Source organism: Vibrio porteresiae DSM 19223 (genome assembly GCF_024347055.1).
In the GTDB taxonomy this organism is placed as follows: Bacteria; Pseudomonadota; Gammaproteobacteria; order Enterobacterales; family Vibrionaceae; genus Vibrio; species Vibrio porteresiae.
In genome coordinates, this window is sequence record NZ_AP024895.1 from 807,400 (window position 1) to 922,742 (window position 115,343).

Below are 115,343 nucleotides of genomic sequence, written 5' to 3' on the forward strand. Positions count from 1 at the left end.
TCGCAAAAAAGCCACGATTTCATCGCGAGCCTGTTGTAGGGTTCTTTTATGCAAGTCTAGCCGAGCTTGAATCGGATATTTACCCAAACGCAGTTTGCGATACACGCCATCTTGAACACCATCACGTTTAAACTCAATCACATCTTCAGGTTTGAGCATTGGCGCGTTATCGATGGAGAGATAATCGGGATCCCCTTCACTCAAGTGGGTGGCTGCTTCGCGTCTGGCTAATTGCGCATCGGTCACCTGTACGGACTTTAGGTGTGCAGCTGTATCTTGCTTAATTGGCTTTACATCGCCCATCATTTGCTGGAACAGCTCGAAATCGTCGTCTTGAGACATAATAAAGTATCTCGAATCCATGAATAGGTAACGACGATTATAACAATGCAACAAGTAATGGGAATAAAAGACAATAAAAAACCGGAGCAGAAAAAGGTCTACTCCGGTGCGTAGCGTCACTCTATTTTTCAATAGGTGCTAAGCGATCTAGTGAGGAGATTTGTCGTTCAGGACTTTGTCACAATAAAAAGGATCGTTAAGCATAGCTTTGGTTCGTTCTTGGATGTCCACTACCACTGAATTAGCCCACAGTGTAACCATACTGGAGAGTCCTAGAGCCGCCCTTTTTATTGCAAAGTATCGAAGACAGAGCCTAAGTTAAATTCTCCCCATGTTATGCACCTTGATCTAAATCAAGATAGTTCGCGCGATTTGGGTTTGGGTGTTATTGATGGGAATTTAGTCACATTTTTAGCGCTTTGGCTGGTTTTTGAGCGAACGAAATTTATTTCAAAGAAAGTGCTTGCGCAGGAAAAAAGAATGAGTAATATACGCATCCGTTCCCGGTGATAAATACATCGGCTGAGCAACTCGGTGAATAGCGCAGTTTGGTAGCGCATCTGGTTTGGGACCAGAGGGTCGGGGGTTCGAATCCCTCTTCACCGACCACTTTCTAAGAAAGCCCCGACAGCAATGTCGGGGCTTTTTTGCATTTGGCGTTTAACTCCATAGCATTTGGGGTCGGGTGCTGGAAGCCCAGTCGCCACTAGCCGTGCGCATCGAATCCCTCTTCACCGACCACTTTCTAAGAAAGCCCTGACAGCAATGTCGGGGCTTTTTTGCATTTGGCGTTTAACTCCATAGCATCTGGGGTCGGGGGCTGGAAGCACAGTCGCCACTAGCCGTGCGCATCGAATCCCTCTTCACCGACCACTTTCCTAAGAAAGCCCTGATAGCAATATCAGGGCTTTTTTTGCATTTAGCATTTGGAGCCAAAGCTTATCCTGAGTTGGCGGGATTGTGCGCATTGACTGCCGCGATCTCGATCTGGCTCCCTCCTTCTTTAGAGGGAGGGGCGGGGAGCTAGCGTGCACTGAAGTTACTGTATTCGCGATATTTTCCGAGTTTTCTACTCGAAATCGCAGTTAGCCGCTTTAGCTTGGTTAAGCCTTGTCACCGAAAAGCCCTGTTTTTCCATTAGGTCTAACACGTTATTCGGACCAATTAAATGCAACACACCAACCACCATGACGTAATTGCCGTTCGGGTGGGGATAAAATTGGCTCGAGCTGAGCTTATTAGCCCAATCGAGGTTGCGTTTATCCACCACATCATCACGCATTTGTGCTGACATGCCATCCGCTTCAGCAAAGCGCATCAAATTATTTTCGTCACCCGCTTTCCAACTCTGAATCAAGCATTGCATGGTGGTTTTACTGCTTTTCCACTCTTTGAGCATGCCGAGTAGTAATTCTTTGCCGTTATCAGCTTGTTTGGTGAGCAGATCGATTTGAAACTGCAGCTTCTCAAGACCAAGCACTGGAATGTTGTGCTGTGTTGCTTGGCGCAGCATTCGTGTGTCAACGCCATCACCGGAATGGTAACCCAGTTGGCTTAAGTGATCATTTTGCAAAGCGATCGCCGTCGCCCAAGGGGCCATATCGGTATATCGGTCAGTGTCTAATCCAAGGCTTTTGGTCATGGACGTCAGTTGATTGAGCTGTTTTTGGTTGAGAATATCTTTGGTTTTGACCGTTTGTGGAGGATATTCCACCCCCTCGGTTTTGCGGGTATCGGTTTCCACAATTAACCCTGCACCTTGAGTTAAGGTGTCGGTGATCACTTTAGGTAAAGGGTACATCGATGGGGTTCCAACATGTACTGAGCCGATAACGTAAAGATTCAAATCTCCACGGCTCACTTGCCAGTACAAAGGTTCTGCTTTCGTGACTGTGGTAAACAGCGCTAGAACGCCGGCAAGTACACGTAAATTCAATGGCATAGACTTGAGTTCTCCAGTGTTGGCTTGGAATCACTGTAGAGGTTTTCGCCACAAATTTGAAGTTTTAACCGGTAAGCGCAGACAAAAAAGCGCAGAGTTGACCTCTGCGCTTGATGTTTTAGGTTGGAATGATTTAACGCTTAAACAAGCGCAGACGGTTCGCATTACTTACAACGGTAATGGAAGAGAGCGCCATCGCTGCTCCTGCAATGACAGGACTGAGCATAAAACCAAAAGCCGGGTAGAGAACACCTGCCGCAATAGGAATGCCTAAGGTATTGTAAATAAAGGCTCCCATTAGGTTTTGCTTGATATTTTTTACCGTGGCTTTCGATAACTCGATGGCATCTGCGATCGCTAATGGTGATGAATTAAGCAGAGTCATCTGGGCACTTTCAATCGCTACGTCACTACCAGAACCCATGGCAATACCAATATCGGCTTGAGCTAAAGCAGGAGCATCGTTAATGCCATCACCTGCCATTGCCACTTTACGACCCTCTTTCTGTAGCTTGGCTATGTGTTGTGCTTTTTGGTCGGGAAGCACTTGAGCTATCACCTGACTAATGCCTAACTCTTTCGCTATTGCATTGGCGACAGAGCTTTGATCCCCCGTTAGCATCACCGTATGAATGCCCATACGATTGAGCGTGTTGATTGCGCTAATCGCACTCTCTTTTAATGGATCGGCAATGGAGATAGCGCCAATGACCTTGCCATCGCTTGCGATCACAACCGGAGTCCAAGCTTGATCTTCGTAACGGTTCAGAACGTCGGCTAAGGGAGCTAAGTCCACGTTGCTGGTTTGCAAGTAGCCAATCGAACCTACCGTGATCGTATGCCCGTCAATGTTACCTTGAAGGCCTTTGCCGCGTTGGTTAGCAAAGTCGGTTACCGCTGGGGCATTAAGATTTTGCTCTTTGGCATGCAGGCAAACCGCTTTGGCTAGTGGATGCTCGGAGTGTTGTTCCAGGGCATACGCCAAAGTGAGCAGCTCAGCAGCACTCATCGCTAATGGATCAACCGATTGAATAGTGGGGCGTCCCTGAGTCAAGGTGCCTGTTTTATCAAACACGACAGTATCGATTTTGCTGGCACTTTGCAGTACATCGGCATCTTTAATCAAAATGCCCAGTTCAGCTGCTTTACCCACACCCACGGTGACCGACAGAGGAGTGGCTAAACCGAGAGCGCAGGGGCAGGCAATAATAAGCACTGTGGTTGCTGCCACTAACATGTAGCTGATTTTAGGTTCAGGCCCAACCAAATACCAAACTATCGCCGTGACGATGGCAATTGCGACAACCACGGGAACAAACACCGATGAGATCTTATCTGCCAATTTAGCCAAAGCAGGTTTGCTGCTTTGCGCTTGGCGTACCAACTGAATAATGCGCGACAACATGGTTTGCGCACCAATGCCGGTTGCCTCAATCACGAGTGTTCCGTCTTGGTTGATGGTGCCTGCAGAAACGGATTCACCCACGATCTTATGGTTAGGTATCGGCTCACCCGTTAGCATGGATTCATCTACAAAGGAGTCGCCACTGAGCACTTTGCCATCTACCGCTACTTTTTCGCCCGGTTTGATACGCAATTGCATACCTTGTTGGATCTGCTCGACCGCAATGGTTTGATCCCCTTGCTCGGTAATCAATGTTGCTTGTTGTGGCTGTAGATTGATTAACGCTTGCAGTGATTGAGTCGTGCGTGCTTTCGCTTTGGCTTCAATGTAATGACCAAGAGAAATCAAACCGATGATCATGGCACTTGCTTCGAAGTAAACATGACGAGCGGCATCGGGAAATGCACTTGGCATAAGCACAACAAAAATAGAATAGAGCCAAGCGACACCGGTACCGAGTGCAACAAGCGTATCCATGGTAGCGCGGCCGTGGGTCAATGATTTCCAAGCGCTGGTATAAAAGTGACGACCAGCCGTCGCTAATAGCGCCAAACAGATAACGCCCACAACTCCCCAGCTAAGCTGTTGCGTGGTGGTTTGAATGGCCATATCGCCTCCAAAAACACCCCACAGCATTAAAGGGATACCGACGACTAGGCCCATGATGGCACTATGTAAATGCTCCTTTTTGACCGCCTCCAACTGTTGCTGCTGCTTTTGTTGCTGCAACATAGGATCGTCAACCCATTCGGCTTGGTAGCCGGCGTCAGTTACCGCTTGGATTAGCTCTTGAGCAAGGCTTTTGTTAGCAATGACCAAGGCACTTTGTTCCGCTAAGTTAACTTGAGCGCGATGCACCCCCTCAACGGAGAGGAGGGCTTTTTCAACGGATGAGACACAGCTAGCACAGCTCATCCCCTTAACTAGGAGATGCGTTTGAACGTCTTTTTCAAGAAGTGTGCTAGCTTGCTGCTGTTTTGTTGAGGGGGTCTCCTCTGCAGCAACTTCGTTATTAGATGAGCTTGACGCCGCAACGTCATCATTAGCCGCTAGCGCTTTAAAACCGACTTCTGCCACTTTTTGCTCAATCTCTTGAGGAGAAAGAGAGGTGACTAAAGAGAGATGTTCTTTGCTTACGTCTAAGCGAGCAATCTGTTGTGATTCTTGTAAATGCGTAGTGAGTTTATTGACGCAGCCACCACAATGCAGACCTTCTAGGCCAAATTCATAACGGTGACCAGCACCAAAACCAACCGCCTCGACACTATCGAGAACTTGGTCTAAAGACGCATCTGCTTCGAAGTCGATAAAGGTTGGAGTCAACTCTTTGATGGTAACAGTGAAATCTTCATTAAGTTGGCGCTCTAAACTGCGCGCGCAGCCCATGCAATGAAGACCGGTGAGTGGTAAAGCAAAATGGCTCATGAATAATCCCTCCAAAGCCTCAATGTGACGAAGCATAAACCTTCCCCTAAAGGTAAGGTCAAGAGGAAACATCAGGCATTTTGCCTATATCGGATAGATTATCGGGAAGATATTGATATAAGGACAAATCGATAATTGTCGTTAATATCCCCAGAGTGATAGAATACGGCGCAAATTTCGCTTACGCTGTCGATTTAGCGCAAGCTTCTGACAAAGGTAATTCATAATGACGGTTAAAACTCGTTTTGCTCCTAGCCCAACAGGCTTTCTTCATGTCGGTGGTGCTCGTACTGCACTGTACTCTTGGTTGTATGCGAAAAACCAAGGCGGTGAATTTGTTCTACGTATCGAAGACACTGACCTAGAACGTTCTACTCAAGCTGCAGTAGATGCGATTCTGGAAGGCATGGAATGGCTTGGATTGGATTGGGACGAGGGTCCTTACTACCAAACTAAACGTTTTGACCGTTACAACGAAGTGATTGATGTACTTCTTGCTGAAGGTAAAGCGTACAAATGTTATGCATCTAAAGAGCTGCTTGATGAAGTTCGTGCAGAACAAGAAGCGAACAAAGAATTGGTTCGTTACGATGCAAACCATCCAAAAATCAAAGCAGTCAACGATGCTGCTAAAGATGGTGATCCTTGCTGTATCCGTTTCCGTAACCCAACGGAAGGTTCGGTAGCATTTGATGACCAAATTCGTGGCCGTATCGAATTCTCAAACAGCGTATTGGATGATTTGATCATTCGTCGTACTGACGGTACTCCAACTTACAACTTCTGTGTGGTAGTAGATGACTGGGATATGGGTATCACTCACGTTATCCGTGGTGAAGACCATATCAACAACACACCTCGTCAAATCAACATCTACAAAGCACTAGGCGCTGAAGTTCCTACTTTTGCTCACTGTGCAATGATTCTTGGTGATGACGGTGCGAAACTATCTAAACGTCACGGTGCAGTTTCTGTAATGCAATACCGTGATGACGGTTACCTACCAGAAGCACTACTGAACTACTTAGTACGTCTAGGTTGGGGCCATGGCGACCAAGAGATCTTCACTAAAGATGAAATGATTGAGTTCTTTAGCCTAAATGCGATCTCTAAATCAGCATCAGCATTCAACACTGACAAACTGCTTTGGTTGAACAACCACTACATCAAGACACTTGCTCCTGAATACGTAGCAAAACACCTTGAATGGCATTTTGACCACCAAGGTATTAACAAAGCTAACGGTCCAGCACTGACTGATCTTGTTGCACTAATGGGTGAACGTGTTCATACCCTAGTTGAGCTAACTGAACAGTCTCGTTACTTCTACGAAGATTTCTCTGAGTTTGAAGCGGGCGCGGCGAAGAAACACCTACGTGGTGTAGCGAAAGAGCCACTAGCTCTTGCGCTAAGCAAACTTGAAGCTGTGACAGAATGGACGGCTGAAAACCTTCACCACGTGATTGAAGCCGTGTGTGCTGAACTTGAAGTGGGTATGGGCAAAGTGGGTATGCCACTACGCGTTGCTGTGACTGGCGCAGGTCAATCACCTTCTGTAGACGCAACCATGCAGCTGATTGGTAAAGAGCGTGTGATTGCTCGTATCAAGATGGCACTTGAGTTTATCGAACAACGTGAAGCAAACGCGCAATAAGCGTTTGAGTTACGATTAATAAAAAAACGCAGCGATAGTATCGCTGCGTTTTTTTTGACAGAAGAAAAAGCATAAAGAGTCGGGAACCATGTCTTGCATGGTTGTGGCTATTTCAAATCGATACTGTTTAAGCGCCCCATGTAAATCAGAATATCTAAATACTCTTTATGCGCCTCCAGTAAGGCTTTTTTGGTTTTACTGTACGCGGCTAACTTGCCATGTTTGTTGATGGAACACACCACACTTTTAAAGGTACATCGACCTTTGTCGTCGTAGTGACGCCATGCGGCTATGTAGCAGGCATCTCGGCAATCGGGATTTTCTAGGGTCGGTCTAGGTTTATAGATGATTTTGGGTTCTAAGCTATGGGGTAGACGAGTCATGAGATAAGGATCTTTCAGAATACGTCGCCAGTGTTTGCCCCACATTTCAGACCCCAGCTCATTGCGCATGCGAATGGCTTTCTGTAATCCGCGCTTTTCACCAATACGAATGTAACCAACAGAACGGTGCAGAACGGTATCTTCTGGGGTATGAATGTGGATTTTATACGCGGTTTTGGCTTTCGAAATGAATCGATGACCGGTATTGGTTTCCAAATTACTCTTCTTCATTTTCTCTTCTATCGCTACTCGACGTTATCAGTACTGAGCTCGGTTTGTTGCATTCATATACCCCCAAGGCATGAGCTTTAGTACGGTTAATCTTGTGACGGTTTCTCTACGCAACGGGACATTTGGCACGTTACGAATAACTACCTATAGAGTGGGGATATGAGTCGATTTTCGATCATCAACCTAAGCAAGGTAGCGGAGTTAAATCAGAGTTAAGTCAGGACAATGCGAGAATAAACGAAGCCTGATAAATATGTTCAGGCTTCTGTGAAGTGGGTTCAATAACCTTTAGCGAGGAGTCATGGGTGTGTTTAAAGCTGATCAGTTAATTGCTCAAGAAGATGGTCAATGTTTCGCATCGCGCTTGGATCATTGATTACACCGCCGGCCATATAGCGATGACCACCGCCAAAGCCGATTTGTTGCTGATTAAGGAATTGCTTTAGCACTTGCCCCACATTAGTGTTGGCACACTCTGAACGCATTGAGAGATAGATTCTGCCATTTTCTTCACAGGCTAATAGCGTTATGTCGATTTCATCGATGGTCAGGAGAAAATCCCCCAGTACGCCCAACATGTTTTTCGGGCAATTAGGCAAAAAGCAACTGGCGATATTGCGTGTTTTGTTTAGTGAATCAATCAATGTATTGAAGTCTTTTAAATCGCGGTATTCCAATTGGTTGCGATAGATCTTATTGGCTAAGGAGAGATCAGCTTTGTTGCGTAGCGCTAACATAGCTCGCATATCTTCTAATACCATGCCGCGAGAGAACTGGTTGGTATCAAACATCATCCCCACCAGTAAGGCGGTAGCAATATTGCCGGTCATTTCGATATTCAACGCTTGAAAGTATTCCACCATGATGGTCGCTGTTGCGCCAACATGAGGGCGAACATCGGCAAACCAGACGTGATCTGGTGCACTGACTTGATGATGGTCGATCACCGCGACTTCTAATCCGGGCATATCGGTGACGTTCTTTTCGCCAATACAACCATCAATGACGATGATTTTATCGTTCGGAGTGAGCGGAAGATGAGTGATGTGCTGAGCATCGATCTCCAGCCAATCCATCATGTTACGCAGTGAGATTCGATCGATGTAGCCATTGAAGGTGATCTTGGCATCGTAACCTAATGTTTTTAAGAGATATTGCAAAGCAAATGCTGATGAAATGGCATCATGATCTGGGAAATCATGCGGTTGAATAATAACCCGTTGTTGTTTCGGTAATCGCTCTAAAAACGTAATAAATTGTTCTGCGGGGGACTTTTTTTCCATGACGACGTCTCTCTCTTTGGCGTTTAATAAAGACACGATAACGACACACCAAATCTCATGCAGCCGACACATAGAAAAGGGGAACTAAACGAACAGGTAGCGAATCTAGCAAGAGTAACTGGTTGAAGTATCGCAGGTAATATACCCAAATCCCCCGTCCTTGGGGAGAGTGCAAAGCGTGCTCATGTCACAGGTCTGTTGATGCAAGGCAGACTAAGGTTTAGGGCGCACGCTTTTGCGCCATTGAGCTCGCGCTGAGAAAGTGTAAGTTTCTGGCGGAGGAGTCTCTTCTGCTAGCCAAATTAAGCGCTTAACAATCGCTTGAGCCATCTCTTCTAAAGGCTGTTTGAAGGTGGTGAGCTGATAACTGTGCCAGCTGGCTTGTTCAATATCATCGAAGCCAATAACGCAAATGTCGTCAGGAATGGTTAAGGCAAATTCCTGCCTTGCCACATCCATAAAACCACAAGCAATCAAATCGGTCACACAAAAGACCCCATCAGGGCGTTTACGACCGGAGAGTAATTGGCGAGCGGCTTCCACGCCGGTTTGATACGCCGTTGGTCCCACTCTCAGTAAGGTGCAACTGTGTTGATGTTGTTCGGCTGCCTGAATAAAAAAACGTTCACGCGCGAGTAGACTCGGGGATTGATTGGTCGAGGAAATTACCGCCAATTGGCGGCATCCCGCTTCACTAAATAAGTAATGAGCATCTGCCATGATCGACTCGTAATCGATCACAAAGTGATCGGCACCAGCGAACTGATCACCACGGTTGATCAAAATGACATGCTGGCCGCTATCAATACAAGTTTGCACATACTCGTTATCGGGAGTGCCAGAGAGAACGATAGTAGCAAACGCACGATAGTTGAGGGTCTGACTTAATGATTCATTGGTGCTTTCACGTCCCCCTGCGGTGTTGATGACCATCACCGCTTTGCCTGCACGTTGCAGATTTTGGGTCAGAATATCTAAAAGACTCGCCTGAAAAGGTGCATTTAAGTTAGCACCTAAAATACACACTGGGCGACTTGAGTCTTTAGAGAGACTGCGGGCGAGATGGTTAACGTGATAATTAAGCGTCTTTGCCGCAGCGAGTACCTTTTCGCGAGTTTGTTCTGAGACACTTGCCCCAGGCGTAAAGGTACGTGAAACAGCAGAGCGCGACACGCCTGCAAGTTTGGCCACTTCGGCGGCGCTGGCCATAGCTTTCGTGGGCATGGTTTTCGCAGCCATAGTTTTCGCTAAAGACGCTTTCATCGGTTTATTCACCCAATCTGTTTATATCAGTTAAATCAATTGCTGTGCACGCAGTAAGTTGTGCATTTTAACGGCTTGTTCTGCCAGTGATTTTAACTCTGGTTTTGGTGTCTCGTACCACTCATCAGGGGGAAGCTCACGGGTATCACGAATATGAGCAATGGCTGCATCCAGTGTCGGGTATTTTTCGGGGATCTCGAGATGCAAAAATAGCGCGACAATCGTGACTGAGCGGCTTCGTCCCCCGCGGCAGTTAACCAAAATGTTGCCTAGTTCGCGGTTCTTGTACGATGGTTTATGCGGAATTTGTTGAGCTAAAGCAGAGCGCATTAAGTAATAGCCAGCCAGTAGCATTTCAGGGCTATTTCCAGGCCCATCAATCAGGCCAAGTTTGTAATAGCGAACCGGGCCAGAACCAAATGCATTGGCCGTGTCACTCCATTTTCCGTCTAGCTCGTTGACCCAATCGATATCGAGATTCACTGCGCAGTTGAGCACAATTTTAATATCCAGTTCTTTCAGCAACGTGACATTAGCAGTGCCTTCCGAGCCACCAATGTAGATATTGACGTGCCAATGAGGAATGTCACTTTCAATCAAACTGATCGGGGGACGAGGAAATTGTGGAGAAGGTTTATCGAGCATATCAGAATTCATAAATCTACCTGATTAGTTAAATTGAATCGGAATTTCAACGGCTTGAGAAAGTGCTAATGCAACTTCTGGGGTAGCAGCGAAGATAGGTCCGCCTTGGGCAATGGCGGTATAGTTTTCAGGATAGGTACCTGTGTAGCCACCCGCTTCACGTACTAAAAGCAAACCTGCAAGGCAGTCCCAAGCGTTCATGTGCAGTTCGGCGTAGCCATCTGTTCTGCCTTCTGCTACCCAAGCCAGAGCAAGCGCGCCTGAAGCACCGCGCCGGATATTGGTGCCTAAATCGAGGAGATTTTTAACCACATCCAGATAACGACTTTGTGGTACACGTTTTGACCAGCCCAATTCAAATGAGGTGCTATCGAGAGAATGGGTCTGGGACACATGGATCGGACGCTGATTTTTGCGGGCGTATTGACCTTTGCGGGCGATATAAAGCTCTTCTGTCGCTGGGTTATAAATAGCACCCAGCTCAGTTTCTCCCTCAGAGACAATCGCGATGGAAACACAAAAGTGGCCAATACCGCGAGCATAGTTTGCAGTACCGTCAATTGGGTCAATCACCCACAGGTATTCGCACTGGTCATCAAAACCGCCCGTCTCTTCACCAAAAATACCGTCGAGAGGAAATTGCTGGTGGATAACGTCGTTTAAGTAATGTTCGACCAAGCCATCGGCTTCGGTTAAAAAGTCTTGTTTGTCTTTCAGCGTAAACTCTTCAGGCGAGCGCTGATGAAAATGACTTAATGCCAGTAATCCGGCTTTAACAATGTGAGTTTTTAATGCGGCTTCACGCAGTTCTAACGCTTGATTCAATTCGGTTGTCCTAGTAGCGAAGCACACGAGGTGCTTTGCTAGTGTTATGCGATTTGATGGGGAATTGTCCCCATCATTAGTTAACTATGTCAGCGGGTTACTTGTGGTAACTCAAATTCCATAGGTCTTGCCAATCTTGACGAGTTTGCCAATCGCTCTGTGCGGTAGAGGTTTGGTACCCCATGATCTCTTTACGATAATTGGCAATACCAGAAGGTTCATTTTTAGGTAGATCCACCTGATTATTGGTCGACATCTTGCCGTCGACTGCTTGTGGAGCAATACCTTCTGAGGTCAGCATGTAGTGGATAAAGAGCTTGGCACTATTTGGACTATGGGTGCCTTTAGCAATCAAACCTAAACTTGGGTAGCTCCAGCCAGAGAAAGGCTTCACCCCATGACATAAGCCCAGTTTCATGCCATCTTTGTTATCACGAAACTTCGCCGTACTAATCAGCCCAACGAAACTCTCTTTGACATCGGGTGCGCCAATCGCTTGGGCAGCATCGCTATCAGAATGCGTCAAAAGGGGACCATTTTCTGCCAATGCTTGCACAAAAGCAGCGGTGGCCGAGCTTTCGTCAGTTTGCAGTGGCTTGCCAAATTCTTGTTGATAAGCAAGAGCGACTTCTTTGTCGTAGTGCGTTGCCATTTGATTAAACCAGTCGGTGTAAGACGGTTTGCTTAGCGGGTCTTGCATGGCTACTTTGCCGCGCCATTTAGGCTCGGTTAATTGCCAAATATTGGTGATAGGGCATTCGCTGTATTGTGCCGTGTTATAAGCCCACACGTTAGGTGCGAGCACCACGGTTAATGGGTCTTGGTAGCTGGCATCAATGCTGCTTTTTAGATCGGCAGGCGTCCAACTGTAAACATACCCTTTTGCCAGCAGCTGTTGTGTCCCCGCTGGCGCATCAGCAAGAAAAGCTACGTCGGCTTGTACATTGCCTGCCTGTGCTTCACGGGAGATGATTTCAAGAATCTGTGGTGCCTTAGCCTTGATTCCAACCGCTTTAACGCCATATTTTTCGCTAAATGCTTTGGCTTGCTTAAGAATTTTGCCAGTGGAATCGTAAACCGTAATGGGTGCTTCTTGCTGCGCTGCATGGATCAGCTGCTGCAAATCAAATGAATCTGCCGCCATCGCGGAGCTAACACCACCCAATAGCAGTGGCAAAGTAACCAAGTGGCGAGTAAGCGAATGTTTCATGGGAATAATCCTATAGTTGTAACGTCGAAAAGGACGAGCGTTCACTCGACAGACGATGAGACGTTTCAGCATTTGAATAAGAGCAAGCGGCAGTCGTTGGCTGATTGCTGGTTTGAATAGGGAGCAAATTTAAGCGCTTTCCTTGGTGATCAAAGCCATGCAAAGCATCAAGAGGAAGTTGGCAGTGAACCTCTTGGCGCAGTGCCCAGCGGGGTTTAATTTGTGTGGAGTGAGTTAAAGTGACATCACCAGATTGCAGCTCAATCACCCAGCTTCCTCCGGTTGGGATAATATTGGTCACCGTTGCAGGAAAGCCTGTTGGATCATCGTTGATGACAATAGACTCTGGTCGAACTCCCAGCTTAACCAAGTTGTCTTGGCGCACCATTAAAGGGGCTAGATAGTGACCTAATGCACTTTGGCAAAAGGTACGCGGCTCGAGCCAATTGATGCGTGGGTTGCCGATAAACTGAGCGACAAATGGATTGGCTGGCTGAGCGTAGATCTCATCTGGCGTACCAACTTGTTGAATCTCGCCTTCACTCATTACTGCTATACGTGTTGCGAGCGTCATGGCTTCCCATTGGTCGTGACTGACGAACACAATGGTTGTGCCGAAAGTTTCATGAATGCGGCGTAGTTCAGAGCGCATCTCTAGGCGTAAGGCTGCATCGAGATTCGACAAAGGCTCATCCAGGAGTAGAACCTTGGGGTTGACGGCGAGCATGCGAGCCAGAGCGACACGTTGCTGCTGACCACCAGAGAGTTGGGATGGATAGCGTTTGGCATATTGGGCAATTCGCAGTTTTTCCATCACTTCTTGGCAGCGCTGTTCTCGCTCTTGCGGCGGTACTTTTTGCAGACGTAAACCGAAATCCACATTACGCTCAACGGTCATATGTGGCCAAAGTGCATAGCTTTGGAACACCAAGCCAATACCACGTTGTTCTGGTGGAACAAATTGCGCATCACTTACGGAGTCAACCAGTTGGTCACCAATTTGGATTGAGCCACCTGAAGCGCTTTCAATTCCTGCGATCATGCGCAGCATGGTGGTTTTTCCACAGCCCGATGGGCCAAGTAAGCACATAAACTCACCGTCTTGCACAGTCAAATCAATGCCTTTGACTGCGGCACTTTGACTACCTGGGTAGTGCTTGACGAGTTTTGATAGGGTAATCGTTGGCATATTAGCTCTCCAATCCTTGTGCTAAACCGGTTCCGGAAATTTTCTGGATAAGCACAGTGCCAGACCAAGCCAAGAGTGCGATCATCAAGACCACAGCATTAGCAGCTTGCTCATAGTTGTAATCGATAAGACGTAATGAATAGGTTGTGAGTACGTCGGTGGCGGGAATGGCCAAGATGATAAATAAGCTCACTCCTTTAATGCCGGAAATGAACGGCAATACAATCCCAGTAATCAGTGGTCCCGCTTGAATGGGAATCACGATACGAGTTAAACGGGTAAACCATCCAGCTCCGGCAATGCGTGCCGCTTCTTCTGCTTCTTTACCCAGTTGGGTCATGGCAGCAATGCCAGAGCGGCTCGCAAAGGGCATTTTCTCGGCGACGAGCGCGATGATCAGTAACGCCGGTGTGCCATACAGGGCAGGAATAGGACCACGCGCGACAGCAAACAGTGAAAGAAACGCTGCCGCAAAGGCAATGCCAGGAACCAAATAAGGCATGAAGGTGATTTGACGTAAAAACTGGCTGACCCAACGAATATTGACGCGCAGCACGGCGTAGCCAACCAAGAGTCCCAAAATGCCAGAACAAATGGAGGCAGTGCCAACGATCACGACAGTGTTCCAAGCGGCTTGCCAAAATTCTGGAGCGAATAAAATGCCGCTTTTCATGGCGATGGTATCGAGGTTATGACCAATCCAGTAATCGAGGGTAAAGTTGCTCCACGTAAATCGTCCCGGCAGAATCATGACTGTGGATAAGAACAGCGTCAGCAAGGGAAGAACAACGCCAATCGCAACAAAGGCTGTGGCGATGGTGGCGGCAGAAAAGCGCCACTGGCCTAATGCTCGAATTCGGCTTTGACTACCTTTGCCGCCAACAGTCACGAACCGGCGTGCTTCTTTCATCATACGAGTATCGATTAATAGGGTAATGATACCAATCAGCATGATGACACCGGCGATGACTGCGGCAACGCCAGTCTGGCGAGAGTCGAGTGAGCGATATAGGCCTGTGGCTAATGTGTCGTAACGTACTGGCAAACCTAAAATATAAGGCACGGCAAACTCACCAATACAGTCGGCAAAAATCAACAAAGCCGAGGAGAGTAAGGCTGGACGTACGAGAGGAAAAACAATCGCTAAGGCAATTTTGTTGGGCTTGGCACCAAGGATGCGGGCGCAATCTTCGAGCTGACCATCAAGGCGACGCAGGGCGTTACCGACGATCAAAATAACCAGTGGCGTATAGTGAATCACCAAAATGACTACGATAGGAAAATAGCCATAAGCGAGCCAGTTTGGCGTATGGATACCCATGGCTTCCAGCCATCCCGGTTGACCACCGATAGTGCGGTTTTTAAAAATGGTGGTCCAAGCTAAAGCGAAGGTCCAAGTAGGTAGCATGAAAGGAACCACTAGGGCATTAGCGAACCATTTTCTTCCTACCATATCGGTACGGTTAACTAACCAAGCTAGGGTAACACCTAGTAGAACGGCAAGAACAACGGTGGTTAAGGCGATAGCAATGGTATGGGCAAGTGGTGTCCAAAGCAGTAACTCAGACATGCGCGACATCAGAGTGCGCACGAAGTAGTAGCTTGTGATGCTGCCTTCTGCGGAATGCACACGTGTGCTGTCACCGACTTGTACTATAAAAGAGTCGGTCAATATAGAAAGAACCGGTGCCAAAATAAGATAGGCAAAGAACAGCGCTAAAATCAGGCCGAGAATATTCGCAGGCTCATGGCGTGCGAGGGTCAGTTTGCGGTTCAATGAACGCCACAGCGAAGGTTGCTGTGCTAGTAAAGGTTCCAAAATCCATCCCTTATTATCAAAAGGTATGGCGTCAATATAGAAATGGACTGTGACAGTCTGGTTACGCTTTTGCACCTATGTGCAAAACTTCATCAAACTGTCATCTTGGATCTTTTTATTAACATTTGCAGCAGAGCGTAACGATTTTTAGGCAATAAAAAAGCAGCATCACTGCTGCTTTTTGAATCTGGCGTCCCCTGCGAGATTTGAACTCACGTCTAAGACTTAGGAGGTCCTTGTTCTATCCGGCTGAACTAAGGGGACAAATGGTGGAGAGGAATTGTATACCAATTCCTCTTAGGGGTGAACCTAGTTGCGCTTTAACTGATTGTAATTTGTGCAGAATGCCGCTGATTAATGATGGCTGTTATCCGCAGGTTGAATACTGACAGGTTTAGTTGGCAAAGTTATCGGCGATCACTTTATTCATCACATCACCGATTTGCACACTGGATGCTAAATCGGGTTGATCAATTTTAGCTTCAGCGTCTCGATCATAAACACGAGATACCGTTAGGGTAATGTCACTGCGGCTGACTTTCGCACGAGGAATACCGCGTTGATCGATAAATGATCCAGTATGCCACAGAATCAACTTGTCGCCTTCTTGCACGCCGTGCACCCGTCCTAAACTGATTGAAACGGTATTGTCAAAGCGAGCAACCACTTCCGGTAGCGTCATTTTACATGCCATTTCTGATTCCATATCCAGCATGATTTTACGGCTCACACGTTGCAACATTTCACCGTAACTGGATGTCCAGAAGCGCGAAGTGGTGGTGTCGACTTGGCTGGTTTTATCAAATGGCCATAGCGCCTCTTCACGGTAGGTTTTTTCCATCACACGATTGCCCGTTTTGCCGTCGAATACTTTCATATCGAGGGCAAATTGGCGATTGATACTGTATTGAGTCAAACTGGTTTGCAAAATGGTGGCACTAAGGTCAGTGATTTCACCTTGAATGATAAATTGCGCGCCAGTGTCTTGCGCGATCATCTCGACTCGTTGCGGTGTTTGGTCATTAATCGCGTAGGGAGTTTGTCCTAGGGAAACAAAGCTGTGGGAATCGAGTTCAAATTGGCGGCTGAGAACTTTTGAAAAATCGGTACCTAAGTCATAAATTTGTCCCATCACGGCTTGTTGTGGTGAGGCAATATCCATGTTGGAGAACAGCAAGGTCTTTTTATACTGGCTAGTGTGGCAACCTGTTGCCGAAGGGTAGATGTCGATGCGAATCTTGACGCGCATTTCCCCTTGAGAGGCACGAGTCTGTTCCACCTCGATATAGCGTATCTCGTTGTTGGTAAACTGGTATTCTTTACGTTCAGTGCTTAGCAGTGAGGTGATATTACTAATATTGCCGATGTCACCCCCGGCAAAATCGACCGCTTTATAGATAGCGTCTTCTAAAGCATGAAGGCGAGCGCTGTCTGTAGACGATACGATCGATGCCGTTCCGGTGACTTCATACCAAGCTGCATTTGCCGGTGTTGTAAACATCAAAGCAGAAGCTATTGATACTAATGGAAATATAATTTTTTTCATCGTAATTTACCAGTCAGGTATAAATTTTGCTTTTCATATCGTAGCTGATGTAGGCCAGGCTATTTTGAATGAGTTAACACATTTAGAAAAGCAAAGAGCGTTCCAGTTTTACGATTGAGAGAAAACGGTCCCTCCTACTTGAGTGATGAATGGAGATGAAGAGAATGAAAAAGTGGCTTCCTCTCGTACCTGCGATGTTTTTAACCGCATGTGCGTATGCGCCCATCTATAACGGCAAAGAGCCGTACAGTGGGTCGCAGTTTATGTTGATGACCAGTCCACAACATACTTTGAACTACTTTGTTGAAAGTATGACGGATGATTTAGTGAAATCGAACACCAGCGTGACCGCGAGAACCCCAATTGCTGTCACCTCGTTTGTCGATCTGCAAAACTTAGATTCAACCAACTGGTTAGGTAATACCGTATCAGAAGGGTTTATTAATCAATTGCAACAGCGTGGTTTTAAAGTGGTCGACTTTAAAACCACTGGTTCGATTCAAGTGACTAACCAAGGTGATTTTGCCTTTAGTCGTGATTGGAAAGAGCTATCGAAAGAGCAAGATATTCAGTACGTTTTGACTGGCACTATGTTGCGTCAAGAAGGTGGCGTATTGGTGAACGCGCGCGTGATTGGTTTGCAATCACGAGTTGTCGTTGCTACGGCGCAAGGTTTCTTACCTGCTGATCGTATTGGGCGTGATTTGGATACGCTGAATATTATGCGTAGCCAAGATGGCATTTTAATTCGCTCTGATCCTGCGATATCAGAGAAGCATACGATCATTTTGCGTCATTAAGAGAGGCCCACATGAAAACGCTAGTCTGTTTTATCCTAACGGTGGTCTTCTTATCCGGTTGCCAACCTTTGGTTGCGATGCGTGCTGATGACTTTCTTACTGCGGTGGGTTATGCCACCATTAGTGAGCAAAAAGGTCGCGATGATCATGAGCGGCAAATCCGCGCCATGCGCGCATCAAAAGTGGATGCTTACCGTGAATTAGCCGAGCAAGTTTACGGCATGCGCGTAAGTGGTCGTGCTGAATTGCAAGATCAACGCTTAGGTTTAGAGAGAACCTCTGGCGCTGTGGATGGGGTTATCCGTGGTGCTGAAGTTGTGCGTAGCTACAAAGTTGGGGATAGCTATGTCACTGAATTGCGACTGGATATCCGTAAAATGGAAAGGTTGCGCGATTACGGCGAAGTACAACAAGTGCCGGAAAGACGCCAGCAAACCTTATTCTAAATTCTCTCTTCATCACTCAGTAAAAAAGCGGCTCGAGAGCCGCTTTTTTGTGTTTGAGATTGATATGTTGGCGTTGCGAGGAGTTGCTTGTTTTGAACGCTACTCTCTATGCTTTGATATTGGTGCCAAGTGTTGAAACGCTGCGAGTTTGACCTGTTGCATTGTAGGTCATACCGGTTTTACCTAAGCTTTGCTGCATCAGGTTGTTGAGCTTATTAAAACTCAATTGAGCACGGTTTAACGCTTCACCATTGACCATGTTCGCTTGTTGGCAGTCTGCCACAATTGCTCGTATCTGTTCGACAAGATCGTTTAGGTATTGATCCTCAGTTAGGCTCGAAACATGAGGATGGGTAGCAATCCGTTTGTCGGTTTGTTGCAATTGAGACACCAAAGTGAGTTTCTGTTTCGCTAGGGCTTCAATATCTACGGAGACACGCGAAGTGATCGCGATTTTCTCGTGTTCAAGAAGTTCCGATAAGTCCTGAGCGTTTTTCAACTGAAACTCAACTAAGTCTTTAAGAGCCGCCATTGCTAGTTCTCGCTATATACGTGTGTGGCGTCTAGAACCCACCAAGTTCTTTTTCAAACTTGATGATGTTATCCGCCAGCTTATCCGCGTCCACTACATAAGAGCCATTAGCAATGGCTTCTTTAATTGCAGCAACTTTGGCGCTATCAAAGCTTGGTTTACTTGCCATGTCATTTTGCATCTCACCTAGCGCTCGGCTTTGTGAGCTAAGCGATACTGCATCTCTAGGTTGACTTGTTTGACGAGTCTCTTTAGAGCTGCTGGAAGATACATTGTTGTCTGAACGGTTCAGCGAACGATTCGTTGTTGATAACGATTGTCCTGAACGGATGTTATCAATGCCTGCCATAGATTGAGCCTTTAATCAATGTAAAACTGTTAATGTCAGTATCGACTGTTGTGACAAATACTTTAGCGCTTTTATTACTTGCCCTGTAAATAATTTGTCCAGTGATGAGATCTTAAGCTAGAACTGTACCATCACTTCGCCTATACCGCTTACTTTTGCATCAATTATACGGTTAGATTTATCATTTTTCACTTTTATCTGCTCTCCGAGTATCCCGTCAGACAAGGCAGTGCCTTTAGTTGTTATGCTCATGCCTGCTGATTGGGCGCGGATCATAACGGTTTCATTGCGGCAGACAAAACAGATGTCATTTGCGGTAATGACGTCTCCTAAGGAGACATTGCGTTTCAGTTTGGCACCTTCGACCATTTCGGTAGAGGAAAATCCTTGCCGCTTAAAAAGCAGCAGATTTACCATACTTATACTAATATTTTGGGAAGTGATGACCTGACCTCGAGTTAACGGTGAAGATGCGGTGACGAGTGGAACGGTCAATGTCAGCTTAACGGGAACGTAAATCTTCCAGTCATCTGGTTCGCACGTAACAAGGACCGTGATATAACTCGCGGAACCATTGTGTGATGATGACGAAGTTTTTAATGGTTCTGGACATTGGGTTGCATATACACGAGGATCAATATCCGAAGCTTGTGCTTCCACTTCGCTTCCGACCGGTTTGTCTGCTGTGTCGAGAACGTGATGCTCCGCAGCTTCTTGAATTAATTTTATTTGTTCAGGTGTCGCGCAGTGCACATTAACGCTAAAGAAAAGCAATAAAAAGCCGATAGGGTTGTAAAATTTCTTACAGAAAGCTCTACACTTAGAACGGACATGTGATTGATTACGCTTTTTTATGAGCATGTTTGTTTCTCTGGTTTCTTTATAGCCTTTAGTAGACTATCACTTTTTAGGACAAAAGTTAGAGATGGAGATTAGCTTATGACGGGTATCCTTGATTCTGTGAATCAGCGTACGCAACTCGTCGGTCAAAACCGATTAGAATTATTAACGTTCCGTTTAAATGGTCGGCAACGTTACGGGATCAACGTCTTTAAAGTTAAGGAAGTTCTCCAGTGCCCTAAATTGACAGCGATGCCTAACTTACACCGTCTAGTGAAAGGGGTTGCCCATATTCGTGGACAAACCGTATCGGTGATCGATTTAAGTCTTGCTATCGGTGGTCGTCCGACTGCTGATGTGGCAAAAAGTTTCGTGGTAATTGCCGAATTCAACCGCACTATCCAAGCCTTCTTGGTCAGTTCAGTAGAACGTATCATCAACATGCGTTGGGAAGCCATTTTGCCGCCACCGGATGGTGCTGGTAAATCTAACTACCTAACGGCAGTCACCAATATTGATAATGAACTTGTTGAAATCATTGACGTAGAAAAAATTCTTGCTGAAATCGCTCCAGTTAATGAAGCGATGGATCGTAGTATCGGTGAAGAAATTGCCTCTGCGGAAGCGGAAAAAGAGATTGTCCGTCGTATTTTGATTGCTGATGACTCGACAGTTGCACGAAAACAAGTGCAACGTGCTATTGAATCTATAGGTTTCGAGTGTATCCTAGCCAAAGATGGTAAGGATGCGTACGACAAACTTCGTGCAATGGTGAAAGAGGGCAGTGTTTACGACCAGATCTCTTTGGTGATATCTGATATCGAAATGCCTGAGATGGATGGTTATACCCTGACTGCTGAAATTCGCCGTAATAACGATCTCAAAGATCTCTACGTTATTCTGCACTCATCCTTGAGTGGGGTATTTAACCAGGCCATGGTTGAGCGAGTTGGTGCTAACTCCTTTATCGCCAAATTCAACCCAGATGAGCTCGGTAATGCGGTAAAATCCGCACTATTAAAATAAAAGAGAAATGAATGACTGCTATAACTATAAGCGATCAAGAATATCGTGAATTCTGTCGGTTCTTAGAATCCCAGTGTGGCATTGTCCTTGGTGACAGCAAGCAATATCTTGTTCGTAGCCGCCTAAGCCCACTGGTAACAAAGTATAAGTGTGGTTCTCTCTCTGATCTGCTGCGTGACGTTGTGTCTGGACGCAATCGCGATTTACGCGTCGCTGCAGTAGATGCGATGACAACCAACGAAACTTTGTGGTTCCGTGATACCTACCCGTTTCAGGTACTTGCTGATCGTCTTTTGCCGGAAATGGCAGCCAACAAACGTCCAATTAAAATCTGGTCTGCGGCCAGCTCTTCAGGTCAAGAGCCTTATTCAATGGCAATGACCATTCTTGAAGTGCAGCAAAAGCGCCCAGGTTTTTTGCCTAACATCGCGATTACAGCAACGGATATTTCATCGACCATGCTTGATATGTGTAAAGCGGGTGTCTACGACAATTTGGCATTGGGCAGAGGTCTTTCTCCTGAACGTCGTCGTACCTTCTTTGAAGATGCGGGGGATGGCAAGATGAAAGTAAAAGACAACGTGAAACGTTTGGTCAATTTCCGTCCACAAAACTTGATGGAGAGTTATAGCCTACTCGGTAAATTCGACATCATTTTCTGTCGTAACGTATTGATCTATTTCTCTGCTGACATGAAATCCAAAGTGCTTAATCAAATGGCCGGTTGCTTAAACCCTGGTGGTTATTTATTGCTAGGTGCATCGGAATCATTGACTGGATTGACCGACCGTTTTGAAATGGTTCGTTGTAACCCAGGTATTATCTACAAGTTGAAATAGTCATAGTTTGGCAAACAATCCCTAAGCCCGGCACCTTGCCGGGCTTTCTTTTGCCGCTGCATTTTCCTTTTGCACGCGGCAACTCTCTTCCTATCTGACATACCAATTCCTTGCTTTTTGTTATATACATAAAAGTGACATTCCAAACCTGATGGTGCACTTATTGCAGTGTTTTATTAAGTGTCACCATGAATCATGCAGTTAGTTAACAATCGAAAAGTTGGTACGCTAATTGCAAAACTTTCAGCAAGACGGTCAGTTCTGAATATAGAGGCAAACATGGCTATTTCTTTTGACAAAGCTCTAGGGATACACCAGTACACGGTGGGCGTGCGCGAGCGCAATGCGGAGTTGATTGCAACCAACATCGCTCAAGCCGATACCCCTGGATTTAAAGCAAAGGGAATGGACTTTAAAAAGGCATTGCAGGCGGCAACATCAGGGGCAAGCATTAGTCTTGATCTTACCGATGGTCGGCATATTCCTGCCTCTAAGACAGTTTCAGGTGAAGTGCTTTACCGCACTCCAACTCAGCCTGACACTGGCGACGGTAACACGGTTGATGTGGATTTGGAGCGTAACTTGTTTATGCAAAACCAATTGAGACATCAAGCTTCCCTCGATTTCTTGGGCGGCAAGTTTAAAGGCTTAACAAAAGCGATTAAAGGGGAGTAAGTAGATGGGCTTATTTAATGTATTCAATGTGACTGGTTCTGCTATGAGCGCTGAGTCAATTCGCCTAAATACGACCTCTAGTAACTTGGCAAACGCAGACAGTGTCAGTAGCTCAGCGAAAGACACTTATAAAGCGCGTCATGCTGTGTTCGGCGCTGAGTTAAGCAAAGCACGTTACCGTAACGATCCGAATGTGCCAGTCAAAGTCATGGGTATTGTGGAAAGCAATAAACCTTTAGTGGCTGAGTACAATCCTGATCACCCACTCGCGAATGCCGATGGTTATATCTACAAACCAAACGTCAACGTGATGGAAGAAATGGCTAACATGATCTCTGCTTCTCGCGCATATCAAACCAATGTGCAAGTTGCAGATGCAAGTAAACAGATGCTGCTGCGTACGCTGCAGATGGGTCAATAAGGATAAGGGGGTAGCGTATGGCCGGAGTCAACAACGTTGGTCAAAGCGGCTTGTCCTATGTTGATCAGCTGAAGAGTCTGCAAGAGAAGAAAAAACCGGATGAAGCAACGGGTAAGAAAGATCTTAAACAAGAAGATTTCTTGTCGCTGCTCACCAAGCAACTAGCTCAGCAAGACCCTTTCAAGCCGGTCAGCAATGATCAGATGATTGCCCAAATGGCTTCGTTTGCGACCGTTGATGGGATTGGCAAGATGAACAAACAGTTCGAAAGCCTTAACTCATCTATGACCTCAAATCAGGCATTGCAGGCATCGTCTCTGGTCGGTCGTGATGTTTTGGTACCGGGTGCTGCTGGTCTCAAAAAAGATGACGCAGGTATGGCGGCAATGGTTAAAGTACCAAGTTCCGTTGATAACCTGATGATTCGTATTGAAGATGAACATGGTCAACTTGTTCGTACCTTTGATGCGGGCGCCAAATCTACTGGTGACACTCGCATTGATTGGGACGGCAAAGACCAGAACGGTAATCCATTGCCGGGCGGAAAATACAAAGTTAAAGCGGCAGGCCTAATTGATGGCGCTAGCAAAGACTTTGATGTATCCACCTACGCCAACGTGAATAGCGTATTACTCGGCAAAGGTAATGGTAATGTACTGCTCAATCTGGCTGGTTTTTCTTCACCAGTTCGACTTGCTGAAGTACTGGAAGTTGGCAAAGCATAATTTGCTGCGAGCCAGATAGGAGAATTTGGAATGTCATATGTATCTTTAAGTGGTTTGTCCGCTGCTCAGTTAGATCTGAATACAACGAGTAACAACATTGCGAACGCTAACACGTATGGCTTTAAAGAGTCTCGTGCTGAGTTCGGTGATGTGTATTCAAACTCTTTGTTCACTAATGCGAAGACCACTCCTGGTGGCGGTGTTCAATCGCAAAAAGTGTCACAACAATTTCATGAGGGTTCCAGTATTTATACGAATAACCCTATGGACTTGCGTGTTTCTGGTACGGGTTTCTTTGCGGTAGCGAAAGACCGTTTGATTCCGCAACAGAACGAATTAACACGTAACGGTGCGTTCCATCTAGATAAAAATAACTACATGGTAACGGCAAATGATGAGTACCTACTTGGCTATCAAGTGAACCCAGATACGGGTGACGTTCTCTCCTTTGAACCTCAACCGATGAATATTCCTGCTGAATTTGGTAAGCCAAAACAGACAGCCAATATTACTGTTGGGGTTAACTTACCAGCGAACGGCAAGTTAAAAGATCCTGCATTGTTTGATTATACAGATCCAGAAACGTATAACCGTTCAACCTCATCAACTATTTATGACTCAATGGGTCAAGCGTATAAGCTAACCACTTATTACTTGAAAGACCAAACTCAGTCGAATACTTGGCAGGTGTACTACACCGCGACCGATAAAGACGGTGAGAAACCGATCAATATTGTCAACGGTGATGCCGTTGCTGGTTCTGGTCAAACAGGTCACACATTGAAGTTTAATAACGATGGTACGTTGGCAAGTTTGAACAATGGTCAGCCAATTGTCTCTCAAGCATTAGGCAGTGGTACTAACCCACTTAATCTGAATGGTGCCGATGGCTCTCAAGTGTTGTCATTTAGCCTTGATGCCGCCACTCAGTTTGCTGCACCTTTCGAACTGACTAAGTTTGATGAAGATGGCGCAACCACAGGTTTCTTAACCAAAATCGACTTTGATGAGAATGGTAGTATTTTGGGTACCTACTCTAACGGTGAAAACGTCACTTTGGGTCGTGTTGGCCTAGTGCGTGTACCAAACGAACAAGGTTTGGATAAGAAGAGTGGTACGCAATGGGATTCAACTCAGTTCTCTGGTGACAAGATTTGGGGTGAATCAAACAAAGGTTCATTTGGTTCGATTAAGAACGGCTCTCTGGAGCAGTCCAACATCGATATGACCCAAGAGCTGGTGGATTTGATCTCCGCGCAGCGTAACTTCCAAGCGAACTCTCGTGCGCTAGAAGTGCATAACCAACTGCAACAAAACATTCTGCAGATTCGATAACCATCGGATCGGCAAACTCGGTAAGCTGGCGGCAATCGCCAGCTTATTTTTGCCAGCCTCTTGCCGCTTTCCCGTTTTTCCCTTCCTGTTTTTACTCTGATCTTCTTGTTATCTACTTGAATAATAAAGCTAAATAAAACATGGCACAGCTATTGCTTTAATGACCAAGAACAACCGATTTTTGGGATGAAATTATGGATCGTGCTCTGTATCTGGCCATGAGTGGCGCAAAACAAAACATGCAAGCCATGCAATTGCGGGCGAACAACTTGGCGAACGTCAGTACGACAGGTTTTCGTGCCGACCTAGAGCAAGCGCGTTCTATGCAGGCATATGGTGCTGGACTACCAAGTCGAGTATTCAATATGACTGAACGTCCTGGAAACAATTTCCAACAAGGCAGCGTGATCACGACAGGTCGCGATCTCGACATCACAGTGCAAGGTGATGGCTGGATTTCTGTGATGGATAAAACCGGTAAAGAAGGGCTTACCCGCAACGGCAACTTACGTATCGATGAGACTGGCCTGCTACTGAACGGCAACGGATATCCGGTGCTGGGAGAAACAGGTGCTCCGATAACGCTACCCGTCCCGCTAAGTAAAATTGAGATCGGCAACGACGGTACTATTTCCGTTCGACCTCAAGGTGCTCCTGCGAACGCGATGGAAGTAGTTGACCGAATTAAGTTGGTAAGACCGAACGATCGTACTCTGTTTAAAGATGTCAACGGTCTGTTTCGCTCACAAGACCCCAATGCCACTTTCGATGCTGACGCGAACGTCAAAATCCTAACTGGAGCATTAGAGGGCAGTAACGTGAATGCGGTTGGTGAAATGACCAACCTTATCGACCTGCAACGTCGCTTTGAGATGCAGGTAAAAATGATGCGCACGGCAGAAGAAAACGACAAGTCGTCAGATTCGCTGCTTCGAATGAGTTAATGAGAGTCACAGGAGTTAAGTATGCAACCGGCACTATGGGTCAGTAAGACAGGCTTAGACGCTCAGCAAACCAATATTGCAACGATCTCGAACAACTTAGCCAACGCATCAACCGTTGGCTTTAAGAAAAGTCGTGCGGTATTTGAAGATTTGTTCTACCAAAACATCAACCAACCTGGTGGTCAGTCATCGCAGAATACTGAATTGCCAAGTGGTTTAATGCTCGGCGCAGGTTCTAAGGTTGTGGCAACCCAAAAGGTCCACACTAACGGTAACGCGCAAACCACATCCAACGCTTTGGACATGATGATTGAAGGGGATGGTTTCTTCCAGATCCTGATGCCAGATGGCAACATCGGTTATAGCCGTAATGGTCAGTTTACGTTAAACGATCAAGGGCAAATCGTGACTTCGGGTAGCGGTTATCTACTGCAACCACAGATCACAGTGCCGCAAAATGCTATCTCAATTACCGTTGGGACAGATGGCGAAGTCTCTGCTCGTGTGCGTGGTCAACAGAATAACCAAGTGCTAGGGCAAATTACCACTGTCGATTTCATTAACCCAGGTGGCTTAGAGCCTATCGGCCAGAACCTCTATTTGCCAACAGGTGCCAGTGGTGACCCTCAAGAGGGTGTCCCTGGACTGGATGGTATGGGTAATGTCCGTCAGAACATGCTTGAAAGTTCAAACGTGAACGTGACGGAAGAGTTGGTCAACATGATTGAAGCTCAACGTGTCTATGAAATGAACTCCAAAGTGATTTCAGCAGTAGACAAGATGATGAGCTATGTTAACCAGCAGCTATAGTGGCTTAGGAAGAGGATAAGGCGATGAAATCGTTAATCAGTCTGTCTTGTTTTGTTGTATTGCTTTCAGGTTGTAGCAACTTGATGCAGCAAAATGCACTTACTGAGCAGACACCGACGGTATTGGATGCGGTGGAAGGTAATAAAGCGCAAGACACCTCATCAACCGGTTTGGATGGGCTGGTGGATACATTACGCCAACGTAATGATCCGGTTGCCGATGACCCAGCGTGGGCGCCGATTCATCCTAAAAACAAGCCGGAACACTACGCAGCTGAGACAGGATCTCTATTTGATCCGGCTAGCGATCGTGGTTTGTATGATGACACTAAACCCCATGGCTTAGGCGATATCATCACCGTCAATCTTAATGAAAGTACCAAAGCGGCAAAAAGCGCTGATGCCGATCTGTCGAAAAATAATGATGCGTCAATGGATCCACTGAGTGTCGGTGGGCAAGAGCTGAAGATGGGAACTTACAACTTCTCTTATGCGCTTAAAAACGATAATAAGTTTTCGGGTAGCTCAGCGGCAAACCAAAGTAACAGCATTTCGGGTTCTATCTCTGTTCAAGTGATTGACGTATTAGCCAACGGCAATTTGGTGATTCGCGGTGAAAAATGGTTAACTCTAAATACCGGTGACGAATACGTTCGCTTAAGCGGCACAGTTCGTCCAGATGATATCGCTAACGACAATACTATTGATTCGACACGTATTTCTAACGCACGTATTCAATACTCAGGTACTGGCACCAATAAAGATATGCAAGAACCTGGATTTTTGGCACGATTTTTTAATGTCTCTCTATAGACAAGATCTCGACGTCGAAGATTTGACAGTTTAGTTTGATGAATGAGGTCTCTTGAGGCCTCATTTTTTTTGCAAGGGTTACCCGATGAAAAAGCTCACACTGATGTTATTGATGTTTGTTGCGACCAGCACCCAAGCTGCGCGCATCAAGGACCTAGCACAGGTCGCCGGTGTCCGTAGTAACCAACTTGTGGGCTATGGATTGGTCACTGGTTTGCCAGGTACAGGTGAATCTACGCCATTTACCAACCAAAGTTTTAATACCATGCTGAAAAAATTCGGCATCCAATTGCCGGAAGGCACTAACCCCAATGCGAAAAACATTGCCGCAGTTATGGTGACCGCCGATTTGCCGGCTTTTTCTAAGCCAGGACAAACCGTCGATATAACTGTCTCTTCCGTTGGCTCGGCAAAGAGCTTGCGTGGTGGCACCCTGATGCAAACCATGCTGAAAGGTTTGGATGGTCAAGTGTACGCAGTAGCTCAAGGTAACCTTGTGGTGAGTGGGTTTAGTGCGACTGGTGCGGATGGTTCAAAATTGGTGGGTAACACACCGACAGTGGGGATGATCTCTAGTGGAGCGACCGTAGAACGAGAAGTTCCGACCCCATTTAGCCGCGGTGACTACATCACCTTTAACTTGTTTGAATCGGATTTTACCACAGCTCAGCGTTTGTCTGATGCCGTGAATAGCTTCCTTGGTCCTAACATGGCATCGCCTATGGATGCGACCTCAGTACGAGTTCGTGCTCCTCGTGATATCAGTCAACGCGTCGGTTTCCTCTCCGCGATTGAAAACCTTGAAGTAGACCCTGCTGATGGAGCGGCGAAGATCATCGTTAACTCCCGTACCGGTACAATTGTGGTGGGGCAGCATGTTCGCCTAAAACCTGCAGCAGTGACCCATGGTGGTATGACGGTTGCAATTAAAGAGAACCTTAATGTGAGCCAGCCAAATGGTTTCTCGGGTGGTCAAACGACAGTTGTACCTGATTCAGACATTGAAGTGACTGAAAAGCAGGGCAAGATGTTTAAGTTTCAAACTGGCGTGACACTGGACGATCTTGTTCGTGCGGTGAATGAAGTGGGCGCGGCACCATCAGATTTGATGGCGATTTTGCAGGCACTGAAACAAGCTGGAGCCATTGAAGGCCAGCTGATCATTATCTAACCCATAGGAGTGGCAAAGATGGCAAGTAGTCCAAATGACATTGGCTTTATTCAAGACATCGCTGGGTTAGATTCATTACGTCAGAAAGCGGTCAAAGGTGACAAAGCGTCTGAGAAAGAGGCGTTAACGGCTGCCGCTCGTCAGTTTGAGGCGATCTTTACGACCATGATGCTCAAATCGATGCGTGATGCGAATAAAGAGTTTAAGTCGGATATGTTTAATAGCCAAAATGAAGACTTTTATCGCCAAATGCGTGATGAGCAGATGACCAGCGAACTGAGTGCTAATGGTTCACTGGGGTTAGCTGACATGATTGTAAAGCAATTGACCGCAGCTAACACAGTAAATGAACAAGGCGAGCGTACCTTCCAAGATGCGATGGAGCGGGTTAATCACTTCCATAGCGCAGCACAGCAGCCAGCTCAAACCAAACCGATCAGTGATGTTGCCGCTCCTGTTGCCACGGCAAAAGAGCCCGCGGCAACTAAGATGGATTTCAGTTCACCACAATCGTTTGTGCGTTCATTGAAACCTTACGCACAAAAAGCTGCGCAAGCGCTGGGGATTGATTCCACTCTGCTCTTAGCTCAAGCCGCCTTGGAAACAGGGTGGGGACAGAAGCTAGTGAAGAATTCTCAGCACAGTAGTAATAACCTATTTAATATCAAAGCTAATACGGGCTGGCAGGGGAATCGTATTGCCACCCAAACTCTGGAGTATCAAGACAATATTCCGGTGATGGAGAAGGCGGCATTTCGTGCTTATCCAAGTTATCAAGCCAGCTTTGATGATTACGTTAAGTTTTTGGAAACGAACCCACGTTACAGTGATGCACTTGCACAGCAAGGTGATGAAGCGTTCATTCGCAGTATTCACCGTGCAGGTTATGCTACCGACCCTCAGTACGCTGACAAAGTGTTGCAACTTAAATCTCAAATCGAATCGATGGGCAATATCTAACGCCTCTTCTTGCCGGGCCGATTCAGAATCGGCCCATTTTATTTCTCCGCAGTAACACCATTTTTCTATATATATCTATAAGTTAACTAGCAATTTTTAAATTGGCATACATGTTGCTTCATACCTGTAGGGGTCAGTGATAACTGGCATTTTAAATGGGTTTTTGGGGGCAATATGGCGTCTGATCTTCTGAACGTCGGTAGGCAAAGTGTCCTAACCGCTCAGAGACAACTCAATACCACTGGTCATAACATTTCCAATGTTAATACAGAGGGTTACAGTCGTCAGTCTGTGATCCAAGGGACCAATATGCCACGCCAATTTGGCGGGCAGACTTATGGTATGGGCGTGCATGTGGAAAATGTTCGCCGCTCTTGGGACCAGTTTGCCGTTAAAGAGTTAAATCTTGCCACTACTGACTATTCGAACAAGAAAGAGCATGAAGAGAACTTGGATATGTTGTCAAAGTTGCTCTCCTCTGTTGCATCGAAAAAAATCCCAGAAAACTTGAATGAATGGTTTGATGCGGTGAAAACCTCATCAGACACGCCGAATGATGTCGGTGCGCGTAAAGTGGTATTGGAAAAAGCCAATATCATTGCGCAAAACCTCAATGACTTTCATGAAACCGTACGCCGTGAATATGAAAATACTAACGAAGGTCTCAACGTTGGTATCAAACGTGTTAACCAGTTAGCGATAGAAATTCGTGACTTACAACGTTTGATGATGCGTACCCCAGGTCCTCATAACGATTTGATGGATAGACATGAAAAGCTAGTCAAAGAGCTTTCCCAATACACCAAAGTGACCGTGACGCCGCGTAAAAATGCGGAAGGTTTCAATATTCATATTGGTAACGGTCATACCTTGGTTTCCGGTACGGAAGCGAGTCAATTGAAAATGATTGATGGCTACCCTGACGTGAAACAACTGCGTTTAGCCATGGTTGAAGGTGATGGCGTTAAAGCGATTACCTCGAGTGACATCGGTGGTCAATTGGGCGCTCTCTTTGAGATGCGTGATAAAAATATTCCGAATTTATTAGATGAAATCGGCCGTATGTCGACCGCTTTCTCTTATCAAGTGAACAAACTGCAACATCAAGGTTTGGACTTGAACGGTGATGTGGGTCAAGACCTATTTACCGATGTGAACGCCGATCGTATCGCCAAAGCGCGTGTCGTGACATCCAGTAAGTCGCAAGCGGATATGGCGGTCTACATCGACAATGTGGCTGATTTAAAAGGTGGCGAATATTCACTGCAATATGACGGCAGCGAATATCACGTCACTAAGCCAGGTGGTGAGCAAGAAACCATGGTGCAAAGTGGCGGCAATCTTTATGTTCGCGACCGTCTTGGTAACTTAAAAATGCTCGATGGCATGCGTATTCAGGTCAACAATGACCCAGCAACCGGCGAGCGCGTTATTCTTCGGCCAACTCGTGCCGGTGCTGCCGATATTAAAGTACAGTTTGATGATCCATCTAAACTTGCCGCACAAAGTTACGAAGCGTCCACCACGTTTGCTCAAGGTAAAGCGAAGTTCACTATCAATGCTGCAGGCACACTGCGTGAATTCCAAGTGGTGATTAACGACTTAGGTAATGAATTCTCTATCCGTGACAAAAACGGCAAGGTGCTGCTCGACCAACAAAAGTATCCGCCAAGTGGTCCAGTGTCGTTTCAAGGTACGGAATTTGAATTGTCTGCTGGTGCATTACCGAAAGATAAATTTACGGCAAACCTTGTCCCTTCAGAAGGGGACAACGGCAACTTACGTAAAATGATCGACATCCAAAACGCCAAAAATATGGACGACAACGAATCGACCTTGGTGGATGTGTATCACAACCTAAATACTAACTTCGGCCTCAAACTGTCCACCGCATCACGGTTGACAGATGTTGCCCGATTAGAAAAACAGTCTGCTGAAGATCGCATCGCGTCTGTCTCAGGGGTCAACCTTGATGAAGAAGCGGCGAACATGATGAAGTTTCAACAGGCATATATGGCGTCATCCCGCATCATTCAAGCGGCCAATGACACCTTTAATACCATATTGCAGTTGAGATAGGGAGGAAGAGTAAATGCTAAATCGAATCGCAAGCTTCCATAACTATCAAGCTGTTCAAAACGATCTGCGTCGTCAAGAAGCTAAGGTACACCATAACCAAGCGCAATTGGCATCGGGTAAAAAGCTGCTTTCTGCGGCAGACAACCCATTGGCAACGCATTACATCCAGAACGTATCGCAACAAGAAGAGCAGATTCGTCAATATTTGGATGCAATCACCTTGGTACGTAACCGTTTAGAACACCAAGAAGTATTGGTGTCGAATGCGGAAGATTATGCCGATGATGCTACCCGAAATGTCATGGAAATGATTAACGGTTCGTTATCACCTCAAGACCGTGATGCACACGCACGCGTTTTAGAAGAGATGTCAGATAACTTCCTTAACTTAGCCAATTCACAAGACGAATCAGGCAACTATATTTTTGCTGGTACGAAACCAAAGAACCAACCGTTTTTCCGTGATAACGAAGGCAACGTGAGTTATGCCGGGGATGATTATCAACGCAAAATGCGTATTTCTAACAGTTTAGAGATGCCGTTTAACAGCCCTGGTAGCAAATTGTTCATGGAGATCGATAACCCATTTGGTGATTATGAACCGGATTACAAGTTGCAAGAAGGTTCGGAGTTACTGCTGGAAAGAGCAGTGAACACCAATGCCGACGATTATGCGAAATATAAAGTGACGTTCGTCGATATGAATAACGGCAAATTTGGGTATCAATTGGAAAGAAACGGCAGTGTGGTGCAGGCCAATGAGTTTGATCCTAAAGAAGGGATCAAATATCAATCAGGCAGTAACACGCTCACTATTCAAGTGAAAGGTCAGCTGACCGCTGGCGATGAGATTAGCTTAACGCCCCGTAAAACCTACAGCATTTTTGATAGCTTCCAAGATGCTATCAAGTACTCCAAAGGTTCGGTTTCGGATGCGTCATCTACTGCAAAATTGCAGCAGGCCTCCGAAGAGCTACATCACGCCTTTATTCACTTGAGTAAATCGAGAACAGATATCGGTGCTCGCCTGGATACATTAGATATCCAAGAGGAACAGCACCAAGATTTTAAACTCAGCTTAGCGAAATCTAAGAGTGAGTTTGAAGATTTGGATTATGCCGACGCGGTGATTGAATTTAACGAAAATTCACGTGCTCTAGAAGCGTCCCAAAAAGCGTTCGGCAAAACCAAGGATTTAACTTTATTTAATTACATCTAACCTTCAATGCCTTACGTGCAATGCCGTAAGAGCGAAGTGAGTTGTGGTGAAAAATTGGCCTAAAAGTTGCTGATAGTTAAATCAGGTAGCCAAAGCGGCAAGAGGGCGGCAACGCTTGTAGCCACGCGGCGGTAATCTTAGAGCTTATGCATAAGGTTACATTAAAGTTTCTGTATAACTTGCTGATTATATTGAGTTTGTAAATATTTTAATCAGGATTAACCAAGTTGGCACAGGAATTGAATTAAACAGTTAAAGGGTGGAAAACCCGATTAAACCGGCAGCAATGCAGGTTTAACCCAGTGATTCACGGTCATGCTTCCAAACAGAGTAAAGCTGACCGCTTCGCAAGGGCTTGCGAACTCGACAGGAGAGCAAACTATGACCATTAACGTAAATACTAACGTATCGGCGATGACGGCCCAGCGTTACTTGAACAAAGCGTCAAATGAGTTAAATACCTCAATGGAACGCTTGTCATCAGGTAACCGTATCAACAGTGCAAAAGATGATGCGGCAGGCCTGCAGATTTCTAACCGTTTGAGCGCTCAGTCTCGTGGTCTAGAAGTCGCTATGCGCAACGCTAACGATGGTATTTCTATCGCACAGACAGCTGAAGGTGCGATGAATGAATCAACCAATATTTTGCAGCGTATGCGCGATTTGGCTCTGCAATCTTCTAACGGTACTAACTCAGAATCAGAACGCAAGGCGTTGAATGAAGAGTCAGTAGCACTACAAGATGAGCTAAACCGTATTGCTGAAACCACCTCATTCGGTGGTCGTAAATTGCTAAACGGAACCTTCGGGGAATCCGCATTCCAGATTGGTTCAAGCTCTGGTGAAGCGATTATTGTCGGCCTAACGAGTGTGCGTGCTGATGACTATCGTATGGGCGGTGTGAGCTTTAAATCGGAACAAGGTAAAGATAAGAACTGGGGGGTGCCTCCTCAATCTCGCGACCTTAAATTCGAATACACCGACGGTGAGGGTAAACCAGTAACAGTCGATATCAACGCCAAACCTGGTGATGATATTGAGGAACTTGCAACCTACATCAATGGTCAAACAGAAGCAGTAAAAGCTTCTGTCGATGAAGACGGTAAGTTGCAATTGTTCATGCCAGAATCAGGTATCCGCGGAAACCTCAATATTTCTGGTAGCTTAGCTGGCGAGCTGGGACTCAATGGTGGTCCTGGTAAGAAAACAACGGTCAATGATATTGATATTACCACTGTGGGTGGTTCGCAAAACGCAGTAGGTGTTTTGGATGCTGCCTTGAAATATGTCGATTCGCAACGTGCTGATTTGGGTGCGAAGCAGAACCGTCTAGGTCACAGTATTAGTAACTTATCGAATATCCAAGAGAACGTGGAAGCGTCGAAGAGCCGCATCAAAGATACGGACTTTGCGAAAGAAACGACTCAATTGACCAAAGCACAGATTCTGCAACAGGCTGGGACGTCAATCCTTGCCCAAGCGAAACAGTTGCCAAGCGCTGCAATGCAACTATTGCAGTAGCTTGGGAGGCTTCACTAATAAGCTCAGACGTGGGTATGTAGTGAGGCGTCCTTGGCAACGTATGATAACGGACTGGTATGAGGCTCTCTCAATCAAACCTGCCTTTTATCTGATGTAATCATACGCATGGTTAGCCAATAATGTGTTCATTTCTCTTGATCTCCACATTGGCGATGGCTACACCACCAAATAGCCCCGGTTCTCTCAAAGGAAAAGGGGCTTTTCTTCTTTCTGTTGTTTCTCATCCTCTCTATTTGCTTGCTCGTTTTTCATACGAAATTAGTTGCACCGGCAGCGGTCGTCATTTCTTTAGCTAAATTTGTGACTAATGTCCAAATTTGTGGCTGTGTTCTCATTCCTATCTAAACTCTTCCCTTTTTTAACTATTTTCTCAGTTTTCATTAAAGGAAGTCTCCTGCGAGTCGTTAACAGTAATAACTTTGAGAGAACTACTGGTTTTCCGAGACGTCGGAAACCGCTCGGGAGTTCCGCTTAGCCGGAAAATCAATAGGAGGCACCACAATGGCGGTTAATGTTAATACCAACGTGTCAGCGATGACGGCACAACGTTACCTGAACAGCGCAAGTAATGCTCAACAAGCATCTATGGAACGTTTGTCTTCAGGTTACAAAATCAACAGCGCTAAAGATGATGCAGCTGGTCTTCAAATTTCTAACCGTTTGAATGTCCAGAGCCGTGGTCTTGATGTCGCTGTACGTAACGCAAATGATGGTATCTCTATTGCGCAGACTGCTGAAGGCGCGATGAAAGAAACTACCAACATTCTGCAACGTATGCGTGACTTGTCCCTACAATCATCTAACGGTTCAAACTCTAAGTCTGACCGTCAGGCGATTCAGGAAGAAGTAACAGCTTTGAATGATGAATTAAACCGTGTTGCAGAAACTACCTCATTTGGTGGTAATAAACTGCTTAACGGCACATTCCAAACTAAAGCATTCCAAATCGGCGCAGATAACGGCGAAGCTGTTAATCTAAGTCTGAAAAACATGCGTAGCGACAACAAAATGATGGGTGGTACCGGATATGTTGCAGCTGAAGCAAAAGGCAAAGATTGGGGCGTGAAAAAAGACGCTAACGATCTGAGCATTACGTTGAAAGATAAATCAACAGGCCAAGATCAAACGATTAATATCAAAGCAAAAGAAGGCGATGATATTGAAGAGTTGGCAACTTACATCAACGGTCAAACCGATATGGTGAAAGCGTCTGTTGACGAAGATGGCAAACTGCAAATGTATGCCGACAACAACAAAGTTACAGGTCCTGTCACATTCGGTGGTAGCCTAGCTGGTGAACTGAATATGGGTCCTGGTAAAGCTGAAACGGTAAACGACATCGACGTAACCACTGTTGGTGGTTCACAACAAGCTGTTGCTGTCGTTGACTCGGCATTGAAATTCGTAGATAGCCACCGTGCGGAACTTGGTGCATTCCAAAACCGTTTCGGTCATGCGATCAGTAACTTAGAAAACATCAACGAAAACGTGAATGCTTCTAAGAGCCGTATCAAAGATACCGACTTTGCGAAAGAGACTACCGCTCTTACTAAATCGCAAATTCTATCTCAAGCTTCAAGCTCTGTTTTGGCGCAAGCTAAACAAGCTCCTCAAGCTGCGTTGGCTCTACTGGGTTAATCCCTTTACGATGACCAAAGTGCAAAAATCCAGCTTCGGCTGGATTTTTTCTATCTTGAGAAAAGAGAACTGTATTGTCGGCCCAATCCTATCTTTTTCTTACTTACGCTTATCTTCCGACTTTAGCTAATACCAAGCACAGCTATTATCTGATCATTCTTGCTGCTAAAAGCGGTGATAACGTTGTTATAGATTTTTTAATTAGAATAACGACTTAGCTGCATTTCTTTATTTCCCAATAACCTGCGTTTTGGATAACCGAGTTGTCAGGTTCGAACTATGACGACTGGGATATTTTTTCTGGTCATTACGTTCAGTTTTAAAGCTCATCTAAGCGCCTATTTCGCACTGTTTTCTCTGATCCTACTACGTGCTCAGATTTTAGGTTGTAACGGTTAAAGACGCATATACAGCTCAATAGCAGCGCATGGTTTATTAGCTGGCGAAAGAGTCCATGTATGGATCTGTGATAGCAATGTATCAAAGAGAAATATTGGAGATTAAAAAGTATTGGCAGTCAAAAAGATCGGGAATAGGGGAGAATAGTGAAACGCTAGAAAAAACAAAACCCATCATTGCTGGGTTTGTTTATCATGGTGCGGAAAGAGAGACTTGAACTCTCACACCTTGCGGCGCCAGAACCTAAATCTGGTGCGTCTACCAATTTCGCCATTTCCGCAAATTTTATAGATAATCCGACTGGAAGATACCGAATCATCGTTGTAAGTGGCAGGTCTACCTGGATTCGAACCAGGGGATGGCGGCATCAAAAGCCGCTGCCTTACCGCTTGGCGATAGACCTACGTTGATAGCGTAAGCTATCTAAATCATGGTGCGGAAAGAGAGACTTGAACTCTCACACCTTGCGGCGCCAGAACCTAAATCTGGTGCGTCTACCAATTTCGCCATTTCCGCAAATTTTATAGATAACCCGACTGGAAGATATCGAATCATCGTTGTAAGTGGCAGGTCTACCTGGATTCGAACCAGGGAATGGCGGCATCAAAAGCCGCTGCCTTACCGCTTGGCGATAGACCTACAGCAGATAGTTTTCACTATCTAAATTATGGTGCGGAAAGAGAGACTTGAACTCTCACACCTTGCGGCGCCAGAACCTAAATCTGGTGCGTCTACCAATTTCGCCATTTCCGCAAACTTGTTGATAACCCGATGTTCATCGAATCATCTAAATAATGGCAGGTCTACTTGGATTCGAACCAAGGATGACGGAATCAGAATCCGTTGCCTTACCGCTTGGCGATAGACCTGCTAAACATTCACTTGAAGCACTTTGGTGCGGAGAGAGGGACTTGAACCCTCACGTCCGTTAGGACACTAGCACCTGAAGCTAGCGCGTCTACCAATTCCGCCATCACCGCGATGTTGGATCAAGTGATTGTAAATGTATGGTGGCTACAACGGGATTTGAACCTGTGACCCCATCATTATGAGTGATGTGCTCTAACCAGCTGAGCTATGTAGCCATCAATTATGGTGCGGAAGGAGAGACTTGAACTCTCACACCTTGCGGCGCCAGAACCTAAATCTGGTGCGTCTACCAATTTCGCCACTTCCGCAAATTTCATAGATAACCCGACTGAGTAGATATCGAATCATCGTTGTAAATGGCAGGTCTACCTGGATTCGAACCAGGGAATGGCGGCATCAAAAGCCGCTGCCTTACCGCTTGGCGATAGACCTACAGCAGATAGTTTTCACTATCTAAATCATGGTGCGGAAAGAGAGACTTGAACTCTCACACCTTGCGGCGCCAGAACCTAAATCTGGTGCGTCTACCAATTTCGCCATTTCCGCAAATTTCATAGATAACCCGACTGAGTAGATATCGAATCATCGTTGTAAGTGGCAGGTCTACCTGGATTCGAACCAGGGAATGGCGGCATCAAAAGCCGCTGCCTTACCGCTTGGCGATAGACCTACAGCAGATAGTTTTCACTATCTAAATTATGGTGCGGAAAGAGAGACTTGAACTCTCACACCTTGCGGCGCCAGAACCTAAATCTGGTGCGTCTACCAATTTCGCCATTTCCGCATTGTTTTCCTAAAAGCTCTCAAAAAAGCGCTTAGGAAATGGTGGCTACGACGGGATTTGAACCTGTGACCCCATCATTATGAGTGATGTGCTCTAACCAGCTGAGCTACGTAGCCATGTTTTTAGAGCGAGACACTATATTACAATCTTGCTCTGAGTTCCAATACTTTTTACATATTGAAATTTAACAATTAAGTGGCAGGTCTACCTGGATTCGAACCAGGGGATGGCGGCATCAAAAGCCGCTGCCTTACCGCTTGGCGATAGACCTACAGCTGATAGCTATCACTATCTAAATATGGTGCGGAAAGAGAGACTTGAACTCTCACACCTTGCGGCGCCAGAACCTAAATCTGGTGCGTCTACCAATTTCGCCATTTCCGCATTATTTCCTAAAAGCTCTTAAAAAAGCGCTTAGGAAATGGTGGCTACAACGGGATTTGAACCTGTGACCCCATCATTATGAGTGATGTGCTCTAACCAGCTGAGCTATGTAGCCATTCCTAATTTCGTTCTCGTCGTTAAGTTGCCTTGTCGCTGAGAACGGAGCGCATTATGCGGATATGACCGAGGAGCGTCAACAGTTTTTTTGAATAAATTCCGCAAAAATGACTGTTCGGGTTTTTTTTAAGCAAAGAGGCGTGTTTGTGATCAAAAACTGCTAATAAAACAACAGATTCATTCTGCTACTTTCTTTGGAATGGGGGGGCTTTCTAGCGACGCAAAATAAAAAAGCCAACCGGATGGTTGGCTTTTAAGCAATAAGAATCGGTGTGAATTACACGTTGAAGCGGAAATGCACTACATCGCCATCTTTTACGATGTATTCTTTCCCTTCTAGACGCCATTTACCTGCTTCTTTCGCGCCAGTTTCACCACGGAACTGGATGAAGTCGTCATAGGCGATCACTTCAGCACGGATAAAGCCACGTTCAAAGTCGGTGTGGATTTTACCTGCCGCTTGAGGTGCAGTGGCTCCAACAGGAACAGTCCATGCGCGAACTTCTTTTACGCCCGCAGTGAAGTAAGTCTGTAGGTTAAGAAGATCATAACCAGAACGAATTACACGGTTAAGGCCTGGTTCTTCGATACCAAGATCCGCTAGGAATTCGTCACGTTCGTCATCTTCTAGTTCTGCCATTTCAGCTTCAATTGCCGCGCAAACAGGAACTACAACCGCATTTTCTTTTTCCGCGTGTGCACGCACAGCATCAAGATATGGGTTGTTTTCAAAACCATCTTCATTCACGTTAGCGATGTACATGGTTGGTTTTAGCGTTAGGAAGTTTAGGTAACCGACTGCTGCAGCTTCGTCTTTAGAAAGTTCAACAGAACGAGCAGAACCGCCTTCAGTCAGTACTGGTAGCAGTTTTTCTAGTACAGTTAGCTCAAATTTTGCGTCTTTGTCGCCGCCTTTAGCGCGTTTAGCTTGGCGTTGAATCGCGCGTTCACAGCTGTCTAAGTCTGCTAAAGCAAGTTCCAAGTTGATGACTTCGATGTCTTCAATTGGCGATACTTTACCTGCAACGTGAACGATGTTTTCGTTCTCGAAACAGCGAACAACGTGACCGATCGCGTCAGTTTCACGGATGTTAGCTAGGAATTTGTTACCTAGGCCTTCACCTTTAGATGCACCAGCAACTAGGCCTGCGATGTCCACAAATTCCATTGTGGTTGGCAGAACACGCTCTGGATTAACAATTTCAGATAGTGCGTCTAGACGCAAATCTGGAACAGGTACAACACCTGTATTTGGCTCAATAGTACAAAACGGGAAGTTAGCCGCTTCGATACCTGCTTTGGTAAGTGCATTAAAAAGAGTCGATTTACCTACGTTTGGTAAACCCACAATGCCACATTTAAAACCCATGACTATAACCTTATTCAGCTTTGAACGTGTGTAAGCGGTTTTGTGCTTTCGTTAGACCATCTTTCAGCAAGATGTCGAGGCAGCGAACGGATTCATCTACCACGGCATTTAAACACTCCTGCTCATTGGCGGGAGCTTTGCCTAACACATAGCCTGCTACTTTGTCTTTATGTCCGGGATGACCAATGCCAATCCGCAGACGGTAAAATTCTTTGTTGTTACCCAGTTTGGCAATGGTGTCTTTTAAACCGTTATGGCCACCATGACCGCCCCCTTTCTTGAATTTAGCCACTCCCGGCGGAAGATCCAGTTCATCATGGGCGACCATGATTTCTTCAGGAGCGATCTGGTAAAACTTCGCTAACGCTGCAATCGCCTTACCAGATAGATTCATGTAGGTGGTTGGAATCAGTAAACGTAGATCTTCACCATTTTTCATGATGCGTGCTGTTAAGCCAAAGAATTTAGGCTCATTTTTTAGCATGACATTGTTCATGCGAGCCAATTCTTCCACGACCCAAGCGCCAGCATTATGGCGAGTTCGCTCATATTCCGCTCCCGGATTACCTAATCCGACGAGCAATTTTATTGGTTGACTCAAGGCGTTATCCCTTCGTAAACAGAAAAGCGCAGTATGATAGCACAGAAATAGTGCCAAGGGCGATAGAGTGCGGTGTTGAGCGCAATGCATAAAAAAACGCCCTATCCGAAGATAAGGCGTTTTTTAGCAATCTGGGCCAATAATTATTGGTTGAACATTGCTGAGATTGACTCTTCGTTGCTGATACGGCGAATTGCTTCAGCCAGCATAGTCGAAAGAGTTAATTGACTAACTTTGCCTGTTGCAGCCATCTCTTTGCTTAGCGTGATTGAGTCAGTGACGATCACTTGGTCTAGTACAGAGTTTTTGATGTTTTTCGCTGCATTGCCTGAGAAAACAGCATGGGTCGCGTAAGCAAACACACGTTTTGCGCCACGTTCTTTTAACGCTTCTGCTGCTTTACAAAGAGTACCACCCGTATCGATCATATCGTCAACGATGATGCAATCACGACCTTCAACGTCACCGATAAGGTTCATTACTTCTGACACGTTCGCGCGAGGACGACGTTTGTCAACAATCGCAATGTCTACATCGCCAAGGGCTTTAGCCGTTGCACGTGCACGTACAACACCGCCTAGGTCAGGAGATACAACCACTGGATCTTCTAGATCGCGTGCTTTCATATCTTCTAGTAGGACAGGAGTACCGAAAATGTTGTCTACTGGAACATCAAAGAAGCCTTGAATCTGTTCAGCATGAAGGTCGATGGTAAGAACGCGGTCAACACCAACGTTAGAAAGGAAGTCTGCAACAACTTTTGCAGTAATTGGCACACGGGCAGAACGTACGCGGCGGTCTTGACGAGCATAACCAAAGTAAGGGATGACAGCAGTAATACGGCCTGCTGAAGCTCGGCGCATTGCGTCAATCATCACCACCAATTCCATTAGGTTATCATTGGTTGGTGCGCAGGTTGATTGGATGATAAATACATCGCTACCGCGTACATTTTCATTAATTTGTACTGCAACTTCACCATCGGAGAAACGGGAAACAGTTGCATCACCAAGGGAAATGTAGAGACGTTCAGCAATACGTTGGGCTAGTTCAGGTGTGGCGTTACCAGCAAATAGCTTCATATCAGGCACGGTGGAAACCTCAGGGTTGCGTCCAGTTTTTAAATAGAAAGGGTCTGGGCTGCTTTGTAAACAGCCAATGTCTCTTTAAGCGGGGAAATATTGCGCCCTTGGGCAACAAACGCTGAGACATTATCAACAAGTTCGGCAAGGACAGCATTTGCTTCTTGCTTACTGGAAAACTCGGCAAAAACGCAAGATCCCGTCCCGGTCAATCTTGACGGCGCGTATTGTAGCAGCCATGAAAGTTTCTTATCAACCTCTGGGTACAGTAAACGGACAATTTTTTCGCAATCGTTTTCGTAATAAGTGTCAAGAAGTGTTGTCAAATCTCGCTTCGGCGTGTTTCGCGTTAAATCGGGATGCGTGAAAATATCCTTCGTTGCAATCGAAACATTTGGCCTGATCACTAAGTACCACTTCTCTTTTGGGGCAACAGGGGTTAATTGTTCACCAACACCTTCAGCAAAAGCGGCAAAGCCACGCACGAAAACGGGTACATCAGCGCCTAGAGATAAACCCAATTGCGCCAGTTCGTCATCGTTTAAATTGGTTTGCCATAGATGATTAAGGGCAACCAAAGTGGTTGCGGCATTTGACGAACCGCCACCAATACCGCCGCCCATCGGCAAAATTTTAGTGAGTTTGATGGCTGCGCCCAAACGACAACCGCTTTTTTCTTGCAGTAAACGCGCTGCCTTCCAAATCAGATTGTCTTCTAATGCCACACCTTCAATTGCTGGTGTGATGGTAATTTCACCGCTGTTATTGGCTTGAATGCTGAGCTCGTCACCGTAATCCAAAAATTGGAAAAGAGTTTGTAACTCATGATAGCCGTTCTCTTTACGGCCATTGATGTAGAGAAACAGGTTTAATTTTGCAGGTGAGGGCCAATGAGTTTCGGTGGTGATCATTGAGGCAGAGTCCATTTAGATATCACAATATTCAGTTTGGTGTTGGCTTGGGTTAGCTTAAGTTTGGTTGGCAACGCTAATGGTTTGGCATTGGTTAGTTCAACCAGATCATAAGCGTCATAAGTGACTAACCAACGTTGTGGGCCGATGGTTTTTACCAACGAAGCTAAGGTATTGTTGGTATTTAAAATGTAGTCGTCAGCATCGCTTGGTTGGCCGAGAATCCAATGCTCTAGCGGTGTGACGGGAATCAGTAATCCAGTCAGCTGTGCGATCAAAGTTTGCGCGTCTTTAGCGGTAAAAACTTGGTCATCGTAGGTTTCAACTTTGGCACCTTGTTCATTCACCGTCAGGTGTAGCACGGTTTGACCTAAGAAGTTGGTCAAGCGTAAATCCGATAAGGTTGGACTTTTCTGCCATTGAAAATTGAGTGATTGGCGCTGCTCTGGGGAAATATAGCCAAGTTTGCCGGCAAGTTTGAATTGGTCTATTTCATTGAGTCTTGCTTGATGCGCTTGCCAATCGACGTTCGCAATCGGGGTATTGGATACAGAGCTACACCCAGCTAGAACAAACAGCAAGGTAAATAGCAGTGAAAAACGTTTGGCAGCCAATCTCATTATCTTTTTCTCTTTTGTTATAGGTGGAAAGTTGAGTGTTCCGTCAGAAGAAATTAAGGTTTCAGATTAAACCGTTAAGCTTCTAAGCATGTTATTAAGCCGATTTGCTTAGGTTAACGACCACTTATTGATGGAAACTGACCAGCAGTAAACCTCTTCAATACAGAGCAGGACTCTGTTCTATTTTGGGTATAAACTATAACATTGATGTCAGAAAGTCGTGAAAACAAATTGGCTTCAGGCTTTCATTCAAACTGGGCATCAAGTAAAATTCTGCTCCTGATCAATTTTCTTACCAGAGAATCCTCTATCGATGTCTTTGCTTGCTATTGGTATTAACCACAATACAGCGTCGGTTGAATTGCGAGAAAAAGTCGCCTTCGGTCCAGAAAAACTGAAAGATGCTCTACAGCAATTATCAACCAGCTCCCACGTTAATGGTGGCGTTATTCTGTCTACTTGTAACCGTACGGAGATCTATTGTGATGTCAAATCTGCTAGCAAGAACAAGGTAATCGAGTGGCTGTCGCAATTTCATCAATTGAAGTTGGAAGATATTAAACCCAGTCTGTATGTGCATGAAGAGCAAGCTGCTATTCGTCATTTGATGCGCGTTTCTTGTGGTTTAGATTCTTTGGTATTGGGCGAGCCACAAATTCTTGGGCAAGTAAAACAAGCCTATTCAGACTCTAGAGAAAATCAGGCGGTCGATCCTGCGCTCGAAAAGCTTTTTCAAAAAGCGTTTTCGGTAGCCAAACGAGTTCGCACCGAAACGGATATCGGTGGTCATGCCGTTTCAGTTGCCTATGCTGCCTGTACGCTGGCGAAGCATATTTTTGAGTCACTCAACGATGCCACCGTATTATTGGTTGGCGCTGGCGAAACAATTGAATTGGTCGCCACACATTTAGCTGGGCATAATTGTAAACGCATGATCGTTGCTAACCGCACATTAGAGCGTGCGAAAAAGTTAGCGGATCAGTTTGGTGGAGAAGTGATTACGCTCAATGAAATCCCTGATCACTTAGCCGATGCGGACATCGTGATCAGTTCAACCGCCAGCCCATTACCGATCATTGGTAAAGGCATGGTCGAAACTGCGCTGAAAAAGCGTCGTTACCAACCTATGTTGTTGGTTGATATTGCCGTGCCGCGCGATATCGAAGCTCAAGTCGGTGATTTGAGCGATGTGTACCTCTATTCCGTTGACGATCTGCAATCGATAGTCGATAACAATCTGGAACAGCGCAGGGTGGAAGCGGTACAAGCAGAAGCGATTGTTAGTGAAGAGAGTGCCTCTTTCATGTCGTGGATGCGCTCGTTGCAAGCGGTTGATAGTATTCGCGAATATCGTCAAAGTGCTAACGATATCCGCGAAGAGCTATTACAAAAAAGTTTGCAAGCTTTGGCATCCGGTGGCGATCCAGAGAAATTGCTCATCGAACTGAGTAAAAAACTGACCAATAAACTGATTCACGCTCCAACTCGTGCTCTACAAAGTGCAGCAGAGCAGGGAGAACCCGCTAAACTAGCCGTAATCAGACAAAGTTTGGGTCTTGATGATCCTCAACAATAAAGTTAATCCGAGTTAAAGAAGAATCTATGAAAGCGTCGATTTTAGTAAAGCTTGAAACCTTAGTTGAACGTTACGAAGAAGTTCAACACCTTCTTGGTGATCCAGGAGTGATTGGCGATCAAGATAAATTCCGTGCTCTGTCCAAAGAGTATTCACAACTGGAAGAGATTACCAAGTGTTTCCAAGCTTACAAGCAAGCTCAAGAAGACTTGGCTGCCGCGCAAGAAATGGCTAATGAAGATGACGCAGAAATGCGTGAAATGGCCGAAGAAGAAGTTGCAGCAGCAAATGCATCGATTGAACAACTATCGGCTGAACTAGAAATTCTATTACTGCCAAAAGATCCTAACGATGATCGTAACTGTTTCCTTGAAATTCGTGCTGGTGCGGGTGGTGATGAAGCAGGTATTTTTGCTGGCGATTTATTCCGTATGTACAGCCGTTTTGCTGAGAAAAAAGGCTGGAATATTGAAGTGATGTCTTCAAGTGAAGCGGAACATGGCGGTTACAAAGAGATGATCGCGAAAGTCAACGGCGAAGGCGCTTACGGTGTCTTGAAGTTTGAATCAGGCGGTCACCGTGTACAACGTGTGCCTGAAACTGAATCGCAAGGTCGTGTACATACCTCTGCTTGTACTGTTGCTGTTATGCCAGAAATTCCAGAAGCGGAAATCCCAGAGATTCGCGCCGGGGATTTACGTATCGATACTTTCCGCTCATCAGGTGCGGGTGGTCAGCACGTTAACACCACTGACTCTGCTATTCGTATTACCCACTTACCAACCGGTATTGTGGTGGAATGTCAGGACGAACGTTCACAGCACAAAAACAAAGCGAAAGCGATGTCTGTACTGGCAGCGCGTATCGCTCAAGCAGAAGAAGCAAAACGTGCAGCGGCTATCTCTGATACACGTCGTAACCTTCTAGGTTCTGGCGATCGTAGCGATCGTATCCGTACTTATAACTACCCACAAGGTCGTGTTTCTGACCATCGTATCAACTTAACCGTTTACCGTTTAAGTGAAGTGATGGAAGGGGATATGCAATCTCTAATCCAACCAGTGATTCAAGAGCACCAAGCTGACCAATTGGCGGCATTGGCTGAGCAAAACTGATTTATGTCAGTGACGTTAGATGCCGCCTTAAAGGCGGCAATTTCACAGCTATCGGCAAGTGGCAGTGATTCGCCGTCTATTGATGCCGCGGTGCTGCTTTGCCATACCTTAGATAAGCCTCGTTCTTATCTGCTTACTTGGCCAGATAAAGTGCTTAGCGATGATGAACTCGCGGCTTTTGATCGTCTGATTGAGCGTCGTAAGCAGGGTGAGCCAGTCGCGTATATCGTCGGAGAACGTGAATTTTGGTCTTTACCGCTTAAGGTTTCCCCTTCAACGTTAATTCCTCGTCCGGACACCGAACGTTTGGTGGAAGTGGCGTTAGAGAAAGCAGGGGAGCAGGGCTCCATTCTTGATTTAGGTACGGGAACCGGCGCGATTGCGTTGGCACTCGCATCTGAATTACCTCATCGTGACATCGTCGGTATTGATTTACAGCCCGATGCTCAACAGCTCGCTATCAGCAATGCACAGCGATTAAACATTACCAACGTCACTTTTCTGCAAGGTAGCTGGTTTACTCCACTACAAAGCGGTACGAAGTTTGCTTTGATAGTGTCAAATCCACCGTATATTGAAAAAAATGATCCTCATTTGACGCAAGGGGATGTCCGGTTTGAACCGTTGACGGCGCTGGTGGCAGAAGAGAATGGCCTAGCTGATATCAAATACATCAGTCAAGAGGCGCGGCATTTTCTGGCAGATCAGGGCTGGCTAGCCTTTGAGCATGGTTACGATCAAGGTGATGCGGTACGCAATATCATGATGCAGCTCGGTTATCATCAAGTGACAACGGAACAAGATTACGCTGGGCAAGATCGTGTCACACTAGGGCAGTTTCAATTATAGCGAGGAACGCAATGTACGTTTTTCTTAAAAATTTACATCTACTTACCATTGGCATCAGTGTTTTTCTTTTGAGTATTCGCTACGTGTTAATGATGAGAGATTCGGCAAAGTTGCAGAACAAGTTTCTGAAAATTTTTCCGCATATTAACGATACGGTGTTATTACTGACAGGTATCGCACTGATTTACGTCACAGGTTTTGTACCATGGTCACCAGCGGCACCATGGATGATGAGTAAACTGACCTGTGTAATTGCGTATATTGCATTGGGCTTTTTTGCTCTTAAGCTGGGTCGCAATAAGATGTTACGCACGTTTGCGTTTTTTGGAGCGCTAGGTTGGTTAGCCATGGCAGGGAAAATTGCTGTGACTAAACTGCCGATGTTTTTTGGCTAAATACAGAGTATTTTGATGTTAAATTTATCCGACGATGACTTTGACGCAATGGAGCTAGTTGAGGGTGCTCTTGCACTAAACAAAGCCATTAATTCTGATACCAGAGTAGAGTGGGCGAATGGAGAATTGGCTCGTCTACTGGCTGAAGCACAACAGCGTCTTTCTGATGCTGATGGGCTGACAGAACCTCAACGTTTAGAAGCTTTCTTGCATCTGTTCTATGTTGAATGGGGTTTTGAAGGTGATCGTGAAGCTTATTTCGATTCTAATAATGCCTTTATTGATAAGGTGTTAGAACGACGTAAAGGAGTCCCTGTTAGTTTGGGCTCACTACTGCTTTATTTCGGTTCTAAACTCGGTTTTGCTTTAAAAGGCATTAATTTCCCGACTCAATTTTTGGTTCAAGTGGATTGGCCGGATGAAGCACCGAGATACATCAACCCATTTTCAGGTGAATACGTTTCGCATCATACCTTGCAGGCATGGTTGATTGGTCATAAAGGACCATTAAGCAAGCTAAAGCCAGAACATCTCCAAGAAGCGGATCATCCAACCATTATCGGACGCTGGTTAGCGTTGCTTAAAAGTGCGTTATTGCGCGAAGAGCGTTATACATTAGCACTGCGTTGTACCGATTTGGCGTTGACCTTTGTTCCTGATGACCCGTATGAAATTCGCGATCGCGGATTTATCTATCAGCAGTTAGACTGTCATCAGGTGGCTATTTCCGACTATCAATATTTTATTGAGCATTGTCCGGATGATCCCGCAGCAGAATTGTTAAAAACTCAAGTCAGTGCCTTAAGTCACTCCCATGTGACAGTGCACTAACCATTACAAGAGAGAAAAAAATGGAACAAAAAATTGTTCATGTAGGCGATATTCCTGTTGCTAACGACAAGCCGTTTACTCTGTTTGCTGGTATGAACGTATTGGAATCACGTGATCTTGCGATGCAAATCTGTGAACACTACGTGAAAGTGACCGACAAACTCGGCATCCCTTATGTATTTAAAGCATCGTTTGATAAAGCCAACCGCAGTTCTGTTCACTCTTATCGTGGTCCGGGCCTAGAAGAAGGCATGAAGATTTTCCAAGAGCTGAAAGATACTTTCGGTGTGAAAATCATCACTGACGTACATAACGAAGCGCAAGCGCAACCAGTGGCTGATGTCGTAGACGTGATCCAACTTCCTGCTTTCCTTGCTCGTCAAACTGACCTTGTTGAAGCAATGGCAAAAACAGGCGCAGTTATCAACGTGAAAAAACCTCAGTTTATGAGCCCTGGCCAAGTTGGCAACATCGTTGAAAAATTTGCTGAGTGTGGCAACGATAAAATCATTCTATGTGAACGTGGTGCATGCCATGGTTACGATAACTTGGTTGTTGATATGCTTGGTTTTGGCGTAATGAAAAAAGCGTCTAACGGTAGCCCAATCATTTTTGATGTGACTCACTCACTGCAAATGCGCGATCCATCAGGTGCTGCATCAGGTGGTCGTCGTCAACAAACGGTTGAATTGGCGAAAGCTGGCCTTGCGACTGGTATTGCTGGTCTATTTATTGAAGCGCACCCAAATCCAGATCAAGCTCGTTGTGATGGCCCATCAGCGCTACCTCTAGATAAACTAGAGCCATTCTTAGTGCAAATGAAAGCGCTGGATGACTTGGTGAAAAGCTTCGCTGAAATCGATATTCGCTAAGCACTCTGTTAAAGAATTTAAAAACCACCGCAAGGTGGTTTTTTTATGTCAAATCAACAAGATTGCTTGATAAGCGTTGGAATAAAAACATCATTCATTTGATTTATAACGTGACCTTGAATGCATAACTTTGTAACCTAATCGTTATGCGTAGTACAGGGAAGTACTTGACCATGTTTCTTTCTGGGAACCTTCCCTGCATTAACGCCTTTACAGCAGTGGATATTAAAACGTTCAAAGGTATGACAATGAAACACGGTGTGATTTTAAAAACAGCATTAAGCGCCGCCATCATGACTGTTCTGGTAGGATGTGCCAGTCAGCCAACGCACGAATGGCAGCAAGACAAAACCTATAAACTGACGATTCTACACACCAACGATCACCATGGTCGTTTTTGGCAAAACCAAGCCGGTGAATATGGGATGGCTGCACGTAAAACGTTAGTTGACCAAATCCGTCAAGATGTAGCAAAAGAAGGTGGTAGTGTTTTACTGTTCTCAGGCGGTGACATTAACACTGGCGTGCCAGAGTCTGATTTACAAGATGCAGAGCCTGATTTTAAAGGGATGAATAAAATTGGTTACGATGCCATGGCAATCGGTAACCATGAATTTGATAACCCACTGAAAGTGTTGTTGAAGCAGAAAAACTGGGCCCATTTCCCGCTGTTATCTGCCAACATCTATGACAAAAAAACCGGTAAACGCCTCTTCCAGCCATACCAAATCTTTGATGAGCAAGGGGTGAAAATTGCCGTTATCGGTTTAACCACCGAAGATACCGCTAAAATCGGTAACCCAGAATACATCAGTAACTTCGATTTCCGCGATCCAAAAGTGGAAGCGAAGAAGGTGATTGATGAGCTGAAAGAGACCGAACATCCTGATTTGATCTTCGCTGTGACTCATATGGGTCACTACCAAAACGCCCAATATGGTATTAACGCGCCGGGTGATGTGTCGCTAGCTCGTTACTTACCTAAAGGTGATCTCGATATGATCGTCGGTGGTCACTCACAGGATCCTGTCTGTATGGAAGGTCCTAACGTGATGAAGAAAAACTTCCAACCAGGCGATGCGTGTAAACCGGATTACCAAAACGGCACTTACATTGTACAGGCTCATGAATGGGGCAAATATGTAGGTCGCGCTGATTACGAATTTCGCAATGGTGAGTTGCGTATGGTGAGCTACAACCTGATTCCAGTGAACATGAAGAAAAAAGTCATGGTGAATGGTCAATCAGAGAAAGTGTATGCAACGCACCAAATTGCAGAAGACAAAGCGATGCTGGATTTCTTGCGCCCATATCAAGACAAAGGCCAAGCGCAGCTTAACGTGAAAATCGCCAAGATTAACGACAAGTTGGAAGGAGACCGTGATGTGGTGCGTTTCCATCAGACCAACTTAGGTCGTCTGATTGCCACTGCTCATATGCAACGCGCGAAAGCCGATTTTGCCATTATGAACTCAGGTGGTGTGCGTGATTCGATTGGTAAAGGTGACGTCACTTATAAAGATGTGCTTAAAGTACAACCGTTTGGCAACATCATTACCTATATCGATATGACAGGTAAAGAGGTTAAAGAGTACTTAGATACGGTTGCTACTAAGCCAGTTGACTCCGGTGCTTATCCACAATTTGCTGGGATTAGCATGACCGTAGGTAAAACGTCAGTGTCGAACGTTAAGGTTGGTGGTAAAGCTTTGGATATGAATAAGACTTATCGCTTTACCGTACCAAGCTTTAACGCGGCTGGTGGCGATGGTTATCCTAAGATCACCGACCGAGCTGGCTTTGTCACCACAGGTTTTGTTGATGCCGAAGTGCTGAAACAATTCTTAGAAGAAAACAGCCCTCTCGATGTGAATCAATTTGCCCCTAAAGGTGAGATTGTCTACAAACTTTAAGGTTGACTCTTCTGAGTAAATTGCTTTAACTAACGGGCAGTTGCAATAGCAGCTGCCTGTTTTTATTGAGACTCTACGAATCACTATAGGTTATGTCACTTATCCTGATGAGTATAAGGAAATGAGCAACCATGACCCCTGCCATCAATTTAGCAAAAAAGAAAAAAATCCCTCACACCATTCACTCATACGATCATGATCCTAGCGCCGCCAGCTATGGTGAAGAAGCTGCAGAACTGCTAGGACAAGACCCTTCTACCGTATTTAAAACCTTGTTGTTTTGTCTCAACGGTGAAGAGAAAAATCTCGCGGTTGCGGTTATTCCAGTCGATCATCGTTTGAACTTGAAATTGGCAGCAAAAGCGGCAAAGGCAAAAAAAGCCGATATGGCCAATCCAGACATCGCCCAGAAAATCACTGGTTATGTGGTGGGTGGGATCAGCCCATTAGGTCAGAAAAAAGCATTGCCAACCTTTATTCACGAAAGTGCCCTTAACTTGCCGACCATGTGCGTGAGTGCAGGTAAGCGCGGTTTGGAAATTGAATTAGCCCCTAAAGATTTGGCTGCTCTTTCTCGCGCGCAGTTTGTCAATCTGTGTATTGATTAACTGTTTGATATTAAATGTAAAAAAGGCCTCGCTATGAGGCCTTTTTGCTATTGAATAATCAATAATTACTCATTCACATCGGCTTTGTCGACGATGTGATTTTCACCTAAGTCTTTTGGTAGGAGTAGGTTCAATAGAATGGCCACGATACCACATAGGCTGACGCCTTGAAGGCTAAAGTCGCCAATACCAAATGCCATGCCGCCAATACCAAACACAAGGGTTACCGCCACAATCACCAAGTTACGTGATTTGTGTAGGTCAACGTTGTGTTTGATCAAAGAGTTCAAACCAACAGTCGCGATAGAACCGAACAGCAACATCATGATGCCGCCCATTACAGGTACTGGAATGGTTTGTAGCAATGCGCCCAATTTACCTACCAATGCAAGAACGATAGAAGTGATGGCCGCCCAAGTCATGATTACTGGGTTAAATGCACGAGTCAGTGTTACTGCACCAGTGACTTCACTATAGGTTGTATTGGGTGGAGCACCAAGGAACGTTGCCACCATGGTTGCAACCCCGTCACCAGTGATAGTGCGGTGTAAGCCTGGTTTTTTCAGGTAATCTTTGCCAGTCACGTTCGAGATAGCAATGATGTCACCAACGTGTTCCACTGCTGGTGCAATTGCCACAGGAATCATGAACAGAATTGCGTTGATGTTGAACTCTGGGTAGGTGAAGTTTGGAATCGCAAACCATGCTGCGTTTTTGACCGGGGTAAAATCCACAACACCAAAGTAGAGCGACAGTGCATAGCCAACCAAAATACCACCACAGATAGGAACTAATCTAAAGAACCCTTTGGCAAATACGTTGATGATGATGGTGGTTAATAGTGAAGCCAGAGAAATCCAAATCGCGATATTGCCGTCGATCAGCTGTGTACCGCCGTCACCGGTTTTCCCCATTGCCATGTGTACCGCTGATGGTGCCAAACCAAGGCCGATCACCATAATTACCGGACCGACAACCACTGGTGGTAGGAGTCTGTGAATAAAGCCTACGCCTTTCACTTTAATAATCGCGCCTAGGACCACATACACGAAGCCGGCAACGACGAGACCACCCATGGTAGCAGCGATACCAAAAGCTTTGGTGCCATACATGATAGGAGCGATAAAAGCGAAGGAAGAAGCGAGGAAGATAGGAACAGAGCGACGGGTAATAAGTTGGAAAAGAAGGGTGCCGACACCTGCACCGAAAAGAGCGACGTTAGGATCAAGCCCCGTAAGAAGAGGGACAAGAACCAGCGCACCAAATGCGACAAAGAGCATTTGCGCGCCCAAAATGGCGTTTTTCATCGTAGATTCCCTGATGCTATAAAAAATTCGGGGGATTCTAACACTTTTGTAATCGATTGCCAGAAGCTCAAGTAGGAAAATACTCATTTTTGCTAATAAACAAAAATTATCCTGAATAAGGGGGAGGAGATAGAGATTTTGCCTTCCTAAGTAGGTAACCGGAGGTAGGTGAAAATAGATTGAGTAAATAAAGGCAAAAAGCCGTTATTGAATAGCAAAATTGACGTTATCCTGATGCCCATCCCTTGCTCGGGCTGAGATAGTTGCTTATCATCAAGCTTCACTTATAGGGAATAATAAAAAACTTATGCGTTACTTAGCTTTGTTGTTAATGGGATTGATTTCTATCCCTGCTTCAGCGCTCACTAAAGTGGATCTTTATCAGACCGAAGTCGTTTTAGATTCTCAGCAACAAGATTCCGATGATGATGCCCGTCTACGCGGTATGGAACAGGTTATTGTTCGTGCGACCGGTAATTCTGCGTCACTTGATAATGATGTGATTCAAAAGGCATTACATCAAAATAGCCAATACCTCACTCAAATCAGTAGCAGCCAGAAAAATGGCCAACAGACCGTGAAGTTAGGTTTTAGTGCGCCGCACATTCGTTCACTGCTCACTCAAGCCCAACTGCCATTTTGGCCAGAATATCGTGCCAATTTGCTGGTATGGTTAGTCGAAGATAACAACTTCGACCGTTCGGTTATTTGGGAACATTCTGACGCGCCACTATTACAAAGTTTGCAAGCAGAGGCGCAATTGCGCGGTCTGCCTATCACCATCCCTGTTGGCGACTTTGATGACATTACAGGTATCCAAACTTCGGATCTTTGGGGTGGATTTACCGGCCCCATCGCGCAAGCCAGTCTGCGTTACCCAACCGATGGTGTGTTAGTCATTAGAGCTCAAGGCGACAGCCTTCGTTGGACCCTGTATGACCAAAATGCGCAGCAGATGGCCAACTCGACCAAAGAGCCAATTAATGGCGACGCGTCTGGCGATGAGGCCATGCAGCAATTGATTGATGCGGTGAGCCAATACTACGCCCAGAAAAACGCCGTCTTAATTGCTAGCCAGTCTTCACAATATGTGTTGGCCGATTTCTCTGGTTTGAAAAATGCACAAGATTTCTTCACCTTAGAGAAAACGTTATCTGCCCTGAGCTCCGTTGCAGCCCTTGATGTATTGAGTATTCAAGGCGATCAAGTGGAATACAAAGTCCATTTGTTGGCGACACCAACGGATTTTGAACAGGAAGTGATGCGCACTAAGCAACTGGAAGAAGTGGATATGATGGGTGTGCCAATGAGTGATATGAAAGCCAATACGGCAAGTGAAACTAGTACATCAATCGCGCCAGCGATAACGTCCCCAGTGGCAAGTGCTACGATGCAAGATGCTTTGCTAGATAACCCGCTCAGCACTACCGCCAGTGCGGCGATACCTACTGCTGACACCAATGTGATGGTCGATGGGCAAGACAGTTCTACTATGACTAAAACGGATAGCGCACCACAGATGCTTTACTTTAAGTGGTTGAACTAAAGCGTTATTTACCCTTAAGCGAATAAACAAAAAGAAGAGCCTAGCTCTTCTTTTTTTATCGGTTGAATACCTAGTTGTAACCTAGAAGTCGCCACATTTAGGCTGATTGGGCTTTGAGTTTCTTGGCAACGGTTGCGATGCGTTTTCCTAGCTGCTGAGCTAATGTAATCTCATCATCGCTAAGGCCGGATTTCATCCCCGCTTTACGTAAGCCCACATGACTTGCACCGTAAGGAGTGCCACCGCGTTCAGTGGTGTGCAATTTGGGTTCGGAATAAGGAATACCCAGTACCATCATGCCATGGTGAAGCAGTGGCAGCATCATCGAGTTCTGCGTTGTTTCTTGGCCGCCATGCATTGTCGACGAAGAGGTAAATACACACGCTGGCTTATCGATGAGGTCACCGTTAATCCATAAGGTTGTGGTTTGGTCCCAAAAGTGCTTGAGGGCGGCAGCCATATTGCCAAACCACACAGGGCTGCCAAGGGCGAGTCCATCACACTGTTTGAGTTCATCTAAGGTAATAATGGGATCTTCATATTGGCGTGATCCCAACGATAAATCTTCTACAGTACGCAGCACAGCTTCGCACTCGGGGATAGATTCCACTCCCCGAGCGATTTGTCTTGCGATAGAAAGGGTGCTGCCATGTCGACTGTAGTAAAGCACAACAATCGTGGTGGTCATAAAATCTCTAATACTTGTTCCGGTGGACGGCCAAGGCGTGCTTGACCATCAGATACAACAATAGGTCGTTCAATGAGTTTTGGGTTTTCAGCCATAGCGGCAAATAATTGGTCGTCGGTCAAAGCTGGATCCGCCAAATTCAGATCTTTATACAGTTCTTCTTTGGTGCGCATCATCTTCCTAACGTTGGTAAATCCGAGTTGAGCGTACAACGTTTTGAGCTGTTCAATACTCGGAGGGGTCTCTAGGTATTGAATAACTTGAGGTTTGACGTTATTGGTTTCGAGTAAAACCAGCGTCTCCCGGCTTTTTGAACATCTTGGATTATGGTAGATAACGACTGACATAGTTTTTCCCTATTGCTTCTTATTTATTCTGCAGAGCCATAAAGCGTTCACGCTGTAGGATCAACTGATCGATTCGCGCGTCGTATCGTGCCTGCTCTAAGCTGCCAAGCTTAGCGAGCTGACTCGCTTGAGTATAGTATTGAATCGCCTTATTCCATTGAGCTTTAAGTGCCAAAATTTCTGCCCTTGCCGCCAAATCCTCTTCACTGTTTCCGGCGCGACTATTGGCTTCTGCCAAGAGATCCCAACCGTTAGGATCATTAGGATTATCATGAGTATAACGCTGTAATACTCGGATCGCGTCTTGAAACTTTTCCTCTTTCACTAACACGTTGCCGTAGTTAATGGCCAATACCGCATTATTCGGATTCTCTTTCAGCGTTCTTTCTAGCATCAACTGTGCATCATGTGCTTGATTTAGCGCGAGATAAAGGTCCGACATAGCATCTAAGTAAAAGTTATTGTCCGGATCGGTTTTTACCAGTTTAGACAATATTTCTTTGGCTTGAGGAAGTTTCTCATTATCCAAGTAGACGAGGGCTTTGCCATATTCAAACGCAGGTTCCATGGCACTCGGTGATTTTTTGGCTGTGCGGTTAAACCAATCAAGGGCGTCATCTTCACTCAAGCCGGAATAACGGGCCATGACACGACTGCGTGCCAAAAAGAAGCGTAATGACGCCGCAGGATGCTCTTGAGGATATTGCTGGGCTCGTTCGCGAGTATCGGTGATACGTGCTTCTGGTAGCGGGTGAGTTAACAGCATTTGTGGCGGCTTGCTGGAGTAGCGATACTCAGCGGCTAAGCGAGAAAAAAAGCGTGGCATCGCCATGACATCAAACCCTGATTTGGCTAATGTTTGCATGCCAAAACGGTCGGCTTCTCGTTCATTAGAGCGGGTGTAGTTGATCTGTCCTTGAATGCTACCCGCTGTCGTTGCGGTAATGGCTGCAATTCCAGCTTCAGGTGCGGCAATGGCTAATAAAAGGGCACCGGCTAAAGCGGCCAGTGTTGCTGGAGAACGTTTGGCTTGTTCTTCCATGCTGCGCGCTAAGTGGCGCTGCGTCACGTGAGATATTTCGTGCGCCATCACTGACGCAAGCTCACTTTCAGACTGAGTATCAAAAAACAATCCTGAGTGCAGCGCGACATAGCCGCCAAAAAAAGCAAACGCGTTGATCGCGTGATCATTAATTAAGAAAAAGTGGAAAGGGGTTTTTACGTTATCCGCATGGGCGACCAAACGATGACCTAAAGTATCAACGTATTCGCTTAGCACCGGATCATTAATGACAGGTTGGTTTGCTCGAATCATACGCATATAAGCGTCACCATAGAGCAGCTCTTGGTCGATAGAGAGCGTGGCGCCTGCTACGGTGCCAATATCTGGTAAATCATTACCTTGAGCCAGACTCATTTGAGGCGCCGTCATAGATAGCGATGCTGCGATACATAGACAAAGTAGAGAACGGGTACGTTTAGCAAACATGTGACGAGTGAGACTCCTGAACCAACTGAAAATAAGACATTTCTTTGTCTAAAAGGTTTCTTTTGATTAGTGGCTTTGTCCACCGGTGTTCCAATGAGTTGAGTGATAAACAGTGGCACCTAAAGGAAAAGCCTATACAATGTGGTTCCTATATTAAGGATTCGCCATCAGAATGGAACTGATAAAACAGGAATAGTTCGATTCTGATGACTTCGTCAGTCAAGGCGCACGATAGAACTTACGCTTTGTTACATTCTTGTCTTTTTATTGACCCGTTTTATGAAGATATTCGTCTAGGATAGTGGTAATAATGGCGCTTATCTTAAGGATGTCCTCCCCTAATTTCCTATCGTAATGATTGACGCTCAGTTTGTAAGGAGTGAGAAAACCGTGTTTGAAATGGTAACTCGTTGGTATCAGAGGCGATTTTCCGATCCCAATGCCGTCAGCTTAGTGGCAATACTCTTTGTTGGGTTTGTGATCATTTATTTTATGGGGCATTTGATTGCGCCTTTGCTGGTGGCCATTGTCTTGGCGTACTTACTCGAGTGGCCAGTCACCCAACTTCGTCGTTTTAAATTGCCGCGTACCGCTGCAGTTGCCGTGGTGCTGATGCTTTTTATTGGCGTTATGTTGATGGCGTTATTAGGCTTAGTGCCAACCATGTGGAAGCAGATTGCCAATTTGGTCAATGATATTCCTAACATGTACAGCGACTTACAGCGTTTTATCGCAACGATCCCGCAACGTTACCCGGAATTGGCCAACTTAGACATTGTTGAGCCCTTGATGGATAACACCAAAAACAAAGCGCTTGGCTTTGGTGAATCGCTGGTGAAAGAGTCGTTCTCTTCTCTGGTAAGTTTAGCTACTCTGGCTATCTATCTGATTTTGGTTCCTTTATTAGTGTTCTTCTTGTTGAAAGATAAGAATCAAATGATGCGTTACGTGGGGCGAGTCATGCCTCGTAACCGAGTGTTAGCAAATCAAGTTTGGGTGGAAATGAACCAACAAATTTCTAACTATATCCGCGGTAAGGTGTTAGAAATTATCATTGTTGGCATCGCCAGTTATGTTGCTTTTGCCGTGTTAGGGCTACGTTATTCCGTATTGCTTGCGGTTGCGGTGGGATTATCCGTGCTGATTCCGTACATAGGCGCAGCAGCAGTGACGGTCCCTGTTGCTGTGGTGGCTTTATTTCAATGGGGTTTAACACCAGAGTTTTATACTTTGATTATTGCCTACGGGGTTATTCAAGCTCTTGATGGTAACGTTTTAGTGCCTATTCTATTCTCGGAAGCGGTCAATCTGCATCCTGTCGCCATCATTGCTGCAGTGCTGATTTTCGGTGGACTATGGGGTTTCTGGGGCGTCTTTTTTGCGATTCCTCTAGCGACTTTGGTCAAAGCGGTCATACACGCTTTGCCTGTGCAAGACGACGAAAGCATCGCCTAATTTGAATTCACTTCTTAAAAAGAACCTCATTGATTGCATTGAGGTTTTTTTGTACTTATTTTTTAGTAATCGCTCAAGTAATCAGCTCACTTAGCCGATAAAGAAATCAGAACACCAGAACATTGATGTTAAAGGTAATAGTAGTAGAGGGAACCTTATGAGATTTAGCCAAAAAATCGTAGCCGCGTCGTCGGTGCTGTTGTTAATCACCATTGGATTGTTGTCACTTCAACAATTATCTACGGTTCGGTCGCAGGTCGAATCCCTAGTTTTTTCCAGTTTAAAAGAGATGGTGTCAGGGGTAAAAAATACGGTCAGCTCCGAGATGGTCAGTAAAAAGGCCATGGCGCAAGCGACCACAGAGATTTTGCAACTTGATCCTGAAAACCGCGATTTCGTTAAAAATGTGATTGAACAACCTAAGCTAAAAAGTCAGTTTTTGGCGATTGGTTTTGGTTACCAAAGTGACGGTAAAACCGTAGAAAACGATGATGGCTGGACTCCCGCTGCTGATTATGATCCTCGTGTTCGACCATGGTTTAAAGACGCTAAAGAGGCAGGGCAGTTAACCATCACTGAACCGTACTTGGACATGTCGACTAAGAAAATCATCATTTCGATCAGTACGCCGGTGAAACACGACGGACAATATGTGGGGTCGATGTTCTACGACTTAGAGCTAAGCAAATTGGCCTCTTTGGTTAACTCAGTGAATCTATTTAATGCGGGTTACCTTTTCTTGGTCACTTCTAATGGCACCACCATTGCTCACCCAAGCATTGAAAATAATGGCAAAAATCTTTCTACCTATTTACCGGGAGTGAAACTAGAAGAGGGCTCACAAACGGTAGATCTGAATGGCAAAGAGTATTTGGTTGGTCTAACTAAAATACCTTCTGAAAACTGGTATATTGGCGCAGTGGTTGATGAGTCGATTGCCTTCTCTGCTGTGAGCAAGCTGCGCAACAGTTCCATCATTTACGCAGTGGTTGCTCTAGTAATCAGTATTATCTGTTTAACGCTTCTGATTCGGGTGTTGATGCGTCCGATTGGTACATTACGTGATGCGATCAAAGATGTGGCCTCTGGGCATGGCGATTTAACCCAACGTCTTGATACCAATACCGATCCAGAGTTTGCCGAGCTAGCGCAAGGGTTCAATACCTTTACTGGGACCTTGCAACAATTGATTAAACAATCCAAGGCCATTGGCGAAGAGATTATTCGCGGTACGGAGCAAACACTGCAAGGATCGGTAGAGTCCGTGAATGCGATGCACCAACAGCTGCAAGAGTTGGAACAATTAGCGACAGCAATGCACGAAATGTCGGTCACTGCAACGCAAGTGGCGGGCAATGCGCAAGGCGCTGCAAGTGCGGCAAAAGAGGCTGATGCAGCAACTGAGCAAGGTTCGGTTGTGGTGAATGACACCACGCGCTCGATTGACATGTTGGCAGCGCGCATTGACCAAGCTGTTGAGGAAGTTCAAGGCTTAGAGGCGGCAACGGCCAACATCGAAACCATCTTGAAAGTCATCAATGACATTGCAGACCAAACTAACTTGCTGGCGCTGAACGCAGCAATCGAAGCGGCGCGGGCCGGTGAGTCTGGCCGAGGATTCGCTGTGGTAGCAGACGAAGTACGTACTTTGGCATCACGCACGCAGCAATCCACCACTGAAATTCGCAGTATGATTGAGCAGCTGCAATCAGGAGCTGGAGCGGTCTCATCGGCCATGAATGAAAGTAAACGCACGGCGGTTGAAGCGGTAGAAAAATCCAAGCTGGCGAATACGGCGCTACAAACTATTCGCCACTCCATTGCTCAAATCAATGACATGAATATTCAAATTGCATCAGCAGCAGAAGAGCAGAGTTTGGTGGCTGAAGAGATCAATAACAATACGGTGAAGATCAAAGACCTTTCAACGTTAGTATCTGAAGCGGCTGAAGGGGCTAACTTAGCGATGCAAGCGCAAACGGAAAATGTGCGTGAGCAAGCGGCGGTCATGAGCAAGTTTATTGTGTAATTGTTCTGGTTGAACCTAGTAAAAGATGCCTCCAAGTTGGAGGCATCTTTGTTTTGAATCGATTCATTTCAGCAGTGACGCAGCCGAGATTTTCTCGACGAGAAAGTTGCGGTGTTTATGCATTACCTTGGAGGTAATTCAGCACTACTTCGTGGTGATCTTTGGTTTTGAATTTATCAAACACGTGCTCAATCACACCTTGCTCGTTAATCAAAAAGCTGATTCGATGCAGGCCATCATACACTTTTCCCATGAATTTTTTTTCGCCCCATACGCCGAACTGTTCAGCAACTTCATGATTTTCATCAGAAAGCAGTGTGAAGTTCAGGCCGTCGCGTTCAATAAACTTCCCAAGGCGTTTGACAGGATCAGTGCTGATGCCAAGCACCACTACGTTCAGATCTTGCAATTGTGGTTGGCTATCACGCATACCGTGAGCTTGCACCGTACAACCGGGGGTCATCGCTTTAGGGTAAAAGTACACCAGTACTTTTTTACCTGAAAAATCGTTGAGAGAAACCGCGTTTCCATCTTGGTCTGGGAGGGAAAATACAGGGGCTGGCGTGCCTGCTTTCAATGTATTCATCTGGTTTCCTTTTTTATTACTGACTGTTTTTTATAAAATTGAGTGACCCATGGACATTGAGTTTTTCGCACAAATCATCAAACTCTTCTTGCAACTGCATCAGGTTATAACCTGCATCCACTTTGGCGGTAATCGCAATATGGAACTGGTTAGCTTCACAGCCTAATTTTGCTTTACTGATGGTTTGTGCGCTGAGCGACTCCATGCCTATGTTGCGATTGGCAAAGAAATTGGTGAATTTCTCCGTCAATCCAGGTTTATCTTCTGACTCAACAAAAACTTCGACCAAATAGGTGTTGTCTAAGCTTTCGTGTGGTGAGGTTCTCTTTAATAGCGTGATTAAATCGTGTTCCTGACCTAAAAGCGGCAGCCGGGTTTCAATGCGTGACAATGCACTCGGCGCGCCAGAAACCAACATGATCAAGGTGAATTCCTTTCCAAACAACGCAATGCGACTGTCGACAATATTCAGGTCTGATTGCGTGACTAGCCGGACAATTTCATTACAGATACCGGGGCGGTCAGTCCCGACCGCAGTGATCACTAGGTGTTGAGTCATCATATCTCTTCACATCATCTTTTTTGGGCATGTTATCACACTTGGTGAGCAGAAAAAGCGTCGATAAATTGCTTTTTTTGTTCTGGTTAATCATAAAATGGCACAAGACTGACAAGAGGTACAAGCATTGTGTCGCAATGTATGGTAAATCTATAGATTCCACTTCGGTGCGACAGTCAGAACCAGAGAATGTGTCTGTTTTAGGTCGTGGTGAATGTCCTTTTGTCTGCATCTTTATTAATTTTTGGTATAGCTTTTTGCCTTAGTTCTAACATCTGATAAATATTCATAAAAATGGACTGTTTAAGCGTATTTACCCCCTTGTGCACAGTGAGGGCCATGCAGTACCATGCAATGAGTATTCATCTAGGGAGATAGACATGTTTTCAGGAAGTATCGTAGCGTTAATTACACCTTTCACGTCAACCGGCGAAGTAGATTATGTCGGTCTTAAGAAGCTAGTCGACTACCATGTCGCAGCGGGTACTGACGCTATTGTTTCCGTAGGGACGACAGGTGAGTCTGCCACTCTGACCGTTGAAGAGCATGTCAAAGTTGTAGAAAAAACAGTGGAATTTGCTGCTGGGCGTATCCCAGTGATTGCAGGTACAGGTGCGAACGCTACCCACGAGGCGGTAGAATTCTCACGTATGCTTGATAACACCGGTATTGCTGCTTATTTAAGTGTGACTCCCTACTATAACAAACCGACTCAAGAAGGTTTGTTCCTTCATTACCAAGCAATTGCTCAAGGTACTGATATTCCAATTATTCTTTACAACGTACCAGGTCGTACCGGCGTCGATATGAAGCCAGAAACCGTGGCGCGTTTGTCTGAAATTAACAACATCATTGCATTGAAAGACGCGACTGGCGATTTGAGCCGTGTTGCTTTGCATCGTGAGATGTGCCGCGATGATTTCTTGCTGTTTAGTGGTGATGATGCGACTGGCTTAGACTTTGTTAAGCTAGGCGGTCACGGTGTTATTTCAGTGACCAACAATATTGCGGCGAAAGACATGGCCGATATGATTCATCTAGCGCTTAATGGCAAGTTTGAAGAAGCTCAAGCGATCAACACGCGTTTAATACCTCTGCATAAAGGTCTGTTTGTTGAATCAAGCCCAATTCCAGTAAAATGGGCCGCTCATAAGCTTGGTTTAATCGAAAATGGTGATCTACGTCTACCTTTAACTGAACTCTCTGAACAAGCTCGCCCGGTTGTTGCCAAAGCGATAACCGACGCCAAGATTTAAATTATCAGGCACTTTCGATTACAATGCCGAGGTATTATGCCTCGGCGATTTTTAGGAGTTTCAATGAAGTGTTCCCGTCAGCTAGTTATTAGTGCTCTAGCTGTGTTTGTGTTAAGTGCTTGTTCAAGCAGCCCGGCAGAACGACGTCAAGCAAAGGATGATTACACCTACCTTGATGCCAAAGATTTTCACCAATGGACGATGCCTGCTGGCACCGAACTCCATTACTACCCTGATTACCAGATCCCAACCGGACAGTATCAGGGAGAAATCGGTTCTAAAGTTGATATTCGCCCGCCACAGCAAATCCTTGAGTTAATTCCTGGTGCTCGTGCCGACATGACTAGCGGTGATGCTGTGTTGTGGATGGTGCGTCAAGCTGAAGCGGATAAAGTCTGGGATACCACACTCAAAGCGCTGACCGATGGCAAAGTGCCACTAGTAAAGCAAACGGATACCTTAATTGAAACCGCATGGGTTCGTTGGGTTTCTAAAGACGAAGACAGCGAAATTGATGCGCGCTACCAGTTAAGCCGTGTGACTGCCAATAACCGTTTTGGTATCAAAGTGAGTTTGGTCGACTGGCGTCAAGGTGGTGATCAGGGTAAGCCAAGTGTGAGCCAAAAAGATCGCTACACCGCCTATATGACGAACTTAATCACCAATCGTTACGATGAAGATGTTCGTCGTGAAGAGCTGCGTAAAGCGCAAGCTTTGATTAAGCATATCCCGATCTCAATGGGTTCTGACCGTAGTGGTCTACCTGTGATTATTGCTCGCGCTCCTTATGATGTGTTCTGGCAACGTCTTCCTGAGCTTGTTGATAAGCTAGGAATGAAGATTGAAGACCGTAACCGTTCACAAGGTACAGTAAAAGTGAAATACAGTGAGCTGGATGAAGATTTCTACACAGCCCACAAGCTGAAAGCGATGGATATGACTTCCGGCGAATACACTTTATTGTTGGGTGACTTAGGTAACCGTACATCAATTAACGTGACTAACTCGAAAGACAAACCGGTCAAAGAGGCTTGGCTTGAGCAGTTAGTGCCAGTGTTGTCTGCTGTTATCGATGAAACAGCAAAAGCTCCCGCAGCAGCCGACGCTAAAAAATAATCATCATAGATGAATCGAGAAACTAAAAAGGACGCCAGCGCGTCCTTTTGTTTTTTCTGATGTCACTTGTGACACTGGTACTATGAGTGGTTATCTTTCTTGGCTTGTGATGAAGTTGGCGCAGACGAGTTAGATTGCGATACTGAATCGTGATCAGCTAAGACTTCATCGGACTCCAAGTCTTCATCGGACTCTACTGTTTCGTCACCATGACGCTCTTTATCCAATTGATTGAGGCGGTCTAGTTCTCGTTGCTTCATATACTCTTCGTATTTGATCTGCGAAGTGTATTTGAGCGCGGCGATATTACCAATAACCACACTCACGACCACAATACTGATGACCCAAGGATTAAACAGGAGATCCATACGCTGCCTCACTGACTGATGTTGGTAACATAATCAGTGTAGATCGTTTGCAGGTGCTGCAAAATCACTTCTTTACCCAGAATGGGAGCATGCTCTATTTGCTCTGCCAACATCGCCATAGTCAATTGTGCCGAGCAGATATTGGCGGATGCTCTGTGACTGACATGCCACGGTTCGAATGCCACACCATTGCCTTTACCTTGAAATGGAAAGAAAAAACCAAATTGTTCAGCATGGTCTTTTAGCCATAGATAAAAGCGATGCTGGTGGCCCTGCAGATACTCATCGGGTTCCAGTTGCAGCGTGGTTCCTTCGGCAATAGCAAGCCGGTCAAAGAGATCAAAATCGGTTCCCCAGTGATGACGGCTAGCACCTGGTAGTGCAGACCAGCGCAAAATGGCCCACATTTTTTGCTCATCGCTTAACGCTTGGCCATCTATCGGGTGGCTAAGCTCATCCAATAAGGGCACTTCGCCAGACATCTTGCGATTCCAAATGGTCAGCTGGCGTTCAAATGGGCGAAAGCCGCTGGCGATATGGCAAAGAAATCCGGCGCTATTGGCAGCATCTTGTAAAGCAAGCAGATCATCACGAACGTTTGGGTGCATGAGGAACGATTTTTGTCCCACTAATACCTCAACCAAATGTTGGGTCGATTGTCCTGTCAATTGCGCCGGTGTCATCATGGGTAATCCTTCGTATTAACCAAGTAGATGGTTCAATGTCTGCTGGTACATATCGGTCAATTTTTCGAGATCGGCAACGCTTACGCATTCGTTCACTTTGTGAATGGTCGCGTTAACAGGACCTAATTCCACAACTTGTGCCCCCATGCGAGCAATAAAGCGACCATCCGAAGTCCCGCCAGTGGTTAGTAGCTGCGGAGCTTTATTGTTAACGGCTGCAACACCTTTGACGACCGCATCCAGTAGAGCGCCTTGGTCAGTCAAAAATGGGTGACCGCTTAAGGTCCACTTCAGCTCATAGTCTAAACCGTGGTTATCCAAAATAGCATGTACTTGCTCTTTGATGGATTCATCGGTGAGTTCGGTACTAAAGCGGAAATTGAACTGTACATCAAATTCGCCAGGAATGACGTTCGATGCGCCCGTGCCACTGTGCAGGTTAGGGATCTGGAAACTGGTTGGTGGAAAATAGTCGTTGCCTTTGTCCCACTCTTTTGCGGCCAATTCGGCAAGTGCTGGTAACGCTTGGTGAACCGGGTTACGCGCCAAATGAGGATAGGCAACATGTCCCTGAATTCCTTTGACTTTAAGATCGCCAGTAATCGAACCGCGACGACCATTTTTCACCACATCACCCACTTCAAGAGTGCTTGATGGTTCACCGACGATACACATATCAATCGGTTCATTACGCGCCATTAACGTATCCACCACGCGAGTAGTACCGTTAATAAATGGGCCTTCTTCATCGGAAGTGATAAGGAAGCCGATAGAACCTTTATGGTCCGGGTGCTCTGCAATAAAGCGCTCAACCGCAACCAGCATACAAGCTAAAGAGCCTTTCATATCGGCAGCACCGCGACCGTAGAGCAAGCCATCTTTGATGGTGGGTTCAAACGGAGGGGTATCCCAATGGGCTAAATTACCTGCGGGTACAACGTCAGTGTGACCGGCAAAAGCAAATAACGGTGCAGTGTGGCCACGACGTGCCCAAAAGTTGGTGGTGTCTTCAAACACCATGACTTCCACAGTAAAGCCAAGAGCTTCAAGACGCTCAATCATTAATTGTTGGCATCCCGCATCTTCTGGGGTGACGGATTGGCGGCTGATAAGATCTTTGGCCAGAGCAATTACTGGACTGTCAGTCATCCTTGAATTCCTTAATTATGCAAAAAGAGAGGTGTATTGTTCGACGTTAAATCCCACGTGAAGCTGGGCGTCGATACGAAGAATAGGGCGCTTGATCATCGCAGGTTTTTCCAAGAGTATAGCTGCTGCGTTATCAGCATTTAATGTCTCTTTTTGCTCTTGAGTCAGTTGACGAAAGGTCGTTCCGCGTTTGTTGAGCACGTTTTCCCAGCCGAGTTGCAAAAAAAATTCTGCAATCAGTTCTGCCGTAATACCTTGTTTGCGGTAATCGTGAAATTGATATTCCACATTGGCTTCTTCTAACCACTTACGCGCTTTTTTAATGGTGTCGCAGTTAGGAATGCCATACATAGTAACGGTCATAATTATCCTTGTAAGACTGAATGATTATTTATTTTTGTTAAATCCTAACAGGAAGCGCCTTTGGTGACAAAGCGTATTGGTAATGAGGCTTATACCCAAATGGCCGCAAGATGCAGAATTCACAGCTTCATCAACGAACACAGGTCAAGATCAATGTCGGAAGGAATGGTCATTTCCTTTCAACGTCATTGTGCGCTTATATAAGTCATCGAAAAACCTAAGTTAACTTGTCGATTCGCCTCAAGAAAAAATAACAACTCTATCAATAGTTGGCACAGTGTCTGATTTTTGCGAACGAATCTCGTGCTGAGGCACAAAAACTACCCGAAATACCAACCGATTGTAGAGTTATTGATCAAACTCAACACCTTGAAAACGAAAACAGAAATAATGAGGTCTGCACAAGTGAGGAGGTATCAATGGAATTGAGTCCTGTTTTTGCAAGGCGACTGTATTTAGCATTGTTAGTTGAGAGTCTTGAACGGCCAAACGTACCAAAGCTGATTGAGAAAACCGGTTGGCCACGTCGTACTATTCAAGACGTGATTAAAGCCTTACCGGGCATTGGTATTGAATTGATGTTTGTTCAGGATGGTCGACGCCATAACGATGGCTATTATCAACTTTCTGATTGGGGGCCTTTTGATAGTCAATGGGTTCTGGATCGTAAAGTGGATATTGCAGAGAGCCTTGGATTTAACGCGTAAAAGCCAGCCTAGCTGGCTTTTTCTGTTATCTGTGTTGCCCAATAACGTTGAATTTTAAGTATGGAAAGCATGCTATCTCTTGGCGTTATTGAGGCATATTCTTAACGGATAGATTTTATTGGGAAACACTGACCCAATAAGCGATAAATCCAAGCCAACTTAAGACGAGCAATCCCCAAGGAAGAACAGTAGCAAAGCGGTGGTTCGTTGCTAAAATCACTTCATCGTCTACAGGACTATCTTGTTCAGCATTTTTTAACTTCAACGCTCTTTTCTTAGCTTTATCTGCCTGTCGACTCTTCTCTTTTTGCTGTTTTTTATACAGCGTGATGCCTTTTTCAATCCCTTGTGCAATCAGTTTGGTCTGTTCTTTGGTCTGCCCTGGCCGCTGTGTGGCTCTTGCCACCTTCAGTGCCTCATTTTGCGTTTCAAGCGAAGGAGTGTTTGGTGTCTTCATGGTATTCACCTTATTGTTTTGTTTAAGGTTACCATGTTTTGAACCAGAGAAGGCAACCCAAAGAGAATTGGTACTACAGATCCACCTTGGAGTAGGGTAAAGTGATCGGCTGTTATAGTTTTTATTTATAGGTTGAGCGTGCGTTATTCGGTTGAGCAGTACGATCACTATGGCTATTTGAAAGCGCCCATCTGGTTGTGGTTTACTTGGGTGTGGTTGATTAAAGCATGGATAGTCTTAGTGATGGCAGGTGCAAGCCAAGAGGCTGGGCCACGACTATTGGCTCTTATTTACCCGCAAAAAAGCCATTTTTATACAGAATTGGCCTTGGGTATTCCTGCGTTACTGCTGATGTGGATGATTCATTTACGTCGCCCTGATGGACGAGTGATGACGCGAGTGGTGCAACGTTGTGCGCGGTTGTTGACTCTGCTGTCACTGTGGGCGCAGTTGGGCTTAACCAGTTATTACGTGTTATTGCAGCATGGACAGTTTCATTGGTTTAGCGCGGTGTCGATTGTATTGTGCCTCTGGTTACTTCTGTATGTGTGGCGCAGTGAAACGATCAAAGCATGCTTTGCCAAGCAAGATAAGATAAACAATTAGGGAAAGTCACCGTAAGTGACTCATATATCGAATTACACTGAGCAAAAAGTGAGGACGTTATGTCACTATCACAAACAGCAATCCTGCCGGAAGCAGGTCCATTTGCCCTGTATGCACAGTTTAACGTGCAGCAAAATGGCGCGGCAGTTTTAACACAATTACAGCAACTTCCAGCGTTGGTTGATGAGTTAAATCAACAACAACCCGGTGCAGACGTCGCGATCTCTATCGCTTTTAGTCATGGTTTCTGGTCAAAGTTTAACGCACCTATGCCTGCGGAGTTGGTGGATTTCCCAGAGCTTGGTCAAGACCCTGTGAAAGCACCAAGTACCAAAGCTGACTTCTTGATTCACTGCCACAGTTCTCGTCATGACTTACTCTTTTATGTGTTGCGTAAATTCCTCGAAAACGTGGCAGAAGATGTGACTGCAGTCGATGAAACTTATGGGTTCCGTTATCTTGATTCACGTGATATGACCGGCTTTATTGATGGTACAGAAAACCCGAAAGCAGAAAAACGTGCTGATGTGGCACTGATTGCCGATGGCGAATTTGCGGGTGGTAGCTATGTGATGGTGCAACGCTATGTACACAATCTTCCTGCATGGAACCGTTTGAATATTGCCGCACAAGAAAAAGTGATTGGTCGTACTAAACCTGATTCAGTTGAATTGGATAAAGTACCGCCAGCATCTCATGTCGGTCGTGTTGATATCAAAGAAGAGGGTAAAGGCCTTAAAATTGTTCGCCATAGCTTACCTTACGGTAATGTGACGGGTGAGCATGGCTTACTTTTCATCGCTTATTGTCATACGCTGCATAACTTCCAAGCGATGCTAAACAGTATGTTTGGTGAAGCTGATGGTAAGACTGACCAAATGCTGCGATTTACCAAAGCGGTTTCTGGCACTTACTTCTTCGCTCCAGCGCAAGAGATGCTTCAAGCTCTGACTTTTGAAGCGTAACAGCCTCAGTTACAAAGCGCGCAGTACAAAAAGGGCCATGATGATTCATGGCCCTTTTTGTTGCTCGTTAGAGTGCTTAGCCCAGTAAGCTTAATGCCGCCTGCGGTAACTGTTTCGCCTGTGCCAAAATAGAGCTTGAGGCTTGTGACATGATTTGCGATTTGGTCATCTCAGTGGTTTCTTTGGCGTAGTCGGTATCCATAATACGGCCATTAGAAGCTGCGATGCTCTCATTGACTTTGTCTAAGTTGCTGATCGTGTGCTCAAAACGGTTTTGCAGAGCGCCTAAATAGGAACGTTGGTCATCCACATATTTCATCGCTGAGTCGATAATACCAATCGCTTGCTGTGAACCACCAACGGTAGACACATCCACATCATTGACGGTCTGTTCTTTTGCATCGGCAAATTTCAATTCATCGGCTAAGCTACCGCTCACGCTAAGTTCACCATGTACTTTGCTATTACCCGCAAACAGTTGGAGATGGCCTTTCTGATCAACAGAGGCTTGAACCTTGTCAGTTTGACCATTGATATAAGTGGCTAACTCTTCAATGTTATCCCCAGTTTTGGCATTGATTTCAATGGTTTTCTGTTCACCATCTTTAGAGGTAAAACCCAATTTTAATTGGTTGTTGTCTGCGGAGACTTTCCATGACGCATCCGCTGCTGTTTGGGCTTGCTTGGTTTTGCCACCCATCATTTTATCGTCGCTACGCATGCTGCTTAAGTGCAGATGCACGGCCGCACCACCATCGTTACCAATTTGGAACGATTTGGTGCCGTAAGTGCCATTAAGCAGCATTTTGCCGCCAAAAGAGGTGGTATCTGCTACGCGGTTAATCTCTTCATTGATCGAAGAAACTTCTTGTTGAATCGTTTCGCGGTCATCATCACTGTTCACACCATTGGATGATTGCAGAGCTAGGTCACGCATACGTTGTAGTAGCTGTGACGTTTCCTTCATTGAGCCTTCTGCGGTTTGCGCTACGGAAATTCCATTATTGGCATTTTGTACCGCCATATCTAAACCGCGGCTTTGCGCAGTCAAACGGTTGGAGAGTTGCAATCCGGCTGCATCATCGGTCGCGCTGTTTATTTTTGAGCCAGACGCTAAACGATTCATCGATGACTGCTGGCTTTGGGAGGTTTTCCCTAAATAGTTTTGCGCATTGAGCGCGGCAACGTTGGTTCGAATACTGATGGTCACTTCTACAACTACTCCCTAATTTTCACCGCGGTTACTTGGTTGAAAATTGAACTATCATCACAATTTGGTGTGTAACGTATGACATACGAATAATAGGAGTAACGGAAGCGAATAAAAAAACTTTAGAGAATTTTGAAGAAAAATCACAAAAAGTGTTTAATTGGTTATGTTTTGTTCTGTTTATCATTTTTGAATCAATTATTTCAATCAGTTATAAGAATAAAAACTGAAATCTATATGGAATTAATAAGCGACTAATTGCATTTATTGACGAGTATTAGAGATTACTTTAGTTAGTTTTATCTAATTTAGCGTTTCAATTGCTCATATTGTTAACTTTTCCATTTTTATCTCTCTATCACTATGTTTTTGTTTCATAAATTTTTTCTATTGATTAAAAAGTAATCATGTTTTGGGTTTGGGCATTACGATAGCAGTAAAAAAGTGACACATCTTTTGTTAAAGAAATTTCTCAACTGAACGATAAAAAGGCACCAGTGTAACTTTTCTTAAAGTGCGGGGTAGCTTATGGCCATTACGGTGAATACCAATGTGTCAGCGTTAGTCGCACAAAGACATCTGGCGTCTGCTTCCGAGTTATTGAATCAGTCGTTAGAGCGTCTGTCATCTGGTAGCCGAATAAACAGTGCGAAAGATGATGCGGCTGGGCTGCAGATATCCAACCGTCTTGAAACACAGATGAGTGGGCTTGATGTAGCAGTAAGAAATGCGAATGACGGCATCTCGATCATGCAAACGGCAGAAGGGGCGATGAAAGAGTCGACTAACCTGTTGCAACGTATGCGCGACTTATCGTTACAAGCAGCGAATGGTTCTAACAGTCGATCGGATCGGCAATCTCTACAAGAAGAGATGACGGCTCTGAACGATGAAATGAACCGAATAGCTGAAACCACCTCTTTCGGTGGCAGAAAGCTGTTAAATGGAAGTTTTGGAGCACCTTCTTTTCAGATAGGTGCCAGTGGCGGCGAGGCGGTTCAAATTCCTCTTAGTAATATGCGGACTGATACCATCGATATGGGGGGATTCAGTTACGTAGCGAACCAAGAGGCTAATAAAGATTGGACCGTGAGGCAGGGTAATAATCAGCTGGTCATCCATTATACCGATGCTAAAGGGCAGCAGCAGTCAATCAATATCAGTGCTAAAGCGGGCGACGATATTGAGGAGCTTGCCACTTTCATCAATGGCCAGACCGATAAAATCTCAGCTTCAGTGAACGAGCATGGCCAACTGCAGATCTATATGGCAGGAAAAGAGACGGCAGGTACTTTGTCCTTTAGTGGCAGCCTGGCGGATCAACTCCACATAGGGCTGAAAGGTTATGAGTCGGTCAATAACCTCGATATTACTTCGGTCGGGGGCGCACAGAGAGCTGTGTCTGTTTTGGATACTGCTTTGAAGTATGTGGACAGCAACCGAGCAGGAGTTGGGGCATTACAGAATCGTTTTAATCATGCCATTAGTAACTTGGATAACATCCACGAGAATTTGGCGGCGTCTAACAGCCGGATCAAAGATACGGATTACGCGAAAGAAACGACCAAGCTGATAAAGCAACAAATCCTGCAGCAAGTCGGTACTTCAGTGCTGGCGCAAGCGAAGAGACAACCGAATTTGGTGGTCGCGCTACTGAGGTAAAAGAAAAAGCCCTATGTATCGACAGCCGGTGCATAGGCTTTAGAAAAAAGTAAAAAATAGCGTGAATTTTGGTGTCGAAATCACGTTTGAATTTTAGGAAAAACTTTTTTAGAGATTTTTTTAAAAAAGATTAAAGGTTCTGAAATTCATGCCGTTACAGTAGGTAACTTTGAGAGAACTGCTTGGTTTTCCGAGACGTCGGAAACCGGAAACATCGGAAAACTAATTGGAGATATCATCATGGCAGTGAATGTAAACACTAACGTATCAGCAATGACAGCACAACGTTACCTGAACCAAGCGAGCAGCGCACAACAAACAGCGATGGAACGTCTTTCTTCAGGCTACAAAATTAACAGTGCAAAAGATGACGCTGCTGGTCTACAAATTTCAAACCGTTTGACTGTACAAAGCCGCGGCTTGGATGTCGCAGTGCGTAACGCCAATGACGGTATTTCAGTAGCGCAAACCGCTGAAGGTGCAATGAATGAAACAACAAACATTCTGCAACGTATGCGTGACTTGTCACTACAATCTGCTAACGGCTCAAACTCTAAAGCTGACCGTCAATCTATCCAAGAGGAAGTGACAGCGCTAAACGACGAGTTGAACCGTGTTGCTGAAACCACTTCATTCGGTGGTAACAAGCTGCTAAACGGCACTTACGGTACTAAAGCGTTCCAAATCGGCGCAGACAACGGTGAAGCTGTGATGCTAAACCTAAAAGATATGCGCAGTGATAACTCACAAATGGGTGGTACTGCTTACCACGCAACGAACGGTAAAGACAAAAACTGGTCAGTAAAAGACGGTGCAAATGATTTAACCATCAACTTGACTGACAAAGATGGCAATGCGCAAGCAATCAACATCAAAGCCAAAGCAGGCGATGACGTAGAAGAGCTAGCCACTTACATCAACGGTCAAACAGACCTAGTAAAAGCGTCTGTAGACGAAGATGGTAAACTGCAAATGTTTGCTGGCAGCAACAAAGTGAAAGGCGATGTTAGCTTCTCTGGTAGCTTGGCAGGTGAGCTAGGCTTCAAAGAAGGCAAAAAAGTAACGGTTGATGACATTAACGTAACTAGCGTTGGTGGTTCACAAGAAGCCGTAGGTGTTATCGATGCAGCGCTAAAATACGTAGACGCGCAACGTGCAAACCTAGGTGCTTTCCAAAACCGCTTTGGCCATGCCATCAGCAACTTGGATAACATCAACGAAAACGTTAACGCTTCTCGCAGCCGTATTCGTGATACTGACTTCGCTAAAGAGACAACTGCACTGACAAAATCACAAATTTTGTCTCAAGCTTCAAGTTCAATCTTGGCGCAAGCAAAACAGGCTCCTCAAGCAGCATTGAGCCTACTAGGCTAACCTTCTTAGGTCCTGCAAATCCCATCACAAAATCCAGCTTCGGCTGGATTTTTTATTGCATCAAATCTGGATGCGCTTCACATTTTGATTACATGTCTGTTAATTGATCACTTTTTCTCTAAAGGATATTTAGATTGGGCCGTTAACCAATACGAGAGAAATGAGATGTGCCGGAGAGAGGTGAGAGACTCGATGGTGCATCTAACTATCCGCCAAAGGAGATCAATATGGCAATTAACGTAAACACGAACGTGGCTGCGATGACTGCTCAGAGGTATTTAAATAACTCTGCAGATAGTACTCAAAAGTCCATGGAGCGGTTGTCATCTGGGTATCGTATTAACAGTGCGAAAGATGATGCTGCAGGGTTACAGATTTCCAACCGTTTGACTTCACAAAGTCGTGGTTTGGATATGGCTGTAAAAAACGCGAACGATGGTATTTCCATTGCTCAAACCGCTGAGGGAGCAATGAATGAAAGTACCAACATTCTTCAACGTATGCGTGATTTGGCGTTGCAATCGTCCAACGGTTCGAACTCCAGTTCAGAACGTGGTGCGATTCAAGAAGAAGTTTCTGCGTTAAATGATGAATTAAACCGTATTGCTGAAACTACCTCATTTGGTGGTAACAGACTGCTTAACGGTAAATTCGGCACTAAATCATTCCAGATCGGTGCTGATTCTGGTGAAGCAGTACAACTGCGTATGGGTGATCTCCGCTCGGATAACATCGAGATGGGTGGCCGTGCGTACCATACCCAAGAGGGTAAAAGTTCAAGTTGGAAAGTGGGCGATGCTCGTGAGCTCACCTTTAGCTACACTGATAAAGAAGGTGAAGCGAAAAACGTCTCTATTAAGGCGAAGAAAGGTGATGACTTAGAAGAGCTAGCCACATTCATTAATGGTCAGAGTGATGACATTAATGCGTCTGTCGGTGAAAACGGCAAGATGCAAATTTTTGCCTCATCACAAAAAGTACAAGGTGATGTGACCATTGGTGGCGATCTAGGTGGTGAGCTTGGCTTTGACCAAGGTCGTGATGTGACCGTTAAGAATATTGACGTGTCTACCATCGGCGGCTCTCAAGAAGCGGTCGCGGTACTTGATAGTGCCTTGAAGGCGGTGGATAGCCATCGTGCTTCATTGGGGGCGTTCCAAAACCGTTTTGGCCATGCGATCAGCAACCTTGATAACATCAATGAGAACGTTAACGCTTCTCGTAGTCGCATCAAAGATACTGATTACGCTAAAGAAACGACAGCTTTGACTAAGGCACAGATTTTGCAACAAGCAAGTACATCTGTGTTAGCACAGGCGAAGCAGTCACCATCTGCGGCTCTAAGTCTGCTGGGGTAATCCCCGCAGGCTTATTTGGGCTTAATAGGTGGCGTAGTAGGATCTTTAGTCACCTATAAGGTGGAAGGGAGATTGTTATGGAAGTACCATCCTACGCATCGAACATCCAGCCTTACGGCTCACAAAATGGCATTAAACTTGCTTCTGAAAACGACAGCGTGAAAAGCGTTTCGAATTCGAAGGAAGATAGACCAACTGTCACTCGATCTGTGGATCGTGTCTCTGAGCAGGTAAAAGAGAGCCGACAGCGTGCTGTAGACGCGACCAATGAGATGGTCCGTAAACGGGATCAGCTTAATGAAGAGCAGCGCGCTAAGGTGGTAGAGCAGATGAATGATTTCGTAAACTCTATCAACAAAGGACTCTCGTTTAGATTAGATCAAGAGTCGGGACGGGAAGTTGTGACGATTTATGAAGCCTCTACGGGCGACGTCATTCGTCAAATTCCGGAAGAAGAAATGCTTGAAGTTTTACGCCGCTTAGCGAAAGAGCAGGACCATAGGTCCGGCTTATTTAACGCGAAAGTGTAACGTTTTTTTGAGGTGATTGGATGAGTGTCGGCCCTCTGGGTATGAATTCTGGCATGGATATTAATTCCATGGTGAAAAAGATTGTGGAATCGGAGCGTACGCCTAAACAGCAACGCATCGATAGCGATCGTACCAAGGTCAGTGCCAGTATCAGTGCTTATGGTCGCCTCAGAGAGTCGTTAGATACGATGAAAAATCTGATGGTCAACTTTAGGCAAAACGAAGTGTTTGCCGCACGTAAAGTTGAAACATCCGATGACAAAGCCGTATCTGCGACGGCAACCACCGATGCCATCGCTGGCAAGTACTCAGTCGATGTGTTGCAGCTTGCCCAAAGCCATAAGTTGGCGTCAAATCCCTTTGACGACCATCAGCGGTTTGGTCCGGGCAAGCTGCATATTTCATTAGGGAATCGATCGTTTGATGTCGATGTCTCCTCATACTCAAATTTGACGGACGTAGTACGGGGAATTAATGGTAGCGATTCGAACCCTGGGGTTCGTGCTGCCATTATTAAAGACTCTGATGGTCCGCGCTTAATCCTTGCGTCTAACCAGACGGGTGAAGAGCAGCGTATTGGTGTTTCGGTCGAGGCTCCTGCAGGGGATGCCCTCAAAAATCTCGAGTTCAAAACTTTAGAAGATCGAGTTAAAGATCTTGAAAAAGCTCGGGCAGCAGCCCAACAAATTATTAATCCACTGACACCTGAGCAGCAAAAAATTGCCGCTAAGGTGGCAGAGAAGATCGAAAATGCTGCACGCATTGTCGATAAAGATGTCGCAGACCAAATTGAAAAGGCCGCGCAAACCGCCCAGTCTGCAGATAGCAACTTAGCTGACCCAATCAAAACCGCTCAAGGCGATGGTCAAACGGATTCCGCGGTAAAAGCTGCGGCTAATGCTGGTAGCAATGTGAATCAGTATGTTCGTCCTCAAGATCGTATTCCTGGCTGGACGGAAACCGCGTCTGGCACTTTGCTCGATTCTTATGAAGATCCTCAACCAGAGCTTGATGACAAAGCGCAAGCAAAGTCTAAAGATGTTCCCGGCTGGTCTAATACCGCATCCGGTTCTCTGTATGACTCTTATGTCACACCTGAAGAGGCAAAAACTAAGCTTAAAAATATCCTTAAGCAGGAACAGCAACAGATAGAGGATGCGGTAAAGAGCGGCAAAATCACGCCGGAGCAGGCAAAAGAGCAAGAGCGTGCCAAATTGAGTCCAGAAGAAAGGGCTTATTTGGAAAGTGTTGAAAAAACCCAAGCGGCATTAAAAGCAGCACAAGACTCTTTTGATCACTATAACGGCATGACTCAAGTTCAGGCTGCGCAAGATTCCGAAGTGATTTTGGATGGCGTGGCGAAATTGAGTAGCAAAAACAACATCATTGAAGATGCGATTGAAGGGGTGGATTTGACCTTAAAGGCCAAAACTGACCCTAAGCAAAAACCAGCGGACATTGACGTTGAGTACGACCGCAATACGGTACGAGATTACATTGAAAAATTCGTCAATTCCTACAACCAGTTTTATCAAGTTAGCCAAGCGTTAGGCGGTGTTGATCCCACTACGGGACAAGCTGGACCATTGGCTGGCGATAGCATTACACGTAGCGCTGATGCGCGTTTAAAAGCCGTTTTTTCGCAACCTGTTTCCGATGCTTCCAGTGATATGAATTCGTTAACATCGCTGGGTATCACGACCACACGGCAAGGTAATTTGGAAATCAATGACGACTTATTAAATCGTCAGTTGAATAACAATTTTGACAAGCTGGGTGAGTTTTTTGGTGGGCGAGATGGCTTTGCCAAACGAATTGAAGATGCCATTCAGAGTATGACGGGTGTCACTGGTGCAATTCGTACCCGAGAAAGAAGTTTATCTGAGCAGACGCGTCGTCTGCAGGAAGACCAAACCACACTGGATCGCCGTATGGGAGATTTGGAAAAACGCACTCAATCTAAATTTGAGGCGATGCAGGATGCGACCAGTAAAATGCATTCGCAACTCGCCGGCATGATGAACGCGTTAGGTCAGTGAGATGAGTGAATTACTGCAACAGTTATGTGACTTAGATCACCTTATAGAACAAAGTCTGTCAGTCAAGGACATTCAGGCTGAAGAAATTGTCAGTATGGTCGATAAGAGGGAACAGTTATTGCAGAATTTACTTTCCTACGTGGCTGACCATCCACAGTTTGCCGCTACGCCCGAATGGCGTGATGCAATAAACCATACACAACATCTTGCTGGACTCATGCAGTCAAAGACCATGGCAATAGGTCAAGAGCTTAAGAAATATCGCCATGGACATAAGTCAGTCCAGCAATACAAAAAGTTTTTATAAAGAGGAAGACTATGCGTGGTTCTTTACAGGCGTACAAAAAAGTATCAGTGGATAGCCAGCTAAGCGCGGCCTCACCGCATAAAGTCGTTCAAATGCTGATGGCAGGTGCCATCGAACGCCTTATCCAAGGCAAAGCAGCGATGCAAGCGGGAAACATTCCTGTGAAAGGGGAACGTTTAGGTAAAGCTCTGGATATCATCATTAGCTTGCGTGGTTGTTTGTCGATGGAAGATGGCGGTGATATTGCGAAAAACTTAGATCAACTCTACGAATTTATGATTGGTCAAATCACCATTGCGAACCAACAAAACAATCCACAACCGTTAGATGATGTGATCGACATTGTGCGTGAAATTAAATCCGCATGGGATCAAATTCCGGCTGAGTTCCATAATTTGACGGCTCAACAAGTCGGTATTTAAAAGATTATCAAAAAGATTCAAGCAATATCACATCCGCTAATTGCTTGGTTGCCTTATTTTTTTTATCAAATACAATGAAAGCCACGAAGTAGCCACGTGGCTTTTTTTGTTGCTGTTTTTTTATTATTGACTATCGTTTAATCAAGATGTGCCAAATATTTGGCATTATGGGTGACGGTTTTCAATCGACTAAAAGCAACTTCCCGGAATTAAGGCAATTATTCTCACCTATGCAAGGCTTAGCGAAACTTATTGTGATTGAAGACGACAGTGCAGTTCGTTCTTATCTCAATACTATTTTAGAATTTGTAGGAGAGCAGTGTGAGGCTATTACGTCTTCTCAGATCGATCAGATCGACTGGTCATCGGTTTGGGCTGGATGCATTCTAGGCTCGCAACGCAGTCAAGTGTTGCCTAAGGCTCTGTCTGATTCGTTGTTACGTGCTAACCACATTCCAGTGATTATCGCTAACAAGCAATCCTACTCACTAGACGAATTCCCTAACTACATTGGCGAGTTGGAGTTTCCTTTAAATTACGCTCAATTGAGTGAAGCGTTGCGTCATTGCAAAGAGTTTCTTGGCCGTAAAGGCGTTCAAGCTCATACCCCTTTAAGAAACAATATCTTATTTAGAAGCTTGGTTGGCCAAAGTCACGGAATTCAAAATGTTCGCCATTTAATTGAACAAGTGGCTAACACCGAAGCTAACGTATTGATTCTTGGTGAATCAGGTACGGGTAAAGAGGTGGTAGCGCGTAACATCCATTATCATTCCAGCCGTAAAGATGGTCCTTTCGTGCCGATTAACTGTGGTGCGATTCCTGGTGATTTGCTCGAAAGCGAACTGTTTGGTCATGAAAAAGGCGCATTTACCGGCGCTATTACGTCGCGTAAGGGACGTTTTGAGCTGGCTGAGGGCGGCACGCTGTTTCTTGATGAAATTGGCGATATGCCAATGGCGATGCAGGTCAAACTGCTGCGTGTCTTACAAGAGCGTTGCTTTGAACGTGTTGGTGGTAACACTACGATTAAAGCGAATGTGCGGATCATCGCCGCAACACATCGCAATTTGGAACACATGATTGCTGATGAGTCTTTCCGTGAAGACCTCTTCTACCGTTTGAATGTTTTTCCAATTGAGATGCCACCTTTGCGTGATCGCAAAGATGACATTCCTTTGTTACTTCAAGAGCTTATGGCTCGAATGGAAGCAGAAGGCGCTCAACCGATTTGTTTTACACCGCGCGCAATTAACTCGCTGGTGGAGCACGATTGGCCCGGTAACGTGCGTGAATTAGCCAACTTGGTTGAGCGTATGGTGATTTTGTATCCAAATAGCTTAGTGGATGTTAACCACCTGCCAACCAAATACCGTTACAGTGATATTCCTGAATTCCAACCAGAATTCAATAATATCGCTCCTGTTGAAGAGCAGGAACGGGATGTTTTGGCGAACATTTTTGCTGAAGACTTTTCAATGGATGATAGCCAAGATTTCATCTCTGGTATGGACGCAATGACTCAAGGTTTACCTCCAGAAGGTATTAATCTGAAAGAGATGTTAGCCGATTTAGAAGTCAGCATGATCAATCAAGCGTTAGATGCGCAAGCTGGTGTTGTCGCCAGAGCGGCGGATATGCTCGGTATGCGTCGTACTACGCTGGTGGAAAAGATGCGTAAGTACAATATGCAACGCTAAACAGAGCATGCAACGTTAAGTATGGAGCGTTTAGTAAAGTAGTTGGTGTGCAATAAATGTGATCCAAAGCATACTATTTTACTCAGTCAATAAATTGTCATAACGATAACGTATTGTAAATAAACAAAAATAGCCTGGCATGCATCTTGCGTGTTAGGCTATTGTTTATTTTAATAGGTGGTTTTTCGACGATGGACAGTGCCATGGAGCAACATTCGCATTTAGACTCTCTTGAAGATCAAGTCGCACGTTATCGACAGGTTCTTGATGTGATGCCTGCCGGGGTAATTTTGCTTGATACACAAGGTATTGTTCGTGAAGCCAATCCTGAAGCGCAGCGGCTTCTCGATGTTCCTCTTCTAGGGGAGCGTTGGTATACCATTATTCAATTGGCCTTTGCACCTCGGGAAGATGATGGGCATGAAGTTTCGTTGCGTAATGGACGTAAAGTGCGCTTGGCGATTTCTGCTTCCACTACAGGTCAATTGATTTTAGTCACCGACATGACGGAAACCCGTCTACTCCAGTCGCGTATCAGTGATTTGCAACGCTTATCGTCTTTGGGACGCATGGTTGCTTCTCTTGCTCACCAAGTTAGAACTCCGCTATCGAGTGCTATGCTTTATGCAGCGAATCTTGGTGCACCGAATTTACCTACGGCGACTCGTGAACGCTTTCAATCGAAATTGGTCGATCGTCTCCATGATTTGGAAAAGCAAGTCAACGACATGCTGCTGTTTGCCAAAGGTGGCGACAACAAAGTCGTGAAGCCGTTTACTGTGGCTGAATTGGTCAGTGAATTTCAACCTATGGTCGAAACCGCCTTAAAAACCAATCATATTGATTACGCCCAAGAGGTCGAAGAAGAGCAGACCGTACTTTTGGGTAATGCGAATGCCATCGCTTCCGCGCTCAGTAACTTAGTGATGAATGCGGTGCAAATTGTGGGTAAAGGAGCACAAATTGATGTGTTCTTCCGCCCGGTTAATGGCGAATTAAAAATCTCTGTACAAGATAATGGTCCGGGCGTTCCAGCGGAGCTTCAGGATAAGATCATGGAGCCTTTCTTTACGACGCGTTCGCAAGGAACTGGATTAGGACTCGCGGTTGTACAGATGGTCTGTCGTGCACATGATGGTCGTTTAGAGCTCATCTCTGAGCCTGGCGAGGGCGCGTGTTTTACCATGTGCTTACCGCTTGAGCGGAACGTTAGCCCAACCACTTTAGAAACTGGAGAATCATAATGGCTCAAAGTAAAGTCTTGATCGTTGAAGATGATGAGGGTCTACGCGAGGCGTTAGTCGATACATTGGCATTAGCAGGTTATGAATGGCTAGAAGCCGATTGTGCTGAAGATGCTTTAGTCAAACTTAAAAGTGACTCAGTGGACATCGTTGTCTCTGATGTGCAAATGGCAGGCATGGGCGGCCTCGCTTTGTTACGTAATATCAAACAGCATTGGCCTAATTTGCCAGTGCTTCTGATGACGGCCTACGCCAATATTGAAGATGCGGTATCGGCAATGAAAGAGGGCGCTATTGACTACATGGCGAAACCTTTCGCCCCAGAAGTTCTCCTTAACATGGTCAGTCGCTATGCCCCAGTCAAATCCGACGATGATGGTGATGCCGTGGTTGCAGATGAGAAAAGTCTGAAGTTACTTGCTCTGGCCGATAAAGTGGCTAAAACCGATGCCAACGTAATGGTGCTTGGTCCAAGTGGCTCAGGTAAAGAAGTGATGTCGCGCTACATTCATAATGCCTCTTTGCGTAAAGATGGTCCTTTTGTGGCGATCAACTGTGCGGCGATTCCAGACAACATGCTGGAAGCGACCCTGTTTGGTTATGAGAAAGGTGCGTTTACTGGCGCGGTGCAAGCTTGCCCTGGTAAATTTGAACAAGCGCAGGGCGGAACCATTTTGCTAGATGAAATCAGTGAAATGGATTTGAACCTGCAGGCTAAACTGCTGCGTGTTCTTCAAGAGCGAGAAGTGGAACGTTTGGGGAGCCGCAAGAGCGTCAAACTCGATGTACGCGTGCTTGCCACTAGTAACCGTGATTTAAAACAGTATGTGAAAGAAGGGCATTTTCGCGAAGACTTGTACTACCGCCTGAATGTATTTCCTATTGCGTGGCCAGCTTTGTGTGAACGTAAAGGTGATATTGCGCCTTTAGCGCAGCATTTGGTGGAGCGTCACTGCAAAAAATTGGGCTTGCCTGTGCCTTCGCTTTCGCCAAGTGCGGTGAATAAACTGCTGTGTTATTCATGGCCGGGTAACGTTCGTGAGCTGGATAACGTGATTCAACGTGCGCTGATTTTGAGTGAACAAAAAGCGATCGACGAAGAGCATATTTTGTTAGAAGGATTGGATTGGCAAGATGCCGCGAGCCTACAACAAGTACTCGATCATTCGGTTGCTCCGAGTGTCAAACCCGTGGCGGACCCTGAATTGTCACGAGCTTTTTCGGGCGAAACGCTCTCTGCTGGTTCTACAGGGCTAGGTGATGAGCTGCGCGATCAAGAGTTTGCCATCATTATGGACACCTTAGTTGAGTGCCAAGGTCGCCGCAAAGAGATGGCTGAGAAGTTAGGAATTAGCCCAAGAACGTTGCGCTACAAGCTTGCGAAAATGCGTGATGCGGGGATTGATATTCCTAATTGAGTGTTTTCGTACTGTGGCATATATATTGCTGCATTAAGGGATATGAACAGTTTTTAGTCAAACTTTTGGCGTGAGGTCGTGATGAGATTAGATGGTTTACAAAGTGAAATGCAGACAATGAAGCTGGAAGCGACCAACTCTCGTCCATTGGCGACTGGACAAAAAGTTGGCGCTGATTTTGGTGACATGTTGTCCAAAGCGATTAATAGCGTTAATGGCTTACAACAGTCTTCCAGCGATATGCAAACGCGCTTTGACCGCGGCGATGAAAATGTCTCGCTCGCTGATGTGATGATTGCGCGTAACAAAGCCAGTGTGGCATTCGAAGCGACAATTCAAGTACGTAACAAATTGGTTGATGCGTACAAAGAATTGATGAACATGCCAGTCTAATGGTTTGATATAGGTAGTAGATTGTGGCTGATGATAATCATAGCACCGACCTTGCCGTAAGCAGCGGTGGTGAACATGCAATGATGCCGAGTTCGAGCAACTCTTCAATGGCTCTGGATACTCAAAATCCAGACGTGGAAGAAAAACGCTCGAACAAGATGGATTTTGCGATGGGTGACCTGGACCTGTTACGTCAAATCGTACTGGTTCTGTCTATCTCCATCTGTGTGGCGCTGATTGTGATGCTGTTCTTTTGGGTTCGTGAACCTGAAATGCGTCCTTTAGGTGTTTATGACACAGAAGAGCTGATCCCAGTGCTGGATTATCTTGATCAGCAAAAACAAGATTACAAACTCGATGGCAATACCATTTTGGTGCCTAACTCTGACTACAACAGCTTAAAACTGAACATGGTTCGTGCTGGAGTCAACAAAGGTTCGGATGCTGCGGGTGATGATATCTTATTAAAAGATATGGGTTTTGGTGTATCGCAACGTCTTGAACAAGAGCGTTTAAAACTCAGTCGTGAACGCCAACTTGCCAACGCCATTGAAGAGATGCGCCAAGTGAGCAAAGCACGTGTGTTGTTGGCACTGCCAAAACAGAGCGTGTTTGTCCGTCAAAATGAACCCGCTTCGGCTTCCGTGTTCTTGACCCTAAGAGCGGGCGCTAGCCTTAAGCAAGAAGAAGTGGATTCTATCGTAGATATGGTCGCCAGCGCCGTTCCCGGTATGCAGCCGACTCGTGTCACTGTCACTGACCAAAACGGTCGTCTGCTCAACTCTGGCTCTCAAGATCCTGTATCGACAGCGCGTCGTAAAGAACAAGATTTGGAACGCAAACAAGAGCAAGAAGTTCGCCAAAAAATCGACTCGGTATTGATCCCTATTTTGGGCATTGGTAACTACACCGCTCAAGTGGATATCGATATGGACTTTAGTGCGGTTGAACAAACCACCAAAAGTTTTGATCCACAAAAACCGGCAACCCGCAGTGAATACACTCTTGAAGATTACAACAACGGTAATGTGGTGGCCGGAGTACCAGGTGCATTGAGTAACCAACCGCCTGCTGATGCTTCGATTCCTCAAGATGTAGCACAGATGAAAGATGGCTCGGGAACGGGTCAAGGTTCTGTGCATAAAGAAGCGACGCGCAACTTTGAATTAGATACTACCATCAGCCATGAACGTAAGCAGAGCGGTGTCATTGCTCGTCAAACGGTCGCTGTGGCAGTGAAAAACCGTCAAACCGTGAATGCGGAAACGGGCGAAGTGACCTACACCCCTCTTAGCGATGCGGAATTGAATGCAATTCGTCAGGTGCTGATCGGTACGGTAGGCTACAATCAAAATCGTGGTGACTTGCTCAACGTATTGAGTATGCAATTTGCTAAACCAGAAGTGGCTGAAACTCCAGATGTACCAATTTGGGAAAATCCAAACTTCAGCGACTGGATTCGTTGGCTAGCAAGTGCATTAGTTATCATTGTCGTGGTCATGGTATTGGTGCGTCCAGCATTGAAGAAACTGCTCAACCCTGCTGCGGTTGAAGAAGATTCAATGTATGGCCCAGATGGTTTGCCTATCGGTGCTGATGGGGAAACTAGCCTAATCGGTAGCGACATTGATGGCGGTGAGCTGTTCGAGTTTGGCTCCGGGATTGATTTGCCGAACTTGCACAAGGATGAGGACGTGCTCAAAGCAGTACGTGCCTTGGTGGCTAACGAGCCTGAACTTGCGGCTCAAGTGGTGAAGAACTGGATGCAAAATGCCTGAACAAAATAACAAAAATGGTGGAGAAGTGGCAGAAACAACCGTTGATATTGCGGATATCCCTGGTGAAGAGCGTGCGGCCATTCTGCTATTAAGTTTGAATGAAGAAGATGCAGCGGGCATTATCCGCCATCTTGAGCCAAAGCAAGTACAGCGTGTCGGTAGTGCGATGGCTCGTGCTAAAGATTTAAGCCAAGAAAAGGTAGGACTAGTGCACCGTGCCTTTTTGGAAGACATACAAAAATACACCAACATTGGTATGGGGAGTGAAGACTTCATGCGTAATGCGTTGGTGGCCGCACTGGGTGCAGATAAAGCTAACAACTTGGTTGACCAAATTCTGCTTGGTACCGGTTCTAAAGGTCTCGATTCGTTGAAATGGATGGACCCTCGTCAAGTAGCGAGCATTATAGTCAACGAACACCCACAGATTCAGACCATTGTATTGTCGTACTTAGAGCCTGACCAATCGGCCGAAATTTTGGCCCAGTTTGCTGAACGTGACCGTCTCGATTTGATGATGCGTATTGCCAACCTTGAAGAAGTTCAACCATCTGCTCTAGCAGAACTGAACGAAATCATGGAGAAACAGTTTGCGGGTCAAGCGGGTGCTCAAGCGGCGAAAATTGGTGGCTTGAAAGCCGCTGCCGATATCATGAACTATCTGGATAACAACATTGAAGGATTACTCATGGATCAAATGCGTGAGCAAGACGAAGATTTGGCAACCCAGATTCAGGATCTGATGTTCGTGTTCGAAAACTTGGTGGAAGTCGACGATCAGGGCATTCAAAAATTGCTGCGTGACGTTCCTCAAGACGTATTGCAACGTGCCCTTAAAGGTGCCGATGATGCTCTACGTGAGAAGATCTTCAAGAACATGTCGAAACGTGCTGCTGAATTGATGAAAGATGACTTGGAAGCAATGGCTCCAATCAAAGTTTCGGATGTGGAAGCATCACAGAAAGAGATTTTGGCAATTGCGCGCAAGATGGCCGACCAGGGCGAAATTATGTTGTCTGGCGGCGCAGACGAATTCTTGTAATTCTGGCTATGCAAGCCACACCCCAAGGGGCCGAATGGGGCCCCTTCTGTTTTTAGAGCATATCGACAATAGGAATCATCATGTCTGGTGAAAGAAAACGCGGGTTTATCCGTCTTGATGCCAATACAGCGACAAGTGACCAGCCTAAAAAGTGGGGCCTAACCGACTACGCAGTGGAGCAAGGCAAGCAAGCCAAAGAAACTGCAATGAACTACGATCCCGGTTGGATGCCCTCTTTTGATGAACCTGAAATTGAAGAACCTAAACCGCTCTCAGTCGAAGACATTGAAGAAATTCGCCAAGCGGCTTATCTCGAAGGTTTAGAGCAAGGCAAAGCTGAAGGGCATGCTCTTGGTTTTGAACAAGGTAAAGCCGAAGGTTATCAAGTGGGTCATGAAGAAGGCGTAAGTGCCGGTCAACAAGAAGGCTTAGCGGCTGGGCAGGAACAAGTTGCGCAGCAAGTGGCTCATTTTGTTGAGATGGCCAACCAATTTTCCCAGCCACTGGAGTTAATGAATGCTCAAGTGGAGAAACAACTGGTGGATATGGTGCTGACCTTGACCAAAGAAGTGGTTCATGTGGAAGTCAAAACCAATCCGCAAATCATTTTAGATACCGTCAAGGCTTCGGTTGAGGCGTTACCGATTGCGGGTCATGCGATTACCCTCAAATTGCATCCCGATGATGTGGAAACCATCCGCCAAGCTTATGGCAATAAAGAGATCGATTTTCGTCAGTGGACGTTAGTGGCAGAGCCTGCTTTGAGTTTGGGCGATGTGCAAATTGAAGCGAGTGATTCAAGCGTTAACTATCGTATGGAAGATCGTATTCGTTCGGTATTAAGTAATTTCTGTGGCACCAATCGTCATCACACAGGTTTAGAGTAATGTTGTCGCTAGCGGAACGTTTATCACACTATAAAACCCAAGGGCTTACCAATCGGCCAATTGCCTCGGGTAAGTTGGTGCGCGTGGTCGGCTTGACCCTGGAGGCGACGGGTTGTCGTGCTCCCATTGGCAGTCTATGTCATATCGAAACCATGCATGGCGTGATGGAAGCAGAAGTGGTCGGTTTTTCTGGCGATAATCTATTTCTTATGCCAAGCGAACAGATCACCGGAATATTGCCGGGAGCGAAAGTCACACCTTTGACGGAAGCAGCAGGTATGCCGGTTGGCATGGAGCTGCTTGGTCGAGTGGTGGATGGGGTCGGTAATCCCCTGGATGGTCTTGGCCCTATTTATACCGAGCATCGCGCTTCTTTGGATGCTCAGCCCATCAACCCTCTCTCACGTAAACCTATTCATGAGCCATTAGATGTTGGCATCAAGGCGATCAATGGCCTATTAACGGTCGGTAAAGGTCAGCGTATTGGCCTGTTTGCTGGCTCTGGTGTGGGTAAATCTGTGACCTTGGGGATGATGACCCGAGGAACGACTGCACAAGTGGTGGTCGTGGGGCTCATTGGTGAACGTGGCCGCGAAGTAAAAGAATTTATTGAAGAAATTTTAGGTGTTGAAGGACGTCAGCGTGCGGTGGTGGTGGCCGCTCCTGCTGATGCTTCACCGCTAATGCGATTAAAGGGCTGCCAAACAGCGCTCACTATTGCCGAATATTTTCGCGATCAAGGCTTAGATGTCCTGCTCTTGATGGACTCTTTGACCCGTTTTGCTCAAGCTCAACGTGAAATTGCATTGTCTGTTGGTGAACCTCCAGCGACGAAAGGTTATCCACCATCGGTGTTTGCTAAATTACCTGCGCTGGTTGAACGGGCGGGTAATGGTGGGCCAGACCAAGGCTCTATTACCGCGTTCTTTACCGTATTGACCGAAGGGGATGACTTACAAGACCCCATCGCGGATGCATCACGTGCGATTTTGGATGGACACATCGTGTTGTCGCGTGAAATGGCCGATGCAGGTCATTACCCAGCGATTGATGTCGAAAAATCGGTCAGCCGTGTTATGCCTCAAGTGACAGACGATGAACATGTCTTGATGTCAAAAGCGGTACGACAAGTGCTTTCTATCTGTCGTAAAAACCAAGATTTGGTGTCGATTGGTGCCTATAAACCAGGTACAGACCAAGCGATTGATAGTGCGTTTACCCTCAAGCCAAAACTTGATCAATATTTGCAGCAAGGGATGAAAGAGTCCGTTCCTTATGACATGTGCGTCAATATGTTGCGGCATGTGTTAGGCGTGGGAGGTTAATAGATGAACAGTGCGTTGGAGTTCTTACTAGAACAAGCTAAAGAGAATGAAAACAAAGCCGTGATGGCGCTTGGTCAGGCTCGTACTGAGCTGCAAAACTATTACCGCCAAATTGAGCAAATCGAACAGTATCGTTTAGATTACTGCCAACAACTGGTTGATCGCGGTAAATCTGGATTAACCGCAAGCGCATATGGTCATCTTCAGCGCTTTTTGAATCAATTAGATGAAACCTTATCTAAGCAGCGTCAAGCTGAAAATCATTTTAAGCAGCAGGTTACCAACTGTGAGCAACATTGGTTGGAGCGGCGTAAACAACGACGTTCTTACGAATGGTTAATCGAGAAGAAACAGCATGATGCGCTGGTGCTTCAAGAAAAACGCGATCAAAAAATGATGGATGAATTTTCCACCTTAAGTTTTAACCGCCGCCGCCTTAATTCCGAACACTAATGCATTTGTTACGTCTTGGCGTGAATTTTGCACCAAAACTTAGAGCAAATGACTGAGCGAATGAGACTGAGTCAGTACCACCTAAGTTTGCTCAAAAATGTCGGGAGAGCCCGATGTCTCAGAGAGCATATTAGCCGTATTAGTGCGAGTGAATGGATATGAATGTGAATACTACGTCTTCGGTAACCAGCGGAAAATCTGCAGAATTATTAAAAGCGTCTGCCGATACCAGCACAGAGAAAAGTGAAGGTAGTTCGGAAGGGTTTCTTGATAAATTGCTCTCGCTGATGTTTGGTGGCAAAGAAGCGGTGGCCGATGGCAAAAACGCGCTGACTGATGTTAAAGATGAAACATCCGATAACGCCGATGAAACCACAGACTCAGTAGGTAAAGATTCAGCTTCCTTACTTGGAAAGGCACTGCAAGGTAAAGGGGTTAAAGACCTTTCTGCCGCTGAGCTAGAGGCATTAACTGAGCTGAGCGAAGAGCAATTAGGTGTGCTCGCCAAACAGCAAGGGGTTCCGTTAGATCAGTTTAAACTGCAGGTAAAGACGGCGCAGATGTCTGAAGCATCTCAATCCAATACCTCTGTAACTCAAGACCCTGAAACGATCAAAAGCCAGTCGGCACAATGGATGAATGCGGGGCAGCAGCTTTTAGGTAAACTGCATCAAGCCAACCAAACCCTGGCAAAAACCACAGCCAATGAGTTAGACGGCAAAGCTTTGCCTCAAAGCTCTGCTCTATCCCAATCTTTATCTGTACAGGCATCTGAAGTAAACAGTGAAGAAAAAGCACTATCAAACAAAGAATTATTAGAGCTTAAGCGCTGGCATGATCTCTCTAAGCCGGACGCTCAAGCTGAAGTGGATGCAGTGATTGCCAGCAGTCCCATCACTGAACAAGAGATGGCTCAGCTCATGGCAGTGAAACAGCAGCACCCTGAATTATCGCAAGATCAATTAAAAGCACTGTTGGCGGCACAGCGTGAACTGCAGCAAGAAGCGCAAGATGCTGTGCCTACAGTGGCAAGTGCTGCTCCGGTTAGCGTTGCTGCCGCTGCAACTGTTGCCGCGCAAGAGGCGGCGAGTTCCCCAAGTTCTGGTATCGCAGATGCGACCATGACCGATAAGCAACGTCTACATTTGTTGCAAGAAATGGCAGCAATGAAAGCCGGACAAACCGTGCAAAATCAAACGTCTGCTCAGCAACCTAATCCACAAGGTGCTAACGGGCATACTAGTGCACTTATGACAGATAAAGCGTTCGCGGCTCAGCAAGTTGCAGCCAATGCCGATAGTGCAGCTCAACCTTTAATTGCGGCTAACCCGATGGCGGCTGCCGCTGCAGCAAGCGATAAAGGGTTAACGGAGGCGGTGTTGAAATCAGCGCTGGGTGCAAACGCATTGGCCGGTTTAGGCAAAGGTAAGTCGGTTTCACCCAATACTGGCGCAGAGAGTTCGTTAGCTCATCAGCTTGCTTCTGCGGCAGGTCAATCGGTTAATGGCGCGAATGGCTTAGTCAGAGCTGAGGCGACCACCGCTACTCATGATGCGGTGCAGTTAACGAAAGATGGCAACGCTGCAGATCAACTGGCTGATCGCGTGCAGATGATGATGTCAAAGAACTTAAAACAGATTGATATTCGTCTTGATCCACCTGAATTAGGTCGTATGCATATCAAGATGCAGATGCATGCCGATGGAGGCGCGTCGGTGCATTTTACGGTGGCAAGTCAACACGCTCGTGATGCGCTAGAGCAATCCATTCCTCGCTTGCGTGAGATGTTATCTCAACAAGGAGTGCAATTGGGCGGTACGTCAGTACAGCATCAAGGCGCAGGTCAGCAACAAGGATATGCTGCCGCTGGTGGTCAATCTGGTCAATCCGGCAGCGGTTCGTCACTCAATCACCAAGAAAATCTTGAAGCGGACGTCAAACTTGATTTGAATGTCGCATCAAAGCGTGATGGAATCAGTTATTACGCTTAAAATGAATAAAAACATAACCGTGTAGGGAAATTATGGCTGACGAAGATGTACAAGCCCCGAAAGGGAAAAGCAAGTTACTGATCATTATTATTGCTGTCGTGGTGTTATTGGCTGCAGGTGGTGGCGCAGCTTTCTTTCTCATGGGGGGAGACGATGAAGCAAAAGCTGAGGCGGCGCCAAAAGAGGAAGTCGTTACTCCAGCTCAACCCGTTTCTTACGTCAATATTGCTCAGCCGTTTGTGTTTAACGTGACTGGCGATAAACGTAACCGCATGGTGCAGATCAAAGTGCAGTTAATGGTGCGCGGTTCTGAAAACGAAGACTTGGCGCGTTACCACTCACCGCTGATTGAAAGTACTATTTTATCGACGTTTGCTTCGGCAACCGTAGAACAACTGCGGACTCCAACAGGACGTATTGAGTTACGTGATAAAGCAACAGAAGACATTAAAGCGGCTCTATCCAAAGCGGTGGGAAATCCAGTGATTGAGCGTGTTTTGTTTACCGACTTTGTAATGCAATAGGTGTGCTGTGACCGATCTATTAAGCCAAGACGAAATTGATGCGCTGCTCCACGGGGTAGATAGCGTTGATGATGTAGAAGATGAGATAGAAAGCCAAGGGGCGGCCAATACGGTCTCATTCGACTTCTCATCACAAGATCGTATTGTCCGTGGTCGAATGCCAACGTTGGAGTTGATCAACGAGCGTTTTGCTCGTCATATGCGTATCAGCTTGTTTAACATGTTGCGTAAAACGGCAGAAGTTTCCATCAACGGTGTTCAGATGATGAAGTTCGGTGAATACCAAAATACCTTATACGTTCCTACCAGTTTGAACATGGTGCGCTTTCGTCCGTTAAAAGGGACGGCTTTAGTGACCATGGAAGCCCGTTTGGTGTTTATCTTGGTAGAAAACTTTTTTGGTGGTGATGGCCGTTACCATGCGCGTATTGAAGGGCGTGAATTTACGCCAACCGAACGTCGCGTTATTCAGCTGCTGTTGAAAATCGTGTTTGGCGATTATAAAGAAGCTTGGTCACCCGTGATGGGGGTTGAGTTTGAGTATTTGGATTCAGAAGTGAACCCAAGTATGGCAAACATTGTGAGCCCAACCGAAGTGATTGTCGTGAGCTCATTCCATATTGAAGTGGACGGTGGCGGCGGCGATTTCCACGTGGTGATGCCTTATTCGATGGTTGAGCCAATTCGCGAACTGCTCGATGCGGGTGTGCAATCGGACAAGATGGAAACCGACGTTCGTTGGAGTTCCGCGCTGCGCGAAGAGATCATGGATGTACCGGTGAACTTTCGCGTCAACTTGCTTGAGAAGAACATTGCACTTCGCGATTTGATGGAATTACAACCAGGCGATATTATTCCGATTGATATGCCTAAGCATGCAGTTATGTTTGTGGAAGAGCTGCCAACCTATCGTGTGAAGATGGGGCGCTCAGGCGACAAGCTTGCGGTGCAGGTTTCAGAGAAAATTAAACGTCCAGATGTGGTGAAAACCGATTTGGCATTTTTAGGCAAAGATATTATTGCTGAGCTCGAAAATGAAGAGGCCGATGATCCTCGTCCTCACTATCACGGCTTAGATTAAAAGAAAGGGTGACACAGATGTCAAAAAGTGAAGATCAACGACTGGCTGATGAATGGGCTGCTGCGTTAGGTGAAGATCCAAACGCTCCCGACATTGATGTGGACGAAGTCCTTGCCGCCCCTTTAGATGAACTTAAAGATACCTCAACACCGATCAGTGATGATGAGCGTCGTAAGCTCGACACCATCATGGACATTCCGGTGACCATCTCAATGGAAGTGGGGCGTTCTAAAATCAGTATTCGTAACCTATTGCAACTTAACCAAGGGTCAGTCGTTGAGCTTGATCGTATCGCGGGGGAATCCTTGGATGTGATGGTTAATGGTACTCTGATTGCCCACGGTGAAGTGGTGGTGGTCAACGATAAATTTGGTATTCGTTTAACTGACGTGATTAGCCAAACTGAACGTATTAAGAAACTGAGATAGCCCATGAAGAAAATCATGGGATTGGTGCTCGGTATGCTGAGTACTCCGGTTTGGGCACAAGAGACTAAACCGGGACAGTTTGATATAGCGACCACAGTAGGGTCGCTATTGTTCGTTATTGCCCTGATTCTTTTTCTTGGCTGGTTGATGAAGCGCATGCGTGTGCCCACGATGGGGCAGCAGAAAGGTCTTAGTATTGTGCGTCAAATCCCCGTCGGTACTAAAGAGCGCATCATGATTGTTCAAGCGGGTGAAGAGCAATTTTTGGTCGGGGCGACCACTCAGTCCATTCAATTAATTGCCAAGTTAGAGACGCCTCTAGCTCAAGAGGAAGTCAGTGCGACGCCTTTTGCGGTGCAATTAAGTAACTTACTGAAGAAAAATGATAAAAAATCATCCTAACCGTTATTCTGCAGCAGTGAAATCGTGGCTGATCGCGCTATGGGTAAGCCTAGCGGTGGTGTTGTGTCCGACGGTTGCTTTCGCGCAAGCCGAGCAAGATAACGCCGCGTCACCTAGCATGTCGCTATCAACCAGTACTACCCAAAGCAGTAATGGCAGCAAATCCATTGCGATTACTAACCGTACCGGTGGCGTGCCGGCATTAACGGTAACCACGAATCCTGATGGCAGTGAAGATTACTCGGTCAATCTGCAAATTCTCGCGTTAATGACCATGCTGGGCTTTTTGCCCGCCATCGTGATTTTGATGACGTCATTTACCCGTATTGTGGTGGTGATGTCGATCTTGCGCCAAGCGATGGGCTTGCAACAGACACCATCAAACCAAGTCATCATCGGTATCGCGCTTTTCTTAACCTTTTTTATCATGGCACCGGTGTTTAACCGTATTAATGAGCAGGCTATTCAGCCCTATTTGAACGATCAGATTAATGCGCGCCAAGCGTTTAATTTGGCCGAAGCGCCGATGAAGTCGTTTATGCTCAAGCAGACGCGATTGAAAGATCTCGAAACCTTCGTCAACATCGCCGGAGCAAAGGTGGATCAGCCGGAAGATGTATCGATGGCGATTTTGATTCCAGCGTTTATTACCTCTGAGCTAAAAACCGCGTTCCAAATTGGTTTTATGCTGTTTTTACCGTTTTTGATCATCGACTTAGTGGTCGCCTCAGTCTTGATGGCCATGGGTATGATGATGTTGTCACCTATGATTGTCTCGTTGCCATTTAAGCTGATGCTGTTTGTGTTGGTGGATGGTTGGAACCTTATATTGTCGACCTTAGCCGGCAGTTTTGTCATGTGACTAGGGAGATATCATGACACCCGAAATCTTTGTCGAACTGTTTCGTCACGCGCTTTGGATTGTATTGGTGATGGTGTGTGCCATTGTGGTACCCAGTTTGCTCATCGGTTTAGTGGTTGCGGTATTTCAGGCGGCAACTTCGATTAACGAACAGACGTTGAGCTTTTTGCCACGTTTGATTGTGACCCTATTGGCGCTGATGTTTTTCGGCCATTGGATGACCCGGATGCTCATGGAGTTTTTCTACTCGATGATTGAGCAATTACCTCAGGTGATTCACTAGAGGCTTGGTATGGATTATCCAGCAACCACGATTCTTGATTTCATCGCCAACTACTTTTGGCCCTATACACGAATCTCTGCCATGTTGATGGTTATGACCGTGACTGGGGCTCGTTTTGTCTCGCCACGAATTCGTCTCTTCCTGGGTTTGGCAATTACATTCGCTGTCATGCCAGCAATCCCTGCGGTGCCGAAAGGGATCGATCTGTTTTCATTACAAGCGGTGATTGTGACTTTCCAACAGATTGTGATTGGCGTTGCTATGGGGATGATCACTCAATTTATGATTCAAACCTTTGTTTTGCTGGGGCAAATATTGGGGATGCAATCGAGCTTAGGTTTTGCGTCTATGGTTGACCCAGCCAACGGGCAAAGCACACCACTGCTTGGTCAGCTGTTCATGTTTTTGGCGACCATGTTTTTCCTTGCCAGCGATGGGCATCTCAAGATGATCCAACTGGTGGTCATGAGTTTTAAAACTCTGCCGATTGGTGAAACGTCGTTAACCGCGGTCGATTTTCGTGAACTGGCATTGTGGTTCAGTACTATCTTTAAAGTAGCACTGAGCATGTCATTAGCGGGGATTGTTGCGCTGCTGACGGTGAACTTGTCGTTTGGCGTTATGACCCGTGCCGCGCCGCAGTTGAACATCTTCTCGCTGGGCTTCTCATTTGCCCTGTTGGTGGGGTTGCTCTTGTGTTGGTATCTGATTGGCGATTTATACAATCAGTATGATTTGTATTGGACTGAAGGTGAGGAGCAGCTATGTCGCTTGATTCGCACCAACTGTTAGGAGGCTGCATTGGCAGAATCTGACGGTCAAGAACGTACCGAAGAGGCCACACCCCGAAGGCGCGAGCAGGCCAAAGAGAAAGGTCAGGTCGCGCGATCCAAGGAGTTGGCATCCGTCTCCGTTTTGGTGATGGGGGCGTTATCCCTAATGTGGTTTGGTGAAGCACTGGCAAAAGGTTTGCTAGTGGCGATGCGTCGTCTGTTCAGTTTAAGTCGAGAAGAGGTGTTTGATATCGGTAAGCTTATCGATATTGCCCTAGGATCATTCTCGCAGTTACTCATGCCCCTTATCCTAATTTTGGTGACACTCTTTGTCGCGGCGTTTATCGGCGCAGCCGGTGTTGGCGGCTTGAGCTTTTCTACTGAAGCGGCGATGCCTAAATTTTCCAAGATGAACCCACTTAGCGGCTTTAAACGCATGTTTGGTATGCAAAGCTGGGTCGAGCTGGGCAAATCCATTTTGAAAGTGCTGCTGGTTGCGGGGGTTGCATTTTATTTGATTGATGCCTCGAAATACGATTTGTTCCAGCTGGCATCGGATGTCTATCCGCAAAATATTTTTCACGCGCTTAAAATCTTGCTCAACTTTGTGCTGCTCATTAGCTGTTCTTTGCTGGTGGTGGTGGCGATCGATATTCCTTTCCAGCTATGGCAACACTCCAATCAATTGAAGATGACCAAGCAGGAAGTGAAAGATGAATACAAAGACACTGAAGGTAAGCCTGAGGTGAAAGGGCGTATTCGTATGCTACAACGTGAAGCGGCCCAACGTCGTATGATGGCTGATGTGCCACAGGCCGATGTTATTGTCACCAACCCGGAGCACTTCTCGGTGGCGCTGCGCTACAAACAAAATACCGATAAAGCACCGGTGGTGGTGGCAAAAGGGGTGGACCACATGGCGATGAAAATTCGTGAAGTGGCAAGGGAGCACGATATTGCGATTGTGCCAGCTCCGCCTTTGGCGCGTGCGCTTTACCATACCACTGAACTTGAACAAGAGATTCCCGATAGCCTGTTCATCGCAGTGGCTCAAGTATTGGCTTATGTATTCCAACTCAAACAGTATCGTCGCCGCGGTGGGCCGCGACCTAAGTTAAATGAGAAGGGGATGGAGATCCCGCCAGATATGCGTTACTGACGGTTGTCCCTGTTGAGATGACCTAGCGTTCTGGAATTGAGAGCAACACCAGCAGAGCGCCCATACCACCAAATTCGAGTGGGGCTTGGTGAAACGCGAGCACATCGGGATGCTGAGCTAACCAAAGCGGTACTTTCTCTTTCAAAATGTGTTTACCAATGCCGTGTTGTACACAGGCACAGTGAACATTCTCTTTTAAACAGTAGGCAATCATGGCGCCAAGCTCGCGTTTGGCTTCTTGCTGCGTCATGCCATGCATATCGAGAAAAACGTCAGGAACGTACACGCCGCGGCGTAACTTTTTCACCTCATATTTTGAGACATTAGGCCGAGCGTAACGGGTTGGACCCTCTTCGCTCAGCTTTGGCATAAACTCATCGGAGAAATAAAAGTCGTTATCGCTCGCTTCGCGTTCAGTTCGACGAATTTCTTTCTGTTTAGTGTTTCTTTTTGGTGGTTGGACTATGGTATCCTGACGGAACTTTTTTACGCCCTTTACTGCGTCCTGAAATAAAGCGAAATCGTCATCGCCCTCGAATTCATCATGATTTTTGAAGTCGGTGTCTTTATTGCTCATTAGGGATAGATAATCTTTAATTAATCGAAACTGGCAGTATTGTAGCGCTTTTTGGAGGCAAATTTGGATAAGATTTTCGTCGATGAAGCGGTTTCTGAACTGCATACGCTTCAAGATATGATTCGTTGGACTGTGAGCCGTTTTAACGCCGCTAACCTATTTTACGGCCACGGCACTGATAATGCTTGGGATGAAGCAGTACAACTGATTCTACCAACCCTTTATTTGCCTATCGATGTGCCTCCTCATGTGTTGAACTCACGTTTGACCAGCAGCGAGCGTTTACGTGTGGTTGAACGAGTAATTAAGCGTATTAATGAGCGTACGCCAGTTGCTTACCTCACCAACAAAGCGTGGTTCTGCGGTCTTGAGTTTTATGTGGATGAACGTGTATTGGTACCTCGCTCACCGATTGGTGAGATGATCCAAAACCAATTCGAACCTTGGTTGATTGATGAACCAACACGTATCATGGATTTGTGTACTGGTAGTGGTTGTATTGCTATCGCTTGTGCGCACGCATTCCCTGACGCGGAAGTGGATGCAGTAGATATTTCTACTGATGCTCTACAAGTGGCTGAGCAAAATATTCAAGACCACGGTCTTGAGCAGCAAGTGACACCACTGCGTTCGGATCTGTTCCGTGATTTGCCAAAAGTTCAGTATGACCTGATCGTGACTAACCCACCTTATGTGGATCAAGAAGACATGAACAGCCTGCCACAGGAATTCCGTCATGAGCCAGAACTTGGCCTTGCTGCGGGATCTGATGGCTTGAAATTGGTGCGTCGCATTTTTGCTAATGCGCCAAACTATCTGACTGAAAATGGCATTTTGATCTGTGAAGTGGGCAACTCTATGGTTCACTTAATGGAGCAATATCCTAATATTCCATTTACTTGGATTGAGTTTGAAAATGGTGGCCACGGCGTGTTCATGTTGACTCGCCAACAGTTGGTCGACTGTGCAGACGAGTTTAAACTGTACCGCGACTGATTCACCTGACACTCTAAAGCGCCGGCATCTTTGCCGGCGTTTTTCTTTGTGACGCATTTGTCGACGATTAGCGCTTTACATCATTTCGTATTAAAGCCACTATTGGGCTACGAAGAATAGTAATGTTGGTTAAAAGCCGACACATTGTTGCGCTTTTAACTGCCTAATTGAGGAAAGAATGGCAGGAAATAGTATCGGACAACACTTCCGAGTGACAACATTCGGGGAGAGTCACGGTATCGCACTAGGATGTATTGTCGACGGTTGTCCCCCAGGACTCGAGATCTCAGAAGCAGATCTTCAGGTGGATTTAGACCGACGTCGCCCTGGCACGTCCCGTTATACCACTCAACGTCGTGAACCTGATGAAGTGAAAATTTTGTCGGGTGTGTTTGAGGGGAAAACAACAGGGACTTCGATCGGTCTACTGATTGAAAATACCGATCAGCGCTCGAAAGATTATTCTGACATTAAAGACAAGTTCCGCCCTGGTCATGCTGATTATACCTATCATCAAAAATACGGTATTCGTGACTATCGTGGTGGTGGTCGTTCATCGGCTCGCGAAACAGCAATGCGTGTAGCAGCAGGAGCGATTGCGAAAAAATATCTCAAAGATCAATTTGGTATCGAGATCCGCGCCTATTTATCACAAATGGGTGATGTCACTATCGATAAAGTCGATTGGAACGAGATTGAAAATAACCCTTTCTTCTGCCCAGACGTGGATAAAGTGGACGCGTTTGATGAGCTAATTCGTGAGCTCAAGAAAGAGGGCGATTCGATTGGTGCTAAGATCCAAGTTGTAGCAACGGGTGTTCCTGTTGGTCTTGGTGAGCCCGTGTTTGATCGCTTAGATGCCGACATTGCGCATGCGCTTATGAGCATTAACGCGGTCAAAGGCGTTGAGATTGGCGATGGATTTGATGTGGTAAACCAACGTGGTAGTCAACATCGTGACCCGCTAACACCAACTGGTTTTAGAAGTAATCATGCCGGTGGTATTTTGGGTGGTATCTCAAGTGGTCAAGAGATCGTAGCGAATATTGCGTTAAAACCAACGTCGAGCATCACGATTCCAGGTGACACCATCACTAAAGAGGGTGAAGCGACTCAGTTGATTACCAAAGGTCGTCATGACCCATGTGTTGGTATTCGAGCTGTGCCAATTGCTGAAGCGATGTTAGCGATTGTATTGATGGATCATTTACTACGTCACCGCGGCCAGAACGCTGGCGTTGTGACTGAAACACCAAAAATCTAACTCAATCAGAGTGGAAAAAGGCATCCTTCGGGATGTCTTTTTTGTTTCTCCTTTACCTTGGCGGGAAAATCTGGAAAATGCTCGCCGTCTATCCCGTGTTATCAGCGTAAGCAGCAAAATCATGACTCATCAGAATAACGATATTATCCGCATCTTTAACGATACGTTTTTCGACCAATACCAAACGCGCCTAGAGTTAGGGGGAGATGAACCTATCTATCTACCTGCTGACGAACAGCACGATTACCACCGCATCATTTTTGCACGCGGTTATTATGCATCGGCATTACATGAAATTGCCCATTGGCTGGTGGCTGGCCCAGAGCGTCGTTTACTCGAAGACTTTGGTTATTGGTATGAACCTGATGGTCGCACTGCAGAAGTTCAAGCTCAGTTCGAAAATGTCGAAGTTCGTCCTCAAGCGTATGAGTGGATTATTGCTGTGTCTGCCGGTTTCCCTTTTAACGTGAGCTGCGATAACCTCAACGGCGATTTTGAACCGGATCGACTCGCGTTTATGCAGCGTGTACACCGCGAAGTGATGTCGATTTTGGATACGGGTTTACCTTTACGAGTTGCTCAACTCTCTGCGGCGTTGCGTGCGTTTTATCAGACGCCACCGCTCGCGGCAGAGCATTTTTTAGTGAAATAACGAGAAGAATATGATTATTGAATTTGAAGAAAAACTATTAGAGATCATCGACGAACGTATCGCGCATGCTAATGATGACGAACTGTTTGCCGGCGGCTACCTACGTGGTCATATTTCTCTTTCTGCAGCGGCTTGTGAAGAAGAAGGCATTACTGATCTAGAAGTGTTTAAGCAGCGTATCGAAGCGAGCTTAAATGACGCTCGTAGCGAATTAAGCCCAGCAGATCAAGTGATTGTCAGCGGTCTTTGGCATGAACTGTTAGCTCACGCTTAATCGCCATGATTGTTCAAATTAATTGAATGATTCTGTGTATATTTTGTGCTTGTTGCCCTAACCGTTAAGGATTAACCTGACATCATTAAATCAGCTCGAGGTTAATCACATGAAAGTTATCGCTTACGGAGCAAGCACCAGCTCAACATCTATTAACAAAGCATTGGCGACTTACGCAGCTAAGCAGATTGATGGTGCAGAAGTAACAGTATTGGATATCAACAGCTATTCCGTACCTATGTTTACAGAAGACAAAGAAAAAGAGATTGGTCACGCAGAAGGCGCACAAGCTTTCCTTAACGACATTGCTCAAGCTGACGCTTTAGTTATCTCTTTTGCTGAACATAACGGCCATTACCCAGCTGCTTACAAAAACTTGTTCGACTGGGCGACTCGTATCGACCGTAACGTGTTTAAAGATATTCCAGCCGTTTACCTTGCTACTTCTCCTGGCCCTGGCGGTGCAAAATCTGTTTTGGCTGCTGCGACAGGTTCAGCTCCTTTCTTTGGCGGTAATGTTAAAGATTCAGTCTCCATTCCTGCGTTCTACGACAATTTCAATGTTGAAAAGGGCGAAGTGACTAATCCAGAAATTGCTGCTCAAATCAAAGCAGCGGTTGCTAAGCTATCTGCATAATTAGTTTAATTAAATGAATAAAAACCCTGCTTTGCGGGGTTTTTTTCTATTTAAATTCCTGCCGACCTCTCATTTCTTGTCTCCTCAGATTGACGTTATGTTCAATGTCTAAGATAACTGTTTGGGTAATACCTAAAAAGGATTAGGTCTTTCTGCCCTCACAACGCTGCTGATAACCAAGGTTTGGTATTGCTTGTTGTTATCTCCGTTGGTTTCTCTCTGCGTTGTCGAGATTCGACCTAAAAAAGGGATATAAATACAAGGAGTACAAGAATGTACCAAATGATCAAACGAGGATTACTGGCTCTCACTTTGGCAGTCTCTCTGCCTGCGCTAGCGGAAAACTACACAATTGGCACAGGAAGCCAAAGTGGCACTTACTATCCACTAGGTGGGATGCTCGCCAAAATCTGGAGTGAAAACCTTCCTGGTTTTAACATGCGTGCGGAAGTCACTGCAGCATCCGTTGAGAACACCATAAAAGTAGCGACAGGTAAACAGCTAGTGGGAGTGTCGCAAGGCAACGTCGTACTGCAAGCAGCACAAGGGGAAAAACCTTTTCCACGCAAAATGGACGTAACAGTATTGTTCGCCCTTTATCCTAATGTGGTGCAATTTATTGTCCCTGCTGATTCTGATATTCACTCGGTAATGGACCTGAAAGGGAAAAAAGTCTCTTTAGGTGCGCCGGGCTCAGGCACTCGAGTGAGTGCGACCAATATTCTCGAAACCCTAGGCATTTCCACCAGCGATATCAAAGCGCAATCCCTTAACTACACGGCAACGACTAATGCGATTGCGAACGGACAAATTGATGCGGGCGTGATTGTCGGCAGCTTAGGGGTAGGTGCTATTACCGAACTGGCTCTGACTCGCGATATTCGCGTGCTCTCTTTTACCACCGATGAGCTGAAAAAAATCAGCGCCGCTAACCCTTCTTATATCGAGCAAGATGTACCTAAAGACAGTTACAACAACGTACCTGCCTTTAAAGCTCCTGCGGTATGGAACGTGTTAGTCGTGAACAAAAATCTTGACCCTAACTTGGCCTATCAAATGACCAAAGTCGCTTTTGATCATATGGATGAGATTCGTAAAGTGATTAACGTTATGCAGTTCACCACCGTGGAAAACATGAACAAACTGGATGGTATTGCACTGCATCCGGGAGCGGAAAAATATCGTCAAGAACAGATGAGTCAATAATCTCCCTCGGTACAAACTGACGTTTTTGCATGGAGTTAGCGATGAGTCAGAATAGCAATTTTAATCGGAAATTAGCCGATGGTCTTACCTTGATAGCCGCGTTTGTGGCTATCGTCTTTTCTATTTTTCAACTGTGGCAAAGTATTTCTGCCCATCTTTCTGCTCCGGTATTTTTACCGATTCACCTAAGTTGGGTATTAGTACTGGTGTTTTTGGCCTATCCGTTATGCCGTAATCAGGAACACGCTCAATGGTATGTGCTGGGTCGTGTCATTGACTTAGCCTTGATGATAGTGACCTGTTGGGCCACGTGGCGGATCGCTCAATTTGATTATGACGACATCAGCTTTTTGCTCGATGGGTTAACCCTTGAAGATCAAATTGCTGGCGTGGTAGTTATTATTACCTTGATGGAGGCGACCAGACGCACCGTTGGTATTGTCATGGTGCTGATTGCGGTGATCTTTTTGGCTTACGCCTTATTTGGCAATGTGTTACCGGCCAACATCGCCAGCAAAGGCTTCTCTCTGGAAGAGATCATTCGTTTCCATATCTTCTCTACCAATGGGGTGTACGGTGCGCCACTGGCCATCTCGGCAGGGGTGGTGTTTATCTTTGTTCTGTTTGGTGCGTTTTTGCAGGTCACCGGAGCAGGGCAATTTTTCATTGATATGGCGTTTGCTGTCGCTGGGAAATATCGCGGTGGACCCGCGAAAGCGAGTGTGATTGCCTCTGCGGCGTTGGGCTCGATTTCAGGAAGTGCGATAGCAAACACGGTGACCACTGGCGCGTTGACGATCCCCATGATGAAAAAGCTCGGTTACAAGGCCGAGCAAGCGGCGGGGATTGAAGCTGCGGCATCGACTGGTGGGCAAATTATGCCTCCTGTGATGGGGGCGGGCGCTTTTGTGATGGCGCAATTTACCGGTATTCCCTATAGCGACATACTGTTGGTTTCTATTGCTCCGGCCATTTTGTACTTCATGTGTACCTTATTGTATGTCCATTTGATGGCGTGCAAGTTGGGGCTAGAGGGGATGACTGTTACCGAAAAAATGCGAGTGGTACTGGTGAATGGTTGGCACTTTTTAGTGCCATTGGTGCTCATCACGTTATTGCTGTTACTCAGTTATTCTCCGGTATTGGTCGGTGTCGCGGGCTGTGTGGCTATTTTGGCGGCGGCAATGCTGCGCAAAGCAACGCGAATTCATTGGCGTGATTTCTTTGAAGGGATGAAGCAGGGCGCACTATTGATCCTGCCGATTTCGGCTGCCTGTGCGACTGCCGGCATTGTGGTTGGTGTGGTTGGTCAAACCGGGATTGGTTTGCAGTTTACCCAATTTTTGATAGCGATGTCCGGTGGTTACCTATGGTCGGTGCTGGCGCTCATCGCTTTAGCTGCGGTGATCTTAGGAATGGGGTTACCGGTAACCGCTGCCTATATTGTGCTGTCGATTATGGCGGTGCCAGCCTTGATGAAGTTGGGTGTGAGTCTACTTGCCGCGCATATGATTGTGTTCTGGTTATCGCAGACTTCTAACGTAACTCCACCGATTGCTCTGGCCGCATTTGCGGGGGCGGGGATTGCCAATGCAAGTCCAATGCGCTCTGCTGTGCAAGCGTTCAAATTGGCACAGGGGTTCTTTTTGATTCCGGCGATGATGGCATTTTCTGGCCTGATTTTCCTTGATGAATCGATTTGGCACTTTGTGGTTTCGATTATCGCTACCATTACGCTGTTTGTCGCATTTGCTGGTGGTATTGAAGGGCGATTGGTACAAAAGCTAACCCTTATAGAACGGGCGATTTTATTAGCGATGGCGCTCACTGTGCTGTTCTCAAGTGACATTGTGCGTCTATTAGCCATGTGTGTGGTGATCGCGATTACCGTGATTAATGCTCGCCACCATCTGGTGAAAGTTGTGCAATCGTGATGGTGAAAGAGGTTATATCTTGCTAAAACACAAAGGACCCATTGGGTCCTTTGTGTTAGTGGTCATATTAACCTCGGTCTTACGCGTGTTTTTGTGTAATGGCTTTGCCTTTACGTAGCTTACGGACCCACATGCGACTTGGATGCAGCGTTTCCAATACTTGCGTCGGAAACGGTAATGGATGCTGACACATCTGTGAGGCCAGCATTTCTGCTAGCAGGGGAGCTGAGCTTAAACCGCGCGCCCCTAAGCCAATAAACGCATACAAATCGGGATATTGGCTGACGTTTGGAATTTGGTCATCGCTCATTTCGGGTAGCGGTTGATACTGTTCGATGATGGCATCAAACTGACCTACATTACCGACAAAAGGCAGATGATCTCGGCTAACACAGCGCACACCTTGGCGTGATTCGTTACCGCTGGTATCCACCTGTTTAGCCCAGTCTTTGTCTGGAAGACACTTCACCAGACGTTGGCCATTTTCAACTTGGTCATCGGGATTAAACTGATTGTCCACTTGGCCACGATGATAGCTCGCACCGATACAATGCTGTTGATTGTTGGGGTTCACTGGGGTCATGTAACCATCGTAGCAAAGCACGGTTTTAAGTGCGCCAATGGCTGCATTAGTAGGTATATGACTCACTTGACCTTTGACCTTATTGAGCGGAATCATACGAGTTTGCTCAAACTGATCAAATTGATGACCGTTTGCCACCACCACCGCTTGGTGACGCACCACCTGGTCATTGACGCTAAGGAGCCAGTGGGTGTTATCACTGTCGCGACTCAATTGAGTCACTGCAGAACGGTAATGCACAGTAAAAAGATCATCATGATCTAAATGCGCAATCAACCCTTGGGTTAATTGCGCAGGGCAGAGCCAGCCACCGAGTGGGTAGCTAATTGCATCCATACCGATATCCACTCCGGTAACCGTGTCCGTTTCCTCGGGATTGAGGCCTTGCACTAGGCTCGTATCGTACTGACCTTGTACCAGTTGGCTCAGCTTTTGTGTCGATTTGTCATCCCACATCAGTTGGGTTACGCCACACCAATCATGGTCGTAGGCAATCTGTTTTGCGGCTTGGTCAGCAAATTGTCTGGCATAAAGAAACGCCGAAGCAAACACGCGCGACACGTCGCTTTCCGTGCCGTTCAGTAACGGGTAAACGGCCCCTTGGCGGTTGCCTGAGGCGCCTTGAGCTGGCTGTTCGTCTTGGCAGTACAAGGTGACTTTGACACCACGACGAACCAGTGAGTAGGCTAAGGTCGCACTGGCGATACCGCCACCGATAATAGCGACATCGGAAAGGTTATCTGTCCCTTGACGGGCAAAGCAGGGATGGATATTGGTGAAAGGAATTTTCTGTTCGATTTTGCCCGCAATCATCTCCCGCTTAGTACCAAAGCCTTTGACCTTTTTCATCGCAAATCCCGCTTCGATAAGTCCACGACGGACAAAACCTGCGGCGGTAAAGGTTGCGACGGAACACTCTGCTTTAGCAAGGCGAGCCATATTATTAAATAGGGCCTGATTCCACATTTCCGGGTTTTTGCTTGGTGCAAACCCATCGAGGAACCAAGCATCGACTAAACCCTGTTCCAGAGTCGGTACGCTAGGCATGCAATCTTTGATGTCACCAAACCACAAATCCAGTGTGATCGCCCCATCCGCTAGGACTAAACGATGACAATCAGGTACCGCTGGAGGATAATATTCGTGCAATTGATTGGCATATTCGGCGAGTTCAGGCCAAGCTTGATGAGCTTTGATCAGATCTTGCTTACTCAGCGGAAACTTCTCAAAGCTAATAAAATGCAGTGATTTCAGCTTGGCATCTGGATGTTCTTGTCGGAAAATGTCGAACCACTGCCAAAGTGCCAGGAAGTTTAACCCGGTGCCGAAGCCAGTTTCAGCGACAACGAAGCGATCTTGGTCATAATCATGCCATCTCTGCGGCAGATGATTCTGGGTCAAGAAAACGTAACGCGTCTCTTCAAGGCCGTTTACGTTGGAAAAATAGACGTCATCAAATTGGTCAGAAACAGGCGTACCAGCGTCGTTCCAGTCGAGCTGAGCATGGGTAATAGAGGTCATCATGGGTGATTTCTATGAAAAACAGGCAAAAGATGACTAAGATTGTACGGATTTATAGGAAAGCTGACCACTTTTGTTATCCTAGATCTGTTATCATTTAGCAGAATTTTGAATTATAGGAATGTCACATGAAACGAGTCGTAATCACCGGTATGGGGATTATCTCAAGTATCGGTAACAACGTCGAAGAAGTTTTAGCGTCTCTAAAAGCAGGCAAATCGGGTATTACCGCTTCAGAACAGTTCAAAGAGCACGGCCTACGCTCACAAGTGTGGGGCGACCTGAAGATTAACCCTGCTGAACATATTGACCGCAAGCAAATGCGTTTCATGGGTGATGCAGCCGCTTATGCATACCTAGCATTAGAACAAGCGATCGCAGATTCAGGCCTAGCACCTGAACAAGTGTCTAATGATCGCACTGGTATCATTGCAGGTTCTGGTGGTGCTTCATCTCAGAACCAAGCAATTGCTGTTGACACTCTACGTGAAAAAGGCGTGAAACGTGTTGGTCCTTACATGGTACCTCGTACTATGTCTTCTACCGTTTCTGCATGTCTAGCAACACCATTTAAAATCCGTGGCGTGAACTACTCAATCAGTTCTGCATGTGCGACTTCTGCACACTGTATTGGTAACGCGATGGAACTTATCCAATTGGGTAAACAAGACGTTGTGTTCGCAGGTGGTGGTGAAGAGCTCGATTGGACTCTAACCATGATGTTTGATGCAATGGGTGCATTGTCTACTAAGTACAATGAAACTCCAGATCAAGCTTCTCGTACTTACGATGCAAACCGCGATGGTTTCGTTATCTCTGGTGGCGGTGGTATGGTCGTACTAGAAGAACTAGAACACGCTCTAGCTCGTGGCGCAAAAATCTACGGTGAAGTAGTAGGTTACGGTGCGACTTCTGATGGTTACGACATGGTAGCTCCATCAGGTGAAGGCGCGGTGCGTTGTATGAAGATGGCAATGCAAAACGTTGACGGCGTAGACTACGTGAACACTCACGGTACTTCTACTCCTGTTGGTGACGTGAAAGAACTTGGCGCAATCCAAGAAGTATTCGGTGGCAACAGCCCAGCGATTTCTGCAACGAAAGCGATGACTGGTCACGCTCTAGGTGCAGCTGGCGTGCATGAAGCTATCTACTCAACTCTGATGCTTCACCACGGTTTCATTGCTCCAAGTATCAACATCTCTGAGCTGGATGCAGCTTCAGAAGGTCTTGATATCGTTACTGCAATGCGCGAACAAGAGTTAACTACTGTTATGTCAAACAGCTTTGGCTTCGGCGGTACTAACGCGACTTTGGTTATCAAAAAATACCAAGGCTAAGCAGGAGTAAACTGGCACTAACAACGGATTACGTTGAATAAAGTGTCAGTGATATCAAGGTTACTATTTGTCTTGATAATGCTTTTGCTAGCAAAGATGCCCGGCACCTTTAGGTGCCGGGCATTTTTATTCTCGACACTGTGCAAGGATTTTTGCACAATGCCTGCAGTGTCAATGAGTATGAAGCCGTTATGAAAATTCTAATCGATGAAAATATGCCTTACGCTGAAGCTCTATTTAGTCAGTTAGGTGAGGTTGTACTAAAACCAGGACGTACACTTTCTGCCGATGATTTGGTGGATGTGGATGCTTTGATGATCCGTTCTGTGACCAAAGTAAACGAAGCGTTACTGGAAAAAGCCAATAAGTTGAAATTTGTTGGTACTGCCACCGCTGGCATGGACCATGTAGACCAAGACTTACTTGCCCAACGTGGCATCTTCTTTACCGCAGCCCCAGGCTGTAACAAAGTCGGTGTGGCTGAGTATGTCGTCAGTGTGTTATTGGTGCTGTCTCAGCAACAAGGTTTCTCTATTTTCGATAAAACGGTTGGGATTATCGGTGCTGGTCAAGTGGGTAGCTACTTACAGCAGTGCCTAACAGGGCTCGGCCTGAATGTGCTTATCAATGATCCACCAAAACAAGCGGAAGGGGATACGCGCGAGTTTACGCCGTTGGACACTTTGCTTGAGCAGGCGGATGTCATTACCGTGCACACGCCGATCACCAAAGAGGGTCAATGGCCAACGCATCATATGTTTGATGAAGCGGTGCTTAATCAATTGCGCGGTGATCAGATTTTGATTAATGCGGCACGTGGTCCTATTGTTGATAACAGTGCCTTGAAAGCACGTTTAGCCAAACAAGATGGTTTTACCGCGGCGCTTGATGTGTTTGAGTTTGAACCGCAAGTCGACGTTGAGCTACTGCCGCTGGTGGCCTTTACTACACCGCACGTTGCAGGTTACGGTTTGGAAGGTAAAGCTCGTGGTACCACGATGATCTTCAATAGCTACTGTGAATTTTTAGGGAATGATCTGCGGGCTAATGCCTCTGATTTGTTGCCTGTTGCTCCGATTCCACGTCTGCATTTAGACCGTGAATGGGATGAAGCAACACTCTTTACTCTGACACAAACCATTTATGATGTGCGTAAGGATGACGCGCTATTTAGACGCGAGATACCTAAGCCTGGCGCATTCGATAAAATGCGTAAGCAATACTGGGATAGACGAGAGTATAGCGCGGTGACTCTGGTTGGAGATGACAGTTGCAATTTGTCACCTCTAGCGAAGCTAGGTTTCAATATTGAGGTTAAATAATGAGCCAAGAATTTAACGTTGCCATTTTAGGGGCAACTGGCGCTGTCGGTGAAACCATCATCGAAGTGCTTCAGGAACGTAAGTTTCCATTAGGCGAACTCTTTTTGCTAGCGAGCGAGCGTAGTGAAGGAAAATCATACCGTGTGAATGGCAAAACCATCAGCGTACAAAACGTTGAAGAGTTTGATTGGAGCCAAGCGCATATTGGTCTGTTCTCTGCTGGATCTGAGTTATCGGCACAGTGGGCGCCAATTGCGGCAGAAGCCGGTGTTGTCGTGATCGATAATACCTCACAATTCCGTTACGACTATGATGTTCCGCTGGTTGTGCCAGAAGTGAACCCTCATGCGATTGCAGAGTTTCGTAACCGTAACATCATCGCGAACCCAAACTGTTCAACCATTCAGATGTTGGTGGCTCTAAAACCGATTCAAGATGAAGTGGGTATTGAGCGTATCAACGTGACTACGTACCAATCGGTTTCTGGTGCGGGTAAAGCGGGTATTGATGAACTTGCTGGTCAAACCGCTCGTCTGCTCAATGGTATTCCTGCAGAAAACGAAGTGTTTAGCCAACAGATCGCCTTTAACTGTATTCCACAAATCGACGTATTTATGGATAACGGTTACACCAAAGAAGAGATGAAGATGGTTTGGGAAACCCAAAAAATCTTCAACGATCCAAGTATCATGGTGAACCCAACCTGCGTACGTGTTCCTGTGTTCTACGGTCATGCAGAAGCGGTACACATTGAAACTCGTGCTCCAATCGATGCTGAACAAGTGATTGCTTTGCTCGATGAAATGGAAGGCGTAGAAGTATTCCGTGACCAAGACTTCCCAACCCAAGTCCGTGATGCGGGCGGTAAAGACCACGTTATGGTGGGACGTATCCGTAATGATATTAGCCATCAATGCGGCATTAACATGTGGGTTGTGGCAGATAACGTACGTAAAGGTGCGGCAACTAACGCAGTGCAAATTGCAGAATTGCTTATTCGCGATTACTTATAATTGGTCGATGAGAGTAACACTCTCATCGACTGACATAAAAAAACCACCTTGCGGTGGTTTTTTTATTTTTTCGGTTTGTGTGCGTCTGGGTTACTTTTACAAGAACCATCACCACATTTACCGTATAGGTACAAACTGTGGTTAGTCAGTTGCACGTTGTACATCGACGCAATTTCGCGTTGACGACGTTCGATAATTTCGTCAGAAAATTCGATCACTTCGCCACAATCTAGACAAACTAGATGGTCGTGGTGGTGTTGAGTTGACAGCTCAAAAACCGACTTGCCACCTTCGAAATGGTGACGAGTCACAATACCTGCATCATCAAATTGGTTCAGAACGCGGTATACGGTTGCAAGACCAATCTCTTCGCCGAGGTCTATCAATTTTTTGTACAGCTCTTCAGCGCTAATATGTTGGCACTCAGGTTGCTGTAATACCTCTAAAATCTTAAGCCTTGGAAGGGTTACTTTAAGACCAGCATCCTTTAGCGCTTGGTTATTATCTGACATATAGTTTCCCGTTGATGATCTGCAGTAAATAACAGAAGTCAGTGTTGTCCACATTATAGGTTAGTCACGCTGAACAATAAACCACGAAGTTCAAAGGGTTACTTCAATTTCTCTCAATATTGCGCGCTTTTCTCGCAATATAAAATGCAACCCATTTCGTATATTTCACTGTTGCTGACTAGCAGTTCTCATTTCGAACTAAAGTCTAAGACAACGATTTTCTTAATCAGTTTAATTCACACAACTAAAGAATAACACACTCATTTTATTACATAAAACGAATAGTGTGACATCAGATTTATTTATGATTAAAACTGATTTTTATTTAAGCTAACCGCTCTATTTGCTATATCAATCTATCAATATAGCTTCTATTTAAAACAATTAATTCAGGCTAATCATTGGCTGAAAATAGCTGAACAATCTACACAGTTTAGCAGCTAAGCCTATTTTTTCTTTGGTTCAATATACTCTTTACACAGTTTTATTAGGGCATCTGCTGTTTTTGAGACATAACGATCAGCGTGCCAAATTACACCCAGTGGCCAATCCATCGACGGCACGATAGGTTTTATCAGTACGCCCTCATCCCGAATACGATGACACAAAGGTTCAGGTAAAAACGCCACGCCCACGCCGCTTTTGACCAGTGCCACCAAAAAGTCCCACTGACTGCTCCGGGCTGAAACTTGCGGTGTATATCCAGCTTGTTGACACAATTTATAAATGTAATCACTTAAGGTGAACTCTTCGGTATAGAGATAAAACGGCTCTTCCCTGATGTCTTGCCACGTAATGTGGTCGGTTGCATGCCAACGCTCTGTGTCTGGTAAGATGGCGTGAATTGGGTATTGAGCTAACGGCAATTTCGCCAAGCAGTGATCATGGTGTGAAGTGAGCATAGTGATTGCCATGTCTAAGTCGCCATTGATCAACGCCTGTTCTATCTTACGTCCACCATATTCTACGATGGTCAACTCAACATTGGGGTAGAGCTGACGGTAGCGTCGAATCAATCCTGCGTATAAATGGCCAACCATCGGCGGAATACCTAGGCGTAAGTGCCCACGTTGTAACTCATGCAGATCGACCAACTCCGCGCGTAGCTGATCCATTTGCTCCAGCACTTGCTGGGCTCGTTGATAGACTATCTCTCCAGCATCGGTTAACCAAAACCGACGTCCTTCACGGTGGAGCAAAGGTTGATTTAACTCTTGCTCAAGGTTACGAATCATCTTACTAATCGTCGGTTGAGTGACATACAAGCTTTCCGATGCCCGAGTAAAACTCTGCAATTCAACCAATTTTACGAAATAGCGTAGCGCTTTAATGTCCATAGGAGTGCACTTATTTCAGTTCTGTTGAAGTATTCCATTTTGGCATGGTTTTGATAATAAAAAGTCATTTTGTGATGGTTTTGTGGGTTACTATAATGTGACAAATTTCACAAAATGAGTGTTAACCACGATGAACAAAATAGGAAATGTCGCCTTGACCATCATGCAAGTGGTGTGTCTCTCCGCCATTTGGTTTGCAGCCGATTATCTGGTAAAGCGTTTTCATTTGCCTATCCCAGCCAATCTTACAGGTCTTTTACTACTCTTGATGCTGGTGTTTAGCCGCGTGATCAATGTGGAGTGGTTAAGACGTGGTGCAACGTGGTTATTGGCGGAAATGTTGCTGTTTTTCGTTCCTGCTGTGGTCACCGTTGTGAACTATAAATCTTTGATGGAGCAAGAAGGGCTGCAAATTATCGCAGTACTGTTTATTAGTACGGCGCTGGTCATTGGCGTTACAGCTTGGGTAGTTGACCGTGTTTATCGATTTGAATTGGCGATGTCACGACGTAAAAGTAATCGTCACGCTCAACGGTTAGTAAGAGTAGGGCGTTAAATGATGTTGTGGTCAAATTATGGGGTTGGTTTAGTCTGTTTCGTGATGACTGTTGTGCTCTACTACGTTAGTAAGCAGTTGTATAGTCGAAAGAAAAGTATTTTTTTAATGCCATTGATGCTGGCACCACTGCTGTTGGTTGCTATGGTGATGGTATTCCGTATTCCTTACCAATCTTATATGGAAGATTCCCATTGGCTGATGTGGATGTTAGGCCCAGCTACCGTGGCGTTTGCGATTCCTGTTTACGATAACCGCGAGTTGATTCGCCGCCACTGGTTGTCTTTATCGATTGGTGTCATGGTCTCTGTGATTGTTGCGGTCTCTAGTACGGTGCTTTTGGCGCGTCTGTTTCATTTGCCAGAGCTACTGCAACGCAGTTTAGCAATGCGTTCGATTACTACTCCATTTGCAGTAGAAGCAACCAAATCTGTCGGTGGGCAAAGTGACCTTACCGCGCTGTTTGTGGTACTGACTGGCTTAATTGGTATGGCAATTGGTGAAGTGATTCTTACGGTACTGTCGATTCGTTCGCGTTTAGGTAAAGGGGCCAGCTTAGGTGCTTCTGCACATGGCGCCGGTACGGCAAAAGCTTATCAATTAGGCAGTTCTGAAGGGGTGGTTTCGAGCGTAGTGATGATGATTGCGGGTATGGTGACTGTGCTTTTAGCGCCAACCATTGGTCATATTTTGTGGTAACTCGGTAGGCTGTTCGTCCAGTAATGAATTTTATCCGCCAATAGATATAAAAAATCCCCCAACGTTGGGGGATTTTTGATCTGGTAAAGAAATAATCTTAGTGATTAGTCTTCAAGTTCAGCCAGACACATCTCTTCATATACTTGGCTTACCCAAGCAGAAACACGTTGTTCAGTCAGCTCTGGTTGACGGTCTTCATCGATACATAGACCAACAAAGTGGTTGTCATCAACAAGCGCTTTTGATGCTTCGAATTCGTAGCCTGCAGTTGACCAGTTACCGACGATAGTTGCGCCTTTAGCTTCAACGATATCGCGAACAGTGCCCATAGCGTCACAGAAATATTCTGCGTAGTCTTCTTGGTCACCACAACCGAAAATAGCAACAAGCTTAGTTGAGAAATCAATGGTTTCTAGTTCTGGGAAAAAGTCATCCCAGTCACATTGCGCTTCGCCGTAGTACCAAGTAGGGATACCTAGTAGCAGTAGATCGAAATTATCGATGTCTTCTTTACTGCTTTTTGCGATGTCTTGAACATGAACTAGCTTTTCACCAAGCTTTTTCTGAATCATCTTTGCAACAGCTTCGGTGTTGCCAGTATCACTACCAAAGAAGATACCTACACTTGCCATAGAATCATTACCTTTAAATTGTTATGGGTGAACTCTCTGTGTTAAGTCACTATATCAATTGACCACAGAGTTAACACTCAGTTGCAACAGAACTGAGTTATCCTGTTCAACCTGAAAAAAGAAAGAACTTTATTAATTGACGACTAACAGCTTGTTTTTACGTGTTTCTCTTTGCAACATCAGAGTGCAAAAAGACGTTTGCTTAGCACCAGCAAGGCTGTGGACGATGAAGCCAAATGATAAAGCAAATTCTTACGCCAATTTTTATGGGCGCATAATAACACTGTTAAACGGCAAAGTTAATGTACCAATCGGTCTCTTTCAAGCCGATCAAACGCAAAAGGCGTTTTTATCCTGCAAGTCTTCGTTATGCCGTTAAAAATTTACGAATCGCGCGTAAGACTTCCGCTGGCTTTTCTGAATGTAACCAGTGGCCTGTATTGGCAACAACGTGGGCACGAGCTTGGGGAAACTGCGCTTGAATCTCACTTTGGTATTCGGCGGTGACGTATTCAGACAAACCACCTTTAATAAACAGTGTTGGGATAGAGCAAGGTTCAATGGTGTTCCAGCCCAAAATATCCCAATAGTTTTTTTCCAAAGAGCGAACATTAAAACGCCAATCCATGTATTCGCCATTATTGTAGAGTGACTTGCCAATGAACTGGCGTACACCTTCAATTTCGATATGCTGTGCCAAAAGCGCCATTGCATCGCGGCGGTTGGTGGGTTTTGCATCAATCACGGCATTTAAGCCAGCAAACACATTATCGTGACGACGAGTGGTATAGGCGACAGGTGCCATGTCGAGCACCACCAATTGAATCACCACATCCGGCGCGATTGCAGCAAGTTTCATCGCCGCTTTGCCGCCCATAGAATGGCCGATCACGATCGCTTGATTGATGGCTAAATGATCCAATAACTGTTTGATATCTTGCGCTAAAAGTTCGTAATTGTGCTCATCGCTATGCAATGAAAGTCCATGATTACGCAGATCGATACTGAGTACTTGGTGATCGTTTTTAAGATCGCGAGCCAACAGCCCGAGATTGTCCAAATTACCAAATAATCCGTGGATCAAAACAATGGTGTGACCCTCACCTTCTAGTTTGTAATTGAGAAGAGCTGACATTTTATCTTATTAGTGATTGGTTTAACGTAGAGTCTGAGCGAAGATCTCGCTATAATCCCTCTGAGTTTAAACATTGAGATTGTGAAAAGCGAATGAAAACAATTGAGGTTGATGAGGATCTATACCGTTTTATTGCTAGCCAGACCCTACATATTGGGGAAAGTGCTTCCGATATTTTGCGCCGTTTATTGAACGTGAATGCGCAAAATAGCAGTCGCACTCCAGCTTCCGCTCCTAAAGCAGAAGCCGTCGTGCAGCAACCGGCTATAGTGATGAGTAAGGATGCGGCTCAAGAGAAGAAAGTGGATTGCGTCAAAGAGATGCGTTCTCTATTGATCTCTGACGAGTTTGCAGGTCTTAAAAAGGCCGTCGATCGTTTTATTTTGGTTCTTTCGACTCTGCACCGAATCGATCCAGTCAGTTTCTCCGATGCAATGTCAGTGAAGGGCCGCAAACGCGTTTACTTTGCCGATAATGAGCAAACGCTACTGGCTCATGGTCAAACGACCAAACCTAAATCGATTCCTAATTCACCTTTCTGGGTGATCACTAATAATAACACCAGTCGCAAACAGCAGATGGTTGAGCAGGTGATGTCACTAATGAACTTCCCTGCAGACATTATCGAGAAAGTAACGCATGCAATTTAACTTGCATCGGACACTGGATGGACAAAAAGTCTGATTGAAACCTCATAATAGGCGCTGAAAAGACCGTATTATGGGGTTTTTGTTTGCATTTTTTTATAAGGATGTCATATGGCTATGCACCCTCGAGCAGGGCAAAAAGCGCTTCAAGAGGACCTGAATAATATCCCGGCCCTTGTAGCGAATTACTATCTTCTCCAGCCAGATCCCCACAATCCGCAACATAAAGTGGAATTTGGTACATCTGGTCATCGCGGCAGTTCTGATAAATCCACTTTCAACGAAAAGCATATCCTAGCGATTACGCAAGCCGTCGTGGATGTTCGCGCAGATCAAAACACTACTGGTCCAATGTTTGTGGGTAAAGATACCCATGCACTATCTGAACCTGCGTTCAGTAGCGTAGTGGAAGTCCTGATTGCTAACGGTATCGAAGTCATCGCCCAAGCTCATAATGGCTACACACCAACCCCAGGTGTTTCTCATGCGATTCTGACTTATAACCAGACTCACCAACAAAAAGCCGACGGCATCGTGATTACTCCGTCGCACAACCCACCA

At 45.8% G+C, this 115,343-nt stretch carries 110 protein-coding genes, 19 tRNA genes and 1 pseudogene (2 of these 130 only partly in view); 74 read left to right on the forward strand and 56 right to left on the reverse strand.

All coding sequences use genetic code 11. From position 1 onward, the window contains the following. On the reverse strand, positions 1-342 hold the 5' portion of the coding sequence (smrA, locus tag OCV11_RS03760; RefSeq protein ID WP_261895091.1) for a DNA endonuclease SmrA. It extends 240 nt beyond the left edge of the window; only the first 342 of its 582 coding nucleotides appear in the window; its start codon is at positions 340-342; the stop codon falls past the left edge of the window. A 532-nt stretch (positions 343-874) separates the two neighbouring features. Here smrA and OCV11_RS03765 point away from each other — a divergent pair. Then, positions 875-951 (forward strand) — tRNA-Pro (locus tag OCV11_RS03765). A gap of 460 nt (positions 952-1,411) precedes the next feature. On the opposite strand, the gene OCV11_RS03770 is transcribed toward OCV11_RS03765, so the two are convergent. Together OCV11_RS03770 and OCV11_RS03775 are read right to left on the reverse strand one after the other, a co-directional pair. Beyond that, entirely contained in the window at positions 1,412-2,284 is an 873-nt protein-coding gene (locus OCV11_RS03770; protein ID WP_261895092.1) for a TraB/GumN family protein, read from the reverse strand. 133 nt (positions 2,285-2,417) lie between these two features. Next, a complete protein-coding gene (locus tag OCV11_RS03775; protein WP_261895094.1) occupies positions 2,418-5,114 on the reverse strand; it encodes a copper-transporting P-type ATPase in 2,697 nt (898 codons plus the stop codon). Positions 5,115-5,340: 226 nt separating this feature from the next. On the opposite strand from OCV11_RS03775, the gene gltX reads away from it, so the two are divergent. Then, positions 5,341-6,768: a glutamate--tRNA ligase gene (gene gltX / locus OCV11_RS03780; RefSeq protein ID WP_261895095.1), complete on the forward strand. Its 1,428-nt coding sequence runs from the start codon at positions 5,341-5,343 to the stop codon at positions 6,766-6,768. A gap of 107 nt (positions 6,769-6,875) precedes the next feature. Here gltX and OCV11_RS03785 read toward each other — a convergent pair whose 3' ends face one another. The 10 genes from OCV11_RS03785 to OCV11_RS03830 form a co-directional block, all read right to left on the reverse strand. Then, positions 6,876-7,382 carry a Fe3+-citrate ABC transporter substrate-binding protein gene (locus OCV11_RS03785; RefSeq protein ID WP_261895096.1) on the reverse strand — a complete coding sequence of 169 codons (507 nt, stop codon included), beginning with the start codon at positions 7,380-7,382 and terminating at the stop codon, positions 6,876-6,878. Between the two features lie 311 nt (positions 7,383-7,693). Beyond that, a complete protein-coding gene (locus OCV11_RS03790; protein WP_261895098.1) occupies positions 7,694-8,665 on the reverse strand; it encodes a DHH family phosphoesterase in 972 nt (323 codons plus the stop codon). Positions 8,666-8,878: 213 nt separating this feature from the next. After that, positions 8,879-9,889, reverse strand: a complete 1,011-nt coding sequence (locus tag OCV11_RS03795; RefSeq protein ID WP_373332817.1) for a LacI family DNA-binding transcriptional regulator — start codon at positions 9,887-9,889, stop codon at positions 8,879-8,881. A 69-nt stretch (positions 9,890-9,958) separates the two neighbouring features. After that, positions 9,959-10,585 (reverse strand): protein-tyrosine phosphatase family protein, encoded by a 627-nt coding sequence (locus tag OCV11_RS03800; RefSeq protein WP_261895100.1) that lies wholly within the window; start codon positions 10,583-10,585, stop codon positions 9,959-9,961. A 12-nt stretch (positions 10,586-10,597) separates the two neighbouring features. Continuing rightward, positions 10,598-11,398, reverse strand: a complete 801-nt coding sequence (locus OCV11_RS03805; RefSeq protein ID WP_261895101.1) for an inositol monophosphatase family protein — start codon at positions 11,396-11,398, stop codon at positions 10,598-10,600. 97 nt (positions 11,399-11,495) lie between these two features. After that, complete coding sequence (locus OCV11_RS03810; RefSeq protein WP_261895102.1) at positions 11,496-12,608, reverse strand: ABC transporter substrate-binding protein; 1,113 nt, start codon at positions 12,606-12,608, stop codon at positions 11,496-11,498. Positions 12,609-12,618: 10 nt separating this feature from the next. Then, entirely contained in the window at positions 12,619-13,797 is a 1,179-nt protein-coding gene (locus tag OCV11_RS03815; RefSeq protein ID WP_261895104.1) for an ABC transporter ATP-binding protein, read from the reverse strand. 1 nt (position 13,798) lies between these two features. Next, on the reverse strand, positions 13,799-15,616 hold the full coding sequence (locus tag OCV11_RS03820; RefSeq protein ID WP_261895105.1) for an ABC transporter permease: 1,818 nt from the start codon (positions 15,614-15,616) through the stop codon (positions 13,799-13,801). A 188-nt stretch (positions 15,617-15,804) separates the two neighbouring features. Next, a tRNA-Arg gene (locus tag OCV11_RS03825) sits at positions 15,805-15,880 on the reverse strand. Between the two features lie 130 nt (positions 15,881-16,010). Further along, on the reverse strand, positions 16,011-17,162 hold the full coding sequence (locus tag OCV11_RS03830) for a flagellar assembly protein FlgT (protein WP_261895106.1): 1,152 nt from the start codon (positions 17,160-17,162) through the stop codon (positions 16,011-16,013). A gap of 164 nt (positions 17,163-17,326) precedes the next feature. Between OCV11_RS03830 and OCV11_RS03835 the strand changes: the two genes are divergently transcribed. Then, the gene (locus tag OCV11_RS03835) at positions 17,327-17,962 is read left to right on the forward strand and encodes a FlgO family outer membrane protein (protein WP_261895107.1); all 636 of its coding nucleotides are present in this window, start codon (positions 17,327-17,329) and stop codon (positions 17,960-17,962) included. A gap of 11 nt (positions 17,963-17,973) precedes the next feature. Next, positions 17,974-18,408, forward strand: coding sequence for a flagellar assembly lipoprotein FlgP (gene flgP / locus OCV11_RS03840; protein WP_261895108.1), 435 nt, complete (start codon positions 17,974-17,976; stop codon positions 18,406-18,408). Between the two features lie 106 nt (positions 18,409-18,514). Here the strand turns inward: flgP and OCV11_RS03845 are convergent, their stop codons facing one another. The 3 genes from OCV11_RS03845 to flgA all read right to left on the reverse strand — a co-directional run bounded on the left by OCV11_RS03845 (position 18,515) and on the right by flgA (position 20,150). Then, entirely contained in the window at positions 18,515-18,940 is a 426-nt protein-coding gene (locus tag OCV11_RS03845) for a flagella synthesis protein FlgN (protein WP_261895109.1), read from the reverse strand. 31 nt (positions 18,941-18,971) lie between these two features. Then, positions 18,972-19,289, reverse strand: a complete 318-nt coding sequence (gene flgM, locus OCV11_RS03850) for a flagellar biosynthesis anti-sigma factor FlgM (RefSeq protein ID WP_261895110.1) — start codon at positions 19,287-19,289, stop codon at positions 18,972-18,974. Between the two features lie 117 nt (positions 19,290-19,406). Further along, on the reverse strand, positions 19,407-20,150 hold the full coding sequence (flgA, locus tag OCV11_RS03855) for a flagellar basal body P-ring formation chaperone FlgA (RefSeq protein ID WP_261895111.1): 744 nt from the start codon (positions 20,148-20,150) through the stop codon (positions 19,407-19,409). 78 nt (positions 20,151-20,228) lie between these two features. Here flgA and OCV11_RS03860 point away from each other — a divergent pair, with 78 nt between their 5' ends. From OCV11_RS03860 to OCV11_RS03930, 15 genes are all read left to right on the forward strand, one after another. Then, positions 20,229-21,155, forward strand: a complete 927-nt coding sequence (locus tag OCV11_RS03860; RefSeq protein WP_261895112.1) for a chemotaxis protein CheV — start codon at positions 20,229-20,231, stop codon at positions 21,153-21,155. A gap of 11 nt (positions 21,156-21,166) precedes the next feature. After that, the gene (locus OCV11_RS03865) at positions 21,167-21,994 is read left to right on the forward strand and encodes a CheR family methyltransferase (protein WP_261895113.1); all 828 of its coding nucleotides are present in this window, start codon (positions 21,167-21,169) and stop codon (positions 21,992-21,994) included. A gap of 279 nt (positions 21,995-22,273) precedes the next feature. Then, entirely contained in the window at positions 22,274-22,669 is a 396-nt protein-coding gene (flgB, locus tag OCV11_RS03870; protein ID WP_261895114.1) for a flagellar basal body rod protein FlgB, read from the forward strand. 4 nt (positions 22,670-22,673) lie between these two features. Then, entirely contained in the window at positions 22,674-23,090 is a 417-nt protein-coding gene (flgC, locus tag OCV11_RS03875) for a flagellar basal body rod protein FlgC (RefSeq protein WP_261895115.1), read from the forward strand. A gap of 17 nt (positions 23,091-23,107) precedes the next feature. After that, the gene (flgD, locus tag OCV11_RS03880; RefSeq protein ID WP_261895117.1) at positions 23,108-23,815 is read left to right on the forward strand and encodes a flagellar hook assembly protein FlgD; all 708 of its coding nucleotides are present in this window, start codon (positions 23,108-23,110) and stop codon (positions 23,813-23,815) included. A gap of 30 nt (positions 23,816-23,845) precedes the next feature. Further along, positions 23,846-25,150 (forward strand): flagellar hook protein FlgE, encoded by a 1,305-nt coding sequence (gene flgE, locus OCV11_RS03885; protein WP_261895119.1) that lies wholly within the window; start codon positions 23,846-23,848, stop codon positions 25,148-25,150. A gap of 194 nt (positions 25,151-25,344) precedes the next feature. After that, positions 25,345-26,094: a flagellar basal-body rod protein FlgF gene (flgF, locus tag OCV11_RS03890; RefSeq protein ID WP_261895121.1), complete on the forward strand. Its 750-nt coding sequence runs from the start codon at positions 25,345-25,347 to the stop codon at positions 26,092-26,094. 21 nt (positions 26,095-26,115) lie between these two features. Next, positions 26,116-26,904 carry a flagellar basal-body rod protein FlgG gene (gene flgG, locus OCV11_RS03895; RefSeq protein ID WP_261895123.1) on the forward strand — a complete coding sequence of 263 codons (789 nt, stop codon included), beginning with the start codon at positions 26,116-26,118 and terminating at the stop codon, positions 26,902-26,904. A 23-nt stretch (positions 26,905-26,927) separates the two neighbouring features. After that, the gene (gene flgH, locus OCV11_RS03900; RefSeq protein ID WP_261895124.1) at positions 26,928-27,716 is read left to right on the forward strand and encodes a flagellar basal body L-ring protein FlgH; all 789 of its coding nucleotides are present in this window, start codon (positions 26,928-26,930) and stop codon (positions 27,714-27,716) included. A gap of 85 nt (positions 27,717-27,801) precedes the next feature. Continuing rightward, positions 27,802-28,887, forward strand: coding sequence for a flagellar basal body P-ring protein FlgI (locus OCV11_RS03905; RefSeq protein WP_261895126.1), 1,086 nt, complete (start codon positions 27,802-27,804; stop codon positions 28,885-28,887). Positions 28,888-28,905: 18 nt separating this feature from the next. Beyond that, positions 28,906-29,847: a flagellar assembly peptidoglycan hydrolase FlgJ gene (flgJ, locus tag OCV11_RS03910; RefSeq protein ID WP_261895128.1), complete on the forward strand. Its 942-nt coding sequence runs from the start codon at positions 28,906-28,908 to the stop codon at positions 29,845-29,847. 174 nt (positions 29,848-30,021) lie between these two features. Then, entirely contained in the window at positions 30,022-31,926 is a 1,905-nt protein-coding gene (flgK, locus tag OCV11_RS03915; RefSeq protein WP_261895130.1) for a flagellar hook-associated protein FlgK, read from the forward strand. Positions 31,927-31,939: 13 nt separating this feature from the next. Continuing rightward, a complete protein-coding gene (gene flgL / locus OCV11_RS03920; RefSeq protein WP_261895131.1) occupies positions 31,940-33,145 on the forward strand; it encodes a flagellar hook-associated protein FlgL in 1,206 nt (401 codons plus the stop codon). 381 nt (positions 33,146-33,526) lie between these two features. Next, on the forward strand, positions 33,527-34,666 hold the full coding sequence (locus tag OCV11_RS03925; RefSeq protein WP_261895132.1) for a flagellin: 1,140 nt from the start codon (positions 33,527-33,529) through the stop codon (positions 34,664-34,666). A gap of 522 nt (positions 34,667-35,188) precedes the next feature. Next, entirely contained in the window at positions 35,189-36,325 is a 1,137-nt protein-coding gene (locus tag OCV11_RS03930) for a flagellin (protein ID WP_261895134.1), read from the forward strand. Between the two features lie 594 nt (positions 36,326-36,919). Here OCV11_RS03930 and OCV11_RS03935 read toward each other — a convergent pair. From OCV11_RS03935 to lolB, 22 genes are all read right to left on the reverse strand, one after another. After that, positions 36,920-37,004, reverse strand: a tRNA-Leu gene (locus tag OCV11_RS03935). Positions 37,005-37,052: 48 nt separating this feature from the next. Next, positions 37,053-37,127: transfer RNA gene (locus OCV11_RS03940), tRNA-Gln, on the reverse strand. 28 nt (positions 37,128-37,155) lie between these two features. After that, positions 37,156-37,240 (reverse strand) — tRNA-Leu (locus OCV11_RS03945). Between the two features lie 48 nt (positions 37,241-37,288). After that, positions 37,289-37,363, reverse strand: a tRNA-Gln gene (locus tag OCV11_RS03950). A 29-nt stretch (positions 37,364-37,392) separates the two neighbouring features. Next, positions 37,393-37,477, reverse strand: a tRNA-Leu gene (locus tag OCV11_RS03955). Between the two features lie 42 nt (positions 37,478-37,519). Then, positions 37,520-37,593 (reverse strand) — tRNA-Gln (locus tag OCV11_RS03960). 24 nt (positions 37,594-37,617) lie between these two features. Continuing rightward, positions 37,618-37,704, reverse strand: a tRNA-Leu gene (locus OCV11_RS03965). Positions 37,705-37,732: 28 nt separating this feature from the next. Next, positions 37,733-37,809: transfer RNA gene (locus tag OCV11_RS03970), tRNA-Met, on the reverse strand. Between the two features lie 8 nt (positions 37,810-37,817). Beyond that, positions 37,818-37,902, reverse strand: a tRNA-Leu gene (locus OCV11_RS03975). A 49-nt stretch (positions 37,903-37,951) separates the two neighbouring features. Further along, a tRNA-Gln gene (locus OCV11_RS03980) sits at positions 37,952-38,026 on the reverse strand. Positions 38,027-38,055: 29 nt separating this feature from the next. Beyond that, positions 38,056-38,140 (reverse strand) — tRNA-Leu (locus tag OCV11_RS03985). A 49-nt stretch (positions 38,141-38,189) separates the two neighbouring features. Further along, a tRNA-Gln gene (locus OCV11_RS03990) sits at positions 38,190-38,264 on the reverse strand. A gap of 29 nt (positions 38,265-38,293) precedes the next feature. Continuing rightward, positions 38,294-38,378, reverse strand: a tRNA-Leu gene (locus OCV11_RS03995). A gap of 39 nt (positions 38,379-38,417) precedes the next feature. After that, positions 38,418-38,494 (reverse strand) — tRNA-Met (locus tag OCV11_RS04000). Between the two features lie 80 nt (positions 38,495-38,574). After that, a tRNA-Gln gene (locus tag OCV11_RS04005) sits at positions 38,575-38,649 on the reverse strand. A 28-nt stretch (positions 38,650-38,677) separates the two neighbouring features. Further along, positions 38,678-38,762: transfer RNA gene (locus tag OCV11_RS04010), tRNA-Leu, on the reverse strand. 38 nt (positions 38,763-38,800) lie between these two features. Beyond that, positions 38,801-38,877: transfer RNA gene (locus OCV11_RS04015), tRNA-Met, on the reverse strand. A 279-nt stretch (positions 38,878-39,156) separates the two neighbouring features. After that, positions 39,157-40,248, reverse strand: coding sequence for a redox-regulated ATPase YchF (gene ychF / locus OCV11_RS04020; RefSeq protein ID WP_261895135.1), 1,092 nt, complete (start codon positions 40,246-40,248; stop codon positions 39,157-39,159). A 10-nt stretch (positions 40,249-40,258) separates the two neighbouring features. Further along, entirely contained in the window at positions 40,259-40,849 is a 591-nt protein-coding gene (gene pth / locus OCV11_RS04025) for an aminoacyl-tRNA hydrolase (protein ID WP_261895137.1), read from the reverse strand. A 143-nt stretch (positions 40,850-40,992) separates the two neighbouring features. Then, the gene (locus OCV11_RS04030) at positions 40,993-41,940 is read right to left on the reverse strand and encodes a ribose-phosphate pyrophosphokinase (protein WP_261895138.1); all 948 of its coding nucleotides are present in this window, start codon (positions 41,938-41,940) and stop codon (positions 40,993-40,995) included. Positions 41,941-41,969: 29 nt separating this feature from the next. Then, positions 41,970-42,842 carry a 4-(cytidine 5'-diphospho)-2-C-methyl-D-erythritol kinase gene (gene ispE, locus OCV11_RS04035; RefSeq protein WP_261895139.1) on the reverse strand — a complete coding sequence of 291 codons (873 nt, stop codon included), beginning with the start codon at positions 42,840-42,842 and terminating at the stop codon, positions 41,970-41,972. Next, positions 42,839-43,462: a lipoprotein insertase outer membrane protein LolB gene (lolB, locus tag OCV11_RS04040; RefSeq protein ID WP_261895140.1), complete on the reverse strand. Its 624-nt coding sequence runs from the start codon at positions 43,460-43,462 to the stop codon at positions 42,839-42,841. Before lolB ends, ispE begins: the two co-directional genes overlap by 4 nt. Before the next feature lie 313 nt (positions 43,463-43,775). On the opposite strand from lolB, the gene hemA reads away from it, so the two are divergent. The 8 genes from hemA (at position 43,776) to ybaK (ending at position 51,621) form a co-directional block, all read left to right on the forward strand. Further along, positions 43,776-45,038 carry a glutamyl-tRNA reductase gene (hemA, locus tag OCV11_RS04045; protein WP_261895141.1) on the forward strand — a complete coding sequence of 421 codons (1,263 nt, stop codon included), beginning with the start codon at positions 43,776-43,778 and terminating at the stop codon, positions 45,036-45,038. Positions 45,039-45,064: 26 nt separating this feature from the next. Further along, positions 45,065-46,153, forward strand: a complete 1,089-nt coding sequence (gene prfA / locus OCV11_RS04050; protein ID WP_261895142.1) for a peptide chain release factor 1 — start codon at positions 45,065-45,067, stop codon at positions 46,151-46,153. 3 nt (positions 46,154-46,156) lie between these two features. Next, the gene (gene prmC, locus OCV11_RS04055) at positions 46,157-47,002 is read left to right on the forward strand and encodes a peptide chain release factor N(5)-glutamine methyltransferase (protein ID WP_261895143.1); all 846 of its coding nucleotides are present in this window, start codon (positions 46,157-46,159) and stop codon (positions 47,000-47,002) included. An 11-nt stretch (positions 47,003-47,013) separates the two neighbouring features. Beyond that, on the forward strand, positions 47,014-47,397 hold the full coding sequence (locus tag OCV11_RS04060) for a SirB2 family protein (protein WP_261895145.1): 384 nt from the start codon (positions 47,014-47,016) through the stop codon (positions 47,395-47,397). A 15-nt stretch (positions 47,398-47,412) separates the two neighbouring features. After that, positions 47,413-48,228, forward strand: coding sequence for a SirB1 family protein (locus tag OCV11_RS04065; RefSeq protein WP_261895146.1), 816 nt, complete (start codon positions 47,413-47,415; stop codon positions 48,226-48,228). Between the two features lie 20 nt (positions 48,229-48,248). Then, positions 48,249-49,100, forward strand: coding sequence for a 3-deoxy-8-phosphooctulonate synthase (gene kdsA / locus OCV11_RS04070; protein WP_261895147.1), 852 nt, complete (start codon positions 48,249-48,251; stop codon positions 49,098-49,100). A gap of 248 nt (positions 49,101-49,348) precedes the next feature. Beyond that, positions 49,349-51,013 carry a bifunctional UDP-sugar hydrolase/5'-nucleotidase UshA gene (gene ushA, locus OCV11_RS04075; protein WP_261895148.1) on the forward strand — a complete coding sequence of 555 codons (1,665 nt, stop codon included), beginning with the start codon at positions 49,349-49,351 and terminating at the stop codon, positions 51,011-51,013. Between the two features lie 131 nt (positions 51,014-51,144). Beyond that, positions 51,145-51,621, forward strand: a complete 477-nt coding sequence (gene ybaK / locus OCV11_RS04080) for a Cys-tRNA(Pro) deacylase (protein ID WP_261895149.1) — start codon at positions 51,145-51,147, stop codon at positions 51,619-51,621. A gap of 65 nt (positions 51,622-51,686) precedes the next feature. Here ybaK and OCV11_RS04085 read toward each other — a convergent pair whose 3' ends face one another. Then, entirely contained in the window at positions 51,687-52,928 is a 1,242-nt protein-coding gene (locus OCV11_RS04085; RefSeq protein ID WP_261895150.1) for a uracil-xanthine permease family protein, read from the reverse strand. Positions 52,929-53,235: 307 nt separating this feature from the next. Between OCV11_RS04085 and OCV11_RS04090 the strand changes: the two genes are divergently transcribed. Beyond that, positions 53,236-54,474: a DUF2066 domain-containing protein gene (locus tag OCV11_RS04090; RefSeq protein WP_261895151.1), complete on the forward strand. Its 1,239-nt coding sequence runs from the start codon at positions 53,236-53,238 to the stop codon at positions 54,472-54,474. 97 nt (positions 54,475-54,571) lie between these two features. Here OCV11_RS04090 and wrbA read toward each other — a convergent pair whose 3' ends face one another. The 3 genes from wrbA to bepA are packed head-to-tail and all read right to left on the reverse strand — an operon-like array spanning position 54,572 to position 56,998. Beyond that, positions 54,572-55,162, reverse strand: a complete 591-nt coding sequence (wrbA, locus tag OCV11_RS04095; RefSeq protein WP_261895152.1) for an NAD(P)H:quinone oxidoreductase — start codon at positions 55,160-55,162, stop codon at positions 54,572-54,574. Then, the gene (gene arsC / locus OCV11_RS04100; RefSeq protein WP_261895153.1) at positions 55,159-55,509 is read right to left on the reverse strand and encodes an arsenate reductase (glutaredoxin); all 351 of its coding nucleotides are present in this window, start codon (positions 55,507-55,509) and stop codon (positions 55,159-55,161) included. Before arsC ends, wrbA begins: the two co-directional genes overlap by 4 nt. A gap of 19 nt (positions 55,510-55,528) precedes the next feature. Then, a complete protein-coding gene (gene bepA, locus OCV11_RS04105; protein ID WP_261895154.1) occupies positions 55,529-56,998 on the reverse strand; it encodes a beta-barrel assembly-enhancing protease in 1,470 nt (489 codons plus the stop codon). A 390-nt stretch (positions 56,999-57,388) separates the two neighbouring features. Here bepA and OCV11_RS04110 point away from each other — a divergent pair, with 390 nt between their 5' ends. Together OCV11_RS04110 and OCV11_RS04115 are read left to right on the forward strand one after the other, a co-directional pair. Beyond that, the gene (locus OCV11_RS04110) at positions 57,389-58,453 is read left to right on the forward strand and encodes an AI-2E family transporter (protein WP_261895155.1); all 1,065 of its coding nucleotides are present in this window, start codon (positions 57,389-57,391) and stop codon (positions 58,451-58,453) included. Positions 58,454-58,610: 157 nt separating this feature from the next. Next, complete coding sequence (locus OCV11_RS04115; protein WP_261895156.1) at positions 58,611-60,482, forward strand: methyl-accepting chemotaxis protein; 1,872 nt, start codon at positions 58,611-58,613, stop codon at positions 60,480-60,482. 115 nt (positions 60,483-60,597) lie between these two features. On the opposite strand, the gene bcp is transcribed toward OCV11_RS04115, so the two are convergent. Together bcp and OCV11_RS04125 are read right to left on the reverse strand one after the other, a co-directional pair. Further along, positions 60,598-61,068, reverse strand: coding sequence for a thioredoxin-dependent thiol peroxidase (gene bcp / locus OCV11_RS04120; RefSeq protein ID WP_261895157.1), 471 nt, complete (start codon positions 61,066-61,068; stop codon positions 60,598-60,600). Between the two features lie 16 nt (positions 61,069-61,084). Further along, on the reverse strand, positions 61,085-61,627 hold the full coding sequence (locus tag OCV11_RS04125) for a glycine cleavage system protein R (RefSeq protein WP_261896220.1): 543 nt from the start codon (positions 61,625-61,627) through the stop codon (positions 61,085-61,087). 380 nt (positions 61,628-62,007) lie between these two features. Between OCV11_RS04125 and dapA the strand changes: the two genes are divergently transcribed. Together dapA and bamC are read left to right on the forward strand one after the other, a co-directional pair. Beyond that, complete coding sequence (gene dapA / locus OCV11_RS04130; RefSeq protein WP_261895158.1) at positions 62,008-62,883, forward strand: 4-hydroxy-tetrahydrodipicolinate synthase; 876 nt, start codon at positions 62,008-62,010, stop codon at positions 62,881-62,883. A 63-nt stretch (positions 62,884-62,946) separates the two neighbouring features. After that, positions 62,947-63,999 (forward strand): outer membrane protein assembly factor BamC, encoded by a 1,053-nt coding sequence (bamC, locus tag OCV11_RS04135; RefSeq protein WP_261895159.1) that lies wholly within the window; start codon positions 62,947-62,949, stop codon positions 63,997-63,999. Positions 64,000-64,181: 182 nt separating this feature from the next. Here bamC and OCV11_RS04140 read toward each other — a convergent pair. From OCV11_RS04140 to OCV11_RS04155, 4 genes and pseudogenes are all read right to left on the reverse strand, one after another. Next, positions 64,182-64,367, reverse strand: a pseudogene (locus OCV11_RS04140) (DUF6040 family protein); the annotation flags it as partial. Positions 64,368-64,375: 8 nt separating this feature from the next. Then, positions 64,376-65,050: a M15 family metallopeptidase gene (locus tag OCV11_RS04145; protein ID WP_261896221.1), complete on the reverse strand. Its 675-nt coding sequence runs from the start codon at positions 65,048-65,050 to the stop codon at positions 64,376-64,378. An 18-nt stretch (positions 65,051-65,068) separates the two neighbouring features. Then, on the reverse strand, positions 65,069-66,202 hold the full coding sequence (dapE, locus tag OCV11_RS04150; RefSeq protein ID WP_261895160.1) for a succinyl-diaminopimelate desuccinylase: 1,134 nt from the start codon (positions 66,200-66,202) through the stop codon (positions 65,069-65,071). Between the two features lie 15 nt (positions 66,203-66,217). Continuing rightward, positions 66,218-66,565: an ArsC family reductase gene (locus OCV11_RS04155; RefSeq protein WP_261895161.1), complete on the reverse strand. Its 348-nt coding sequence runs from the start codon at positions 66,563-66,565 to the stop codon at positions 66,218-66,220. Between the two features lie 419 nt (positions 66,566-66,984). Here OCV11_RS04155 and OCV11_RS04160 point away from each other — a divergent pair, with 419 nt between their 5' ends. Continuing rightward, a complete protein-coding gene (locus OCV11_RS04160) occupies positions 66,985-67,272 on the forward strand; it encodes a winged helix-turn-helix domain-containing protein (RefSeq protein WP_261895162.1) in 288 nt (95 codons plus the stop codon). 115 nt (positions 67,273-67,387) lie between these two features. On the opposite strand, the gene OCV11_RS04165 is transcribed toward OCV11_RS04160, so the two are convergent. Continuing rightward, entirely contained in the window at positions 67,388-67,729 is a 342-nt protein-coding gene (locus OCV11_RS04165) for a DUF2956 domain-containing protein (RefSeq protein WP_261895164.1), read from the reverse strand. A gap of 138 nt (positions 67,730-67,867) precedes the next feature. On the opposite strand from OCV11_RS04165, the gene OCV11_RS04170 reads away from it, so the two are divergent. Together OCV11_RS04170 and OCV11_RS04175 are read left to right on the forward strand one after the other, a co-directional pair. Further along, positions 67,868-68,335, forward strand: a complete 468-nt coding sequence (locus OCV11_RS04170) for a DUF2919 domain-containing protein (protein ID WP_261895165.1) — start codon at positions 67,868-67,870, stop codon at positions 68,333-68,335. Between the two features lie 59 nt (positions 68,336-68,394). Further along, positions 68,395-69,300, forward strand: a complete 906-nt coding sequence (locus OCV11_RS04175) for a Dyp-type peroxidase (RefSeq protein ID WP_261895166.1) — start codon at positions 68,395-68,397, stop codon at positions 69,298-69,300. 76 nt (positions 69,301-69,376) lie between these two features. Here the strand turns inward: OCV11_RS04175 and OCV11_RS04180 are convergent, their stop codons facing one another. Continuing rightward, on the reverse strand, positions 69,377-70,510 hold the full coding sequence (locus tag OCV11_RS04180; protein WP_261895167.1) for a flagellin: 1,134 nt from the start codon (positions 70,508-70,510) through the stop codon (positions 69,377-69,379). A 528-nt stretch (positions 70,511-71,038) separates the two neighbouring features. On the opposite strand from OCV11_RS04180, the gene OCV11_RS04185 reads away from it, so the two are divergent. The 25 genes from OCV11_RS04185 to flhB all read left to right on the forward strand — a co-directional run bounded on the left by OCV11_RS04185 (position 71,039) and on the right by flhB (position 95,945). Beyond that, a complete protein-coding gene (locus OCV11_RS04185) occupies positions 71,039-72,172 on the forward strand; it encodes a flagellin (protein ID WP_261895168.1) in 1,134 nt (377 codons plus the stop codon). 240 nt (positions 72,173-72,412) lie between these two features. After that, on the forward strand, positions 72,413-73,546 hold the full coding sequence (locus OCV11_RS04190) for a flagellin (RefSeq protein ID WP_261895170.1): 1,134 nt from the start codon (positions 72,413-72,415) through the stop codon (positions 73,544-73,546). A 227-nt stretch (positions 73,547-73,773) separates the two neighbouring features. Continuing rightward, the gene (locus tag OCV11_RS04195; RefSeq protein WP_261895172.1) at positions 73,774-74,904 is read left to right on the forward strand and encodes a flagellin; all 1,131 of its coding nucleotides are present in this window, start codon (positions 73,774-73,776) and stop codon (positions 74,902-74,904) included. A 77-nt stretch (positions 74,905-74,981) separates the two neighbouring features. Beyond that, positions 74,982-75,434: a flagellar protein FlaG gene (gene flaG / locus OCV11_RS04200; RefSeq protein ID WP_261895173.1), complete on the forward strand. Its 453-nt coding sequence runs from the start codon at positions 74,982-74,984 to the stop codon at positions 75,432-75,434. Positions 75,435-75,454: 20 nt separating this feature from the next. Continuing rightward, complete coding sequence (gene fliD / locus OCV11_RS04205; protein WP_261895174.1) at positions 75,455-77,473, forward strand: flagellar filament capping protein FliD; 2,019 nt, start codon at positions 75,455-75,457, stop codon at positions 77,471-77,473. Position 77,474: 1 nt separating this feature from the next. Then, positions 77,475-77,780 carry a flagellar protein FliT gene (locus tag OCV11_RS04210; protein ID WP_261895175.1) on the forward strand — a complete coding sequence of 102 codons (306 nt, stop codon included), beginning with the start codon at positions 77,475-77,477 and terminating at the stop codon, positions 77,778-77,780. 11 nt (positions 77,781-77,791) lie between these two features. Beyond that, positions 77,792-78,202: a flagellar export chaperone FliS gene (fliS, locus tag OCV11_RS04215; protein WP_261895177.1), complete on the forward strand. Its 411-nt coding sequence runs from the start codon at positions 77,792-77,794 to the stop codon at positions 78,200-78,202. A 230-nt stretch (positions 78,203-78,432) separates the two neighbouring features. Then, positions 78,433-79,902 (forward strand): sigma-54 dependent transcriptional regulator, encoded by a 1,470-nt coding sequence (locus OCV11_RS04220; RefSeq protein WP_261895178.1) that lies wholly within the window; start codon positions 78,433-78,435, stop codon positions 79,900-79,902. Positions 79,903-80,093: 191 nt separating this feature from the next. Further along, positions 80,094-81,146: a sensor histidine kinase gene (locus OCV11_RS04225; protein WP_261895179.1), complete on the forward strand. Its 1,053-nt coding sequence runs from the start codon at positions 80,094-80,096 to the stop codon at positions 81,144-81,146. Then, on the forward strand, positions 81,146-82,564 hold the full coding sequence (locus OCV11_RS04230) for a sigma-54-dependent transcriptional regulator (RefSeq protein ID WP_261895180.1): 1,419 nt from the start codon (positions 81,146-81,148) through the stop codon (positions 82,562-82,564). Before OCV11_RS04225 ends, OCV11_RS04230 begins: the two co-directional genes overlap by 1 nt. An 81-nt stretch (positions 82,565-82,645) precedes the next feature. Next, positions 82,646-82,957 (forward strand): flagellar hook-basal body complex protein FliE, encoded by a 312-nt coding sequence (gene fliE, locus OCV11_RS04235; RefSeq protein WP_261896222.1) that lies wholly within the window; start codon positions 82,646-82,648, stop codon positions 82,955-82,957. 23 nt (positions 82,958-82,980) lie between these two features. Continuing rightward, a complete protein-coding gene (gene fliF, locus OCV11_RS04240; protein WP_261895182.1) occupies positions 82,981-84,735 on the forward strand; it encodes a flagellar basal-body MS-ring/collar protein FliF in 1,755 nt (584 codons plus the stop codon). After that, a complete protein-coding gene (gene fliG / locus OCV11_RS04245; protein WP_261895183.1) occupies positions 84,728-85,777 on the forward strand; it encodes a flagellar motor switch protein FliG in 1,050 nt (349 codons plus the stop codon). The genes fliF and fliG overlap by 8 nt, the downstream gene beginning before the upstream one ends. Before the next feature lie 80 nt (positions 85,778-85,857). Beyond that, on the forward strand, positions 85,858-86,664 hold the full coding sequence (gene fliH / locus OCV11_RS04250) for a flagellar assembly protein FliH (protein WP_261895184.1): 807 nt from the start codon (positions 85,858-85,860) through the stop codon (positions 86,662-86,664). Continuing rightward, the gene (gene fliI / locus OCV11_RS04255) at positions 86,664-87,989 is read left to right on the forward strand and encodes a flagellar protein export ATPase FliI (RefSeq protein WP_261895186.1); all 1,326 of its coding nucleotides are present in this window, start codon (positions 86,664-86,666) and stop codon (positions 87,987-87,989) included. The genes fliH and fliI overlap by 1 nt, the downstream gene beginning before the upstream one ends. 3 nt (positions 87,990-87,992) lie before the next feature. Continuing rightward, complete coding sequence (gene fliJ, locus OCV11_RS04260) at positions 87,993-88,442, forward strand: flagellar export protein FliJ (RefSeq protein ID WP_261895187.1); 450 nt, start codon at positions 87,993-87,995, stop codon at positions 88,440-88,442. A gap of 164 nt (positions 88,443-88,606) precedes the next feature. Next, entirely contained in the window at positions 88,607-90,433 is a 1,827-nt protein-coding gene (locus OCV11_RS04265) for a flagellar hook-length control protein FliK (protein WP_261895188.1), read from the forward strand. 32 nt (positions 90,434-90,465) lie between these two features. Continuing rightward, positions 90,466-90,957 carry a flagellar basal body-associated protein FliL gene (fliL, locus tag OCV11_RS04270; protein WP_261895189.1) on the forward strand — a complete coding sequence of 164 codons (492 nt, stop codon included), beginning with the start codon at positions 90,466-90,468 and terminating at the stop codon, positions 90,955-90,957. Between the two features lie 7 nt (positions 90,958-90,964). Beyond that, the gene (gene fliM, locus OCV11_RS04275) at positions 90,965-92,038 is read left to right on the forward strand and encodes a flagellar motor switch protein FliM (protein ID WP_261895190.1); all 1,074 of its coding nucleotides are present in this window, start codon (positions 90,965-90,967) and stop codon (positions 92,036-92,038) included. A gap of 17 nt (positions 92,039-92,055) precedes the next feature. Next, entirely contained in the window at positions 92,056-92,466 is a 411-nt protein-coding gene (gene fliN, locus OCV11_RS04280; RefSeq protein WP_261895191.1) for a flagellar motor switch protein FliN, read from the forward strand. Between the two features lie 3 nt (positions 92,467-92,469). After that, a complete protein-coding gene (gene fliO / locus OCV11_RS04285) occupies positions 92,470-92,868 on the forward strand; it encodes a flagellar biosynthetic protein FliO (RefSeq protein WP_373332803.1) in 399 nt (132 codons plus the stop codon). Further along, positions 92,849-93,730 carry a flagellar type III secretion system pore protein FliP gene (gene fliP, locus OCV11_RS04290; protein ID WP_261895192.1) on the forward strand — a complete coding sequence of 294 codons (882 nt, stop codon included), beginning with the start codon at positions 92,849-92,851 and terminating at the stop codon, positions 93,728-93,730. Before fliO ends, fliP begins: the two co-directional genes overlap by 20 nt. A 13-nt stretch (positions 93,731-93,743) precedes the next feature. Next, entirely contained in the window at positions 93,744-94,013 is a 270-nt protein-coding gene (gene fliQ, locus OCV11_RS04295; protein WP_068712599.1) for a flagellar biosynthesis protein FliQ, read from the forward strand. Between the two features lie 9 nt (positions 94,014-94,022). Beyond that, positions 94,023-94,805: a flagellar biosynthetic protein FliR gene (gene fliR / locus OCV11_RS04300; RefSeq protein WP_261895193.1), complete on the forward strand. Its 783-nt coding sequence runs from the start codon at positions 94,023-94,025 to the stop codon at positions 94,803-94,805. Positions 94,806-94,814: 9 nt separating this feature from the next. After that, the gene (flhB, locus tag OCV11_RS04305; RefSeq protein WP_261895195.1) at positions 94,815-95,945 is read left to right on the forward strand and encodes a flagellar biosynthesis protein FlhB; all 1,131 of its coding nucleotides are present in this window, start codon (positions 94,815-94,817) and stop codon (positions 95,943-95,945) included. Positions 95,946-95,967: 22 nt separating this feature from the next. Here flhB and smrB read toward each other — a convergent pair whose 3' ends face one another. Further along, positions 95,968-96,522: an endonuclease SmrB gene (gene smrB, locus OCV11_RS04310; protein ID WP_261895196.1), complete on the reverse strand. Its 555-nt coding sequence runs from the start codon at positions 96,520-96,522 to the stop codon at positions 95,968-95,970. A gap of 63 nt (positions 96,523-96,585) precedes the next feature. On the opposite strand from smrB, the gene prmB reads away from it, so the two are divergent. From prmB to OCV11_RS04345, 7 genes are all read left to right on the forward strand, one after another. Then, the gene (gene prmB / locus OCV11_RS04315; RefSeq protein WP_261895197.1) at positions 96,586-97,518 is read left to right on the forward strand and encodes a 50S ribosomal protein L3 N(5)-glutamine methyltransferase; all 933 of its coding nucleotides are present in this window, start codon (positions 96,586-96,588) and stop codon (positions 97,516-97,518) included. A 178-nt stretch (positions 97,519-97,696) separates the two neighbouring features. Continuing rightward, positions 97,697-98,782 carry a chorismate synthase gene (gene aroC / locus OCV11_RS04320; RefSeq protein ID WP_261895198.1) on the forward strand — a complete coding sequence of 362 codons (1,086 nt, stop codon included), beginning with the start codon at positions 97,697-97,699 and terminating at the stop codon, positions 98,780-98,782. Positions 98,783-98,903: 121 nt separating this feature from the next. Then, positions 98,904-99,434, forward strand: a complete 531-nt coding sequence (locus OCV11_RS04325; protein WP_261895199.1) for an elongation factor P hydroxylase — start codon at positions 98,904-98,906, stop codon at positions 99,432-99,434. A 10-nt stretch (positions 99,435-99,444) separates the two neighbouring features. Beyond that, entirely contained in the window at positions 99,445-99,708 is a 264-nt protein-coding gene (locus OCV11_RS04330) for a YfcL family protein (protein ID WP_261895200.1), read from the forward strand. Positions 99,709-99,817: 109 nt separating this feature from the next. Next, positions 99,818-100,345 carry an NADPH-dependent FMN reductase gene (locus OCV11_RS04335; RefSeq protein WP_261895202.1) on the forward strand — a complete coding sequence of 176 codons (528 nt, stop codon included), beginning with the start codon at positions 99,818-99,820 and terminating at the stop codon, positions 100,343-100,345. Positions 100,346-100,618: 273 nt separating this feature from the next. Beyond that, the gene (locus OCV11_RS04340) at positions 100,619-101,551 is read left to right on the forward strand and encodes a TAXI family TRAP transporter solute-binding subunit (RefSeq protein WP_261895203.1); all 933 of its coding nucleotides are present in this window, start codon (positions 100,619-100,621) and stop codon (positions 101,549-101,551) included. 41 nt (positions 101,552-101,592) lie between these two features. Continuing rightward, the gene (locus OCV11_RS04345) at positions 101,593-103,485 is read left to right on the forward strand and encodes a TRAP transporter permease (protein WP_261895204.1); all 1,893 of its coding nucleotides are present in this window, start codon (positions 101,593-101,595) and stop codon (positions 103,483-103,485) included. A 79-nt stretch (positions 103,486-103,564) separates the two neighbouring features. Here the strand turns inward: OCV11_RS04345 and mnmC are convergent, their stop codons facing one another. Continuing rightward, positions 103,565-105,589 carry a bifunctional tRNA (5-methylaminomethyl-2-thiouridine)(34)-methyltransferase MnmD/FAD-dependent 5-carboxymethylaminomethyl-2-thiouridine(34) oxidoreductase MnmC gene (mnmC, locus tag OCV11_RS04350; RefSeq protein ID WP_261896224.1) on the reverse strand — a complete coding sequence of 675 codons (2,025 nt, stop codon included), beginning with the start codon at positions 105,587-105,589 and terminating at the stop codon, positions 103,565-103,567. A gap of 128 nt (positions 105,590-105,717) precedes the next feature. Here mnmC and fabB point away from each other — a divergent pair, with 128 nt between their 5' ends. The 3 genes from fabB to OCV11_RS04365 all read left to right on the forward strand — a co-directional run bounded on the left by fabB (position 105,718) and on the right by OCV11_RS04365 (position 109,264). Continuing rightward, positions 105,718-106,929: a beta-ketoacyl-ACP synthase I gene (gene fabB, locus OCV11_RS04355; protein WP_261895205.1), complete on the forward strand. Its 1,212-nt coding sequence runs from the start codon at positions 105,718-105,720 to the stop codon at positions 106,927-106,929. Positions 106,930-107,120: 191 nt separating this feature from the next. Further along, on the forward strand, positions 107,121-108,251 hold the full coding sequence (locus OCV11_RS04360; RefSeq protein ID WP_261895206.1) for a 4-phosphoerythronate dehydrogenase: 1,131 nt from the start codon (positions 107,121-107,123) through the stop codon (positions 108,249-108,251). Next, a complete protein-coding gene (locus OCV11_RS04365) occupies positions 108,251-109,264 on the forward strand; it encodes an aspartate-semialdehyde dehydrogenase (protein ID WP_261895207.1) in 1,014 nt (337 codons plus the stop codon). Before OCV11_RS04360 ends, OCV11_RS04365 begins: the two co-directional genes overlap by 1 nt. A 62-nt stretch (positions 109,265-109,326) precedes the next feature. Here OCV11_RS04365 and fcrX read toward each other — a convergent pair whose 3' ends face one another. Both fcrX and OCV11_RS04375 read right to left on the reverse strand, forming a co-directional pair. After that, positions 109,327-109,776: a ferric iron uptake transcriptional regulator FcrX gene (gene fcrX / locus OCV11_RS04370; protein ID WP_261895208.1), complete on the reverse strand. Its 450-nt coding sequence runs from the start codon at positions 109,774-109,776 to the stop codon at positions 109,327-109,329. Between the two features lie 446 nt (positions 109,777-110,222). Then, a complete protein-coding gene (locus OCV11_RS04375) occupies positions 110,223-111,113 on the reverse strand; it encodes a LysR family transcriptional regulator (protein ID WP_261895209.1) in 891 nt (296 codons plus the stop codon). Positions 111,114-111,243: 130 nt separating this feature from the next. Between OCV11_RS04375 and OCV11_RS04380 the strand changes: the two genes are divergently transcribed. Beyond that, the gene (locus tag OCV11_RS04380) at positions 111,244-111,669 is read left to right on the forward strand and encodes a CidA/LrgA family protein (RefSeq protein ID WP_261895210.1); all 426 of its coding nucleotides are present in this window, start codon (positions 111,244-111,246) and stop codon (positions 111,667-111,669) included. Positions 111,670-111,672: 3 nt separating this feature from the next. Then, complete coding sequence (locus OCV11_RS04385) at positions 111,673-112,368, forward strand: LrgB family protein (RefSeq protein WP_261896225.1); 696 nt, start codon at positions 111,673-111,675, stop codon at positions 112,366-112,368. A 104-nt stretch (positions 112,369-112,472) separates the two neighbouring features. On the opposite strand, the gene fldA is transcribed toward OCV11_RS04385, so the two are convergent. Together fldA and OCV11_RS04395 are read right to left on the reverse strand one after the other, a co-directional pair. Beyond that, the gene (fldA, locus tag OCV11_RS04390) at positions 112,473-113,000 is read right to left on the reverse strand and encodes a flavodoxin FldA (protein ID WP_261895211.1); all 528 of its coding nucleotides are present in this window, start codon (positions 112,998-113,000) and stop codon (positions 112,473-112,475) included. A 367-nt stretch (positions 113,001-113,367) separates the two neighbouring features. Then, positions 113,368-114,135, reverse strand: coding sequence for an alpha/beta fold hydrolase (locus OCV11_RS04395; RefSeq protein WP_261895213.1), 768 nt, complete (start codon positions 114,133-114,135; stop codon positions 113,368-113,370). 92 nt (positions 114,136-114,227) lie between these two features. Here OCV11_RS04395 and seqA point away from each other — a divergent pair, with 92 nt between their 5' ends. Both seqA and pgm read left to right on the forward strand, forming a co-directional pair. Then, positions 114,228-114,785 carry a replication initiation negative regulator SeqA gene (gene seqA, locus OCV11_RS04400; RefSeq protein ID WP_261895215.1) on the forward strand — a complete coding sequence of 186 codons (558 nt, stop codon included), beginning with the start codon at positions 114,228-114,230 and terminating at the stop codon, positions 114,783-114,785. A gap of 108 nt (positions 114,786-114,893) precedes the next feature. Continuing rightward, on the forward strand, positions 114,894-115,343 hold the 5' portion of the coding sequence (gene pgm, locus OCV11_RS04405) for a phosphoglucomutase (alpha-D-glucose-1,6-bisphosphate-dependent) (RefSeq protein WP_261895216.1). The gene runs 1,197 nt beyond the window's last position; only the first 450 of its 1,647 coding nucleotides appear in the window; it begins with the start codon at positions 114,894-114,896; its stop codon lies beyond the right edge, outside the window.

Excerpts from the sequence above, each read along its gene's own strand:
- fliE (WP_261896222.1), top strand. The coding sequence starts at position 82,646 with ATGAGATTAGATGGTTTACAAAGTGAAATGCAGACAATGAAGCTGGAA.
- OCV11_RS03815 (WP_261895104.1), bottom strand. The coding sequence starts at position 13,797 with ATGCCAACGATTACCCTATCAAAACTCGTCAAGCACTACCCAGGTAGT.
- flgH (WP_261895124.1), top strand. The coding sequence starts at position 26,928 with ATGAAATCGTTAATCAGTCTGTCTTGTTTTGTTGTATTGCTTTCAGGT.
- OCV11_RS04065 (WP_261895146.1), top strand. The coding sequence starts at position 47,413 with ATGTTAAATTTATCCGACGATGACTTTGACGCAATGGAGCTAGTTGAG.
- OCV11_RS04325 (WP_261895199.1), top strand. The coding sequence starts at position 98,904 with ATGACTCATCAGAATAACGATATTATCCGCATCTTTAACGATACGTTT.
- OCV11_RS03860 (WP_261895112.1), top strand. The coding sequence starts at position 20,229 with ATGACGGGTATCCTTGATTCTGTGAATCAGCGTACGCAACTCGTCGGT.
- OCV11_RS03790 (WP_261895098.1), bottom strand. The coding sequence starts at position 8,665 with ATGGAAAAAAAGTCCCCCGCAGAACAATTTATTACGTTTTTAGAGCGA.
- flgG (WP_261895123.1), top strand. The coding sequence starts at position 26,116 with ATGCAACCGGCACTATGGGTCAGTAAGACAGGCTTAGACGCTCAGCAA.
- arsC (WP_261895153.1), bottom strand. The coding sequence starts at position 55,509 with ATGTCAGTCGTTATCTACCATAATCCAAGATGTTCAAAAAGCCGGGAG.
- prfA (WP_261895142.1), top strand. The coding sequence starts at position 45,065 with ATGAAAGCGTCGATTTTAGTAAAGCTTGAAACCTTAGTTGAACGTTAC.
- bcp (WP_261895157.1), bottom strand. The coding sequence starts at position 61,068 with ATGAATACATTGAAAGCAGGCACGCCAGCCCCTGTATTTTCCCTCCCA.
- OCV11_RS03905 (WP_261895126.1), top strand. The coding sequence starts at position 27,802 with ATGAAAAAGCTCACACTGATGTTATTGATGTTTGTTGCGACCAGCACC.
- OCV11_RS04385 (WP_261896225.1), top strand. The coding sequence starts at position 111,673 with ATGTTGTGGTCAAATTATGGGGTTGGTTTAGTCTGTTTCGTGATGACT.
- flgA (WP_261895111.1), bottom strand. The coding sequence starts at position 20,150 with ATGCTCATAAAAAAGCGTAATCAATCACATGTCCGTTCTAAGTGTAGA.
- seqA (WP_261895215.1), top strand. The coding sequence starts at position 114,228 with ATGAAAACAATTGAGGTTGATGAGGATCTATACCGTTTTATTGCTAGC.
- fliH (WP_261895184.1), top strand. The coding sequence starts at position 85,858 with ATGTCTGGTGAAAGAAAACGCGGGTTTATCCGTCTTGATGCCAATACA.
- OCV11_RS04330 (WP_261895200.1), top strand. The coding sequence starts at position 99,445 with ATGATTATTGAATTTGAAGAAAAACTATTAGAGATCATCGACGAACGT.
- lolB (WP_261895140.1), bottom strand. The coding sequence starts at position 43,462 with ATGAGATTGGCTGCCAAACGTTTTTCACTGCTATTTACCTTGCTGTTT.
- flgE (WP_261895119.1), top strand. The coding sequence starts at position 23,846 with ATGTCATATGTATCTTTAAGTGGTTTGTCCGCTGCTCAGTTAGATCTG.
- ychF (WP_261895135.1), bottom strand. The coding sequence starts at position 40,248 with ATGGGTTTTAAATGTGGCATTGTGGGTTTACCAAACGTAGGTAAATCG.
- bamC (WP_261895159.1), top strand. The coding sequence starts at position 62,947 with ATGAAGTGTTCCCGTCAGCTAGTTATTAGTGCTCTAGCTGTGTTTGTG.
- fliG (WP_261895183.1), top strand. The coding sequence starts at position 84,728 with ATGCCTGAACAAAATAACAAAAATGGTGGAGAAGTGGCAGAAACAACC.
- OCV11_RS04060 (WP_261895145.1), top strand. The coding sequence starts at position 47,014 with ATGTACGTTTTTCTTAAAAATTTACATCTACTTACCATTGGCATCAGT.
- OCV11_RS03930 (WP_261895134.1), top strand. The coding sequence starts at position 35,189 with ATGGCGGTTAATGTTAATACCAACGTGTCAGCGATGACGGCACAACGT.
- OCV11_RS04165 (WP_261895164.1), bottom strand. The coding sequence starts at position 67,729 with ATGAAGACACCAAACACTCCTTCGCTTGAAACGCAAAATGAGGCACTG.
- OCV11_RS03775 (WP_261895094.1), bottom strand. The coding sequence starts at position 5,114 with ATGAGCCATTTTGCTTTACCACTCACCGGTCTTCATTGCATGGGCTGC.
- OCV11_RS03925 (WP_261895132.1), top strand. The coding sequence starts at position 33,527 with ATGACCATTAACGTAAATACTAACGTATCGGCGATGACGGCCCAGCGT.
- kdsA (WP_261895147.1), top strand. The coding sequence starts at position 48,249 with ATGGAACAAAAAATTGTTCATGTAGGCGATATTCCTGTTGCTAACGAC.
- fliL (WP_261895189.1), top strand. The coding sequence starts at position 90,466 with ATGGCTGACGAAGATGTACAAGCCCCGAAAGGGAAAAGCAAGTTACTG.
- fcrX (WP_261895208.1), bottom strand. The coding sequence starts at position 109,776 with ATGTCAGATAATAACCAAGCGCTAAAGGATGCTGGTCTTAAAGTAACC.
- gltX (WP_261895095.1), top strand. The coding sequence starts at position 5,341 with ATGACGGTTAAAACTCGTTTTGCTCCTAGCCCAACAGGCTTTCTTCAT.
- OCV11_RS03810 (WP_261895102.1), bottom strand. The coding sequence starts at position 12,608 with ATGAAACATTCGCTTACTCGCCACTTGGTTACTTTGCCACTGCTATTG.
- OCV11_RS04155 (WP_261895161.1), bottom strand. The coding sequence starts at position 66,565 with ATGACCGTTACTATGTATGGCATTCCTAACTGCGACACCATTAAAAAA.
- dapA (WP_261895158.1), top strand. The coding sequence starts at position 62,008 with ATGTTTTCAGGAAGTATCGTAGCGTTAATTACACCTTTCACGTCAACC.
- flgB (WP_261895114.1), top strand. The coding sequence starts at position 22,274 with ATGGCTATTTCTTTTGACAAAGCTCTAGGGATACACCAGTACACGGTG.
- ybaK (WP_261895149.1), top strand. The coding sequence starts at position 51,145 with ATGACCCCTGCCATCAATTTAGCAAAAAAGAAAAAAATCCCTCACACC.
- flgD (WP_261895117.1), top strand. The coding sequence starts at position 23,108 with ATGGCCGGAGTCAACAACGTTGGTCAAAGCGGCTTGTCCTATGTTGAT.
- fliO (WP_373332803.1), top strand. The coding sequence starts at position 92,470 with ATGAAGAAAATCATGGGATTGGTGCTCGGTATGCTGAGTACTCCGGTT.
- OCV11_RS04175 (WP_261895166.1), top strand. The coding sequence starts at position 68,395 with ATGTCACTATCACAAACAGCAATCCTGCCGGAAGCAGGTCCATTTGCC.
- flgK (WP_261895130.1), top strand. The coding sequence starts at position 30,022 with ATGGCGTCTGATCTTCTGAACGTCGGTAGGCAAAGTGTCCTAACCGCT.
- fliJ (WP_261895187.1), top strand. The coding sequence starts at position 87,993 with ATGAACAGTGCGTTGGAGTTCTTACTAGAACAAGCTAAAGAGAATGAA.
- OCV11_RS04360 (WP_261895206.1), top strand. The coding sequence starts at position 107,121 with ATGAAAATTCTAATCGATGAAAATATGCCTTACGCTGAAGCTCTATTT.
- dapE (WP_261895160.1), bottom strand. The coding sequence starts at position 66,202 with ATGACTGACAGTCCAGTAATTGCTCTGGCCAAAGATCTTATCAGCCGC.
- fliP (WP_261895192.1), top strand. The coding sequence starts at position 92,849 with ATGATAAAAAATCATCCTAACCGTTATTCTGCAGCAGTGAAATCGTGG.
- OCV11_RS03835 (WP_261895107.1), top strand. The coding sequence starts at position 17,327 with ATGAAAAAGTGGCTTCCTCTCGTACCTGCGATGTTTTTAACCGCATGT.
- OCV11_RS04395 (WP_261895213.1), bottom strand. The coding sequence starts at position 114,135 with ATGTCAGCTCTTCTCAATTACAAACTAGAAGGTGAGGGTCACACCATT.
- fliD (WP_261895174.1), top strand. The coding sequence starts at position 75,455 with ATGAGTGTCGGCCCTCTGGGTATGAATTCTGGCATGGATATTAATTCC.
- flgM (WP_261895110.1), bottom strand. The coding sequence starts at position 19,289 with ATGGCAGGCATTGATAACATCCGTTCAGGACAATCGTTATCAACAACG.
- fliQ (WP_068712599.1), top strand. The coding sequence starts at position 93,744 with ATGACACCCGAAATCTTTGTCGAACTGTTTCGTCACGCGCTTTGGATT.
- OCV11_RS04380 (WP_261895210.1), top strand. The coding sequence starts at position 111,244 with ATGAACAAAATAGGAAATGTCGCCTTGACCATCATGCAAGTGGTGTGT.
- flaG (WP_261895173.1), top strand. The coding sequence starts at position 74,982 with ATGGAAGTACCATCCTACGCATCGAACATCCAGCCTTACGGCTCACAA.
- bepA (WP_261895154.1), bottom strand. The coding sequence starts at position 56,998 with ATGTTTGCTAAACGTACCCGTTCTCTACTTTGTCTATGTATCGCAGCA.
- flgC (WP_261895115.1), top strand. The coding sequence starts at position 22,674 with ATGGGCTTATTTAATGTATTCAATGTGACTGGTTCTGCTATGAGCGCT.
- fliI (WP_261895186.1), top strand. The coding sequence starts at position 86,664 with ATGTTGTCGCTAGCGGAACGTTTATCACACTATAAAACCCAAGGGCTT.
- OCV11_RS04145 (WP_261896221.1), bottom strand. The coding sequence starts at position 65,050 with ATGACACCGGCGCAATTGACAGGACAATCGACCCAACATTTGGTTGAG.
- OCV11_RS04195 (WP_261895172.1), top strand. The coding sequence starts at position 73,774 with ATGGCAATTAACGTAAACACGAACGTGGCTGCGATGACTGCTCAGAGG.
- OCV11_RS04220 (WP_261895178.1), top strand. The coding sequence starts at position 78,433 with ATGCAAGGCTTAGCGAAACTTATTGTGATTGAAGACGACAGTGCAGTT.
- OCV11_RS03830 (WP_261895106.1), bottom strand. The coding sequence starts at position 17,162 with ATGAAAAAAATTATATTTCCATTAGTATCAATAGCTTCTGCTTTGATG.
- prmC (WP_261895143.1), top strand. The coding sequence starts at position 46,157 with ATGTCAGTGACGTTAGATGCCGCCTTAAAGGCGGCAATTTCACAGCTA.
- OCV11_RS03785 (WP_261895096.1), bottom strand. The coding sequence starts at position 7,382 with ATGAAGAAGAGTAATTTGGAAACCAATACCGGTCATCGATTCATTTCG.
- OCV11_RS03800 (WP_261895100.1), bottom strand. The coding sequence starts at position 10,585 with ATGAATTCTGATATGCTCGATAAACCTTCTCCACAATTTCCTCGTCCC.
- OCV11_RS04160 (WP_261895162.1), top strand. The coding sequence starts at position 66,985 with ATGGAATTGAGTCCTGTTTTTGCAAGGCGACTGTATTTAGCATTGTTA.
- fliS (WP_261895177.1), top strand. The coding sequence starts at position 77,792 with ATGCGTGGTTCTTTACAGGCGTACAAAAAAGTATCAGTGGATAGCCAG.
- OCV11_RS04085 (WP_261895150.1), bottom strand. The coding sequence starts at position 52,928 with ATGAAAAACGCCATTTTGGGCGCGCAAATGCTCTTTGTCGCATTTGGT.
- OCV11_RS04340 (WP_261895203.1), top strand. The coding sequence starts at position 100,619 with ATGTACCAAATGATCAAACGAGGATTACTGGCTCTCACTTTGGCAGTC.
- aroC (WP_261895198.1), top strand. The coding sequence starts at position 97,697 with ATGGCAGGAAATAGTATCGGACAACACTTCCGAGTGACAACATTCGGG.
- OCV11_RS04185 (WP_261895168.1), top strand. The coding sequence starts at position 71,039 with ATGGCCATTACGGTGAATACCAATGTGTCAGCGTTAGTCGCACAAAGA.
- hemA (WP_261895141.1), top strand. The coding sequence starts at position 43,776 with ATGTCTTTGCTTGCTATTGGTATTAACCACAATACAGCGTCGGTTGAA.
- OCV11_RS03845 (WP_261895109.1), bottom strand. The coding sequence starts at position 18,940 with ATGGCGGCTCTTAAAGACTTAGTTGAGTTTCAGTTGAAAAACGCTCAG.
- OCV11_RS04335 (WP_261895202.1), top strand. The coding sequence starts at position 99,818 with ATGAAAGTTATCGCTTACGGAGCAAGCACCAGCTCAACATCTATTAAC.
- wrbA (WP_261895152.1), bottom strand. The coding sequence starts at position 55,162 with ATGACCACCACGATTGTTGTGCTTTACTACAGTCGACATGGCAGCACC.
- OCV11_RS04190 (WP_261895170.1), top strand. The coding sequence starts at position 72,413 with ATGGCAGTGAATGTAAACACTAACGTATCAGCAATGACAGCACAACGT.
- mnmC (WP_261896224.1), bottom strand. The coding sequence starts at position 105,589 with ATGACCTCTATTACCCATGCTCAGCTCGACTGGAACGACGCTGGTACG.
- flgL (WP_261895131.1), top strand. The coding sequence starts at position 31,940 with ATGCTAAATCGAATCGCAAGCTTCCATAACTATCAAGCTGTTCAAAAC.
- fliN (WP_261895191.1), top strand. The coding sequence starts at position 92,056 with ATGTCAAAAAGTGAAGATCAACGACTGGCTGATGAATGGGCTGCTGCG.
- OCV11_RS04375 (WP_261895209.1), bottom strand. The coding sequence starts at position 111,113 with ATGGACATTAAAGCGCTACGCTATTTCGTAAAATTGGTTGAATTGCAG.
- flgJ (WP_261895128.1), top strand. The coding sequence starts at position 28,906 with ATGGCAAGTAGTCCAAATGACATTGGCTTTATTCAAGACATCGCTGGG.
- smrB (WP_261895196.1), bottom strand. The coding sequence starts at position 96,522 with ATGAGCAATAAAGACACCGACTTCAAAAATCATGATGAATTCGAGGGC.
- OCV11_RS04125 (WP_261896220.1), bottom strand. The coding sequence starts at position 61,627 with ATGACTCAACACCTAGTGATCACTGCGGTCGGGACTGACCGCCCCGGT.
- OCV11_RS04090 (WP_261895151.1), top strand. The coding sequence starts at position 53,236 with ATGCGTTACTTAGCTTTGTTGTTAATGGGATTGATTTCTATCCCTGCT.
- OCV11_RS04230 (WP_261895180.1), top strand. The coding sequence starts at position 81,146 with ATGGCTCAAAGTAAAGTCTTGATCGTTGAAGATGATGAGGGTCTACGC.
- OCV11_RS03795 (WP_373332817.1), bottom strand. The coding sequence starts at position 9,889 with ATGCCCACGAAAGCTATGGCCAGCGCCGCCGAAGTGGCCAAACTTGCA.
- flgF (WP_261895121.1), top strand. The coding sequence starts at position 25,345 with ATGGATCGTGCTCTGTATCTGGCCATGAGTGGCGCAAAACAAAACATG.
- OCV11_RS04115 (WP_261895156.1), top strand. The coding sequence starts at position 58,611 with ATGAGATTTAGCCAAAAAATCGTAGCCGCGTCGTCGGTGCTGTTGTTA.
- ispE (WP_261895139.1), bottom strand. The coding sequence starts at position 42,842 with ATGATCACCACCGAAACTCATTGGCCCTCACCTGCAAAATTAAACCTG.
- flgP (WP_261895108.1), top strand. The coding sequence starts at position 17,974 with ATGAAAACGCTAGTCTGTTTTATCCTAACGGTGGTCTTCTTATCCGGT.
- fliR (WP_261895193.1), top strand. The coding sequence starts at position 94,023 with ATGGATTATCCAGCAACCACGATTCTTGATTTCATCGCCAACTACTTT.
- OCV11_RS04210 (WP_261895175.1), top strand. The coding sequence starts at position 77,475 with ATGAGTGAATTACTGCAACAGTTATGTGACTTAGATCACCTTATAGAA.
- fabB (WP_261895205.1), top strand. The coding sequence starts at position 105,718 with ATGAAACGAGTCGTAATCACCGGTATGGGGATTATCTCAAGTATCGGT.
- OCV11_RS03770 (WP_261895092.1), bottom strand. The coding sequence starts at position 2,284 with ATGCCATTGAATTTACGTGTACTTGCCGGCGTTCTAGCGCTGTTTACC.
- OCV11_RS04345 (WP_261895204.1), top strand. The coding sequence starts at position 101,593 with ATGAGTCAGAATAGCAATTTTAATCGGAAATTAGCCGATGGTCTTACC.
- ushA (WP_261895148.1), top strand. The coding sequence starts at position 49,349 with ATGAAACACGGTGTGATTTTAAAAACAGCATTAAGCGCCGCCATCATG.
- OCV11_RS03865 (WP_261895113.1), top strand. The coding sequence starts at position 21,167 with ATGACTGCTATAACTATAAGCGATCAAGAATATCGTGAATTCTGTCGG.
- OCV11_RS04365 (WP_261895207.1), top strand. The coding sequence starts at position 108,251 with ATGAGCCAAGAATTTAACGTTGCCATTTTAGGGGCAACTGGCGCTGTC.
- OCV11_RS04225 (WP_261895179.1), top strand. The coding sequence starts at position 80,094 with ATGGACAGTGCCATGGAGCAACATTCGCATTTAGACTCTCTTGAAGAT.
- fldA (WP_261895211.1), bottom strand. The coding sequence starts at position 113,000 with ATGGCAAGTGTAGGTATCTTCTTTGGTAGTGATACTGGCAACACCGAA.